Here is a 115,343-nt window from a genome sequence, read left to right on the forward strand (position 1 = left end):
GGGACGGATTCGAACCATCGAAGGCAGTGCCGGCAGATTTACAGTCTGCTCCCTTTGGCCACTCGGGAACCCCTCCAGGGTGTTTTATACTTAAAAGTTAGTTTCCCAACCTAGCTTTCAAGTTGTTCTCACGTTTAAAGGAAAAACATAAGAAAGAATATGGTGGAGGGGGACGGATTCGAACCATCGAAGGCAGTGCCGGCAGATTTACAGTCTGCTCCCTTTGGCCACTCGGGAACCCCTCCAGAGGATTTTTATACTTAGTAAGATGTTTTCCCAACTCATCTCCCAAGTGCGGAGCGAATCATAGCAAACTCGCTCAGGCTGTAAAGCGTTTTTCTTACGTTTTTACGTTGAATGCTGTCTTTTTGGGCAAAGATGGTAGAAAGTCAGCGTTTTGTTTGTCCTTTGAACAGAAGAGAGGCGCGCTTTTTACTTGAATTTACACTACTTGACGTTAAACACCGTATCTACTGATAAACTGTAAGCAGTTTAATGACATAAGTTTATTCGTTTAGAAGTCAATATCATGAGCATGAAAGCCACGTTATCGTTATCTGTTTTAACGCTTTCTATATTACTGAGTTCTCCATCGGTTTGCGCTGCGATGCGAGGAGGCTCAGCGGTTACTGTTGTGACTGAACAAGTAGAAACGCATGAGATCAATCAATCCTTAACTCTTATCGGCAAATTAAAGGCAGCGGAGTCTGTGGTTGTCGCATCGGAAGTCGCTGGCAAAGTGAATCAAATCGCTGTTAAAGCGAATCAAAATGTCCAGCAAGAACAGCTATTAATTAAGTTAGATGACGATAAGGCTCAAGCCGCTTTGATTGAGGCAAAGGCGTATCTAAAAGATGAACAGCGTAAGTTAAAAGAGTTCCAACGTTTGGTTAAGCGGAATGCGATTACTCAAACTGAAATCGATGCACAAAAAGCCAGTGTTGAAATAGCACAAGCGAGGCTTGATGCTGCTCAAGCCAATTTAGCTGACCTCCATATTACTGCCCCATTTTCTGGCACTGTTGGTTTTATCGATTTTAGCCGCGGCAAAATGGTCAGTGCGGGTACTGAACTTTTGACGTTGGATGATCTTTCCGTCATGGAACTGGATTTACAAGTACCGGAGCGCTATTTATCGATGCTTTCTATTGGTATGGAAGTCATCGCTAAAACCAGTGCATGGGGTAGCCAGACCTTTACTGGTCAAGTCACAGGTATTGATACGCGGATCAGTGCCGAAACACTGAATCTTCGCGTGCGTATTGAGTTTGATAACCCAGAAAATCAATTGAAGCCGGGCATGTTGATGAACGCTTCACTAGCATTTCCTGCTATTAAGGCGCCAATCATTCCTGTTCAAGCACTTGAATACTCCGGAACTAAACGTTTTGTATATGTAATTGATGAAAATAACAAAGCTACTCGTCAAGAAGTGTCGCTAGGTGCTCGTGTTGGCAACGAGGTGGTGATCGAATCTGGTGTTGAGATTGGTGACAAGATTGTGGTTCAAGGCATTGTTAACATGCGTGATGGTGTCGAAGTGAAAGAAATTGTCGCGCCACTAAAAGCGAACACCACGGATGTGACACGCAATGACAGTGAATCGGATGAGGAAGAAAACTAATGTTACTGTCCGACGTTTCAGTTAAACGCCCTGTCGCGGCGTTGGTTCTGAGCATGCTGTTGTGTGTGTTTGGCTTTGTGTCATTCACCAAATTAGCCGTTCGTGAAATGCCTGATATAGAAAGCCCAGTCGTTTCTATCAGTACGCGTTATGAGGGTGCATCGGCGACTATTATTGAAAGCCAAATTACCTCCGTTTTGGAAGACCAGCTTTCTGGGATCAGTGGAGTTGATGAAATTAGCTCCACTACTCGTAACAGCATGTCGCGTATCACGATCACGTTTGAGTTAGGTTACGATCTCAACACAGGTGTGAGCGACGTGCGTGATGCAGTGGCTCGTGCTCAGCGCTCGCTACCTGATGAAGCGGATGACCCTATTGTTTATAAGAACAATGGCTCGGGAGAGGCGTCGCTCTACATCAATCTCAGTTCTGCAGAGATGGACCGTACTCAATTAACCGATTATGCCGAACGTGTATTGATGGACCGCTTTAGCCTGATCTCTGGGGTTAGCTCCATTGATCTCTCCGGTGGTTTGTACAAGGTCATGTACGTGAAGCTTAAGCCAGAACTAATGGCTGGACGTTCAGTTACAGCTTCGGACATTACATCAGCTTTGCGAAGTGAGAACCTAGAAAGCCCAGGTGGTGAAGTTCGCAACGACTCAACAGTAATGTCCGTGCGTACGGCTCGTACTTATAACACGCCTGAAGATTTTCAATATCTTGTCATTAAACGCGCAAGCGACAATACACCTATCTATTTAAAAGATGTAGCAGATGTCTTCATTGGTGCAGAAAACGAAAATTCAACCTTCAAAAGTGATGGTGTAGTAAACATCAGTCTTGGTGTGGTATCGCAGTCAGACGCAAACCCGTTAGAGGTTGCTAAGCTGGTTCGTTCTGAAGTCGATAACATCCAGAAGTTCTTACCAGAAGGTACACGCCTTGCGATAGATTACGACGCGACAGTATTTATCGAGCGTTCAATCGAAGAGGTGTACAGCACGCTATTTATCACGGGCGGCTTGGTGATTTTGGTGTTGTACATTTTCATCGGCCAAGCTCGTGCAACCTTAATTCCTGCGGTTACGGTTCCTGTTTCTCTGATTTCTTCGTTCATTGCCGCGTACTACTTTGGGTTTTCTATCAACTTGATCACCTTGATGGCGTTGATATTATCGATTGGTTTGGTGGTGGATGACGCAATTGTGGTTGTAGAGAATATCTTCCACCATATTGAACGCGGTGAATCGCCATTACTCGCCGCATATAAAGGCACAAGAGAGGTTGGTTTTGCTGTTATAGCAACAACATTAGTGCTGGTGATGGTGTTCTTACCGATCTCCTTTATGGATGGCATGGTAGGTCTACTATTTACAGAGTTTTCTGTATTGCTGGCTATGTCGGTCATATTCTCCTCTTTGATTGCCCTGACGCTGACTCCTGTATTAGGTAGTCAGATTTTGAAAGCGAATGTAAAACCAAATCGATTCAATGAAGCGGTTGATCGCTTGTTTAGCAAGCTTGAGAGTGGTTATCGCGCATTATTGAAAGGCGCATTGAAAGTACGTTGGGCTGCTCCGCTGGTGATTCTAGCTTGTTTGGGCGGTAGCTATTTCTTGATGAATCAGGTACCGGCCCAGCTGACCCCACAAGAAGATCGCGGTGTGATATTCGCGTTTGTGCGCGGTGCAGATGCTACGTCATACAATCGTATGTCAGCCAATATGGATATTGTCGAAGACCGATTGATGCCATTACTAGGGCAAGGTTATCTGAAGTCATTCAGTATCCAAACGCCAGCGTTTGGTGGCCAGGCAGGAGACCAGACAGGCTTTGTGATCATGATTCTAGAAGATTGGAACGAACGTGATATCACGGCTCAGCAAGCCCTTAACAAAGTACGGAAAGAATTGGCAGGTATCCCAGATGTTCGAGTGTTCCCATTTATGCCAGGTTTCCAAGGTGGTTCGAGTGAGCCAGTTCAGTTCGTATTAGGCGGCTCTGATTACGATGAGCTCGTTGTTTGGGCTGAAATGCTAAAGAACAAAGCAGAAGAATCACCAATGATGGAAGGAGCAGAGATAGATTACTCGGAAAAAACGCCTGAGTTATTGGTTACAGTTGACCGACAGCGTGCCGCAGAGCTAGGAGTCAGTGTTCAAGACATTTCTGACACCCTAGAAATCATGCTCGGTGGTAAAAGCGAAACGACTTATGTTGAGCGTGGCGAAGAGTACGATGTGTATCTTCGCGGTGATGAAAATAGCTTTAATAATGCTGCAGATTTAAGTCAGATTTATCTGCGCACGAATAGCGGTCAGCTAGTGACGTTAGATGCGGTCACAAAAATTGAAGAAGTGGCGGCCTCTATTCGTCTTTCTCACTACAACAAACAGAAGTCCATCACTATTACTGCCAACCTGTCGGAAGGTTATACATTAGGAGATGCGCTGGATTACCTAGACCAGGAAGCCATCGACAACTTACCGGGTGACATTTCGGTGAGTTATTCGGGGGAGTCGAAAGACTTTAAAGAGAACCAAGCGAGTGTTGCTGTTGTGTTTGCATTGGCACTGCTAGTGGCGTATCTCGTGTTGGCGGCTCAGTTTGAAAGCTTCGTAAACCCATTAGTGGTCATGTTTACGGTGCCGATGGGTGTATTTGGTGGCTTCCTTGGTTTAGTTATTATGGGCCAAGGTATGAACATTTATAGCCAGATCGGCATGATCATGTTGATTGGTATGGTGACGAAAAACGGTATTTTGATCGTAGAATTTGCCAATCAGCTACGTGATCGTGGCGTTGGGTTTGAAAAAGCGATCATTGATGCAGCTGCGCGACGTCTACGTCCAATCTTGATGACTGCGTTTACCACACTTGCTGGCGCAATTCCGTTGATCGTATCGACAGGGGCGGGTTATGAGAGCCGTATTGCCGTGGGTACGGTAATCTTTTTCGGGATGGGGTTTGCGACATTGGTGACCTTGTTTGTTATCCCGGCAATGTACCGATTGATTTCGGCGAAAACACAAGCACCAGGTCATGTAGAAGCAGAGTTAAACAAAGCAATTAGCCATGATACGAAGGGCCGTATAGCGCACCCTTAAATCAAACGTTAAAACATAAAAGCCGAGGTAATAACCTCGGCTTCTCTTTATCGGTTTAAAGTTAGCTCGGAAGCGTTCGATTAGAAGCGTTTCCCTAGGCTGATTTGTACACCTTCGTAGCTGTCGTAAAAATCTTCAAAACCCATATCCGCGACATTATAAATGTACTCTGCGCGTAACCAGATATCTTTGCTCATATCCCAATGGACACCAGCACCGATGTTGAATAGCGCGCCTGAATCATCTGTGACTTTTTGTTCGTTTGGAACATACATTTCAGCTTGAGTGCCAAGCGCAGTTACGCGACCAAACAGTGACAGCGGCGTATCGCCTAAGTTATCACTTGTTACAACAGCAGACATACCTGCTTGGTAATAGTGAAGATCTAAGTCAGTTTTTAGAGCATCGTTCTTAAGTTCATTTTGTGAATAGCGCAGAACCCCTTCAAACGCGAGGTATTGGTTTATATGGTAACCCCAGCCAACTGTGATATGTGGTGTTGACCACTCATTGTCTCTATCCGAGCCGAAATACGGTGTATCAAAACCAACGTTACCAGTACCCAGATAAAAATAAGATTGATGAGCTTGTTCTTGAGCAGCTAAAGTTGGCACGCTAATGGTCAAGGCAGACAATAATAGAATGGCGTTTTTCATAACTAGACGATAACCTTGGTAAAAGACCGTTGTAATGATTTGTTTAAATGTTAATTTAATCAATAGGATGGATGGTAATTATCATATCAGCTTTTATCAAAGGTAGTGATTTTAGAATGGGAATTGTTGCGCTAAAGCATACTTCTTACTCATGACTACCGACTAACTAGATATGGTGACGAAAGCTAGCTAAATAAGAGAGAAGGAAAGGAAAGTGGCTGAATTCAAATACAAAAACTTGACTCAAGAAGAACAAGATAAGTTAGACGCGGCGACATTTCGCCGTTTATTGGCGCATTTAGATGCTAACAAAGACGTACAAAACATCGACCTGATGATCCTTGCGGGCTTCTGTCGCAACTGCTTTAGCAAATGGTATAAATCTGAGGCTGAAAATCTCGGTTTGGATTTAGATATTGATGACGCTCGCGAACGTGTTTACGGCATGACTTACGATGAATGGAAACAAAATCATCAACCAGCGGCAACGCCAGAACAATTGGCTGCGTTTGAAGCGCGCCAGAAAAAGTAAAACCCAGCGATAAAAACAGCCCACATGAAGTTGGGCTGTTTTTTTTTAAAGTCCAGTTTGCACGTTAAGCGTTAGTTGAGCCGCAACAAGCTGGCTCAACGCAACCTTTTGCTTGAATGACTTCGAGTTGAGCTAAGTAAGGTTGAATATCGCCGATGTTCTCTTTTACCCATGTTAAGTCATAATACGTATCTAGGTAACGCTCTCCAGAATCACATAGAAGCGTCACGATAGAACCCTTCTCACCGCGTTGTTTCATCTCACAAGCCAATTGCAGCACACCGTAAAGATTGGTGCCTGTTGATGCGCCGACTTTACGCCCAATCAGCTGAGATACCCAATGGGCGGTTGCCACACTGGCTGCGTCTGGAATTTTGCGCATTTCATCAATGACACCAGCAATAAAACTTGGTTCGACACGTGGTCGCCCGATACCTTCAATTTTGCTGCCAGTATCGCCTTTCAATGAGTGATTTCCTGACTGGAAAGCATCGTAAAACACTGAGTTTTCAGGGTCTACCACGCAAAGCTTAGTGTCGTATTTTTGGTAACGAATAAAACGGCCAATGGTTGCTGATGTGCCGCCTGTTCCAGGACTCATCACTACCCAGCTAGGAATCGGGTGATCTTCTAACTCCATTTGGCTAAAGATAGAGTTCGCGATGTTGTTGTTACCGCGCCAGTCAGTAGCGCGTTCAGCATAAGTAAACTGGTCCATGTAGTGACCATTTAGTTCTTGAGCCAAGCGTCGAGACTCGTCATAAATCTGATCTGATCGTTCAACAAGGTGCGCTTTACCACCGTAAAATTCAATTTGTTCGATCTTTTTACGTGCAGTGGTTTTCGGCATGACGGCAATGAACGGTAAGCCAAGTAAACGCGCAAAATACGCTTCCGAAACGGCAGTGCTGCCTGAGGACGCCTCGATTACAGTGGTTTCAGGACCAATCCATCCATTACAAATAGCATAAAGAAACAATGAGCGCGCCAATCGATGCTTAAGAGAGCCTGTTGGATGCGTGCTCTCATCTTTTAGGTAGATATCGATACCATCAAGAGAAGGCAGTTCAAGTTTAAATAAATGAGTATCAGCAGAACGTTGAAAGTCTGCTTCAATTTTACGCACTGCATTGTTGATCCAGTTGTGGTCAGTACACATGGCGTCTCTCCTTGGAAATCGATAGATAAGCATTAGATGGGAATAATTTACCTATAATACGAGAGAAAAACTTTGCTATAGTTGCCGGTAATGACTATTTTGATAGAAAAGTTTTCTACACTTCGTGGGTTTTATAGGATGAGTTTGGATCGGGTCGATAAACAGCTGCTTGCGTTGTTACAAACCGACAGCACCTTGTCATTAAATGAGTTAGCAGAGCAGGTAAATCTGACAACGACGCCATGTTGGAAGCGTTTGAAAAGGTTGGAAGAAGAGGGCTACATCGAAAAACGCGTGGCGTTGTTAAGTACAGAAAAGCTCGAGCTATCTTTCATTGCATTTGTTCAGTTAAAAACGATTGATCATTCCGAAGGTTGGTATCACCATTTTGTTACAACTGTGAGTGACTTTCCTGAGGTAATGGAGTTTTATCGTATGGCTGGCGAGTATGACTACATGATGAAAGTACTAGTCAAAGATATGAAGTGTTTTGACGAATTCTATAAGCGGTTAGTTAATAGCGTAAAAGGGCTATCTAATGTGACTTCAACATTTGCTATGGAGTCCATTAAATACACAACAGAGTTACCAATCCTAAAATAACTCGCCCTATAAGAATTCTATCTAATGTTAATTCTACCTTTTAGTATTTTAAATGTTAAAAGGTAGTTTGATTATGCTTTTAAAACTATTTCCTACCAGATTTTTATAAATATAAACGATATTTATTCTCTCTTCTATTTTTCATTAACCATTTGTTTTTGCAGTCCATTAATCCTATACATCATAACGAAAGAAAAAATAACGCAATTTTTTCTCTTTCTTTTTCATGTTTTATTTTATTGAATATTAATTTTTACTAAATTAATGGAAGAGTTTGATTTAAACGTTTGCTTTTTGTGTTTTCATGTAATTTGGTCGCTATTTTTGATTATTTGTTTTTAGGATTAATACAGTAGCAATTACTTAAGTAATAAAGTACTCAAAAATGGGGATAGTGATTAATAAAACATCGTATTATTATCGCCCCATCTTGTATGTAACAAAGTATTACTAAAAATGAACAGAAATTACTATTTGCTTTTTCTCGCAGCTTTACTCGCTGGCTGTGGCGGTGGGGGAGACTCTAAGCCGAACAATACGAAGACACCAACTACGATAACAAAGCAGAACCGTCCGCAATTAAAAGTGGAAGACACGGTGTTGAAGTTTGAAGGAGTGGGAACGGTTACTGAAGCAAAACTGAGCAATGTACATGGGTCGGTATCTTACCAAGTCATTGATTCTAATCCGCCAAATGTCGTGAAAATTAATGACTCAGGAATACTACAAATTCTGCGCCCAGGAACGGCGACTATTCTTGCTACAGATAGTAGCTCTGCTTATGAATCTTCTGAAGCAAGATTTTCTGTCACTGTAGAGCGAGGCATCAATACTGAACTTTCAGTGAGTGATCTGAATTTCAATGCGATTGAGTCAGAAGGAAAAGCGTTGATCGTCCGTGGCCAAAAAGGCGAACTGAGTTATGAGGTAGAAAGTGGTCATAACTTGATTCGTGTTGATGAGAACGGTTCGGTATATTCATTAGGTTCAGTTGGTCAGGCATCGGTGCTGATTACTGATTCAGGTAACGACTTTTACTTGCCGAAACAAGTTCGCGCTACGGTTAAACTGCATGCAGTAGCTCCGGGGCAATTACAGTTCGCTTTGCTTGAAGACGAGTATCGAGAAGGGTTGACGTTAGAACCAGTGCGTCTAGATAAAGCTCAAACGCAACGTATTTCTTACAAAATTATAAATAGCGTACCAGACAGCAAGGTGGCCGAGTTGCTAGATCCTGAAACGGGCTTGCTTCTTGTTCATAATGTTGGTCGATTAACGGTTGAAGCGACTGCAACTTACAGCGACGCGTTTCTGGATAAACAGCAAACAGCGCAATTTTTTGTGGATATAAAACAAGGCAAGCGTCAAGAAATCAGCGCAGCGGATATCGTCACAACTTATGAGGAAGGTGGACGAATTTTCCCTAAGGTGACGAACGCCTACGGTGACTATGAGCTGAGAATCATTCGTGGTGAAGACGTTGTCGCTAAAACTGAAAATGGTGAAGCATTACTGATCAAAGGTGTTGGTGCTGCTGAAGTGGAAATTTACGAGCATGACATGCGTAATTATCCTGCAAGCAAAACTCGTTTTGATCTTGAAGTTAATCGCGCGCCTCATCCCGTTATAAAAGACATTGAAATGCCGCTTACCTATCAACCAAATCTTTCAATCCCTCTGACGTTTAAAGGGCAAAAAGGTAACGTAAATCTAGTTAGCAGCTTACCTAATGGCTTACGAATGACTGACGGCAAGTTGGAGGTAGTGACTGCGGGTGAGTACGACCTTAAGTTTGAAGACGATGGTGGGGAGTTCTACCAACCTATTCAATTTAATGTCGTCATCAAAGTTGCAAAGGCTGAAGGCCAACCGATGGCAACGCACGATTATGACGTTGTATACAGCAACAAATACAGTTTTGATCTTCACCGTGATTTTGGTTTGAGTGCTGACGAGCAAATTGAGATTGTAGATAACACCGCACCAGATGTTGTCGGTGGTTTTAGTGAAGGACGTCTCCATGTGTATAAAGCGGGTAAAGCGACGCTAACTGTGCGCAGAAAAGAGAGCGCGAATTATACCGTTGGTCCTGATCAAAAAGTCTACGTGACAATTTTGAGCGCGCCGAGCCGAATTGAAGTTCAATCCGATGTGGAAGAGATTTGGAAGGTTGGCCAAACATTTGTTGCGCCGAAAATCTCTGGTACGGTTGGGGAAGTTACGTACCGATTTGCAGACAACGCAGCAATAGATGTGGTTTCCTTAAACAGCCAAACGGGTGCCATGCAAATTCTTAACGCGGGTAGCACAAAAATTATTGTTTCGGATGCGGGGGACGACAAAGTGGATCCGGGTGAAAGTAGTTTCTCGGTCACGATTAAACAAGGCACAAACCCGGTATCGGTTACTTACCCAACGGTAGAATTCTCCGCTGGTAGTGTTATCTCACCAGTGATGAGTGGTGGGATTGCGAAGGCAAGTTACCGTCTTATTAACCAAAAAGACCCTGTGGTCGAGCTAGTTTCTCCTGATACAGGGCGTTTGAAAATCCTGCATGCAGGCACGTACCAATTAGAGGTTACCCTTACTGGGCGCAACTACAAAGCTAAAACAATCGTCGTAAATGGCACTATTAACAAAGCGAATCACCCTGGTTTAAGTGCTTCTACAATGAAGGTGGAATTTGAACCATTTAAAAAGGTTAAGCTAGACTTTGGTACACCAATAGGAAACCGCAGCTATCAAATATCCAGCTCAACAATTAAAGGAGTCGCTTCATTAGATGTTGATAAGGAAGAGCTGACGTTACTTGATCTCCCGCCAGTAAAAAGACGTTGGATTTCTCTCGACATTTCGGAAGGAGAATCTCGAGATTACAAAGCGTTGGAAAGTAAGAAAGTCCAGCTGTATCTAAGCTTTGCAGATGAAGGTGTTGCGGATCAATATACATTGCTTGAAACTGAACAAACAGTATTGTTTAGCACGCTAAATGCACGTGAGTTTTCTAACTTAGAAGAAAGTGAGTTTGGTTTGATGAACGTTCGTTCAGTGCGTGAGCCAACGGACGAAGAATTGAAATTATACGGCAAAGGTAAGATTGCACTACTTGCATTCAAGCCGGTGGGTAACGATGACCAAACTCTAATAAAAGGAGCGTGGGTACACTTAGCTCGATTTGATGGATGTGCATCAGAGCTGTTCGAAGATGATCTCAAGCCTTTTGAAGCAATTGACTATGATGACCCAGGGTACTGCACCAACGGCAGCACGATTCGTATGACTCGGTTCTTAATAATTGATGACTCGAAGATGGAAAAGGTAGAGTATGAGTTAGTAGCACCTGTGATTACTTACCGTCGTGGGGTTCGTGAATTTTTAGCAACGAATAAAGGTGGATTCTATGCCGACCCAAATGTCATTTACGGGAAAGGCGAATATGGTTACCCGAAATCACTTTACGAATGGTCGGTTATTAACATGAAGTATCAACCAAATTAATCATCGTTTGATACCCATTAAAAAAGGAGTGCGGAACAGCACTCCTTTTTTCGTCTGGCGAACACGAGCTATTTCGTGTAGCGCATCACCCCTTCTTGCACGGCGGTCGCCACTAAGTGACCTTGCTGGTTGTATATTTCGCCACGGACCAACCCACGAGTATTGCTCGCCGTTGGGCTCTCTATCGCATATAGAAGCCATTCATCCATCTTAAACGGACGATGGAACCAGATAGAGTGGTCAATGGTGGCCACTTGAAAGTTAGGCGTCATTAATGAGACTTCATGTGGATGCATTGCTGTCACAAGGAATCCCCAATCGGATGCGTAGGCCAGAAGGTACTGGTGAATTAGCTGATTCTCTGGCATTTCACCATTAGCACGAATCCAAAGGTACTGTTTGGGTTCTGCTTTTTTGGGCTTCAAAGGGTTGATAACCGTAACGGGGCGAGTTTCGATTGGCTTTTCCCCGCAAAATGTTTTGCGTAAGCGTTTGGGTAGAAATTCTGCAATATGGCTTGCGAGCTCACTCTCTGAGGCAAAGTTTTCTGGACCAGGGATATCTGGCATTTCTTTTTGATGATCAAACCCAGGTTGATCGCCATGGTAGGATGCGGTTAGGTAAAAAATAGGGCGTCCATTTTGAATTGCTTTTACGCGTCTAGTGCTAAAGCTACGGCCATCTCTCAGATTTTCTACGTCATAAATAATAGGTTTTTCTGGATCGCCAGGGTACAAAAAATAGCTATGGAAGGAGTGTACCGTGCGTGTTTCTTCAACGGTGTAGCGCGCAGCAGAAAGTGCTTGCCCAATTACTTGACCGCCATAAACTTGAGGCAAACCTAGGTTTTCACTTTGGCCACGAAACAAGCCTTCTTCTAATTTTTCGAGTTGTAGTAGGCTGAGCAATTCTCGTAGTGGTTTACTCATTGTGTCTCCTCACCGTTGTCTTTCATTCCAAGTTACCTCAACAGCCTCACTCTTGTGAAGTGGCATAGTTAAGAACTATTGAGTAACTTAGAAATAGTATTGTTCCAATTATGAAACAAAATCAATTGTTTGATAAATTCTAACTCAGTCAAACTATTGTCAAATAAAATGACAGGAAGCAGACAGTTTTATATTCCACACCTATAATTGCTTCGGTTTAATGCTCTTTTCGAGGAATATATGAAAAAAACACTACTACTTGTTACTTCTCTACTCTTTGGGGCTGCGTTAGTGGGTTGCCAAACTTCTCAAAATACAGAAATGGAATCTACAGAGGCGTCAATGAAGACGATTACAGGTACAGTGGCTTATCGCGAGCGGATTGCCTTGCCACCAAACGCAGTGGTTACTATTGCGTTAGAAGATGTGTCCTTGGCGGATGCGCCAGCAAAAGTGTTGGCGAAACAGACATTCGAAACAGAAGGTAAGCAAGTTCCTCTTTCTTTTGAGTTGAGTTACGACAGCAATGAAATCAAACCAAACCATCGTTACAGCGTTCGTGCTCGCATTGAGGTAGATGGAAAGCTGCGTTTTATCAGCGACACACATAACGGTGTTATTACAGATGAAGCACAAACTCACCAATTAGATATTCGTCTAGTTGGAACACGTTAATACGACGTACTGAGAACAAAAAATGGCAGCTTAAGGCTGCCATTTGTATTTTTTAAGTGAAGTTTTGCCAACTTCCGAGACTTCAATCCCTTCTGCTTCTAATTTCTTTTTTTGTCGCTCTAAGTCTCTGCCTTTTAAAGATATTTTTCCTTGGCTATTTACCACTCTAAACCAGGGGAGTTTGCTGTCTTCTGGTAGGTTACCCAGTGCTTTACCAACATGTCTCGCATAGCCCGGATAACCGGCCATTTTTGCAATTTCCCCATAGGTGGAGACTTTTCCTTTTGGAATTTGGTGAATTACAGCAAAGATTTGCGCTAAAAATTGGTCCATACTCAAAAGTGTCTATTTTGGATTACTAAGGAATGGTAAACCATTGGACTTGTATATTGCTAACGGTTCTTAACCCTTGTGTTGTCAGCGACTCACTTTGAAGAATTACATTTTCTGTTCTTTAGTGTCGTTGGTTGATGAGCCTTAAACAGCATGAAGCAAACGCAAGCTAAGCTTGAATCTAGACCCTCTCAACGACTTTCAATCCCAGTTTTTGCCGTTGAGTTACCAAGTAGGTGGGGAAGCCAGGAGGCGCTATGATTTTATCGACACTTCAATTTTTCGTTACGACCTTACTCGCTGTTGTCTGCGTTCGGGCGATGAGTTTGAGCGAGGGTGACATTCCCGTTCTTGCACTTATGATCCCCGCGCTGTGGGTTCTGCCACAAGGTGGGTTCGCTGGCTTAGTATTGCTGGGCGCGATGATGGCTTTTGGTGCGACACTCTCAATGCAGCCAATTGCTTTGTCGGTTGGTGTTTTGATCCTTTTCCCACTTTTAATGGTGGTGTTTTCTCGTAGAAGCTCTTTAGGCGTGTTGCTCACCGCTGGTCTTATTGTACTTACACTGCAAGTTGGTCTTATGGTCACACAGCAAGGCGGTAAGCTGGATGGGTCTGCTTGGGTTACAGTGGTTCAAACCATTGCGGTTATGGCGATGTGGTGGTCGGCTGCGCATTGGACGCCATCCAATAAACACAGCTGGTGGCCGTTGTTTTTGTTGCTCCCTTTGTGGATTGCAGGCCTACCGTACGCCGTTCTTATGGCGTTAAGTTTGACGGGAATGTTAGCGTCAATGGAAGCACTTGCGAAGCTTCAACATACCATTCGTTGGAGCAAATTATTATGTTGGACATTGCCGACTGTGGGTTTTGCCGCCTTAGTCGTCAGCCCGACCACGGATGTGCCAAACCCTGTTTTCGTGGTTTGGATCTGTTTGTTAGGGACGGCTTGGATGACTGACTATATTTTACGTAGTAGCGATGAACAGGCTGAATTATGAGTTTTTAGTCAGGTAAAAAGTGACATGTGCGGCAGAGTATCGAATTGGTTGTGGAACAAAATGGAGATTAGTATATGTTCTTCATTTCATATTTACTACACTTCCAATAATAATAACCACAATATAAGTGGTTGATTTAAGATAAGTTTGTCATGACAACTTTTGCTCGAACACTGTTGCTTTTTGCATGTTGCCTCTTGAGTTTGAATGTAAAAGCCGAAGCCCCTTTAATTGCTCATTATAAAGTCGCGACTGAAGCGGATGATGTCGTCACTCGTGTTCTTTTCAATGCTGCTTCAAAGGAGTTTGGCTTTACCGTTCAATACGTGAACTACTCCAGCTTTGATGCCATTCTAAATTCAGTAGCGAATGGGGAAGCGGACTTTGCTGCGAATATCACTTACACACAAGAACGTGCTCAACGTTTTAGTTATTCCCGCCCAACAAATATCGAATATACCTACCTCTTTGGTTTAAAAGATTCGACGTTGAGTGACATTTCGCGTGTTGGCGTCCCCAAAGATACAGTTTATGCCCAATTACTTAAACAACACTACCCTGAGCTAGAACAGATCTCTTATCAAGGTCACGAACAAGCAGTAACACTGCTACGTTCAGGTGCTGTGGATGGCGTTGTCGATGCCATTAACCAGCTCAAGCCGATGCTGATGGAGGGGTTTGACGCCAAGATGCTCAATGATCAGATTTCGATAAAGCCCGTATCCATCATCAGTAAAAAAGATCATCATCTTGAAGAGTTGGACACGTTCGCTACGTTTATTCACGGGGAAGCGGTGCAAAAGCAGCTTCGCGAAGAAATTTCCCAGTATCAATTTGAATTAAGGCGAGCAGCGTTGCGTGATTCTATTCGTTTATTACCCCTTGATTTTAATGAACCAATACGGATTAAGCTCGAATCTATCTTTCCATATGTTGTATACAACGCAGATGGTAGTGTCGAAGGGATGACGGCTGATGTAGTCCTGAGAAGCTGTGAGATCTTGGCTTTAAACTGCTTGATCATTAGTGAGCCTGGTGAAAGCTGGGGTTCTATGTACCATGAGTTTATCCAAGGTAATTTCGAAATTTTGGCGCCGTTAACGGTCAGCCGTGAGCGGCGCGCATTTAGCTACTTTCCAAAGCCCCATTACGCGCCAGCATCGGTGATGGTCAAGCGTTTAGGTTACAAACCGAGCACATACTCTCATGTTTCACAGTTGATATCTGAGCGGATTGGCGTAGTTAAGGATGACTTTTTCGATCAAATGATGACGCAACTGTTACCGCTAAAAGAACTCAAACGTTATCGTACCCAACAAGAGCTCATTCAGGGGCTACTAAATGAAGAAGTCGATTACATTCCGATGGATACGGCGATGCTCAATCATTTTTTACGTCTCAGTGAATTGGTTCCGATAGAGCAGGATACCGCTATTGGCGAGTTTTATGAGTCACAACTCTCTGTTGGATTGGTCGCGAATGAAAAAGGAGCCATGCTTGCGCCTTTCTTCAGTCGAGCGATAGCGATGTTAGAAGTTGATAAGATCATTGCTCAGTACGATGTACGCCCAGATTGGCGTACCGCACTTGAATATGAGATTCGATTAGCGACGCAAACACAAGCTGTGTTTATCTTTGTATTATTGTTTGCTATTTGTGTTTCGCTTTATCTTTACCGTCAATCGAACACTGACAACTTAACAGGGTTAAGGAATCGTCGTGCGTTGCAAGTAAAGTATCGAAAAGGAGTAAACAAAGATCTATCCATACTTTACTTAGACATTAATCATTTCAAACGAATCAATGACACTTATGGGCATCGCGCTGGGGACGAAGTTTTACAACTACTGGCACTAAAAATTCATTATGTCTGGTCGGGAAGATGTTATCGAATTGGAGGGGATGAGTTCATATTACTGGGTTATCCTACGCAAGCCGAGTTAACTAGAGCAATGAGAGAGCTCAGTAGAATCGATGTGAAAGGCAAATTATGTAGTGATTTGGAGTCTATAAGTATCTCTATTGGTTTCTCTGCAAAAAGGGAACGGCACATGAGCTTAGAGCAAGCGATGCATTTGGCTGATGAAGACATGTACATGAGTAAGCAGTCCTCACGGCACGACTCCTCTTATCGTGACTGCACGGTTTCATCATAAAGGAATGAATTGATCGAGTTTTGTTCAAACGGTAATGAAATGATGAAATTCAAGGTTTTTGCTCTTGCATTATGAGAGCTGATACTGAATAATCGCCCCATCGATTGAGGCAAGACCTCTCGAAAAGAATTATGGGGCTCTGGTCCTCTCGCAACAATAGCTCGTGAACTCGGTCAGGTCCGGAAGGAAGCAGCCGCAGCGTGTGACTTGTGTGCCGGGATGTGGCTGGGGTCCCACCCTTTGAAAGCCCTGCGTTATCGCAGGGCTTTTTTCGTTTTTGAGCCTTCTTTTATTTTGGCTACGCTTGGTGTTCAACGTCTTCTGATGATCAAGCTTCTTGAGGTTATTTAGGTATGATTTATAATCTCATCCGCTCGATACCGAACTTTCGTGAAGATTGTTTAGGGTACACTCGCCGAATAACCATTTTCACCTGGGATACTTTAATGATTTCAAAAAACCAATTAAAACTGCTTCGTGCTTTAGGTCAAAAGAAACAGCGTAAAGCGCATGGCTTATTCCTAGTTCAGGGTGAAAAGAACGTACTAGAGCTAGCAAGTAGTTCATTGAAGGTGAAGCAGGTTTTTGCAACAGCGGCATTTCTCGAACAAAATGCTGGTACGCTAAATCGTTTTGATTGTGTTGAAGCATCGCTTGATGAATTGACCAAAGCGAGCACGCTTGTGAGCAATAATGCGGCCATTGCTGTGGTTGAAATTCCGAGTGTAAAAGAGCCTCAAGCGAAAGGCTTGATGATTGCGCTAGATGGTGTATCCGACCCTGGTAATCTAGGTACGATTATTCGTGTTGCAGACTGGTATGGCATCAAGCACATTATTGCGAGTACAGATTGTGCTGATCCTTATAATCCTAAAACGATCAGTGCGACCATGGGCAGCTTTGGCCGCGTACAAGTGAGTTTGGTGGATTTGCCAAGTTACTTGGAACACGCCAAATTGCCAGTATATGGCGCGTTTTTGGAAGGAGAGAGCGTTCATAAAACGGATTTCGCTGCTGAAGGTATTTTGTTGATGGGCAGCGAATCTCATGGTGTGCGTGAAGCCGCAGCAAAATTCGTGACAGATAAGATCACGATTCCGGCGTTTGGCGGTGCCGAATCACTGAATGTCGCGATGGCGACTGGCATTATTTTAGACAACATGCGCCGCCAACATAGCTAACGCAACAATTACATAATAACAAAGCCAGTCAATTGACTGGCTTTGTTGTATTTTGCCTAGAAAAATCAGCCTGGCTGAATCTTGCGTTTAACGAAATACAGTGAATGTTGTTCGGTGAGTTAATTTTGTTTTAGTTCAATAGGCTGTGCCTATAAATAAAATTACTCCTTTCCATTTAGTAAAATCAGGAAATTAGGCGACACTTATCTAAAGGCCGCAATAAAATGCCCTTAAGGAGATAAGAATGCATTCATTAAAAGTAAAAGATTACATGACGTTGCAAGCGGTGACTTTCACGAAAGATATGTCACTTTCGGCAGCTTTAAACAAAGTAATGCAAAGTGTCACACTAGGTGGCCCTGTCATTGATGAAAATGAAAAAGTGGTTGGGTTTTTATCGGAGCAAGACTTATTAGATAAGTTGGTGAAAGCAAGTTATCACTGCCAAGATACACATACGGTACAAGAGTGTATGCATGATGATGTCTTATCTGTTTCTCCAGAAATGTCAGTAATTGAACTGGCTGACATGATGAAAGTTGGAAAGCCGAAAATGTATCCAGTGGTGGATGGCAAAGGTAAGTTGGTTGGTGTTATCACAAGAAGAGACGTGCTGCGTGCCATCGGAATGACATTAAATGAGTGTTTTAAGCATCCCGTTTAACCTCTCTGTTTAAATTTTACGGAATATTGCTTTTAAACTGGTTTGGAAAGACGCTTCGGCGTCTTTTTTATTTTCTATCGCCGAACTGTACAAATTTATCTTGACCTTGGAGCTTACTCTAAGGTTTATCCTTAGCAATAGGTAAATCACCGATACCAATAAGGAAAAAATTATGTGTACAAAACATCAAGGTTGCCAATCTAGCAAAATCAAAACTGCGGTGCCGCTTGGTGCAAGCGAGTCATGCTGTGCGCCAGTAAAATCTTCCCTCAATATCTCTCAGGCCAGTGTTGATGTTTCTGAAAGCTCTTGCTGTAGTGGAGGAGGCTGCAGCGTTGACACAGGCGAGGAAGACGATCCCACAAGGGAGAGTAATTCCTCCGTTCGGAACGCTTGGCTTGTGTCAGGTATGGATTGCCCATCTTGTGCGCAAAAGCTTGAGAAAGCCATTACGTCTTTACAAGGCGTCAGCCAAGCCAAGGTTTTGTTTGCAACAGAAAAACTGGTCGTCGATTTTGATGGTCTAGAGCTGATAGCTACGATAGAGCAGACAGCCCAAAAAACGGGTTTCCCGCTCTCTTCACTGGATGCTCCAAAACCAAGCACTACAAAGAAAGGCTGGCTTGGCGTCATAAGAGACAACATCCAAATTCTCTCGATTGCTGGTGCAATGGCTACTGCGGCAGTAATTTCTAAGATCGACCCTCAAATAAGCGCTTGGTTATTCACTTTGACGTGTTTACTTGGTTTATACCCAATCGCGCTCAAAGCATTTAAGTTGGCGCGTAGCGGTACGCCTTTTGCGATTGAAACGTTAATGAGTGTAGCGGCGCTCGGCGCTTTATATTTAGGTGAAACCGCCGAAGCCGCAATGGTGTTATTGCTTTTCCTTATTGGTGAAAAGTTAGAAGCATATGCATCATCTCGCGCGCGAAGCGGTGTCCAGGCGTTAATGGACTTAGTCCCAGAAAATTCAATTTTAATAATTGATGGTGAACGTAAAGAAGTACCAGCTGCTCAGCTTAAACCAGGGGATATCATAGAAGTCGCCCCCGGAGGTCGTTTGCCTGCCGACGGTGTTTTGCAAGATGCGCTTGCGAGTTTTGACGAAAGTGCGTTAACGGGAGAATCTGTTCCCGTTGAACATCAAACCGGTGGCAAAGTGATGGCCGGGGCTGTGGTTGTCGATAAAGTGGTTCGCTTACAGGTGACTTCCCGTCAGGGCGAGAATGCGATAGACCGAATTCTTCATTTGATTGAAGAAGCAGAATCCCGTAAGGCACCATTAGAACGCTTTCTTGATAAATTTAGCCGTTGGTATACGCCGCTAATGATGCTGGTGTCTCTGATGGTTATCGTTACGCCGCCATTACTATTTGCCCAACCGTGGGAAACGTGGATCTATCGAGGACTCGCCCTGCTGTTGATTGCTTGTCCATGTGCATTAGTCATTTCAACGCCTGCGGCGATCACTTCTGGCTTGGCGGCAGCTGCTAAGCGGGGCGCATTGATCAAAGGTGGTGCGGCGCTTGAGTTGCTTGGCAAGGTTGAGTCTGTCGCATTTGATAAAACTGGGACACTGACGCAAGGTAAACCAGAAGTGACTGATGTCTTTGCTTTTGATATGGATGAAGACAAGTTACTTAGCCTAACTGCGTCAATCGAGGTTGGTTCAAGTCATCCTCTAGCGGTTTCTTTAGTTACCAAAGTGCAAGAGCAGGGGCTTACTATTCCTGAAGCGTTGGATAAAACCGCGCAAGTAGGCTCTGGTGTCACTGGTTACGTCGATGGAAAAATGGTCCAAGTGGTCACGCCTTCAAAGGCAGACTTTCCACTTTCTCAGGAAGCCATAGAGCAAGTAGTTACGTTGGAACAACAAGGTAAAACGGTTGTCATTGTTCGTTACGATGACGAGGTCATTGGCGTGATCGCATGGCAAGACACATTGCGCTCAGATGCCCAGCAAGCCATCGCAATGTTGAAGGAACTTGGGGTCACGTCGGTGATGCTAACGGGTGACAACCCGAGAAGTGCAGAAGCAATGGCAAATAGAATAGGCTTGGATTATAAAGCGAGTTTGTTACCTGCAGACAAGGTGCATTACGTCGAGAAGCTATCACAACAACACACCGTTGCGATGGTGGGAGACGGTATCAATGATGCTCCAGCCATGAAAGCTTCGAGTATCGGCATTGCGATGGGAGGCGGTACGGATGTTGCGCTCGAGACTGCTGATGCGGCGTTAACACACAACCGTTTGATTGAGCTACCTGCCATGATAGAACTGTCGCGTGCGACGCTAAGTAACATTCGTCAGAATGTCGCGTTAGCGCTAGGTTTGAAAGGTGTATTCTTAGTGACAAGTTTACTTGGTGTTACTGGGTTGTGGGTTGCTGTATTAGCCGACAGTGGTGCAACAGCACTGGTGACATTGAATGCGTTGAGATTACTTCGTTTTGAGTCCAAGCAGATCAAATAACTGACCTAACCATTGATCCCACTCATTAATAGCCCGAGGCATTCGTGTATCGGGCTTTTTTTAACCGTATTCACCTGATGCGATCAGACGTTTTTCTCGTCCTTGAAATCACGCATTGCTATGCAACAAAATGATCTAATGCCCCTTAAAGTGTGATCAATACCAGTTTTGTTTGAAATTTCATTTTCATTACATTTTGTCATTGTGATTGTGATCACTCTATGTTGGTGAAAGGTTCGCTACAGTGCATCTGTACCCAATAACTGATTAATGAGCTTATTGTTCATAAAATAAGCCACAATAAGGAGCGACTTATGTCTCAAGCTGTATTCCATTTAGGTGTTACTGAAGCTGATCTTAATGGTGCGACTCTAGCGATCATTCCTGGTGACCCAGCGCGTGTTCAAAAAATCGCAGAACAAATGGAAAATCCAGTATTTCTAGCAAGCCATCGTGAATACACGCTATACCGTGCAGAGCTAGACGGTAAACCTGTTGTGGTTTGTTCTACAGGTATTGGTGGTCCTTCTACCTCTATCGCAGTTGAGGAATTGGCACAGCTTGGTGTTCGCACTTTCCTACGTGTTGGTACAACGGGTGCAATTCAACCGCATGTAAACGTGGGTGACATGATCGTAACGACGGGGTCAGTTCGTCTTGACGGTGCGAGCCTACACTTTGCTCCTATGGAATTCCCAGCAGTTGCTGACTTTGAAGTAGCAACCGCAATGAAAGCAGCGGTAGAAGAGTCTGGCGCTACAGTTCACATGGGTGTGACTGCATCAAGCGACACGTTCTACCCTGGTCAAGAACGTTACGATACGTTCTCTGGTCGTGTTGTTAAGCGTTTCCAAGGCTCTATGCAAGAATGGCAAGACATGGGCGTACTTAACTTCGAGATGGAGTCGGCAACACTGCTAACAATGTGTGCGAGCTCTGGTTTAAAAGCGGGTTGTGTGGCTGGTGTTATCATCAACCGTACACAAAAAGAGATTCCAGATCATTCAACTCTGAAAGAAACGGAAGCGCGTTCAATTAAAGTGGTTGTAGAAGCAGCGCGTAAAATGCTTTAAGCCGCTATAGTTGGCATTTAAACAAACAGAAAAAACCAGAGGCTAACCTCTGGTTTTTTTCTACTTATAGAAATGCGTACAGCTAAAATTTAGGTATAAAAAAAGCAGCATTAATGCTGCTTTTTATCGTTGTGAATTTTAGCTTTTCTTAATGGCACTATATCTCGTCTGAACCGCCCGCGTCTTTAAACCAAGCAGTTAAGTGCGTTCTTAAATCTTTAAGCTCATCAGGGCCAATCAGGGCTAGCCCTAAGTCTTCAGCACGAGTAATGTCATTGTGACGAAGAGGACGGAAGCTCACCAACATTGCGCGCGCTTGTAAGCCACCTAATAGATCGCGAAGCGATTCTAACTTATATAAAGTATCGTCGCCGTCATCTCTCATGCCTTTGGTTTTGCATTCGATGATGTGCAGCTTGTTGTTTACAACTGTTGCGACATCTAACTCATTGCGTACTTCACTTTCACCAAGTTTGCGATAAACCTGAACATTTAACGATCGATCTTGGATCGTCGGCATGGTGTCTTGGATTTGCTTCACGGTGCTGTGAACCAAAGTTTCTAACCACTCACCGTTTGAAAAGCGTCGAGCATCTTCATCTGCAAACGTTAAAACGCCATTCTCATAGGTGGCGATTTCTGCTTCTACTAAATCTGAAAGCAACATGTTGAGCTCACGGTAGCCCTGCTGTTTTTCGGAGAGCTCGACATCAAGCTTTTGTTCTTTGCGGCATGTGGTTGCAAGGTAGTTAAGTGTTGCTAGACCTGGCCCAAGCTCAAGCGCATTTGAGGCCCATCGTTCACCAAGTTCATACAATTTTTTATCAAGAAGAGGTGGTAAATCAACGTGGTGAAACTCGCCGCGTGCACCAAAGATAGTGAGGTAATCTGCAATCGTAATGTGATCTTCGACTTGGGTATCTTCTTTGCCATCAGGGTATAACCAACAAAGCTTATCGCTACTAGGCTCAACCACAAAAATTGGCCAGCGATAGGTACGGAAAACTTCGTACACCGACAACAAGCGATGACGAAGACCACAGCTCGCGTTCAATTTTACATCTTCGCCGCGTTCATGGAGATCTTTTGCCAGTTTTTGAATTGCTTGTTTGATCAGAGATGTATTAACAGCGGATGGAATTTCAAAAAATTCAGAAGTAATTTCTCGTTGATCTAAAACGGCACTCAGTCGGTCAAATATATCTAACTGGCTCTTGTCTCCGATGAAGACGATATGTGTGCTTAGCGTACGATTATCTAATAGAGGAGTGACCAATCTCACTGGGTCTTGGTCGATAATACCAACATGAACAGCCATAGATTTTCCTTTTTATGAGGCCGCTCGAAAAGAGTTGTGCAAGGGGATGAGCTGGCCTTATTAATCATATGTAGACATGGCCGACAAAAAACAAGGGCGACTTAACAAAAAGTCGCCCTTATACAGTTGATTGCACTAATTAATGCTCTTAATTATAAAGTATTTATAACTTAAATCGGTGGACCAATTCATTTTGCTGATGAGCCAAGTGGGTCAGTGATTCACTGGTTTGTGCGATACTCGACATGGCTTGGAAACTTTCATCGGCGATGTTGTTAATATCTTCAATGCTGCGAGCAATGTCTGTTGATGTTTCACTTTGCTCTGCTGCTGCTTGTGAAATGTGCGTACTCATTTGGCTGATTTCGATGATTAGCGCCTGGATCTCTTCCATTGAGCTGTTCGCTTTTGATGCTTGCTCAACCGACATCTCCATATCGCTCATACAGCTTTGTATGACTTGGTTCGCCGATTGCGAGCTAGATTGCAGATTACTGATCATGGATTCAATTTCAGTGGTTGATTGAGTCGTTCTTGATGCGAGTACTCGTACTTCATCTGCCACTACCGCGAAGCCGCGACCTTGTTCACCAGCGCGAGCCGCTTCAATTGCCGCGTTCAATGCCAGTAGGTTGGTTTGCTCCGCAATGTTGCGGATCACATCAAGGATAGACCCAATTTGACCACTCATTTTTTGTAGCTCAGAAACTGCGGAGACCGATTCGTTCAAACGTGTTTCTAGTTGATTAATGGTTGAGATATTACTGCTCATAACATTTCTACCTTCTTCAGAGGCAGATTCGACGCGTTGCACCATTTCTAACGAGCCTTGCGCACTTTGCGCGACTTCCTGCACTGAATGAGACATTTCTGTCATCGCGGTAGCGACGTTTGCTGTTTGTTCGCGTTGAGAGCTCAATTTAATTTGTGCTTGCGAAGAGGTGCGTTCGTTGGTTGTCGCGGTTGACGATAGGTTTTCTGACGCTTCGTTGAGTTTCACCAAGATCTCGTGAAGGTTGTCGGCGAGTGAGTTAATGTGTCCACTCACACGGCTGAATTCGTTGTTATAGCGAATATCGATACGCTGTGTCATATCACCTTCAGTCAGGCTTTCTAACACTTTTAGAATACGAGTCAACGGTTCGCGAACGCTTTGTGCGATGTGGTAGCCAATCGCTGTCGCGAGTAAAACGACAATAACGCCAATGATGATGGCTTTCGTTACACCCGCCGAATATATGTCACCTGCGTCTGCCAATGATTCATTGAGCTTATCTGTTGCGGTTGTCGTGAATTGCTCAAGAATCGCCATGGTTGAATCCACTTTATTTGCTAGGTTGACGATATTGTTATACAAAGCGGCGCGAGCATTGAGGTAATTATTATGTTGGTCTAGCACACCGCCACGCATACCAACGTCACGAGTAAATTGCTCTACAGATTCGCCAAAAGCTTTTTCTAGCTCAGGAAGCTGAGTCACCAACCCGCGGAATGCGTAATTCAAGTGCGTTACTGCTTTGCGGTTTTTAGCTACGGCTTGCGTAACAAACTCAGGGTTGGAACTGGCGAGGGCATCAGAGGTAATTACTTCGGCATCTTTTAACTTGATAAAGTAGCTCTTTGCCATGACTTTGACAGAAATGCTGGTTTGATCTGCCACATATTCTTTAAGACCAACCGAAAGTTCGGTATTCAGTTTTTGGAAGCGGCGTGAGGATTTTTGCACTTCTTCTTGAGCCGCAAACATTGCTTCGTAGTTGTCCATGGCCTCTAGAGCTTCTGTAAAATAGCTCTGCTCTAACGTTTTTAACTGTGAAAACGGTTCGGCAAGAGAAGGGTAGATTTGGCTTGCGGTTTTCAGTTGAGCCAATGTGGATTCGAAGCGCTGTTGAGATCTAGCAAATTCCTGACGCATTTCATCCATGCGTTGTTTATTCTCTGTCGTCAGGAAGTCTTTAAATGATTTGTCGGCAGAAAGCAGCTCAACACTGGTTTGATTAGATAACGATACCAACGGTAGGGATGATTTAGAAACCGTGCCAAATTTTCCGTGAATATCACTCATTCCTCCCATCATAATGGCAATTGTGACGGCAAATAGGATGATGATCAGTGCAAAGCCGGCATACATCCTTTTAATAACTGAACCTCGCATAAGTGAGCTTCCTCTCCCAAAAATAGACAAGCTACCCAAGTATTTTTGAATTTACTTGGGTATAAAAATAATAATTGTCTTAAAAAAGTAACAAAATTCATTGGATTGTATTCAGTTTGTGATGCGCATTTTATGACGCACACGACAAAAAAAGCTTCGTTAATTAGCATTTGATTAATAATGTTAAGTGAACACTGTTTTTATTGAGCTCCGCTTTTGGTTGGCGCATACTAATTGGGGTCTAATTACGTTTATAAAATGGAGTCCTCATGGCGGAAGAAACGATCTTTAGTAAAATTATTCGCAAGGAAATCCCTGCCGATATCCTTTATCAAGATGATTTGGTGACTGCGTTTCGCGACATTAACCCTCGCACACCAAGCCATATTCTCATTATTCCGAATAAACTGATCCCAACAACGAATGATGTAGAAGCTGAAGATGAAGCAATGATGGGGCGTTTGTTCACTGTTGCTAGAAAGTTAGCGAAAGAAGAAGGTATTGCTGAAGACGGCTATCGCCTAATCGTTAATTGTAATCCACATGGTGGCCAAGAGGTTTACCATATTCACATGCACCTACTAGGCGGCCGCCCTCTAGGTCCAATGGTATTGAGCTAAGCTTTTAAAAGTGGGTGGCGATTCACCCACTTCTTTTTCCTGTCGAATGACACATTTGTGGAGATAAATGTGAAACTAGGTGTAAAGCTGTTAGGGCTGATGAGCTGGGCTTTAATGGCCTCTGGCTGTGCGAATTTATCTGCGGGCAATCTGTTTAGCCATTACAGCAACCAGAATCAAGAAGTTTATCAAGCCGTTGTTGCAGGGGAATATGCCAAAGCAAAACAACTTCAATCAAGTGAAGTGGGTGGCGAGATACTTGGCAATTTTGAAAAAGGTCGTATCTCTTTTCTTGCTGAAGATTACCCAACAAGTTTAAATGCGCTAGAAAGCAGCGATCGTGCTGTACGTGTTCAACAAGATCGTGCGACGATATCTGTGTCAGACACGGCAACGAGCGTCGGCTCTCTCGCAGTGAACGACAATCTCCAAGACTATCATCCCGCCGATTACGAACTTGGCTTTTTGCACCTGTATCTAGGACTAAATTACTTACAGAAAAACGATTTAGAAGGGGCACTAGTTGAAGTGCGTCGAGCTAATCAAGTTCAGGAAGCAGCAAGAAAGGCGCGTGAAAAAGAGCTAAAAGCAGCAGAGAAAGACCTTAACAAGCAAGGCATGTCTGCCAATTTAGGCAGTGTGTTAGCGAACTACCCTGATGCTGGTAAAAAACTAAGCGCGGTACAAAATGGTTATCTGTTCTATCTTTCTGGCTTGTTATATGAAGCGTCGCGAGACTTAAACAGTGCTTATGTTGATTACCGACGAGCACTCGCTGTAATGCCAGACAACAAGCAAGTTGTGGAAAGCACCTTATACGCTGCTAAGAAGCTGGGCATGCGTGAAGACTTGCGCATGCTAGAGAAGCGGTATGGCAAAGCACCTTCTGGATTAACTCAGTCACAAGGGCGAGTCATCGTTATTGATGAGCAGGGTGTTGTTGAGGCGATGAAAGGGTGGCGTATTGATTTACCGATTTACGACAGTCGCGATAATGGCGCGATTTATTCGTTGGCGCTTCCTTATTATCAGAACCGAGGTGCTCAACGTTTTAGCGATGTTGTTTTAAATGGTCAGGTATTGCCTTCCAGTACGCTGACTGATGTTAATGCGATGGCGCAAAACGATCTTAATGAACGTCTTACTACAATAGTGATCCGTCAAGCTCTTCGTGTTTGGGCAAAAGATCGAATCCGAAAAGAGGCGGCGAAAAAAGGCGATGATGTGGGCAACATACTTTTCAATGTATGGAACACATTGACCGAACAGCCAGATACAAGAAGTTGGCAAACATTGCCAGCGCAAGTGAAAACGGCTTCAAAAATCGTGAAACCGGGAACACAAAGTTTAAACTTGGGTGATCAAACCTATCAGTTTGAAGTGCCTGCACAGCAGACTACATTGGTATGGGTATCTCGTCAGGGAGCACACTCAACCGTGTGGCATAAACAGCTAGGGAGACTGTAATGAAAGCATGGCTTGCTTGTTTAGCAATGGCTATTGGTTTAGTTGGATGCGCCGAAAACACGGCTGGTATTCGAATTGATGGCCAAACGCAAAAAGTATTTTTTAATGATAACGTTTTAGGTAGTCGCTTATTAGTTGACAACATCACCACCACTTACGTTGATGATCGCCCACGAGGAGTCGTGCAGCTGAGTAGCAATTACAAAGGTGATCAGCACATTCTTTACCGATTTTATTGGTATGACAACAATGGTTTAGAAGTGAATACCAAACCTGGTCCGTGGCGAAAAATGATTGTGCGAGGATTTGAGCAAGTCACGTTATCTGAAGTTACTGTGAATCCAAATGGCACAAAATTCCGTGTGCAAATTAGAGAAGCACAAGACGATTAATCTTAACGGCTCTGCCGAAGCTGCCGCGCTAACGATGCGCTGGTATTGAAAAACTAAGGAACTCTCATGAAAAAAAGTATTATTGCTCTTTTAGGTCTTGCCGTCATTTTAGGTGGCTGTTCTAACAAAGTCTCTTACGGCGATGCGCAAGCAACAGAAACCACGACTATCGATTTTGGCTCAACAGATTTACAAAAAATCGCGGCTGAAATGGTGGATAGCATGATGATGTCGGGCTCTGTAGCAGCAATTACTCGTGACCAACGTCCTATCGTTTTTGTTGAGCGAATTAAGAACAAAACCAGTGAACATATTGACACTGAATCCATTACTGACACGATCTCTACTAAGATGTTGAACTCAGGTAAGTTCCGCTTTGTTGATATGGATCGTGTTGAGTCTGTGCGTGAACAACTTAACTTCCAAAACACGGATGAGCTTGTTAACCAAAGCACAGCGATCCAATTTGGTAAAATGGTTGGTGCTCAATACATGCTTTACGGCAACCTATCTAGCATTGTGAAAAATGCAGGTAGCGATAAAGATGTATACTACAAGATGACCATGCGCCTAATGGACCTAGAAACAGGTTTGATTGAGTGGGCGGATGAAACTGAAATTCGTAAAGCGCAATCTAAGAGCCTATTCGGTCTTTAATCGAACAGGGTGGAGAAGTCATCAATGGCATGGTTTTCTTGGCAACAAGCAAAACAGTTAGATCCGAGTCTTAACGCTCTCGATGGCTTCTTTACGGAGCCTCCGGTAAAAGTACAAACTGTTACCGGGGGGCTAACCAACCGCTGTTGGCGGTTGGAATCTTCTCAAGGCCTTGCATACATCTGGCGACCGACCAGTCATGTCTGCAAGGCTTTTTCAATTTCTCGTCACAGTGAATATCAAGTGCTGAATGCAGTCTCTTCATTGGAAATTGGCCCCAAGCCAGTTTTTATTCATGAGCAAGGGTTGCTGGTGGAATGGATAGAAGGAGAGGCACTGACGGAGTTAGGCTTAGTACTAAGCTATTTATTATCCATTGCGGCGAAGATTCATCAATATCCGATAAGCGCAATTCCTTTGGTTCCATTTTCATATATTTCTCGCATCGATCATTATTGGCTTGAGCTTGATGGTCAGTATGTGGGTACGGAGTTTGAGGCTTTGTACATGAAGTGGCGCACGGAACCGAACGTTGCACCTGTTCCGCTTGCCCTATGTCACTTCGATCTGGGGTGTTACAACCTAGTGCGAGGGGAGAGTGGGGTGAAAGTCATTGATTGGGAGTATGCCGGGATTGCTGACCCTAGGCTTGATTTGACCTTAACTATTCAGGTCGCGAATGCGCCTGTGGATGAAGCGGTAAAGCAGTATTGCCAACTTCGAGGTATCGAAGATGTGTCTCTTTGGATGAGAGGTGTACACGCTTGGCAACCAAGAACCTTGGTGATGGCGATGCTCTGGTATCTACTTGCCTATAAATTGTGGGGAACTGAACAATACTTAAACAGTGCGTATGAGTTGAAAGGCTCATTGTGTATGGAAGATCACTGTTTTGAGAACTCGTGATATTTTCCTCTTTAACAGTAAGGAAATAGTGGTAGTTTTAATAAAAGTACCAGATACACACAGGGAGAGGTACAGATGATTATTTACTTACACGGCTTTGACAGTACAAGCCCGGGTAACCACGAAAAAGTTCTTCAACTGCAATTTATCGACGACGACGTTCGTTTTATCAATTACAGCACCCTTCACCCAAAGCACGACATGCAACACTTGTTAAAAGAAGTGTCTAAAGTTATCGATCAATCTGATGACCCAAACCCGTTAATCTGTGGGGTTGGTTTAGGTGGTTACTGGTCTGAGCGAATTGGTTTTCTATGCGGTATCAAGCAAGTGATGTTCAACCCGAACTTGCACCCAGAAAAAACGATGGCTGGTCGAATCGATCGCCCAGAAGAGTACGAAGATATCGCAACAAAATGTGTTGATCAGTTCCGAGCGAAAAATCAAGCTCACTGCTTAGTGATTCTCTCTAAAGATGATGAAGTGCATGACAATTCGAAAACGGCAGCTGAGCTAGAAAAACACTATCAAATCATTTGGGATGAAACTCAGTCTCATAAGTTCAAAAAAATCTCTCATCATTTACAAGCGATAAAGGCATTTAAAAATACTTATTAATGTTGAGTGTAGACAGTAAAGCGGCGTTTTTATCGGCTGCTTTGCTGCGATTCCTTCTCTTGAGTATGCCGAGCCACTGTCTCTTTGAAAGGCACATTTTCTTGGTTTAACGCTTTGAATATTGTGTTCTCCTTACCGTTTTCTTACTTCCCTCCTATGTAGCACGAACACCTTGTTGTAGAGTAGTCGAAAAGTAGTCAATCCGTACTCGTTACACGGATTTTGGTTGCCTTCAAAGTTGGTCTCTATATAATGAACCGGACTAAAATAATTTGATAAATATCAAAAAAAATTGAGAGCGAGTAATAAACTTGCCCAAAAACTTCTGGCGTCGTATGCGTACCAGATAAACATGCCAAACCCTGACAAGTCATTGATAGATAAAGAATCAAAGTGGGTGGTAGTTTTTTAATCCAAGTAATTGAGACACCTCTAAGAACCAAGAATTCATCGGTTGGATGGATGCCACAAATGTTTGTGAGTCATGCATCGAGCTGAACCCCATATATTCATTTTTGTAGAGGAAAATCATTGTGACACGCATTATCGTTGTAGGCGGCGGTGCAGGTGGTCTTGAGTTGGCAACTAAGCTTGGTCGAACTCTAGGTCGCAAAAACCGTGCGCGAATTACGCTAGTCGATCGAAAAGCGAGCCACTTGTGGAAGCCATTATTGCATGAGGTTGCTACAGGTTCTTTGGACGAAGGAGTAGATGCACTGAGCTATCGAGCTCATGCAAAAAACCACAGCTTCGACTTCCAAATGGGTAGTCTTCAAGACATCGACCGTGAACGTAAAGTGATCATCTTAAGTGAGCTTAAAGACGAACACGGTGAACTTCTTATGCCAAGCCGTGAGCTAGAATACGACATTCTAGTGATGGCGATTGGCTCGACATCAAACGACTTCAACACGCCTGGCGTTCGTGAAAACTGTATTTTCCTAGACAGCCCTGAGCAAGCACACCGTTTCCGTACAGAAATGAACAACGAGTTCCTAAAGCTGCACGCCAAAAACGGTAACGGTACGGTCGATATTGCGATTGTTGGTGCTGGTGCAACTGGCGTTGAACTATCAGCTGAGTTACATAATGCTGTTAAAGAGCTGCGCACTTATGGCTTCGGTGATCTTGATTCTAGCAAGTTGAACGTCAATCTGATTGAAGCAGGTGAGCGTATTTTACCAGCGTTACCTCCACGAATCTCTTCTGCTGCTCATCAAGAGTTGGTGAAGTTGGGCGTAAACGTGCGCACCGCCACTATGGTGACTAAAGCTGAAAAAGATGGCCTTACTACAAAAGATGGTGAGAAGATCCCAGCTCAAATCATGGTTTGGGCTGCGGGTATCAAAGCTCCAGACTTTATTAAAGATATCGCTGGCTTAGAAACGAACCGTATCAATCAGCTTGTAGTGAAAAACACACTACAGACAACACGAGATGATGACATCTTTGTTATTGGTGACTTAGCACAATGCACCCAGTCTGACGGTTCGTTCGTGCCGCCACGCGCTCAAGCTGCACACCAAATGGCAAGCCAGGCATTTAGTAACATCGTCGCGAAGATCAACGGGCGCGAGTTGAAAGACTATGTATATAAAGATCACGGTTCATTAGTGTCTCTAAGTCGCTTCTCAACCGTTGGTAGTCTGATGGGGAACCTAACTAAAGGGTCGATGATGGTAGAAGGCCGTATTGCTCGTGTCGTTTACATCTCATTGTATCGCATGCACCTAATGGCGTTGCACGGTGTATTCAAAACCGGTCTGATGATGCTCGTCGGCCGCATTAATCGCGTGCTGCGTCCAAACCTTAAGCTGCACTAAGGTTTTAAATCCACTCTGTGTGGATGTGTTGTATCTTAAAAAATGCAGAAGCCACCGCAAGTCGGTGGCTTTTTGTTTATGTTAGATCTGTCGGTAAAAGTGAGTACACAACGCCATCTTTAGGCTTACCATGAAAAATAAACCGGTTTCTGGCGATGGCTTCTTTTTGTGCACCGACGGACTCAATTAAGGCTTGGCTAGCTTCGTTGTCGGGGTCACAAACAATCTCTAGTCGAGTTAAACTTAGCTTTGCGAAGCAGAATTCTGCTAAGGCTTTAACGGCTTCTTGGGCATAGCCTTGCCGTTGATAGCGGTCGGCAACCCAGTAACCAATACTCGCCATATTAAACGTATGATATAACTCATTAACCGCTGCCATTCCAACCAAAGTGTTACTTTGCCGCTCATAGATACCGAAACCAAAAGCCTCAGTTTTGACCCAGTTAAGACGGGTTGCCAACAGAAAGTCCTGCGCGGTTTTCAATGTGACGTTTTTATCACACCAGTCAAGCCATTGGTGCAGCGAAGGGGATTCTGCAAGTAATCGTTGTAGTGAATGTGCTTCTTCAGAAGGGATGAGCTTGAGCGCTAAGCGGGGCGCAATGATTTCAAAGTCTGGACTCATGAACTAATACGACTTCCATGTTGAGTGTAAGTAAATTGAAAGCTGTCTATTTATACTTGAACGCAGCTATTTTCCTTGCTCTGCGTTGGTTAGGAATAACTGAGGTATAGCAGATAAAAACAAAGCGCAGCTTTGCTGCGCTTTGTCGAACCGCTCGTGCTTATCGAACCCGACGAACTTGAATGATCATACCCATCAACGGGTTATCTAGGTAATGAGTCTCGCTGCTACGCATACGACGTTTTTGATCCATTCGATAACTCTTCAGGAATTTCTCTTCGGTTACTGTCGGCGATATTTCTGCCAAGTTACCTACTTGGACGTTACCATCTACTTCACCTAAGTCATCCGCCAATTGCTCAGTTGAGGTTGGTTCAAAACGCACCTCTCTAACACTTGGTTCGCGCAGATCTAGTGTTGTTTCGGCGAAGAGGTAATGCTGTACGTATATTTGGAATCGACCATCTAGTTCATATAAAGGACCATTGACCGTCTCTTCACTGTAACCGTCGCTGGAAAATGTTTGATTGCCATTGATTGGGCGGCCATCTGCTTGATAAGAATCAGAGAAATCTCGCCCGCCAACGATGCGGAAAATTGGGGCGCTAGATTTACCTCGGTCACCTTGACGCCAGGCTACGTGTTTAAGCACTTTAAAGCCGGCATGATTATTTAGTGCCGCTTCTTGCGCGTTGAGACGGAAAGAAGAACTTGGCAAAAGTGTCACGCCTTTAGAGCGGCGGTAGGATTCACTCTCTAGGCTACCGACATTTTCCATATCGATTTTTGGCAGTTGATTCGGCCAAGATTCTGTTGTGCTTTCAGCGTCGACTGCTCGCTTGAAAATGATCACTTCAATATCAAATTGGCGCTGTGCCCAAGAGGGCATTGAGACACATAGAAGCAATAACGGGATCAGTATTCTCATTCGACTATTAGCTCGTTGGTAATAAATTCTGTTTAAAATCATTCAGTAAGTCTTGAACAAACTGAATGCGTTTACGTCGGTCCACCAATGGTACGCTAAACTTGAACTTAGTTGGACCTTCCATTGCAAATTTTTGCGGCTGTGATTGCAGCAGTTTAACTAAATACGCTGGATTTATGTCAGCATCAGGGTAAAACTCGATAAATCCACCTTTATCATGGGCTTCTATCTTTTTCGCTTTTAAACTACCAGCCGAAATTTTCAATTCTGAGACGGCAAGTAAGTTCTTTGTTGCGTCTGGAAGCAAACCAAAGCGATCAATCAGTTCCACTTTTAGCTCTGATAGTTCATCACTGCTTGTGACACTCGCAATGCGTTTGTACATCGACAGTCGTGTGTTTACATCCGGAATGTAATCATCTGGTAAGAGCGCTGGGATTCGCATTTCCACTTCAGTTTGCTCACGAAGCAGCTCATCCAAAGATGGCTCCTTGCCTTCTTTTAATGCTTGCACTGCTTGTTCCAGCATTTCCATATAAAGTGTAAAACCAACGGATTGAATTTGCCCACTTTGCTCATCACCAAGCAGCTCACCAGCACCACGGATTTCTAAATCGTGGGTTGCTAACGTAAAGCCAGCACCTAAGTCTTCCAGTGAAGCAATCGCATCAAGACGCTTGATGGCATCTTTGGTCATGGCTTTTGGATGTGGCGTTAATAAGTAAGCATAGGCCTGATGGTGCGAACGTCCAACACGGCCACGCAATTGATGCAACTGCGCCAAGCCAAGATTGTCCGCACGATCCATGATTATGGTATTTGCCGTTGGTACGTCGATACCGGTTTCGATGATGGTTGTACACACCAACACATTAAAGCGCTGATGGTAGAAGTCATTCATGATTCGCTCAAGTTCGCGCTCGCGCATTTGACCATGAGCCACGGTAATGCGTGCCTCTGGGATGAGTTTCTGTAAGTCTTCTGCCGTTTTTTCAATGGTTTCAACCTGATTGTGCAGGAAGTAAACCTGACCACCACGCATAATTTCACGCAGTACCGCTTCACGGACCACTGGCTCTTCTTTTTGTCGAACAAAGGTTTTAATGGCTAAACGGCGTGCAGGAGGTGTCGCGATGATCGACAGGTCTCGCATGCCACTCATTGCCATATTCAGTGTGCGTGGAATTGGTGTTGCGGTGAGGGTAAGAATGTCCACATCTGCACGCATTGCTTTGACCTTTTCTTTTTGACGAACCCCGAAGCGGTGTTCCTCATCAACGATCAACAAACCTAAATCTTTGAATTTAATGTCGCTCGAAAGCAGCTTATGCGTACCAACGACAATGTCTACTTTACCATCGGCAACGTCTTGCAGAATGACTTTTTGTTCTTTGGCAGATTTAAAACGAGACAGTACTTCAACTCGGATTGGTAAGTTGGCAAAACGGTCACGGAAGTTTTCGAAATGCTGCTGAGCAAGCAAGGTTGTTGGTACGAGTACAGCGACCTGTTTACTGTTATCCGTTGCGACAAATGCTGCGCGCATAGCGACTTCCGTTTTACCAAAGCCCACGTCACCACATACTAAGCGATCCATTGCTTTTGCCTGGCACATGTCTGACAATACGGCATTGATGGCCATCGCTTGGTCATCTGTTTCTTCAAACGGGAATGTTGCTTTAAATGTTGCGTATTGCCCACGATCTAGCTCAAATTTGAAGCCCGGTTTTAATTCTCGTTTTGCATATACATCCAGCAATTCTGCCGCGACGTCACGCACTTTTTCTGCCGCTTTACGACGTGCTTTTGCCCACGCTTCACCACCTAATTTATGCAGTGGCGCACTCTCTTCAGCGCCGCCAGAATAACGGCTGATAAGATTCAGTGATGAAACTGGCACGTAGAGCTTGGCATCGTTTTGATACTCAAGGGTGACGTATTCCGTTTTCATACCACCGGCTTCAAGTGTTTGTAAACCGATGTAGCGGCCAATACCGTGATCAATATGAACCACAGGTTGGCCGGGTTTTAGTTCGGCAAGGTGGCGAATAACGGTGTCACTGTTGACGGCTTTTTTATCTTTGCGGCGTCGCTGGATAACACGGTCACCGAGTAGATCACTTTCACAGATCAGAGCGAAGTTCAGCTCTTCGTGAATGAAACCATGCTCTGCTGCGCCTAAGACCAAGCTGAATCGATCACCCGAGTCTAGAGCTTGGTAAAGTGAGCCATGTACGACTGGCCGAACTTTGATGCCTTGCAACAGCTCCGTTAGTGCTTCACGACGACCTTCTGACTCTACCGAGAAAACGATTTTGCCGCTGAATTGCTCACTAAACTGACGAAGGCGCGAGAGCGGCTCTTTATTTTGTTGCTGAACGCCAAGCTCGGCTAACGATTGTACTGGTAGGTTTTGACGACCGGCACGCTTAACCACTTTATCTAGGCTCAATTGAGCGATAGGGAGCTGTTTTAGTTGACTGAAAAGTTCGTCTTTTTTCAACCAAAGCTGTTCAGGAGTCAAAAGAGGACGCAGCGGATCAACTTTTTTCTGGTCGTATCGATATTCGACATCGGTTAAGAAAGTATCGACCGCAGATTCGATATCACCATATGTGATGACTTGAGAGTCTTCTGGCAAATATTCAAATAAAGTCTCGGTATGGTCAAAAAACAGCGGCTGCCAATACTCAATACCAGCGGGCCACGTGCCTTTGGTCACTTGCATGTAGATTGATTCAGGCTCGCGGCGTGCGTCGAACTGGGTGCGCCAACGTGTACGGAAATCTTCAATCGCTTCTTTAGTGGTTGGGAACTCATGTGCAGGCAGCAATTGGATTTGCTGAATATCGTCGATAGAGCGTTGGTTCTCTGGATCAAACGTGCGAATGGTATCTATTTCATCATCAAAGAAGTCGATGCGGTACGGGTCATTGCTGCCCATAGGAAAGAGATCCAGAATAGAGCCACGACTTGCATATTCACCTGGTCCAAATACTTGATCTACATGGCGGTAGCCAGAATTTTCAAGTTGTACACGTAACTTCTCTAGCGAGAGCCGATCACCAGTTTTCACCATTAAAGTGTGTTGCAACAGAAAATCACGTGGCGATTGGCGTTGCAATACTGTACTGACCGGGACGATGGTTATGCCATCACGTTGACTTGGCAGTTGGTATAGGCGAGCGATACGTTCAGAGATGATTTCTTGATGCGGAGAAAAGTTATCGTAAGGCAGCGTTTCCCAGTCGGGGAACAGGCTTACCGTTTGGTCGGTGAATTGCTCAATCTCTGCCTGAAGCTTTAAAGCGATTTGCGGGTCAGGCACAACGAGTAGCGAGTGACTCGAATGCTGCTTGGCTAGCTCTGCAATGGCTAGAGGTAGAGCTGCGCCCGGCAAATTACCTAGCTGTTTTTTGTCGCCACGCTCTGAAGGGTTGGTGACGGAAAGAATCGTTGCTTTTGTCATAGGAATTATTTTTTATCTCGCTCCATCGAGCGCTGACGTAAAAGTTTTTGTTGTTGATACAGTGCCGCCTTTATCAGTAAATCTTGATCAGATTCTCGGAGCATCTTGTATCTAAGCGTGATAATGAAATCTTGCTCTGAAGCATCACATTCTTCTACTTGAGCGTAACAGTAAATCGCCGCAGCAGGGTGATCGAGGAACAGTTTAACACGAACGAGTTGTTGAGTAGTTAACGCTGTATCTGAGCGGAAACTGAGTTGACTAGCACCAAACTGCGTCGTTTGATATCGAATGTCGGCGTCATCTTGTTGTGAAAGCATAAAGCTCAACAAGAGGTTAAGTTTCGCGTTTTGCGTATCAAGCAAGTTGATCACATGCTTTAACTCTTTGTTTTTCAGCTCTAGACGCGCGTTGTCTGCCAACATATCTAAGTGACTAAATTCACTGGCGACAATAAATGGTGCTGGAATTTCGGAGGCAAATGTTTCTTCATCTGGCAAAGCAAAGTCCGCACTCAACGTTTCGACGTTGATGGTGAGGTTATGATGGACGGTAAAGTATTCTTGCTCTGTCATATAGTCGATCCTTTTGCCAGTGAGCGCTCCCTGTTCACTCAACAAACAAAGAGAAATAGGGCACTGATTATCGCTAACTGAATGAAGTTATCAAGTTTAGCTGATTTGTCCTTGAACTTTTTGCCCTAAATACAGACTTATTGCATGTCGTTGACAAATTTAGCGATTCTCTTGTCTTCTTAATGAGAAGAGTAAGGTAAGATAATCCGCTAAAGCTTTATATCAAAACAACCAGTTGGTTTGTCTTATATGTATCATCCTATCTCATTGTTTATTGGCTTAAGGTATCTTCGGGGACGCTCTGGAGATAGGTTCAGCCGATTTGTTTCTTATATGTCGACGGCGGGTATTACGATCGGTGTAATGGCGTTGGTGACGGTTCTTTCTGTGATGAACGGGTTTGAATCGCAGTTAAAAGAACGCATTTTAGGTGTGCTACCTCATGCCGTTGTTTCGCAACACGATGGAAAAACGCCTATGACCGAGTCTGCTCCTCCATTTGTTCAAGCGATGTCGAGTGAATCTCAGCCGGAGCCTATCGTTAGAGGAGAGGCTGTTATTCAGAGTTCTGCACAGCTGACGGCTGGTTACCTCATCGGTATTGAATCTAAGAAAGGCGATCCGATTAGCAACCATTTGATTGCCGGACGATTATCGTCACTTCAAGCAGGTGACTACAATGTATTTTTGGGTCACAGTTTGGCGCGTTCACTAAAGGTCTCAATCGGGGATAAAGTGCGCTTGATGGTGACCAACGCAACGCAGTTTACCCCACTTGGTCGTATTCCTAGCCAGCGAAACTTTACTGTCTCAGGCATTTTCAATACGGGATCGGACGTTGATGGTCAATTAATGATTGTGAACATGACGGATGCATCTAAGCTGATGCGTTTCCCTAAAGACACGGTTTCTGGTTGGCGTGTCTTTTTCTCTGACCCATTTATGGTGACGGATTTTGCTGACCAACCCATGCCTGATGGATGGGAATGGAGTGATTGGCGCGAACAGCGTGGTGAGCTTTTCCAAGCGGTGAAAATGGAAAAGAACATGATGGGACTTATGCTAGGTCTAATTGTGGGTGTCGCTGCATTCAATATTATCTCCGCTTTAATCATGGTGGTAATGGAGAAGCAATCAGAAGTCGCAATATTGAAAACTCAAGGCATGACTCAATCTCAAGTGATGACCATTTTCATGGTGCAAGGTGCAAGCAGTGGTGTAATTGGCGCGATTGTTGGTGGCGCTGCGGGCGTGATCTTGTCACTTAATCTAAATGCGATTCTTGAATCTGCTGGTGTGGCGCTATTCAGCTTTGGTGGTCATCTACCCATCTTGATTGATTCACTGCAAATTCTTTTAGTGGTGGTGTTGGCGATTGCTCTTAGCCTTGCTGCTACGCTTTATCCTTCTTATCGAGCATCTTCTGTTAAACCTGCTGAGGCACTTCGCTATGAATAAGCTATTAGAATGTCGTGATATTCGTAAAGTCTACCGAGAGGGTTCGTTAGATACGGAAGTGTTGAAAGGCGTAAGTTTCGATATCGACAAAGGGGAGTTGGTTTCTATTGTTGGCTCTTCTGGTTCGGGAAAAAGTACCTTATTGCATATTTTAGGTGCGTTAGATGACGCAACTCATGGTGAAGTTGATTTTCTAGGGCAAAACCTATCAGCTTTGAGCTCGAACAAACAGGCGGCATTACGCAACAAGCACCTTGGTTTTGTATACCAGTTTCATCACTTGTTGGCTGACTTTACTGCGCTTGAAAATGTGGCGATGCCACTGATGATTGGCGGTGCTAAAGTAGCGGATGCAAAACAGGCGGCTAAAGCGCTGTTAGATAAAGTTGGTTTGAGTCATCGGATGCAACATAGACCCTCCGAGTTATCGGGCGGTGAGCGTCAGCGTGTTGCGATTGCGCGTGCATTGGTGAATAAACCTGATCTGGTCTTGGCTGATGAACCTACGGGGAACTTAGATCACAATACGGCACTGTCTATCTATGATTTGATGCGCGAGCTCAATAAAGAGTCAAACATTGCATTTTTGGTTGTCACGCATGACAAAGAGCTGGCAGCAAAAATGGATCGTCAAATGCACATGCAAGATGGTTTGCTCGTAGATCGTTTTGTGACTGATACAGCATCTGCGGAGGGCTAGTTTTGTTTACCTCTTTAGCTTTGATGATTGGTGGTCGCTTCAGTCGAGCGAAAAAGCGCAACAAGATGGTGTCTTTCATATCGCTTTCTTCGACTATTGGTATTGCGGTTGGCGTTGCTGTGATCATTATCGGTTTGTCTGCAATGAATGGCTTTGAGCGCGAGCTGCAATCGCGTGTGTTGTCTGTGATCCCACACGGCGAGTTAGAAGGTGTTAATGGACCACTTCATGACTACACCAAAACGATGAATCAAGCTCTAAAACATGAACATGTTGTTGCGGCAGCACCGTACGTTCGTTTTACGGGCTTGGCAGAAAAAGGCAGTAAGCTAAAAGCGATAGAAGTTCGTGGTGTAGAGCCTACTTTCGAGCAAGCGGTGTCGAGCTTATCGAATTTTATTGACCAAGAAGCTTGGCAAAACTTTTATGCCGGTCAGCAGCAAGTGATCTTAGGACGAGGTGTAGCAAACGAGCTAAATGTCGCCGTGGGGGATTACGTTACGTTGATGATTCCGCAAACAGGCGGCGCAAATAAAGTGCAGGCTCCTAAGCGAGTGCGCGTGAAGGTGTCAGGGTTCTTAACATTGAATGGCCAAATCGACCACTCTCTAGCGTTAGTACCATTAGCGGATGCTCAGCAATACGCGAGATTAGGGGAAGGGGTCACTGGCATTTCACTAAAAACTGACGATGTTCTCAATGCGCCTTCTATTGTTCGCGAGGTTGGTAGCATGATTGATGTTTATGTGTATTTGAAAAGCTGGCAGCAAAAGTTTGGTTTTTTGTATCGCGATATTCAGCTCGTGCGCACCATTATGTACTTGGTGATGGTACTGGTGATTGGCGTGGCATGTTTTAATATTGTGTCTACGTTGATGATGGCAGTGAAAGACCGAGCGGCGGAAATCGCAATTTTGCGAACAATGGGAGCAAAAGATAGCCTAATCAAACGGATCTTTGTTTGGCAAGGTGTATTCTCTGGTGTATTTGGCAGTCTCGTCGGCAGTGTTATCGGTGTCTTAGTGGCGTTAAACCTGACTCCGTTAATTAAAGGGTTAGAGAGCTTAATTGGTCATCAGTTTTTATCGGGCGATATTTACTTCGTCGACTTCTTACCATCACAACTACACTGGCCAGATGTGGCATTGGTGTCAGTGACGGCGATAGTGCTTAGTTTACTTGCGACGTGGTATCCTGCTTCTCGTGCCGCAAGGTTGAATCCGGCGGCTGTACTGAGTTCTAAATAGCTGATTGTTTTACAATATGCGAAAAACAAAAAAAGGACCGAATTCGGTCCTTTTTTGTATTTATCCGACTTGAGTAACATCGCGTTTCATTCTAACTGTTAGATGCCCCTCAACTGATAGCTCAAATGCTGATTTTTACGCAGTAAGGTCTTATCTTATTTTGCGTTTTTGCCAGCTCCGTACCACTGAGTAGCGCCAAAGCCCTCGAATTCCGAAGTAGCCAATAATCGCGGATACAACCCCACAAATTGCGCAGCCCAATAGAAATGGAGGTCCAATGGTACTCATTTGCTGCATGATGAATTCCCACGATAGTTCAAAGTGAAAAGGTTGCGGGGGAAGACGCATCACTAGAGCACCTAGCTTGTACGCAAAGTAAAATAGCACAGGCATAGTGATAGGGTTGCTGATCCATACCAAAGCGACGGAGAGGGGCAGATTGACACCCAACATAATGGCCAAGCCAGCGGCCATGATCATTTGGCTCGGCAGCGGAACAAAAGCCATAAATAACCCGACAGCAAAAGCCCCTGATGCCGAGCGGCGGTTTAAGCACCACAAGTTCGGGTTGTACAACACATTGCCGAAGACCTTCAATGCTTTTTGGCGTTTGATCAATTCATGATCTGGCATGAAGCGTTTTATCAGCTTTCTAGGCATAGGACAGCATGACTCTCTCAGAAAAAAGTTGGACCTTGGCGTTATTTGTAGCGAGCGTAATCTCGTCAGCTTGGTGGCCGACAATACCAGATTGGCGTTGGTTGCTGCTGGGAATAATAACCACTGGCTCAATAATCAAATTACGTCGTGGCTTAATTAGCATAGGCGCAATTGCGGGCTTTATGGTTGTCATCGTCCACGGCAATGTATTGGAGTCTCAGAGACAAGCCCTTTTTCAAGCAGGGGAGAATATTACCATAATTGGTAAAGTTGACAGCCCTTTTACGCAAATAAGTCACGGTTATGAAGGTATTGTCGCTATAGAAGCGGTAAATTCTCAAACTCTGTTACCTTTTCTTAAACCTAAAATCCGTCTTATTACGCCTTTTCCACTCGATGTTAACAGTGAGTTTACGACATCCATCTCGTTAAAGCCGATTACAGGTCTACGCAACGAAGCTGGCTTTGATGCTGAAAAGCACGCGATGGGTAAAAATATTATCGCCCGAGCGGTTGTCAACAAAGACGCTAAGTGGATTGTTCGTTCTAATGTATCTCTGCGTCAATCCATTATTGCCGATGTCGCTGATGATGTGTCTTCCCTTCATCATTTCTCGTTAATAAGTGCGTTAGTTTTTGCTGACCGTTCTTGGTTGTCTAAGGAAGATTGGCAAGCGCTCAGGGACAGTGGTTTACTGCATTTGGTCTCCATTTCTGGTTTACATATTGGTATGGCGTTTACTTTTGGGCTAGTCGTGGGCGGTACCGTTCGTTATCTATTACCCCAATACCAGTTGTTACCTAGCTTATATGGGCTGATCTTCGCTGTTGCCTACGCTTGGTTAGCGGATTTCTCTCTGCCTACTACGCGAGCAGTGTCGGTATGCGTTGTTTACGTTCTCCTGAAGTATACTCTGGTGCACTGGACTTCTTGGCGAGTTCTTTTGCTTGCAGTATCTCTACAACTGCTTGTCCAACCTTTTGCATCCTACAGTATGAGCTTTTGGTTATCGTACCTCTCCGTTTGTGCGGTATTGTTCGCAATTAATTTGATTCGACATCAAAGGGGAGGTTGGAAAGAGCGATTAAAAGCGTTATTGCTTACTCAATTGATGTTGAGCGCTTTAATCGTACCTGTTAGTGGCCATTTCTTCTCCGGTTTTAGTTTGTCCTCAATAGCCTACAACTTGGTATTTATTCCTTGGTTCGGATTTATCGTTGTACCTTTGATGTTTCTAGCCCTGTTCTCATCTTTGTTTCTTGAAGTGATAGCGAAGCCTCTGTGGCATTCGGTGGACTGGTCATTACAGCCATTGAGCACGTCAATACAGTACGCAATAGGTTCTTGGCAACCTATTAGCATGGAAATGACAATGCTGGTTATGGCGATAGTGGTTTGCTTAATATTTCAACGGTTCATGTCTCAGTACGCGTGGTATTTGTTACTCGGCATCGTTATTAGTATCAAGCTTGCATCGGAGTATGAACCGCATTGGCGTATCGATGTATTAGATGTAGGTCATGGCCTTGCAGTGGTTGTAGAAAAAGACGACAAGGTGTTGCTGTATGACACTGGTAAAGCATGGCAAAGCGGCAGTATCGCAGAGCAGGTCGTCACTCCGGTTTTGCATCAACGAGGTTATGAAAGCATAGATACACTGATTCTAAGCCATTTCGATAATGATCACGCAGGCGGCCGCTTTTTCATTGAAGATGCCTTTTCTCCACAGCGTAAACTTAGTAGTCAATTCTTTATCGGATATGAGCCTTGCACTAGAGGTGACCAATGGAAATGGCAAGGATTAAACATGGAAGTGCTCTGGCCTCCTGCACTTGTTCAACGTGCGTATAATCCGCACTCCTGTGTATTACGACTTACTGACCCTATTTCTAACTTTAGTATGCTTTTTACTGGTGATATTGAGGCCATTAGCGAGTGGATTTTGCTTAGAGAACCCGGAAAGTTACAAAGCGATGTGGTGCTAGTCCCTCACCACGGGAGTAAAAGTTCATCGAATCCTCGATTTATCGAGGCGGTGAGCCCGAGTGTGGCGGTTGCTTCTTTAGCAAAAAACAATCGATGGGGAATGCCAGCGGGAAGTGTCGTTGCTTCATACCGAAAGCTTGGCATTACTTGGCTTGATACTGGTGAGGGTGGTCAGGTAAGCTTCTTTATTCACCGTGATAATTGGCGCTCAGAAACCAAACGTAGCGATACATTTGAGCCTTGGTATAGGCAGATGCTGCGTAAGGGAGTAGAATGAGAGTCTTAATGTAAGAAAATAAAGCACTTCTATGTCGATAAATACTGATGAAACGACTTGGCAGACGTTTAAGCGTCTATGGCAATTTATTCGCCTTTATAAGTCAGGTCTTGTCGTTGCAGTCATTGCATTAGTTATTAATGCCATATCAGATACCTATATGATTTCCCTACTAAAACCACTACTCGATGAAGGTTTTGGGAACGCTGAATCTGATTTTTTACGCACGCTTCCATTGATTATTTTTGCCATGATGTTCATCCGTGGCATAAGTGGATTTGTCTCCACCTACTGTTTGAGCTGGGTATCTGGCAACGTAGTTATGCAAGTCCGTCGCATGGTGTTCAATCACTTTATGCACATGCCAGTGTCATACTTTGATAAGGAAAAGACGGGCAACTTATTGTCGCGTATAACCTACGACTCAGAGCAAGTATCAGCGGCAACTAGCCAAGCGTTGGTGAGCATTGTGCGTGAAGGCGCAAGTATCATTGGTCTGTTAGTCTTGATGTTTTACAACAGCTGGCAATTGTCGCTAGTGCTGTTTGCTGTTGCTCCCGTTGTGGCATGGGGTATTGGTGTTGTTTCTAAACGTTTTAGAAAAATATCCAAAAATATGCAGACCATGATGGGTAACGTAACTGCATCAGCAGAGCAGATGCTGAAAGGCCATAAAGTTGTGTTGAGCTATGGCGGCCAAGACATCGAACGTCAACGATTTGAAAAAGTCAGCAACCAAATGCGTCAACAAAGCATGAAGTTGGTGACGGCTCAAGCGGCGGCTAACCCTATCATCCAAATGATTGCATCACTTGCAATTGTTGCCGTTCTTTATTTAGCAAGTATTGATTCGATTAAAGAGCAACTGACTCCAGGTACATTTACTGTTGTCTTCTCTGCAATGTTTGGTCTGATGCGCCCACTTAAAGCGCTGACTAACGTTACTTCTCAGTTCCAACGTGGTATGGCCGCGAGCCAAACGCTCTTCGCGTTAATTGACCTCGAGCCTGAGAAAAACGAAGGTAAGTTGACAGTTGAACGCGCAAATGGCGATGTTTCAGTTAAAAATGTAAGCTTTACTTACACTGGTGCAGAAAAACCAGCATTGGAAAATGTCAGCTTCGATATTCCAAGAGGAAAAACGGTGGCGCTAGTTGGCCGTTCTGGCTCAGGTAAAAGTACCATCGCGAACTTGTTCAACCGCTTCTATGATGTTGACAGTGGATCTATCACATTAGATGGGCATGATATTCGTGATTACGAGCTAAAGAATTTACGTCAGCAATTTGCACTAGTATCGCAAAATGTTCATTTGTTTAATGACACGATAGCAAACAATATTGCGTACGCAACGGATGGCCAATACGAGCGCAGTGATATCGAGAAAGCGGCAACACTCGCGCATGCGATGGAGTTCATCGGCAAAATGGATGATGGACTTGATACCATGATTGGTGAAAATGGTGCTAGCTTGTCTGGTGGTCAACGCCAACGTGTTGCGATTGCGCGAGCTCTATTGCGTGATGCTCCAGTGCTGATTCTTGATGAGGCAACTTCGGCTTTGGATACCGAATCCGAGCGAGCTATTCAAGCTGCACTTGATGAGCTGCAAAAAGATAAAACGGTACTTGTAATAGCGCACCGCTTATCCACAATCGAGAAAGCCGATGAAATTCTTGTGGTTGATGATGGTGCCATCATTGAACGTGGCAACCACGCTGAGCTTATTAAGAAAAATGGTGCGTATGCACAATTGCACCGTATTCAGTTTGGTGAATAAGCGCGGTGATTGAAAAAATCTGGTTTGAAAACCATCCAATAAAATACCTCTTGTGGCCGCTTTTGTGGCCACTGAGTTTATTATTTGGAACGATAAGCAAGTCAAAGCGAAAGCAATACCAAACTGGCCGCAAGCAAGCTTATAATGCGCCAATACCTGTTGTTGTGGTTGGCAATATCACTGCTGGTGGCAATGGTAAAACACCAGTTGTTGTGTGGCTTGTTGAGCAACTACAGCAAATGGGCTTTAAGCCGGGGGTTGTTTCTCGTGGTTATGGGGCAAAGGCTCCTGCCTATCCGTTAGTGCTAAAAGAAGATACGCCAGCGAAGCATTGTGGCGATGAACCTAAGTTGATTCATCGCCGTACAGGAGCACCTGTTGCGGTAGATCCTGTGCGTTCAAATGCAGTGAAAGCACTGCTAGATTTGGATGTGGATATCATAATTACGGATGATGGATTACAACATTATGCGCTAGGCCGTGATATTGAGTTAGTGATTGTGGATGGTAATCGCCGGTTTGGGAATGAAAGCCTGATTCCATTAGGTCCTTTACGTGAAGGTATTGAGCGACTTAAAGAAGTCGACTTTATCATCACCAATGGCGGTCAAGCGCATACGGGCGAAATCGCAATGGCTTTAGCACCCTCTAAAGCTATTAATCTTAAGACTAAGCAACATGTGGATGTCTCGGAGTTGAAAGACCTCGTCGCATTTGCGGGCATTGGTCATCCTCCGCGTTTTTTTCATACACTAAACTCGATGAACGCAGATGTTAAAGTCACAAAAGGTTTTGCTGACCATCAAGACTTTGATCAACAAGAATTAGAAGCATTGGCTCAACAAGGGACCAATGTGATTATGACCGAGAAAGATGCCGTCAAGTGCAGCCATTATGCGCAAGATAATTGGTGGTATCTGCCTGTATCTGCCCAGTTTGAATCAAACGATGCAGAGCAAATTTTAAATAGAATAAAAGAGGTTAAAGCGGCTTATGGATCACCGTCTACTTGAGATTGTAGCTTGCCCTGTTTGCAAAGGTAAGCTGACGTACGATAAAGATAATCAAGAGTTGATCTGCAAATTGGATCGCCTTGCTTACCCGATCAAAGAGGGTATTCCAGTTCTGCTAGAGCCTGAAGCTCGCACTATGAGCATGGATGAGGGACGCTAATGTCTTTTACGGTTGTCATCCCTTCGCGCTACGCATCGAGCCGTTTGCCTGGTAAACCGCTAGCGGATATTGGTGGTAAGCCTATGGTTCAGTGGGTTTATGAACAAGCGCTACAAGCGGGTGCGGAAGATGTCATCGTTGCAACTGATGACGAGCGTGTTGCGAAAGCGGTTTCGTCATTTGGTGGTAAAGTTTGTATGACCTCTCCCCAGCACGAATCAGGTACGGAGCGTCTTGCAGAAGTTGTTGAAAAGATGGCTATTCCGTCAGACCACATTATTGTTAATGTGCAAGGGGATGAGCCTTTGATTCCGCCGTCCATCATTCGTCAGGTTGCTGATAACTTATCAGGGTGTGAAGCCCCGATGGCGACGTTAGCTGTAGAAATAGACTCGGAAGAGGAAGTGTTCAACCCGAATGCTGTTAAAGTTGTCGCCGATGAGCAAGGCTATGCGTTGTACTTTAGTCGAGCAACCATCCCTTGGGATCGCGATAACTTTGCTAAACAAGACAAAACCATTGCCAACCCATTAATGCGTCATATTGGTATTTATGCTTATCGAGCTGGTTTCATTTATACGTATGTCAACTGGGCACCAAGTGCATTAGAGCAGATTGAGTGTCTTGAGCAACTGCGAGTGCTTTGGTACGGTGAAAAAATTCATGTGGCGGTAGCGAAAGAAGCACCAGCGGCAGGGGTTGATACGCCCGAAGATCTAGAAGCCGTGCGCGCGATTGTTGCAAAGCAAGCGTAACAAATGCTCATATAGATTTAAGAATAAACAAGGCTCCTGAATTAGGAGCCTTTTTGTTTTACTTGTATCGAGGTATTAGTTAAATGTTAGTGTCGTATTGGTTCCGTTTAGGGCAGGTCGCTAAGACCTCTCGGTGACCGGTGTCTTTCACTTCTTGGAGAATGACATCAAAGCCCCATAATCGATACACGTGCTTTAGAACTTCTTCGTAACTATCATCAAGTGGGATGCGGTTGTGAGGAACGTACTGCAACGTAAGCGAGCGATCACCACGGACATCGACATTAAACACCTGAATGTTTGGCTCAAGATTAGATAAGTTATACTGAGCAGCTAAGGTTTCTCTAATGCGTTTATAACCCATCTCATCGTGTATCGCAGCGACTTCAATAAAGTTCTTATGATCATCATCGTTTATCGCAAACAGCTTGAAATCACGCATTAATTTCGGAGAAAGGTATTGGCTAATAAAGCTTTCATCTTTGAAATTATGCATCGCGAAATGCACTGCATCTAACCAGTCGGTTCCTGCCAAGTCTGGAAACCACTCTTTGTCCTCATCAGTTGGTTCTTCACAGATACGCTTAATATCTCGGAACATGGCAAAGCCTAACGCGTAGGGGTTAATGCCATTAAAGTAAGGACTGTTATAAGGCGGCTGAGCCACGACACTGGTGTGGCTATGTAAGAACTCTAGAATGAACTTTTCAGACACCAAGCCCTCATCATAAAGATGGTTGAGTATGGTGTAGTGCCAGAACGTTGCCCAGCCTTCATTCATGACTTGCGTTTGTTTTTGCGGATAAAAATACTGACTGATCTTACGGACGATCCGAACAACTTCACGCTGCCACGGCTCTAGCAACGGAGCATGTTTTTCGAAGAAGTAGAGCAAATTTTCCTGAGGCTCGCTTGGGAATCGCTCTTTAATGTCTTCCTCTTTCGTCTTGGCTGTTGGTACCGTGCGCCAAAGCTCATTAACTTGAGATTGTAGGTATGCTTCGCGTTCTTCTTGTCTTGCTTTTTCCTCTGTAATTGAGATTTTCTCTGGACGCTTGTAGCGGTCTACACCAAAGTTCATTAACGCGTGACAAGAGTCGAGCAGTTTTTCCACTTCTTTTACGCCATATCGTTCTTCACACTCGGCTAAATACTTTTTGGCGAACAGCAGATAGTCGATAATAGAGCTGGCGTCAGTCCACGTTTGGAATAGGTAATTACCTTTGAAAAAAGAATTATGGCCGTAACACGCGTGCGCTATAACGAGTGCTTGCATTGTTACCGTATTTTCTTCCATCAAATAAGCAATACAAGGGTCGGAGTTAATCACAATCTCGTAGGCTAACCCCATTTGACCATGTTTATAGTTCTGCTCTGTTTGAATGAATTTTTTACCAAATGACCAGTGGTTGTAATTGATTGGCATGCCGATACTTGAGTAGGCATCCATCATCTGTTCTGAAGTAATCACTTCTATTTGGTTAGGGTAAGTGTCTAGGCGATAATGCTCCGCGACACGCTTAATTTCTTTGTGGTATCGCTCTAACAGCTCAAATGTCCAATCTGGTCCATCTGGCAACACTTTACTGTTACGCTTCTTAGGCGCCTCTCCTGAGAGGTTTCTCGTTGCGGTATTCATCGCTAGCCTCCTTACGCCGTTTCTTTTTGGAATAGTTCACGAAAGACTGGGAAAATATCCTCCACAGAGCGAATGTTTTTCATTGCGAAATTAGGAAATTCTTCAGTGAGTTTTTCGTACTCATGCCATAGAGTTTGGTGCGAGCGCCGCGTGATCTCTATGTAAGAGTAATACTGACAGTTTGGAAGTAATTTGTTCACTAACAGATCCCGGCATCTTGGCGAATCATCTGCCCAGTTGTCACCGTCGGATGCTTGAGCTGCATATATGTTCCACTGACCAATCGGGTATCGCTCTTTTACTATTTCATCCATTAACTTGAGCGCGCTAGATACAATGGTACCCCCGGTTTCTTGTGAGTAGAAAAATTCGTGCTCGTCCACTTCCTTCGCTTGGGTATGGTGGCGGATAAAGACGACTTCGACATTCTCGTAGGTACGAGTTAAGAACAAGTACAAAAGAACATAGAAGCGTTTTGCGATGTCTTTCGTTGCCTGATCCATAGAACCGGATACGTCCATTAGACAGAACATGACCGCTTGGCTCGATGGTACAGGGCGTTTCTCATAGTTCTTGAAGCGTAAGTCGAAGGTATCGATGAACGGCACGCTTTCGATTTTCTTGCGCAGTTCTTCAATTTCAGCCTTCAAGCGGTTCTCTTCAAACTGCTGAGCAGGCTCAATATTTTTGATGCGAGCAAGTTCGTCTTCTAGCTCTTTGAGAAGTCGTTTCTTACCAGCAGTCATTGCAGTACGGCGCGCAAGAGATTGTTGCAGAGAGCGTACTACGGCGATATTGGAAGGGATACCGGCAGTTTGAAAGCCTGCACGGTGCGTTTTCCATTCTGTGATTTTGGCAATTTGGTTTTTTTCTAGATTAGGCAGCTCGAGATCTTCGAACAAAATATCGAGGTACTCATCTTTTGATATTTGGAATACAAATTCGTCTTGGCCTTCTCCATCTGGACTGGCGTTCCCTTCTCCAGAGCCGCTACCTTGACCGCCACCTTTGGGACGCTCAATTTTATCACCAGTAATGAATTGATCGTTACCGGGATGAACTCGTTCGCGAACACCACCTTTGCCTTGATGAAATATAGGCTCATTGATGTCTTTGTGAGGGATAGAGACGTCTTCGCCCGTTTCCGTATTCGTAATCGAGCGTCGATTCACTGCGTCTGCTACCGACTCTTTTATTTGCTCTTTGTGGCGCTTCAAGAAGCGCTGTCGATTAACAGCGCTCTTGTTCTTGCCATTGAGCCTTCGGTCTATAAATTGCGCCATGAAATAGCCCTCTTCATGTTTCACAAGCGACCTAACTCAATACTGGGTTAGGATGACTTACGTACTCGTAGGTACCACTCAGAAAGTAGGCGAACCTGTTTCTCGGTATAGCCTTTTTCCATCATGCGAGCGACAAAGTCGTCGTGCTTCTTCTGATCTTCAGAAGAGGTTTTCGCATTAAATGAGATAACCGGAAGTAGCTCTTCGGTATTGGAGAACATTTTCTTCTCGATTACTGTGCGCAGTTTTTCGTAGCTGGTCCAAACCGGGTTTTGACCATTGTTATTCGCTTTCGCACGAAGCACAAAGTTAACGATTTCGTTTCGGAAATCTTTCGGGTTAGAAATACCAGCTGTTTTTTCGATCTTTTCTAGCTCTGCATTCAGTGAAGAGCGATCAAATAGCTGACCGGTTTCTGGATCTCGGTACTCTTGGTCTTGAATCCAGAAGTCTGCATAGGTGACATATCGGTCGAAGATGTTTTGGCCGTATTCAGAGTAAGACTCAAGATAAGCAGTCTGAATCTCTTTACCGATAAACTCAACGTATCGAGGTACTAGGTAGCCTTTCAAGAACTCGAGATACTTCTCTGCTGTTTCAGCAGGGAACTGTTCGCGCTCGACCTGTTGTTCAATCACATAGAATAGATGTACAGGGTTGGCTGCCACTTCGGTTTGGTCGAAGTTAAATACGCGTGACAAAATCTTAAAGGCAAAACGTGTTGAGAGACCGTTCATGCCTTCATCGACACCAGCATAATCACGATACTCTTGATAGCTTTTTGCCTTTGGATCCGTATCTTTCAGCGTTTCACCATCGTATACGCGCATCTTAGAGAAGATGGACGAGTTTTCAGGCTCTTTAAGTCGAGAAAGAATACTGAATTGTGCCAGAGTCTCGAGCGTGCTTGGTGAACAAGGGGCTTGAGACAACTCACTGTTTTCAAGAAGTTTTTGGTAGATTTTGACTTCTTCTGAAACACGTAGACAGTAAGGTACTTTCACAATATAAACACGGTCCAAGAACGCTTCATTGTTCTTGTTGTTACGGAAGGTCTGCCACTCAGATTCGTTTGAGTGAGCCAGAATCATACCGTCGAATGGAATCGCAGAAAGGCCTTCTGTACCGTTGAAGTTGCCTTCTTGCGTTGCTGTTAACAGCGGGTGAAGCACTTTGATTGGTGCTTTGAACATCTCAACGAATTCCATTAAACCTTGGTTTGCTTTACACAGCGCACCGGAGTAGCTGTAAGCGTCTGGATCGTCTTGCGAATAGTGTTCAAGCTTACGAATATCGACTTTACCAACCAATGATGAGATATCTTGGTTGTTTTCATCGCCTGGTTCAGTTTTGGCAATACCGATTTGGTCAAGGATAGAAGGGCGTACTTTCACTACTTTAAATTTGGTGATATCACCACCAAACTCGTGAAGACGTTTAGCGGCCCAAGGAGACATGATCGAGCGAAGATAACGGTGCTCGATGCCATACTCTTTTTTCAAAATATCGCCATCTTCTGTGGCTTTGAATAGGCAGAATGGATGGTCATTCACTGGGCTGCGTTCGCCGTTAGCAGTAAGAACATAAATAGGCATCTGTTCCATCAGAGCCTTAAGCTTTTCTGCAAGCGAAGACTTACCGCCACCTACAGGGCCGAGTAAGTAAAGAATCTGCTTACGCTCTTCTAGGCCTTGCGCCGCATGTTTTAGGTAAGACACAATTTGTTCTATGGCATCTTCCATGCCATAAAAGTCTTTAAAGGTTTCATAACGAGAGATAACACGATTCGAGAAGATTCGGCTTAGTCTCGGATCCTTTGCCGTATCGATTATCTCTGGTTCACCAATCGCCATCAGTAGGCGTTCTGCTGCATTAGCATAAGCGCTTTTGTCATCTTTACACAGGGCTAAAAACTCCTGTAACGACATCTCTTCATCTTTTGCAGCTTCATATCTTGATTGATAGTGGTCGAAAATACTCATGTCGCTTTCCCCTTTAATAGTCAGTCTACCGACGAACGTTGATTCAGGCTTTCCACCAACAGTTATGCTCGTTGTTGTTTGAATATACGTCCTGTTATCACATTTGGTTCGTACAGAATGTAAGATTGGCGACACCAAAGACTTTGCTTTATGGACGGTTTTTTCGTTACAACGGTGAGCGGTGGATATGAATTTTTCAATCACAGCCTTTCTCTACTTAAGCCTAGTCGGGGATTTGCAATTTTGCTTAACAATTATGAATTTATTGTAAAAGTGACATTTGAATCACTCTTTTATTAAGGACGAATTTATGTCGTGAATAGGTGCAATAGAAATCAAATATTTGGCAAAGACAGAAGAGTCTCAGTGATTCGTTGTTCTACATTGAACAAGGTAAGTGAAAGAGGTAGGAAGAGAGCAAAGTCTTAGATAAGTTTGTGACAGGGTAAATAACAAGGAGAGCGGGCGCTCTCCTCATTCTTAGACGACCATTTTATGCGCTGAAGATTTGCGCTAGTTCGTTTTCACATAAATGATACTGACGAGGGCAGTTACGCCAAGTTTGCAGCATACGGCGGTATTTATCTAGCATCGGCATTTGGCTGTTAAAGTGATGATCTGCCTTGTCAAACTGAGGGTACAAACCTTCAGAATCGATGAGAAAACGTACGTAATGTACTTGTTGCGCTTCTGAAGCGATATCAAATCCCAAGAACTTCAAGCGGCGCTGATCTACGTTGCTGCGGTCTTCATCGTCTAGCATGTTGTAAGATTCTTGCATCGCATGATACATCTCCATAACGTCGATGATCTCACGACATTCTGCTTCTGAGAGGCAGCCGAAATCTTTGTTCAACTCTCGCATTTGTAGTTCATAACCACGTTCAACGATCGTTTGTAAGCGTTTGTATTTGGCCGCATTACTTGGATCAAGTTGAGACATAAGGTTGTATTGGTTTGATAGAATCAAACGTTGAGCGTTTGACATTTCCATGGTGACCTCACTAGATATCTAATACATTTTTAATGTGCTTAGGTTAACGCTTAAGACATGAGTGAAACATGATCTCAACACATATTTAATACTAAAAAATGGCAAGAACTGTCACTTTTGACCAGTTTGAAAACACTTATTTATGGTAATGATTGTATATGTAGTCTCGGTCTGAAAATACTCTCAGCCACTCTGGCTTGAATACGGTTAAAACCGCCAGTGCCATACCATTTAATAGACCTTCTGGAAAGGCGAGCAACGGCACAAAAACAAAGTAGTTATGTTGAATGGTTTCCCAATCGTAGTGACCAACTGATAGGTGATAAAAAGAGTTAATGATGAGGTGCAGACTTCCTGTTATCGCGCCATTGAAAAATCCAGCAACGAAGATGAAAACAAAAATGTTTCGTGGCAAGTAGTGGTAACTCAGAAGAAACACTAAGTAACTAATGAAAATCGGAATTAGGGCAGATAGAACTAACGACGTGGGTAAGAGTAGCAAGGACACATCATGTAGTAGGTGGTTGACCAGCATTGCAGGGATACTGAGTAGAAATGCCATACGCCAACCATACATCATCGTCAGCGTTGTTAGTGCAAGAAAATGAATCTGTAATCCTTCTTTTACACCTGCTTGAGCTGTCCATAAAATACTGAAAAAGAAGAGCGTTGCAAAAACGAGGTGCTGAAATCCTTTCTCTTTTTCCAGTTTGGGCCAAACGACTTTTTTCCAATCTGGTAGGCAGTAGACTACTACTATCCAAATTGAGACAACAAGAGAGCCTAAGTTAAACAAATCCATGTTACTTCCTTCCTATGCGAACATGACGCAATCATTTCTATCGTTCTTTTTCTACCTAAATGACCGCAGAGAAACTCACTGATAAGGCTTAGATATAATCAAAAAAATACCAGCAATAAGCTGGTATTTTAAAGAGGTTAGTCTTGCGGTTCACTTAGTATTTTACGTTATCGTTGTATTGAGCAAGAATGGATTGAATTTCATCCATGGTTTCTTTCGGTGGCGGGTTTACGCCTTCGAGTGGGTATTCTAAGCCTAACGCTTCCCACTTATGAGCCCCTAATTTGTGGTAAGGAAGTAACTCGACCTTTTCGATGTTATCCATGTCTTTAATAAATTCACCAAGCATGTGTGCTGCTTCTGGGTCATCTGTGTAACCAGGCACGACGACATAGCGAATCCATGTTTTCTTTCCGATTTTTTGTAAGTAACGAGCAAAGTCCAATGTGCGTCGGTTGGATACACCGATGAGATCTTGGTGCACTTCGTCTTTCATGTGTTTGATGTCAAGCATGACTAAGTCTGTTGCATCCAGTACTTCATCGATAACATCAGTGTGCTTACGAACATAACCGTTAGTATCTAGACATGTATGAATGCCTTCGGCTTTAGCAGCGCGGAAAAAATCACGTACGAATTCCGGTTGAAGCATCGCTTCGCCGCCAGAACAAGTAACGCCACCACCTGATGCATTCATGAAGTGGCGGTAACTTTTCGCTTCGGAAATGATTTCTTCAACCGTGACTTCTTTGCCATCATGCGTGTCCCAAGTATCGCGGTTATGGCAATACTTACAGCGCATTAAACAACCTTGCAAGAAGACGATAAATCGAATACCAGGTCCGTCTACGGTACCACATGACTCAAATGAGTGAATACGACCAGCTGTTGACATCTTTTGCTCTCATTACTAGTAAATTCTAGCTGTTATTTTATTACAAAAAGCAGGGTTAAAACAGCTTTGTCGGTACTAAAGGCAAGGTTATTTGAAGAAAGAAAATAGATGGAGCCAATCTGCATAAACGCTTGAACACGAGGTGGTTAATACCTACCCCGAGAACTTGCCGTGTATCTAGATTGACTTCGATGCTGGGATAATCCAGTTTTTAGAAAAAGGCGAACACGGAGAACGAGCCTGTCCCATAAACATCGGTTTGGGCTTCTTCATAATCCGGTGTTTTAATTGTAAAGGTGATGCTTGCACCGTAATTTTGGTTGTACCAAGATACTCCCGCGACGGCACTTGCTTGCCAATTTTGCAGTGTGACGTCGTATGGCGCTGACGGTTCAGGAATGCCAGGACGATCTCCTTCGATAGTCATGTCATTAAAGCGGTAACGACCTTCAAACCCGGTGAACAAGAACCAACTCGACGTGTTCTGAGCGATCATACTTGCTGAGAAAGGGCTTTCGACACTGATATTGGCGGCTCCGATGCTATTCGCTAGGTTTGTACCCCAACGAAACATGACGCCTTGAGAGACATCACTACGGAAGTTACCCGCATTGATGTCGTTAATGTTGGTGATCTCCCATTGTGTTTTTTGTTCTTCGCTGCGCATCAATTTGTTAAATACGCGGTAACCAAGGCTGAACGCCACTTTATCTTCAATCTGGTAATCCCAACCTTGAGGGTCCGTCGATCCTGTTATGCCGTGAACGATTTCTTGCGCCTTTTCTGATAGCGAACTTTCACCCGTAGTTCCTATGGTGAAATTGTACCGTACAGCTTTGTCACTCGTTAGGGAAAGGTAGTTGATTTCGGTGTGTAGGTAACCGGCATATGGGCGATCATTGATTAGTGGATAATCGGCTTCAATGTCGCTTGGAGTCCACATCTTGTGGCCAAGAACCAACTCTATTTTATCGATATTGGCGTGCTCTGAGTTAGCTAGACTCAGCCATTTCCATTGGCTTTCTTGTGTCAGTTGGTCTGTCGCGTAAGAAAGGAAAACACCATTCGTATAGTCTTGATCGACGCCAAAAATACCATCGTTGTCGATGGTAAAAGAAACCGTAGACTTAGTGGATGCTATTGCAACTGGAGAAAGAAGGGTAAGAATAATTAATTTACTAAATCTCATAGACTTTATTTGCTAACTTTTTTCGCATCATACGTAAGAATGCGGGCAAAAGTCTTTCGCGATATCACAACTTTCATTCAAGAAATAAAAAAGGCTGATGCTACTTAGCATCAGCCTTTGTTGTATTACTAGAACGTTATTTCGCTATAGTCTTATAGAGACTCAGTGAATGTACGCGCGATTACGTCAGCTTGTTGCTCTGCAGTTAGAGAGTTGAAGCGAACAGCGTAACCAGATACACGGATTGTTAGCTGAGGGTATTTCTCTGGGTGCTTAACTGCGTCTTCTAGAGTTTCACGGTTAAGAACGTTCACGTTTAGGTGTTGACCACCTTCGATACCCGCTTCGTGGTGGAAGTAACCATCCATCAGACCAGCAAGGTTAGCGCGTTGTGAGCCCTCATCTTTACCTAGTGCGTTAGGTACGATAGAGAATGTGTAAGAGATACCATCTTGTGCGTCAGCAAACGGCAGTTTAGCAACTGAAGTTAGTGATGCTACAGCACCTTTCTCGTCACGACCGTGCATTGGGTTTGCACCTGGAGCAAATGGAGCACCAGCACGACGACCATCAGGCGTGTTACCAGTTTTCTTACCGTAAACCACGTTTGAAGTGATAGTAAGAATTGACTGAGTAGGGATTGCATCACGGTAAGTCTTAAGCTTACGGATTTTGCCCATAAATACAGAAACAAGTTCACATGCAATGTCATCAACGCGTGGGTCGTTGTTACCGAATTTAGGGTAATCGCCTTCGATTTCGAAGTCGATTGCTAGACCGTCTTCGTCACGAATTGGCTTAACTTTTGCGTATTTAATTGCAGATAGTGAGTCAGCTGCAACAGATAGACCAGCAATACCACAAGCCATAGTACGTTTAACGTCACGGTCGTGTAGAGCCATTAGTGCCGCTTCGTAGCTGTACTTATCGTGCATGAAGTGGATAGCGTTTAGTGCAGTCACATATTGTTTCGCTAGCCAATCCATGAAGTGGTCCATTTTCTCCCACAGTTCATCGTAGTTAAGAACATCGCCTTCGATCTTAGGCATTTGCGGGCCAACTTGGATTTTTAGCTTCTCATCCACACCACCGTTGATGGTGTAAAGCATTGTTTTCGCAAGGTTCGCACGAGCACCGAAGAACTGCATTTGCTTACCAACAACCATTGGAGATACACAACATGCGATCGCGTAGTCGTCAGAGTTCATGTCTGGACGCATTAGGTCGTCATTTTCGTACTGAATAGAAGAAGTATCGATAGATACTTTCGCACAGAACTTCTTGAAGCCTTCAGGTAGTTGCTCAGACCAAAGAACAGTGATGTTTGGCTCTGGAGAAGGACCCATAGTGTATAGTGAGTTTAGGAAACGGAAGTTTGTACGAGTAACTAGCGTACGACCGTCAAGACCCATACCACCCATAGACTCAGTTGCCCAGATAGGGTCGCCAGAGAATAGATCATCGTACTCAGGAGTACGTAGGAAACGAACCATACGTAGTTTCATTACGAAGTGGTCGATCATTTCCTGAGCTTGTTCTTCAGTTAGCTTACCAGCCGCGATATCACGTTCGATGAAGATGTCTAGGAACGTAGAAGTACGACCTAGAGACATAGCCGCACCGTTTTGAGATTTAACAGCAGCTAGGTAACCGAAGTAAGTCCACTGAATAGCTTCTTGCGCAGTTTCAGCAGGACGAGAAATATCACAACCGTATTTTGCAGCCATTTCTTTGATTTGACCTAGAGCACGGTGTTGCTCTGCGATCTCTTCACGAAGCTGCATTGTCATTTGTAGGTCTTCGCCGTTCTCAAAACGCTCTTGTAGAGAAGAGAACTGCGCGAATTTATCCTTCATTAGGAAGTCAATACCGTATAGAGCAACACGACGGTAGTCACCGATGATACGACCACGACCGTATGCATCTGGAAGACCAGTCAGTACGCCAGATTTACGACACGCCATGATTTGAGGAGTGTAGATATCGAAAACGCCTTGGTTGTGAGTTTTACGGTATTCTGTGTAGATTTTTTTAACTTGTGGGTCTAGCTCGCGGTCGTAGGCTTTGCATGAACCTTCAACCATGCGGATACCACCGTTAGGGATGATCGCACGTTTTAGAGGAGCGTCAGTTTGAAGACCTACGATAGTTTCTAGGTCTTTTTCGATGTAGCCTGCATCGTGAGCAGTGATGGTAGAGATAACTGAAGTATCAAAATCAACAGGAGCGTGAGTCGCGTTCTCTTGTTTGATGCCTTCCATTACCTTAGCCCAAAGCTTGTTAGTCGCTTCAGTACCTTCAGAAACTAGGAAAGATTCGTCGCCTTCGTACGGAGTGTAGTTCTTCTGAATGAAATCACGAACGTTTACTTCGTTTTGCCAGTCGCCTGCAGCAAAACCTTCCCAAGCTTTAGCAAATTGCTCTGCCATGACATACCTACCTTTTTAGTAGAAAAAAATACGTACTGCTTCGCCGTTGAGCCAGCTATCCCCAGATAAAAGAGGGGAACAGTACACTCTTATGAATAACAATATTTATAGTCTTAAATTTACGTATTCGATTTACAAAACTATAAATATTGTCACTAGTTTTAACGTTTCTCTTTTTAAGCAACAGTTAGAGGTTAAACTAAAATTTTTTTGCAAACCTTAAACTAAATCAATAAATCCTCAAAAATCTCGATAAAAATGGGGTAGCGACGAGCGCTACCCACAAATTTCTGGACTGCTAGCTTATAGCCAAGCTTGGATGCCATACTGGCCTTCAAGCATACCAACTGCAAGCATAGCAACTAAACAGATAACAAGTACGCTTACTGGGATCACAATCTTGTCTACAAATGATAGGCGAGACGCGCGCTCTTTATCTCCAATTAAACCGTTGTTATCTAAAAGCATAGTTAGTGCCCAAGCTAGAACTGGGTTAACAACGGCAGAACCAAAGATACAGATACCTGCTGCTTGTGAGTCTTTCGAGTCCTTCACCATCTGCATGCCAGCTTCAAGCAGTGGTAGAGATACACCAACGAGAAGAGCAACGCGCATAACTGGAGGCCATACTGCAACGTCCATAGGAAAACCAAGGATTGCAACAATAATACATAGAGAGCCTAGTAAGATGGCGCCAGCAGGAATAGGGCGTTTCGCGATTGCAGCAGGGATCATGTAAGTCCCCCAAGATGATGTGATGTTACCACCACCCACTGCAGTACCGACCATTTGGCGAACGGAACACATTGTCATTGTGTCATCAACGTCCATCAGCACTTTCTCACTCTTACGTGGGTAGTTCATCTCTTGGAAGATACGGTGACCCAAGAAGTCAGGTGACCACATTGCTACCGCAAGAATGGCGAATGGTAGTGAAGCGATGAAGTGTTCCATATTAGGAAGACCAAGCATCCAACCTTCTTCTGTTGAACCCCACCAGTAGATTGGATTTAGGTTTGGAAGGCCTGTCTCGGTTACGAATTTAATATCGAAGCCTGCGCCAAGAGCAAGTGCGATTGCAAGCCCAGTGAAGGCACAAACAGGGATCGCTAGCCAGCGTTTGTTCACTTTAGCAAGGAACGCGTATAAGCCAATGGTAACCGCAAGAACAATTAGACCGATGTAACCCATGCTACCAGCGGCAACCGTATCGGATTGCAAACCAACAGCCCAAGCTTGAATAGAGTTAATTTGGCTCATGGTTCCGGTTAAACCTAGGAAAATAAGAAGGCCACCAGCCGTACCTTCAGAGGTGAGGTTAACCAGTTTTGACCCACCTTTTAAGAGGCTCAAAATCAAACCAAACACACCAATGAGAATTGCTAATGCAAGAGGATGAGCACCAGCAAGAGCGATGGTACCAATAAGAGGGATCATTGGGCCGTGGTTGCCTGCTAGGTTGGCTTTAGGGTTAATAAAACCAGAGGCAAGTACACAGAAAAGAAGTGCAGGGATGAGCATTTCTACACGCGCAACTTCGATAGCAAAGTCCTTGCCTAAGTTTACGTGGTCCCATGCTGCAGTAAGACCTTCAGCCCAAGACATCATTACCGCAGAGTACATTGCGATAATACCGATAGTACCAGCAAGCGCTGGAACAAGGTCTTCAAGCTCAAAGCGGAAGTCACGACCTGGCAAGTTCAAGCCAAAACGACGTGGCTTCATAATTTGTAGTTCGTGGTCTAGGTAGTCTGAACGGCTTGCGAACTCAGATGCTGGACGATGAAGCTCACGGTAGCTCTTGGTCTCGATATCTGAATCAGAGTGCGTTTTGTTAACTGCGTCTGACATAGATTCCTCATATATTTAAAAGTTATGAATTCTTCATTCAATTGTGTTAATCCGCATCCTGCGGCACGCTTATGCTAGCTATTGTTAGATTTGTTACACGTCGACACTGTGCCTAAGCATAGCTAATAACTTATTGTGTTGAGGCACAAAAAAAGCCTCATCTTTTGGCAGGAGTCTAGCAAGATAGCCATTTAGGGTGATTGATTTAGATCACTTTAAGAATGGTTGTGAAATAAAACTACAGAAAGTTTCTGGCATGCGAATGAGATGCGGAGATCTTGTGTAATTTCATTACACAAGTTGCATAAAATTAGAACTTTTTGTCCTTTTGCACGAGATGCAGATTAAATGTCAATATTCACGATGATTATATAAAGCTGGCTTTATTCTTGCTTTGGACAGAGCAAAGACAATTTTTTGGCTAATCATTGCCGCTCAGTTTAGGAAAAAGACATGAAACAGCTTAAAGTACTGCCACTAGTGGCAATCATCTCAGGGTTAATGGTCGGTTGCGGCGGCGGTGGCGGCGGTGGCGGTGGTGCAGCGCCGAAAACTGCGTTTACTTTTGATTTTGCTATACCAGCAACAATGACTGAAAGTGAAGCAACTACGAAAGGTTGTACTGTATATGACCACAAAACTGAACTGAACGGCGATAAAACGGTTTTAACCTATAGTGCAGCGTCAAAAGAGCAAGTGACCAACTATGTTATCGGTTACTACTCTGATGCCGATGGCAAAAGATCCGGAGACATTATCAAACCTACCACTGATAACTTTAAGTTTTATCTTGAAGATATCCCTGACGGCGGCTTTGTGACGTTTCAAGCAATAGAATTTAACGGCAAAGAAGCTCGCGTAAACACGTTTTCAAAAGAGTTCTTGCAAGATAAGAAACTACGTAATGCTACTTTTGCACTAAACCGAGACTCTTTGAACAAATGCTTTACTGGCGGTAACTTAGCAAGCAATAAGTTTACTAACTTAGATTACCGAAACGCTGAATCAGGTGGCGGAGATTACAACTTTGTCTCGCAAACCGATATTTTCACGTCTCCGAACCCTGATATGTTGCCTACTGATGAACTGATGGGGCTTAAAGGTGAACCAACGGCATTGTTTCAGTATGAATCAGGTTCAAGCGACAAAGCGCTTTACCAGTATGGTATTGGTTCGTGGGGAACTGGTGAGATAGCCTTAGTTAGAGCGGATAATACGTCAAACATTTATTCGTCTTCTGACTATACTTACGACTCGCTCAACATTGGCTTTGTTACTAACGGCTTTGCATATGACGCGTTGAAGCTGGATATAACGGCCGTTGAATATAATCGCCCTAGTGCAACGAATAAAGAAACTTGGGTATACATGGCGTTCTCAGAGAATCAAGTTAATGGTTGGGAGTCTCTACTTAACGAAACGATCTCTGACGGATGGGATATTGACGTTGATCCGAGTGCTTACTTAAATATTGATAACCTGCCGAACACAAAACCAAGTGTATCAGCGCAAGGAAGTGCAGAGTCCGTGATTGATCTGGACATGGGCTTAACATCGTCTACTGAAGGCTTTACTCGTGTCGCTTACTTTGCAACTTCAGGCGACTACAGAGTCACACATCGCATTTTCACAACAAGTGATAGTGATTCTGTTGTTGTTCCAGAATTGCATTACTACAACTTCCCAACATCGGCCGTTAACGGTTTGAAAGTTTCAGCTTCGGACGATTTTAATCGCACTGCTTTGGTAGTGAATGAAGATAGTAATATTGATTCTAAAGTTTTCATGAGCTTCTTCTCCAATGGTGAAGCGTCAGAGCCTGAACTAGATGAAGACCTAGATGGCATCATTACTTCTGAAAAAGAAGGCTTAGAAAATGAAGTGACATTACGTACTTCAAACTCGTTGGTAGTCAGTCGTTTTAATTAATTCATTGCGACCTCGAATAGGTTTCAATTAACACTTTTGTAAATTTATTAAGCCCCTTTGAAAGGGGCTTTTTTATATTTAATATTCAACTTTTGAAGAATATGTTGCTATATATTGCATATTAATTTGTCTATCGTATCTTTCTATTCGAATTATTTAGGTTAATAATTTGTTGCAAGTTTCAAAGGGCGGTGCTAATTTGTTCCGAATTAGAGAGGGCGGAGTCCCTTAATTGCAGTGACAAAAACACAGGGAGTAGGGCGCATGAATGATGTACCAGCGCTAGATATAAAAGACCTGCACAAAACATTTGGACAAAATGAAGTTTTAAAAGGCATTTCACTTGCCGCGCACAAAGGAGATGTTATCTCCATTATTGGCTCTTCCGGCTCAGGTAAGAGTACCTTTCTCAGATGTATCAACTTGCTAGAAACGCCTACCGCGGGCGAAATTTGGGTAAATGGTGAATTAATCCAAATGAAGAACAGCAGAGCAGGTGAATCTGTTCCTGCTAATGAAAAGCAAGTCCAACGTATTCGCTCACGCCTGGCAATGGTTTTCCAAGGTTTCAACCTCTGGTCTCACCTAACCGTACTAGAAAACGTGATTGAGGCGCCTGTTCATGTCTTAGGCGTTCCAAAAGCTCAAGCGATTGAAAACGCAGAAGTCTTGCTTAAGAAGGTAGGCTTGTATGAGCGTAAAGATTATTACCCTGGGCACTTATCTGGCGGCCAGCAGCAACGTGCAGCTATTGCCCGTGCGCTAGCAGTTGACCCAGAGGTGATGTTGTTTGACGAGCCAACTTCTGCGCTTGACCCAGAACTTGTAGGAGAAGTTCTGGGGGTAATGAGAGATTTGGCAGATGAAGGGCGAACTATGCTGGTGGTCACGCACGAAATGGCGTTTGCGCGTGACGTATCAAACCATGTGATGTTTTTACATCAAGGCTTAGTGGAAGAACAGGGAAATCCAGCTAAGCTATTTACAAACCCGGATTCAGAACGATTACAGCAGTTTATCTCATCCATTTACTAATATTTGTTAGGCGGCAGACTATTGCCTCCTAAGCCAACACAACAAACAAAACGAAATAAAATAGCAATCACAGGAGTATGGAAATGAAAAAGTGGTTATTAGCAGCAACGATTGCTGCAACGGCAGTATCAGGTGTTGCCCAAGCGAAAGAATGGAAAACAGTTCGCTTTGGTATCGAAGGCGCTTACCCTCCGTTTAGCTGGACAGAAACTGATGGCTCAATAAAAGGCTTTGACGTAGACATGGCAAATGCACTCTGTGAAGAGATGCAAGTGAAGTGCAAAATCGTCGCTCAAGATTGGGATGGTATTATTCCTTCTCTGCTTGCACGTAAGTACGATGCCATCATCGCAGCAATGTCTATCACTGAAGAGCGCAAGAAAAAAGTCGATTTCACTGGCAAGTACGCACAAATCCCAAATAAATTTATCGCTAAGAAAGGTGCGGGTCTAGATTTTGATAATCTTAAAGATGTCAAAATTGGCGTGCAACGTGCGACGACACATGACAAGTACTTAACTGACAACTACGGCGATGATGTTGAAATTGTGCGTTATGGCTCTTTTGATGAAGCGTATCTTGATCTAGAAAATGGTCGAATTGCTGCCGTTTTAGGTGATGCGTCTGCTCTAGAAGAGGGTGTGATCAACAAAGCAGGTGGCGAAGCTTATGAGTTTGTTGGGCCATCGTTAACCGATCCAAAATGGTTTGGCGAAGGTATGGGTATCGCTGTTCGTAAACAAGACAAAGATCTGACGAAGAAACTCGACGCAGCAATTATTTCACTACGTGAGAAAGGTGTTTACCAAGAAATTGCTGGTAAATACTTTAACTACGATGTGTACGGTGAATAAACCGTAATTAAGCGACCGTTGGCTTGTTCCTAGAAGTAGTCAACGGTCGATTTTTTGAGTTTAGGGATTAGGAACTCACCTATGCTAGATTTACAAGGATACGAAGCTTCGATTTTGAAAGGAGCTTTAGTAACAATAGAAGTTGCAGTGCTTTCACTCATTCTCGCCATGGTCTTAGGAATGCTTGGCGCATTAGCTAAGTTAGCACCTTACAAATGGGCAAGGGCGATTGCCACTCTTTACACTACCGTCATTCGCGGCATTCCAGATTTGGTTCTGATGATGCTAATTTTCTTTGGTGGACAAATACTTTTAAATAACAGCCTTTACTCCATCAACGAAACGCTCAACGAGTGGTTTGCCTCGAGTGATCCAAACCATGAATGGACGTCTTACTTACCTGATTATATTGATGTCAGCCCATTTATTGCTGGTGTACTCACGATTGGTTTTATCTTTGGTGCCTACATGGCGGAGACTTTTCGTGGAGCGATCATGGCGGTGGACAAAGGTGAGCTAGAAGCGGCGAAAGCTTATGGGATGAGTTCTGCTTTATCGTTTAGAAGAATCTTACTGCCTCAGATGATTCGTCATGCATTACCTGGATTTGGTAATAACTGGTTAGTGTTACTTAAGACCACAGCGTTAGTTTCCATTATTGGTCTGGATGACATGGTGAGAATGAGCTCATTGGCAGCAGGTACGACCAAAATGCCGTTCACCTTTTACATGGCTGTCGCGCTCATCTTTCTATTTTTTACCAGCGTTTCGACCGGGCTACTCAAGCTTGTTGAGCGTAAGTTCAGTATTCATGCGAGGTAAGTTATGGACTTTTCTTTGATTATTGAAAGCTTTCCAACTTATCTTCAGGGACTTTGGACAACAGTTTGGTTAGTGGGATTAGCGTTAGTTATTGGCTTGTGTGTCTCTATCCCATTAGCCGTGGCACGCAATAGTACCAATTACGCTCTAAGCTTACCTTCTTGGGGATTCATTTACTTTTTCCGTGGAACGCCGCTATTGGTTCAGCTGTATTTGATTTACTACGGCATGGATCAGTTTTTCCCTGTGAAAGATACCTTGTGGGAGAACGCTTGGTTCTGTGCTTTGGTCGCTTTTATTCTTAATACATCGGCTTACACCGCAGAAATTATTCGTGGTGCGATTAATGGTTTGCCGAAAGGTGAGGTGGAAGCTGCGAAAGCCTATGGCATGAGTAAGTTTATGACATACAGACGTATTATCTTGCCGAGTGCATTGCGTCGAGCATTACCAGCTTATTCAAACGAGGTCATATTTATGCTGCACGGAAGTGCAGTCGCGGGCATCGTTACCATCATGGATTTAACTGGTGCTGCGCGTCTAGTTAACTCGCGCTACTATGCACCATTTGAGTCTTTCCTGACGGCGGGGCTGTTCTACATGGCACTGACGTTTATGATCTTGTGGTGTTTCAAAGTGGCAGAGAAGCGTTTCTTAGCTTATCTGCGTCCTTTAAGCTAATTATCAATAGAGGCAATAGCACCGGAATGGGTGCTATTGCTTTTGATAATTTTGTTATCTTCATTCCTATTTTTCCAGCCGATGTAAAAGACTCTTTCTTATTATTCATTAACTTACATTAACATTCGGTAAACTCATTGTTTAGTAAGTAAAAATGAAAAAAACAATTCTATCGTTGGGCATTGCCGCCTTAGCCACAGGATGTGGTGGGGGAGAGGGAGAATCACAACCTAATGCTCAAGTAAAACCAACGCCAGCTCCAGTTCAACAAGCTCTTGAAACTGGTAATGCACTGCTCGTTTCTGACCCGAGCGATTTCATTCGTGAAAGTCGTCAGGTTGTGGAAGCTCACAAGATGCAGTCGAATACGATCAAATCTGCAATTGCGAAAAACCTTTCAGGTCTTTATTGGGATCCAACCCATGATGCCGCGATCTTGGCACCTAAGTATGGCTTCAACGACACCATCTTGATGACCAATAAGGCCATGGTAAGCGGTTACAAAGATCAAGCTATGTCAATTGGCGTTGCCGGGGAAAAGTCTAATGGTCAACGTTACGCACTATTAGGGAGTAACCCATTTAGAACGGCACAACGTTTTCCCGACTCTTCCAACGCAGCGATGACGAAATGGTTAAGTAATCTGGTCACTTGGTTGTCGGGCGGAGTTACTTCAAACGTCGTCATCGCGCAAATGGACCAGTCTTATTACTTTCCGGATGAGCAAGCGACTCGGAATTGGCTGAAAGACAATGTTTCACAAGAGTTGGCGTTTAACGAGGCCAACCTATGCGATGGTTCGAAGCTACTTAGCTGCTTGCAAACCAATACTCCAAACTTATTGATCTTGTCACAGCATCTGCAATCTGGCGACACCAACCAACAAGTACTCGATGCTCTGGCATACGCTGAGCAAGCCCAAATTCCTGTTCTATACCTGCATTGGGATGGAGGACTAACTGAACTTGGCCGAGACATTTTGGAAAAATTCCATGTTGATTATGTGGGAGATAACTATTGGCGTAAGTTAGGCTTGGTTGATTGGGCGCCTTCATCACTCATGAACTTCGTGCCAGACTCTGTTGCTACGCAACAAGCGCTGTTGTCTCGTTTTGAATCTCAAAACTTCAATGTTGACTTGTCACAGTGTGAGGACAAATCTTGTCCTGACACTGCGAATATGGAAAGTCAATTTTATGCAGGGGCAAACAGTATTCGCCATCGGTTGAAAAAGCTTGATGAACAAAAAGTAGATTTGTTTAATCAAGACGGCTACCAATACGAAAAACTCATGGTATTGCTGGCTGATCATTATCGTCAAACGGTTGTCTTCCCAATGGACAAACAGTCAACCCAAACGACCGAATTCTTAAAGTCGTACTTTGCCGATTACGTGCAATACAACAGCCGAAGCGTAAACCCAAAACAACCAAATATGGGGAACTTCAGCCGTAGTGAGTTTAGCCCTGAAGTAAAGAGAATCAGCGCAACTATTAATATGGAATCAAAGCGTAATTTCCGCTCTGCTGGTGTGTATGCGCTTCCTGGGGAGACCTTTACGGTCACGCGCAATGACAGTAATGAAGTGACGACTAAAATTGTCATCAACAGTTTAAGAAGTGGCGCAACTCATGAGTTCAGCAAAGATGGATACACGCGACCAAAAATGCTGACTTCTTTCGCCTATGAGGTGAAGCCGGGTGAAACCATCACGCTGACTTCACCTTATGGCGGGCCTATCCAGGTTCACTTTAACAATAATGATGTGCCAGTAGCTCTAACATTTAGCCATGTAGCGCAACACCCTGTATGGAGAAGTGAAAAGGATAACGATGCGTTTATTCAGGAGCTTGAAGCGAATTTGTTCGATTGGGCTGAACTGATCACGCCTGGATTTGAGGTACACTCTAAACGTGACAAAATGCTTGAATCTGTCAACGATGAGATGTGGTCGACACCAGCTGAAATGGCGCTAGCGACAGAAGAGTATGTTCATAACTACCCACATGTCTTGGCTGGTTTCCAAGGGCCGGGGATCGATGAGGTTCCGGAAATTATCCAGTATGCCAAAAATCAAGGTTGGGAAATCGCCAATATTGATATGGTGAAGCACATGAACGCTGACCAAGCGACGTGTGGTTATGGTTGTTCGGGTAACCCTTACGATGCTTACTGGTCATTCAGCCCACTCGGTCACGGTGATTTACATGAGCTTGGTCATGGTTTAGAAAAAGGTCGATTCCGATTTTCAGGCTGGGAAGGGCATTCAACGACCAATTACTACTCGTATTACAGCAAGTCTCGTTTCTTCCAGAATACGGGGAAAGTTTCAACTTGCCAAAGCTTGGATTTCAAAGGCTAGTTTGAATTATTGCAAGTTAGCCGAACTAAAGCGGATCCAAACGCATACATGGCTGCGCAAAATCAAACCAGTTGGAGTTGGGGCGCTCGTGTTTACATTCAAATGATGATGGCGGCGCAGCATGAAGGTGTGCTTAAAAATGGTTGGCATTTATTGGCGCGCTTGCACCTGATTGAACGTGAGTTTAACCGCTTAAAATCGGACGATGCGCTTTGGGATGAGAGACGATTGAGCATTGGTTTCGCCAACTACTCTCGGGAAGAAGCAAATAGCATCTCGAACAACGACTGGTTGCTTATTGCTCTGAGCTACATCTCTCAGCGAGATATGACTAGCTATCTCGATATGTGGGGGTTCTCGTTCACAGAAAAAGCGAAACAGCAGGTTGTGGCGCTGAATCTACCGCCGATGCCGCTCACTTACTTTGCAAGTAGTAATACAGGCTACTGTCTGAACGAATTTGCTCAAACACCGATAACTATTGATGGTCAAACGGTTTGGCCGCTGAATCAGTGATTAACTGGTAATTTGTATGAAAAGGGAGACTGAGTCTCCCTTTTTATTGGACTAAGCTTAGCGTTGAGTCTCGCTTATAGCTTTGCAATATATTACTTAAATGTTGACCAGATTGGTGCGTGATCTGAAGGCTTCTCGATACCACGAAGCTCATAGTCGATACCAGATTCAATACACTTTTCCGCTAGAGAAGGGGTTGCCAAAATGACATCAATTCGTAGGCCACGGTTATCATCAAAACCGCGAGAACGGTAGTCAAACCACGAAAATTGATCGTTCACCTCTGGGGATAGCTTACGGAAGGTGTCCACAAAGCCCCAGTCTAGTAAGGTTTTCAACCATTCGCGCTCTTCAGGTTGGAATGAACATTTACCTGTTTTTAGCCAACGTTTACGGTTTGGTTCGCCGATACCGATATCTGCATCAATAGGGCTGATGTTGATGTCACCCATAACAATCAATTGCTCGTCGTTATTGTGATGATCGTTTAGGTAGGTCATCAGATCTTTATAGAATTGGCGCTTGTATGGGAATTTGGTTTCGTGGCTGATGTTATCCCCTTGAGGGAAATAGCCGTTTAGCACAGTGACCTTTTCGCCGTTTTCATTTAAAAACGTTGCCATGATCATGCGCTTTTGATGTTCCTCGTTATCCGTCGGGAACCCTTTTTGTACGTGTAGAGGCTCTTGCTTACAAAGCATTGCTACGCCGTAATGTGCTTTTTGACCATGAAAATACACTTTGTAGCCCATGGCTTCGACAGCTTCAATCGGGAATGCTTCATCGTGAACTTTAATTTCCTGAAGACCAATCACATCAGGTTGGTGTTTGTCGATTAGCGCTTGGAGTTGGTGCAGTCGCGCACGTAGTCCATTGATGTTAAAGCTGATTACTTTCATTATTTATCCTTTTGGGGGCGTACTTTTTTATGAATAGTATCATTGTGTAAGAGCACTGAAAATGAGTCTCGGTGAAAGGATTGAAACGCTCTGAGCTACTTTGCTTTTAATTTGTTTTCTAAGTCGTTTTGCACGATCTTTAAAGCGTTAAGCGCAACTTCTGGATCTATCTCATTGCTCTCAAGCAAATAGATTAAATCGACAGCCAGTTTGATCTCTTCAGGTGCGTCATCTAAAGGCGAGGTTGGTTGATCAGCCATTATTGATGTTTTTCCCTATGTGTAATTTGGTTCTCTAGCTTAAGAAGTGCTGCTTCACAACGCGCTAAACGTTGCTCGGTTGCTAGTAATACTTTTTGAGCGTCGGCACGCATAAAACTCGGAGCGCTTTCGACAGCACGTTCTTTTTCTAACACCATCTCGCGCAAGCGTCTTGCCCACTCTTGGTGTTGAGCGAGTTCCTGATAAAGCACGTTGATAGGCTTGCGGAAATAGCTGCTATGTTTGATTTCATTCTTACGAATTTTAGTGGTAGAAATCTCGCGTTGAATTGCACCGATTTGCGCCACTAACCGTTCAGTGAGGTACTCAGCACGCAAAGCGGTGAGCTTACCTTCATTTTGCTCACGCACAATCGCATCCAGCGTGGCTTTTGCTTCTTTTACGCAAGGAGTAAGTAAGCGAGAGCGGCAACCAAATAAACGCTCATCAAAAAGCGGAACATGATGTTCGCCTCTTTGACGGTCAAGAACAGCGGCTTGCTTCGCCATTTGTTCTAGATTTTCCTGGAGTTGAGAAATGTTCATGACAAACCTACAAACCATGCGTCATAAGCCAATTTAATGGCTAGTATGCTGACGACAGTAACAAATACAGGACGAATGAATTTAGAACCAAATCTAATAGCGGAGTGCGCGCCAACAAAAGCACCAGCCATTAAACATACTCCCATTGTTAAGCCTAGCACCCAGTTGATGTGTCCGAGGAATGCAAAAGTGATCAAAGAGGTAAAGTTACTGGTAAAGTTCATTGCTTTTGCTAAGCCAGAGGCGAGCAAGATATTCAGTCGGTACAGCGCCATTGAACTTACTGTCCAAAAAGCCCCAGTTCCAGGCCCTGCGAGTCCGTCGTAGAATCCTATGGATAAGCCTTGCATGTACTGTTTTTTATGAAGTTTTGGGCAAGGCTCGGGTATTGGACTTTGATGAGCAGAGTGGGGCGTTTTATGAAAAACGGTATACAACGCTGCCGCCAAAATAACAAGCGGCAATCCTTTTTCCAGCCAATCCGTACTAATCGCATCTACAAATAGCGTACCTAATGTCGCTCCGAAGAGTGTCGCCACGAATGCACGCCGCCAGCATTGAGGCTTGAATAGACGTTTTTTGTAGTACGTAAATGCCGCAGTAGAAGAAGCAAAGGTAGCGGCAAGTTTATTGGTGCCTAGTGCAATATGAGGCGGCAAGCCCAGCGACAGTAGAGCAGGTACGGTAAGCATGCCACCACCACCGGCAACTGCATCAATAAATCCAGCGACAAAAGCGACAAGCGCCAACACCAACAGCATGGTTGGCTCAATCATTTCCATAAATGGTGATTCTTCTAATATTCTATTTTACGTTTAAATGGAGGTAGTGAGTCGATTAAGGCTTGTCCGTATCGCTTAGTGACTAGGCGTCGATCAAGAATCGTTACTCTACCAGAATCTCTCTCTTTACGCAGTAAGCGACCTACGCTCTGGATCAGCTTTTTGCTTGCGTCTGGTACAGTTATTTGCATAAACGGGTTTCCTCCTTTTTTCTCAATGTATTCGGAATGAGCCTGCTCAACAGGGGAGGTTGGAACGCCAAATGGAATTTTTGTAATCACCAAGTTTTCAAGTAATTCGCCAGGTAAGTCTAGCCCCTCAGAGAAACTGCCAGTACCAAATAAGACGCTGGTTTTATTTGATGCTATTAACTTTTTATGTTTTTTTAGAATTTCTTGACGTGAGCTTTCACCTTGAACTTGCAACGCCCAGCCTTTTTTTATGAACTCCGAAGAGAGTGCCTTCGCGACTTGGTTCATCTGCCAATAGGATGAGAATAATACTAAGTTGGCTTTCTTGTCTTCCAAGTACTTAGGCAATATCTCGATAAGATATTCAGTAAATTGAGGCGCTGGTGGTTCATATTTCATCGCAGGGATGAGCAATTCTGCCTGGTTTTGGTAATCGAATGGTGACGCAAGCGCTAAAAACTGAGTGCCTGATTCTGGTTTTCCATCAATACCAACCTGATGGCAAAAGTAATGGAAAGAGTTTAATGCACGCATCGTTGCGGAAACCAAAATGGCGCCAATACATCTGCTCCAAATCTGTTGGTCGAGTTGCCATCCAATTTCAAGTGGCGAAACACTCACAATGAAATCACCCTCGCGATCGGGGTGGGTTTCTAACCAGCGAGCTAAAGGCGCACCTTTTTCACGAGTTGGTTCAGCCATTAAATGCCATACTTGCGCTAGGTTTTCTAACCTTTGAATGTAGAAACCGAGCTCTGCAAGCGCTGGTTCAGCCAACCTTGTCGCAAGCTCCCCGTCTTTTACTCTTTCCGCAATAAGGTCGGCAATTTTTGCCACGCTCTGATTTGCTTTTTTACTGAACTGTTTTAGTTCTTTGGATTGGTTCTCTAGCCACTCAGGTAGTTCACCGTGTTCGAAGCGGTAGATACCCTCTTCAAATTGAGCTGGGTCGAACTGTTTGGGCAATTGAGTCAGTGCCGGTATCAAGTTCTGAACCGCGTCTTGAAGGTCGTTGCGAAATCGAGCTACGCGTTTCTCGTCTGCGAGTGATGAAAACTTACTAATCGACTGATTTAACTTCTCAAGCCATGCTGCCGCACCTTTTAAACTCGCAGATGCTGAAGCATGGTCACGAGCGACGTGAGGTAAGTGATGTGCCTCGTCGAAGACGTATATCGTATTTTCTGGCTCAGGTAAAATCACGCCGCCACCTAAATCTGCGTCTGCCATGACGAGAGAGTGGTTAGCAATGATGACATCGTTTTTATCCAACTCTGAGCGCGCTTTTTGGAATGGGCAGCCGCGGTGGCCTGGTAAACTGTTATTGCAACTGTGTTTATCACTGACAATCAGTTGCCAAAGCTTATCGTCGATGGGTTTAGGCCAAGAATCACGGTCACCGTCCCATTTACCTTGCGCAAGAGAGCGATGCATTGTTTCTAACAGCTCTATATCTTTTTGCTTAGGTTTGGTTTCAAACATGGCTAACTGGCCACCATCAGCACCGCTAGCAGTCGCGAGCTTTTCTGCACAACAATAGCGTTGACGGCCTTTTGCCAAAATAAAAGAAAACTCTCGGTCGGTAATCCGACGAAAAAGAGGGAGGTCTTTGTTTATGAGCTGCTCTTGCAGAGCGACGGTCGCCGTTGAGATAACCACTTTTCTATTGTTATGTACAGCCACGGGAATGGTCGCCATTAGATAGGAGAGCGATTTACCAATTCCAGTCCCTGCTTCTGCAACGAGTATTCGGTTAGATTTGTGATACTGACCGCACAGCGTTTTTGCAATCTCTGCAACAAGGTAGTTTTGTGCTCTTCTAGGCACAAAGTTATCAAGTTGATCTTGAAGGTTTTGATAGCTATTACGAATCGATTTTTGAATGTTACTGGTCAGCATACGGGCCTCAAATGCGTTGGAGGCGAATAGTAGCACACATCACTAGTTGTACAGTAGTTCACAAAACGGAATGCTTTTATAAGGAATGTAGATCTCCTTCACAAAAAAATATTGAACCTTATCTTAATGAAATTAATTTCATTATATGAAAAATATAAAACTCCAACTTTGTCTGATTTGTAGGTTTTTATTCTTTTTTTGTTTTTTTTAAATTTACTTATTGGATTAAAAAACCATTTGTTAATAATTTTGTAAATTACAAATAATAATGGGGATTGGTTAGATGTTCGTCGAATAAATAAAGGTAAACCTATTAACTTGTTGTTTTGTAATGGTATTTTGTTTTTTTTACATTGGTATTTAGAAAATTTGACAGCCAGAATAATCTTTTGCACTCTTAGCTCCAGATTTTGAGGAGGTGCTGTATAACGTTTTGTTAACGCTCTACCTCAAACATATAAAAAAAGGGAACCGGACAAGGATATCCCGAACTAAGAAAAGGCAGTGGATTAATTATGAAAAAAACTCTATTAGCACTAGCTGTAGTTGCGTCTGCAACTTCAGTGAACGCAGCTGAAGTATTCAAATCTGAAGAAGGTTCTGTAGATTTCTACGGTCAGCTACGTCCAACTCTTCTATTCACAGAAAAAACTGATCACACAGCAGAGCTAAACACTAGCTCTTCTCGTACTGGTGTGAACGCGGTTTACGTTGTTGACGAAAGCCTAAAAGTTCTGGGTGAAGTTGAAATCGGTGTTGCTCTAGGTGACAACTACGACGCAGGTGCTGATTCAAGCGAGCGTACAGATGACTCTGTATACGTACGTCGCCACATCATCGGCTTTGATATGGGTGATATGGGTACTCTTCGCTTCGGTAAAGAAGGTACTTGGGCTGATGACGTATACTTCGCAGATTACTCTTACTTCTTCGGTGGTAACGCAGCGGAAACTGCATACGGTCACGCTTGGAACAACGATTCTCAAATCAAATACGCTTACGAAAATGACGCATTCTGGCTAAAAGCTGGTTACGCGCTAGGCGAAAAAGATTCTAACGAAGAAGTACTAGAAGTATTCGTTGGTAAATCTTTCAATGACCTATCTCTACACGCTGGTGTACTTACTGCGAACAACGACATCAACGTAACTAAAGAGAAAAAACTAGTTCTTAACGGTGTAGAGCAAACAGTTTCTCACACAGAGCGTACTGATAACGAAAACCTATCTTTTGAAGTAACTGCTGAGTACGCACTAAACGAGCACACTCTAGGTGCTACGTACTACTACAACGAAAACGAAGATAAGCTAGGTAAATCAACAGTTGATTCACACTACATCGTTGTAGCTGGTATGTTCGCTGTTGCTCCTAAAACAACTCTATACTCTGGTTACGAGTACCTAGCTCAGTCTACTGACGAAGCAGGTAAAGTAGACGCAGACTCTTCTTGGTTCTACGCTGGTGTTGAATACAAGTTCTCTAAATGGGCACGTGTATTCGCGGAAGCGGGTTACACTTTCGAAGGTACTGACTTCGACAACAAAGACACAGACGACGCAACTAACTTCGGTGTTGGTGCTCGTTTCTACTGGTAATCAATACCCAGTTTGATATTGTAAGACCCAGCTATATGCTGGGTCTTTTACTATGAAGATAAGGATGAAAAACTCTATGCAGTTATCATTAAAAGTGGCAATGGCACTGTCTATTTTTGCCAGTACAAACCTCTACGCTGCAACGACTTTAGTGGTTCCAGAAGACGTGAAGTTATTGGCCGTCAACATGGAGAAGCCAGATCTAGAAGGTGGTCTTTTTTCTAGTGAGAAGACAATCGAACTACCTGACGGAACGAATCAAATTGTCTTCAAATATCAACCTACATTCGAAATTAACGAAAACCTTAAGACGGTTTACAGTGATGTAATCGTTGCTAAATTTGATGCTGAAAACGAAAAGCTAACGTTTGAACTGCCAGAGTTTAAAACTCTTCGTCAAGCGCAAAACAACATCTCGCCTCTAGATTGGCAATTACTGGATACCAAAGGCCAACCTATTGCTTTGGTCGAAGATGTATTAGAGTCAGATGGTGTTCAAATTGGTCGTAATTACCCTCAAGAATCTCGCAACTACAATATTGCTGGCGGTATCGCGAGTGTTGCCGTTAGTTATGTAACTGTGAATCAGCATCAACAATCAGTAAGTGATATCGAGCCTCGAGTTGAGACTAGTGATACCCGTTCAACAGCCGCATCGAACGACAGCCCAATGGTTGATGTATTAAAGACGATGTACCAGAAAGCGTCTCCGGCGGAAAAAGAGGCATTTAAAAACTGGCTTGCTGAGCAGTAATCCCTTAGTTCATTAGATAGGGCTTAACTGAAAAAGTACGAATCTAAAAAGCAGGCTTTAAGCCTGCTTTTATCTTTTCTGCTTATTAGAGAGAGATTTCTCTCCATTCACCAGGCATTAGGTCGTTAAGGACGATATCACCCATCGAATGACGAATGAGGCGCAAGGTAGGGAAGCCAATGTGCGCAGTCATGCGACGCACCTGACGATTTCTTCCTTCAATAATGGTAATGGCTAACCAAGTGGTAGGGATATTTGCGCGAAAACGAACCGGAGGCGTTCTGTCCCAGACTTGTGGTTTTGGAATAACTTCAACTTCGGCTGGTAGAGTCATACCATCTTTTAGCTCTACTCCCTTTCTCAATTTTTCAAGATCTTGCTCCTGAGGAGCGCCATCAACTTGAACCCAATAAGTCTTCGGCGATTTTGACTTTGGCTGCGTTAGCTTCGCCTGCAAGATGCCATCGTTAGTGAGTACCATCAAACCTTCGCTGTCTCGGTCCAATCGGCCAGCCGCATAGACATTTTTGATCGGGATATAGTCCGCTAACGTTTTGCGACCATCGCCATCGGTAAATTGACTGAGCGTATCGTAAGGCTTATTGAAAATAATGACTTTACGATCTTTAGGGGGCACTTTTGGCTTTTGGCTCTTTGTTGGGCGATTAGGGCGGCGGTCTTGCTGAGTACGAGTCTTCGAGCCATTGCGAGCTCCTGAGTGTTTAAAATGGCCCGTTTTAGACTGGTTACGACTGCGACCTTTTTCCTGACCTGTACGAGATGACATGTTAACTACCCTGCAAAAATGTAAATGAACTGTGTTTGAAAGTTTTAAGTTTTCTCATGATCGGATATGATTTGCGCGCCTAAAACTAACAAACGCGCACAGAATGATAGACTAATTCGTGTTATTTGTTTAATTATATCAGTGCACTCATGGATTCAGAGCTTAGAGCTTCAAACTACAACAAAGAGTGCGAACCGCATGTGGCGTTAGTGAGGAGACATGTACTGCTAACGCGCAGCAATGCGTCAATTAAACCAACTCAGACGCTGAGTTGATCAGCCAACAAGTTGATTAAAAAATAGGGAAATTTCATGCCTACAGAAAAACCTACAATTATCTACACCATCACTGATGAAGCGCCGGCGCTAGCAACTTATTCATTACTACCAATCATTCAATCATTCACAGCATCGTCTGGCATCAATGTAGATACTCGTGATATTTCACTAGCAGGTCGAATTATCGCTAACTTCCCAGAGCATCTAAAAGAAGAACAGCGCATTGGCGATGCGTTGACTGAGCTTGGTGAACTAGCTCAAACTCCAGAAGCAAATATCATCAAGCTACCTAACATTTCAGCTTCAGTTCCTCAGCTTAAAGCGGCGATTAAAGAGCTTCAGGCGAAAGGTTACGATTTACCAAACTACCCAGAAGAGCCGAGCACGTACGAAGAGAAAGCGATTAAAGCGGCTTACGACAAAATCAAAGGTAGTGCGGTTAACCCAGTACTTCGTGAAGGTAACTCAGACCGTCGTGCTCCGACTTCGGTTAAGAACTACGCGAAGAAAAACCCACACTCAATGGGTGCATGGTCAGCAGAATCTAAGTCCCATGTTGCGAGCATGTCAGACAATGACTTCTTTGGTAGCGAAAAGTCTACAACTATCTCTGGTGCAACAGAGGTCAAAATCGAGTTTGTCGGTAATGATGGTACAGTTAAAGAGCTTAAGTCTGCGTTCCCATTACTAGATAAAGAAGTCATTGATACTTCAGTAATGAAGAAGAAGGCGTTGGTTGAATTTTTCGAGAAAGAGATTGCTGAAGCGAAAGCACAAGACGTGCTGCTGTCTCTTCATATGAAAGCGACGATGATGAAAGTTTCTGACCCTGTCATTTTCGGCCATGCCGTAAAAGTTTACTACAAAGACGTTTTCGATAAGTACGGTAAGCTGTTTGAAGAGCTAGGTGTTGATGTAAACAATGGCATCGGTGATGTTTACTCAAAAATTGAGTCTCTACCTGAAGCGCAAAAAGCAGAAATTGAAGCGGCCATTCAAGCGGTTTACCAAACTCAACCAGAACTTGCGATGGTTGACTCTGATCGTGGTATCACAAACTTACATGTACCAAGTGACATTATTGTAGATGCTTCTATGCCAGCAATGCTTCGCTCTTCGGGTCAAATGTGGGGACCAGATGGTAAACAAAAAGACACCAAAGCGATGATTCCAGATCGTAGCTACGCAGGTATTTACCAAGCGGTTATTGATTTCTGTAAAGAGCACGGCGCATTTGACCCGACCACTATGGGTAGCGTGCCTAACGTTGGTCTAATGGCTCAGAAAGCTGAAGAATATGGTTCTCACGACAAGACATTCATTCTAGACGCTGCGGGTACTGTTCGCGTTGTTGATGCTTCAGGTAACGTACTGTTAGAGCAAGCGGTTGAAGAAGGTGATATCTTCCGTATGTGTCAGGTTAAAGACGCACCAATCCAAGATTGGGTTAAACTAGCAGTGACTCGCGCACGTGCAACAGGTGTTCCAGCTGTATTCTGGCTAGACGAAAACCGTGCGCACGATGCTGAGCTCATCAAGAAAGTAAACGCCTACCTACCAGATCACGATACTGACGGTCTAGAGATTAAGATCCTATCTCCTGTTGAAGCTTGTAAGTACTCACTAGAGCGTATGAAAGCGGGCCTAGATACTATCTCTGTTACAGGTAATGTTCTTCGTGACTACCTAACAGACTTGTTCCCAATTCTAGAGTTAGGTACGTCTGCTAAGATGCTATCTATTGTTCCATTGATGAATGGTGGTGGTCTATTTGAAACAGGCGCTGGTGGTTCTGCTCCTAAGCACGTTCAACAAGTAGAAAAAGAGAATCACCTTCGTTGGGATTCTTTGGGCGAGTTCCTAGCGCTTGCAGCTTCGTTAGAGCATTTAAGTGTAGCGACAAACAATCCTAAGGCTCAGGTTCTCGCAGATACACTAGATAAAGCGACCGGTGAGTTTTTAGACACCAACAAATCTCCGTCACGTAAAGTGGGTGAGCTAGATAACCGTGGAAGCCACTTCTATCTTGCACTTTACTGGGCGAAAGCGCTTTCAGAGCAAACGGATGATGCGGATCTTGCTGCTGAATTTGCACCAATTGCAAAAGCGCTGTCAGAGCAGGAAGAAACGATCGTTGCTGAGCTAAATAATGCGCAAGGCGTGAAAGGTGAGCTAGGAGGTTACTACTTACTAGACGATGCATTGGTTTCTAAATTGATGCGTCCAAGCGAAACCTTTAACGCAATCATTAACAAGTAAGTTAGTGTAAAAACACGTCGTTTTCGGCGTGTTTCCTATCCTGTAAGTGCGTTGTAAGTGTTCCTTTTGTAACACGTGCTCTAAATAGTAAGAAACCCGCTATCTTGGCGGGTTTATTTTTCTCTTCAAAACATCAACGTGGCGTTTCGAGAGCAATATTTTTATATTTCGACAGCGCTCTAATTATTTGGCTTGGCCTTCAAGAGGCACGACGCTACTCGCGTGACAGCCTTTGGGACCTTTTTCAATCTCGTAAGAGACTTGTTGGCCTGCTTTCAGTGTACGATAACCGTCCATCTGGATAGTTGAGTAGTGGGCAAAGATATCTCCCTCTTCTTCATCTGAACAAATAAACCCAAATCCTTTGGCATTGTTAAACCACTTTACTGTACCTGTAGCCATGCTTTACATCCCTCATGCATTTTTTACTGATGTTGTTACTGCAACCAAGTTATACCTTTAACTTGGTACTACCATTGTCAGCGAATGCCAACAAACGTCAAATCAATGATAAGTCACATTCATCAAACCACTTAAAGAAGAGAAGTTTCAAAATGATGATTTATGCATCGACACTTTCCACTGTAGTCAATGAATTTCGACAGTCAATAGCAGTGAGCAACAAACAGAAACATAATTGAAAACAAATCACTTTTGAGATTAACAAATTTGCAAACAGTTTTTCGTATATACGCAGAAGTTTAGTCAATTTGCCTATGAAGTGGCTCATACTGAAAAAGCCATACTGTCCGTGTTGCTTATGGGAGAAGAATCCTCTGACTGAATAAAAAATGAAGTTTTCGTGATAATTACCGTATTCTCAATGAGGAAGTGTGATCCAGATAGAAGATGATGGGGTGGTTTGCAATAGTCCGAAAGCAATAAATAGAAAGTTCTTTTATAAGAAAAAATGTGTAACTTATCGACAAGCATCTTTTATTTGCGCCGTATCAAGACGTGCATTAGTCTCTATATTAGGTAGCAACTTTTATCGATCAAAGATCGAATTCGGTGCCATAACTCACTACACCGCGCTGCACGCTTGTGGTAGATTGTTTTTATAGGTCGAAAACATCAACCCTTTGATACGATATCTTTAGATTGCCATGAGTAAAAATTTTGAATGGGTCACTCCGGACTCTGATCTTCTGGAGCGAGAAAGTACGAAAGTCCAGCCACCTAAGCTGTACAATGTCGTACTCAATAATGATGACTATACACCTATGGATTTCGTCATAGAGGTGCTTGAGCGATTTTTCTCACATGATATTGATAAAGCAACTCAAATCATGCTTCAGGTCCACTATGAAGGAAAGGCAATTTGCGGCACATACAGCGCAGAAATTGCCGAAACAAAAGTAGCGCAAGTTACGATGTACGCAAGGGAAAATGAACATCCGCTACTTTGCACTATGGAGCAAGCGTAAACAAAGAAGACTTGCTCGAACAACCCCAGTTGTTTTTTCGGGAGGTACTTATGCTAAATAAAGAACTAGAGTCAAGCCTTAACGGTGCATTTGCTCGGGCGCGAGATAAACGCCACGAGTTTATGACTGTCGAACACCTCCTACTTGCATTGTTGGAAAATGATGCAGCTAAGGAAGCCCTTCTAGCTTGTAAGGCGGATCTTGACGCTTTACGCAACGAACTCGATATTTTCATCGATCAAACTACGCCTCTTATCCCAGATAGTGATGAGACGCGTGAAACGCAGCCGACTTTGAGTTTTCAACGTGTACTACAACGCGCCGTCTTTCATGTACAGTCGTCTGGTCGTAATGAAGTAACAGGCGCCAACGTGCTTGTTGCTATCTTCAGTGAGCAAGAGTCGCATGCCGCTTACCTTCTGAAGAAAAATGACATCTCCCGATTAGATATTGTTAACTTCATCTCCCACGGTATTACTAAAGCATCAGGTGCAGGTGAGGATTCATCATCAGACTCGTTTAGCTCAGAAAGTGTTGAAGAGCCTAATTCTGAAGAACGCCTAGAAAGCTTTGCGACGAATCTTAATCAAGTCGCTAAAGATGGAAACATCGACCCACTCATTGGACGTGATAAAGAGTTAGAGCGCACTATTCAGGTACTTTGTCGACGCCGCAAGAATAATCCACTACTAGTGGGTGAGGCAGGGGTTGGTAAAACAGCTATTGCGGAAGGTCTTGCATGGAGAATTGTCGAAGGGCAGGTCCCTGAGGTCATTCAAAACAGCGTGATTTATTCACTAGATATTGGCTCTTTGCTCGCTGGTACCAAATACCGCGGTGATTTTGAAAAGCGCTTCAAGGCGATTTTGAAACAACTTGAAAAAGAAGAAGATGCCATTTTGTTCATCGATGAAATACATACCATCATCGGTGCAGGCGCGGCATCTGGTGGTCAAGTCGATGCAGCAAATCTTATTAAGCCTCTTTTAAGTAGCGGTAAGTTGCGTTGTATTGGTTCGACGACATACCAAGAATACAGCAACATTTTCGAGAAAGAGCGTGCGTTGTCTCGCCGTTTCCAAAAGATAGACGTTGTAGAACCTTCATTAGATGACACAACTAAAATCTTGATGGGCTTGAAGCCGAAGTACGAAGCTCACCATGAAGTACGTTATACCAATAAAGCACTGCGTGCCGCGGTAGAACTGTCGGCTAAATACATTAATGAACGCCATCTACCAGATAAGGCCATTGATGTCATTGATGAAGCTGGTGCTCGTAGTCGTCTTGCTCCTGCAAGCCGTCGTAAAAAAACGGTCGGAGTGGCTGATATCGAATCAATGGTTGCCAAAATGGCGCGAATTCCAGAGAAGTCGGTTTCTTCTTCAGATAAAGACATTTTGAAAAACTTAGATAGCAAAATGAAGATGTTGGTATTCGGTCAAGATAATGCGATTGATGCATTATCCGAGGCGATCAAGCTGACACGTGCAGGTTTAGGTGTAGACAACAAACCTGTTGGTTCATTCTTGTTTGCAGGCCCAACAGGGGTTGGTAAAACAGAGGTGACGGTGCAGTTATCTAAGCTTCTAGGTATCGAGCTACTTCGTTTTGATATGTCTGAGTATGGTGAGCGTCACTCCGTAAGTCGCTTAATTGGTGCGCCTCCTGGTTATGTCGGTTATGACCAAGGTGGTTTGCTAACTGATGCTGTTATTAAGCACCCACATTCAGTCGTATTACTTGATGAGATTGAAAAAGCGCACCCTGATATCTTTAACCTGTTGTTGCAAGTCATGGATAACGGTACGCTAACGGACAACAATGGTCGCAAAGCAGACTTCCGTAATGTCATTCTTGTTATGACAACTAACGCAGGTGTGGCGGAAACCGAGAAGAAATCAATTGGTTTGATTCAACAAGACAACAGTCACGATGCAATGGCGGAAATTAAGAAGGTGTTTACTCCTGAGTTCCGTAACCGTCTTGATAACATCATCTGGTTTAACAGCCTTGATGAAAGCGTTATCCATCAAGTGGTTGATAAGTTCATTGTCGAACTGCAAGTGCAACTTGATGCGAGAGGCGTTTCAATGGAAGTATCGCAAGACGCTCGCCATTGGTTAGCACATAAAGGTTATGACAAAGCTATGGGGGCTCGCCCAATGGGGCGTGTTATCCAAGAACAGCTTAAGAAGCCTTTGGCTAACGAACTGTTGTTTGGATCTTTAGTTGACGGCGGTACAGTGAAGGTAACACTGGTCAACGATACGCTTGAGTTTGAATACTTAAGTGAGAAAGAGACAGCGATGCATTAATCGTTAGTCGGTAACAAACGCAAAAGCGCACGAGAAGATCGTGCGCTTTTTTATCTGAACTAAATCGGAAAAAATTATGCAATAAAAAACGGAGCAGCTTGCTCCGTTTTTTATTGCATCCGAAAATCAGAGATTAACGAGCGCGGAAGACGATGCGGCCTTTTGACAGGTCGTATGGAGTCATCTCTACAGTTACTTTGTCACCCGTTAGGATACGGATGTAGTTCTTACGCATCTTGCCAGAGATGTGAGCAGTCACAACGTGACCGTTTTCAAGTTCAACACGGAACATAGTGTTTGGTAGAGTGTCAAGGACTGTGCCTTGCATCTCGATTACGTCTTCTTTAGCCATTTAATCCTCTTTAGAAATTAGGCAATATTAGCGGGCTATATTCTGCCGCTAAATAGTAATTATGTAAAGTTGAGGCGTATTCTACCCTCGCCAACGCTGATTTACTAGCCTTTGGTGGCGTTGAAAGCGTGTTTTGTAGCTCATTGCTGGGCACTCATCAATCTGATATCCCAAATATAGCCACTGTTGTTTGTTTTCTTGGCAGTATTTAATTTGATAAAGCACCGCTAATGTCCCAAGAGATAACTCGTAGTCAGGGTCAAAGAAAGTATAAAAAGCACTCGAGCATTGTGGCATCAAATCTGTCACCGCAATGGCGAGCAATTGATCTGATTCATCGTAAATGTGTAAAAACGACGTTGTCAGCCAGCTAGTTTGAGCAAATCGAGCAAACTCATCACGCTTTGGTGGGTACATAGTGCCGTTTTTATGCCGTTTGCAGATGTACCGACTGTAAAGCTCAAACCATTCCTCATCCATTTCAGGTTTCATTTCCCAGCGTAAAGACTGTGCTTTATTAAGCAGCCTCTTCTGACTTTTTGATAGTCTAACGTCTGGAATCGAGACCCGAATTGGCTGGCAAGCGGTGCAATGCTCGCAATGCGGTTTATATATGGTATCTCCGCTACGACGAAAACCGTTAGCCATGAGCAACTGGTAATTTTCTTCAGTATGCAGCCTTTCATCAAGCGCCACCGCAACCCGCTCTTGCCGTTCAGGCAAATAACTACAAGGGTGATTATTCGTCAACCCTATTCGAATATGTTGTATATCCGTACTCATACTGAATCCTGCAAAACTTGGGGCTGATAGGCATCAAATAGTGTTTGCTTTTCTCTTAAAGATAGTAGTTTTTGCATAAATTCGTCACGCTCAAGTTCAAATGCGCCAAGTGATGCCAAGTGAGAATTCATAACTTGGCAATCGATTAATTGACCTTGCTTTGACGCCAAATGGTTGCATAAGTACCACAATGCAATTTTGGATGCGTTATCTTTTAGGCTAAACATCGACTCCCCGCAAAAAAGTTGGCCCACGCAGATGCCATATAGTCCGCCAATCAGGTTGTTGTCATGCCATACTTCTACAGAGTGACAGTGACCAAGTTTGGCTAACTCAATGTAGGAAGTTTGCATTTCCTCGTTGAGCCATGTTTCCTCTGCAGGGCGTGTTGAAGAACATAGTCTAATCACTTCTTCTGTCGCGAAATTGAGTGTTACTTTATAGTTATGTTTACGCTGAAATTTTTTGAGACTTTTAGATGGCTTAAACTGCAATGGGTCAAACACAGCGCGCGGAGAAGGGCTCCACCATAAAATAGGTTCACCAGGACCATACCAAGGGAAAATGCCTTGATAGTAACCATTGAGGATTCTCATGGGGTTTAAGTCACCACCAAAAGCCAGCAAACCATTGGGGTCGCTGAGTGCTTTATAGGGTGAGGGAAAGTTGAACGTTTCATCGAGTTCAGTTAAATAAATAGCCATAAGAAGTCGTTACCAACATTGGAGTCAGAGGAGTTTATGATGACCTGGTTAAGAAATATCGTAAAAGTATGGCTTGGGATCATACTGTTTTTACCACTTGTCGCCAACGCAGCCTATGAAAGAAATGTTGCCAAGCCAGTTAATGAAGTAGTTTACGGGAAGATTGACTCTGTCCGTTATATTACTCAACAAGAGGTTGTTCAATCGAAAAGTAACGGTTGGAAGACACTACTTGGTGCCACTATCGGTGGTTTAGTCGGTAATCAATTTGGTGGCGGTACGGGAAGAGAAGTCGCGACGGCAGTGGGTGCGCTTGCAGGTGCCGCAGTTGCTCAAAACCAAAGTAATTACCAATACACGGTTGAATATAAGTTAGTTGAGCTACTCATCAAAGTGAAGGGTGATAAGCTAATTAATGTCATCCAAGATGTTGATAAAAATATGTTATTTAGTCGAGGGGATGAAGTTCGTATTTTATATTTTGATGATGGAGTCAGGGTTGATATCACTTATTAACCCTAGGTTGTTTTAGTCTAACGAAGCCTAATCAGGCATGTACAGTCGGGCTGGCTTATCGTCAAATAAAGTCGAAATAGTTTGCTGTTTCGCCGTGCTTCTTTCGCTCTGATTTACATCGCTGGCAATGCCTTTAATTCTGTATCTTTAGGCTGCTTGAGGATATTCATAAATTAGCGCCGATTTACTCTGGTTTTGTCGTGTTTTTTTGGGTAGTCTGAATTCACGAAGAATTGTTTAGCCCTCATAAAAAATCGTATGTTGAGGGCACAAAGGATTATCAACTTTTAATGGAAAGCCTAACGTTACAACCTATCAATAAAATTCAAGGGGAAGTGAACCTTCCTGGCTCTAAAAGTGTTTCTAATCGAGCTCTTTTACTTGCTGCTCTTGCTAAAGGCAGAACTCGCCTTACTAATCTCCTCGACAGTGATGATACTCGTCATATGCTGAATGCGCTGACTAAACTAGGCGTTCAATACCAACTTTCCGAAGATAAAACAGAATGTCTCGTTGACGGCCTTGGGCGTCCGTTTTCTGTCTCAGAGCCGGTAGAGTTATTTCTCGGCAATGCTGGCACTGCGATGCGACCATTAGCTGCGGCTCTTTGTCTTGGAGAAGGGGAGTATGTACTGACGGGCGAACCTCGTATGAAAGAGCGTCCAATTGGTCACCTTGTCACGGCACTGAAAGATGCTGGTGCGAACGTTGAGTACATGGAAAACGAGAACTTTCCGCCTCTCAAAATAATTGGTACTGGCCTAAAAGCAGGTACAGTTTCTATCGATGGGTCCATTTCAAGTCAGTTCTTGACCGCTTTCTTAATGTCTGCGCCATTGGCTGAAGGTGAAATTCGCATCAACATCGAAGGCGATTTGGTTTCTAAGCCTTATATCGATATCACCCTGCATATCATGAAGCAGTTTGGAGTCGATGTGATCAACAACGACTATCAAGAGTTTGTGATCCCAGCCGGTCAGCAATACATTGCTCCAGGTGATTTCTTGGTTGAAGGTGACGCGTCTTCTGCTTCTTACTTCTTGGCGGCGGCAGCCATCAAAGGTGGAGAAGTTAAAGTCACGGGTATCGGTAAAAACAGCATTCAAGGTGATATTCAATTTGCTGATGCGCTTGAAAAAATGGGTGCAGAAATTGAATGGGGTGATGACTACGTAATTTCACGTGTTGGTCAATTGAAAGGCATCGATATGGATTACAACCATATCCCTGATGCTGCCATGACCATCGCGACAACAGCGCTATTTGCCGAAGGCACTACCGCTATTCGTAACGTTTATAACTGGCGTGTAAAAGAAACAGACCGTTTGTCAGCTATGGCGACTGAGTTACGTAAAGTTGGTGCGGAAGTGGAAGAAGGGGAAGACTACATCATCGTCAAACCTGTCTCTCAGTTAAAGCATGCTGCGATTGATACTTACGATGATCATCGAATGGCGATGTGTTTTTCGCTGGTGGCACTTAGTGATACGCCTGTGACGATTAACGATCCAAAGTGTACGTCGAAAACGTTCCCTGACTACTTCGACAAACTTAAGGCTTTAAGCTGCTAAATATTCTGACCTAAAACAGGAAAGCCAGAGTGAATAACACTCTGGCTTTTTTGTTTCCCAATACTATTTAACCAGCGTAAATTCCTTAGAAATGTGATGCGCTAAGTATTTGAACATATTGAATACTGCAGTCGTATTTGAAGTTGGTAAACCTTTGTCATCAAGGAAGTATTCACCTTTAAAAACTAAAACACCTTCTTTTTCTTCTACACTTGTTGCTCGCATTCCCTCGATGTAATCATCGTGCTCTTGGATGATTTGGTTAGCGATCAAAAGAAGGTCGAACTCTTCGATAAACGTTCTATCAGACATATTCTTTCTACCATTCTATTTAGTTAAGAATGCTGAGTATACCTACAACTAAAATGGGTTTGCATGATTAATTCAGTCAATCGTTCAGTAAGACTAAACAGATCAATTTTTAGAGTATAAGCATGATGCGGAGGAAGATGGCAGAGCATTGAACCAAACTATTTTGTGATGGGTAACAAAATTTATTGCATTGGATTAGCGGATGCTAAGTTTGCCTGTTTAGATATGCCGCTCAATACCTTTCAGAACCCTGTCTCTTTGAAGTATAAAGACGATGAATTGTCAACCAATCGGATCTGAATTTCAAAAAAGCAGTTGATCTTCTTTTCATCTCGCACAATAGTAAAAAAAGAAGCAATGAAATAGAACATTATGCGGGTGGCCTTTAAACAAGGTTTCTACCCGCATTATTATGAAGGACGTTAGAGTCAGTTATGGGTAAATCACTCGTTATAGTGGAGTCACCAGCCAAGGCAAAGACGATAAATAAGTACCTTGGTAAAGACTTTATTGTTAAGTCTAGTGTTGGTCATGTGCGTGATCTGCCTACGGCCGGTCAAAGCACTGGTGAGAAAAAAGCCGCCGCCATCTCAACTAAAGGGATGAGTCCGGAAGAGAAAGCGCGCGTTAAAAAAGAGAAAGACCGCAAAGCGTTGATCAAAAAAATGGGGATTAACCCATATCATGACTGGGAAGCGAATTACCAAATCCTTCCAGGCAAAGAAAAAGTTGTCAACGAACTACAAAAACTCGCCAAAGACGCAGATTGCGTTTATCTCGCAACCGATTTGGACCGCGAAGGGGAAGCAATCGCATGGCACCTTCGTGAGATCATCGGTGGCGATGAAGAGCGATACAAACGTGTAGTTTTTAACGAAATTACGAAAAACGCGATCCAACAAGCTTTCCAGACACCTGGCGAGCTGAACATGGATGGTGTAAATGCCCAACAAGCACGTCGCTTCATGGACCGTGTCGTTGGTTTTATGGTTTCACCTCTACTTTGGAAAAAAGTGGCTCGTGGCTTATCTGCTGGTCGAGTGCAGTCTGTTGCGGTGAAATTGTTAGTTGAGCGTGAGCGTGAGATTAACGCGTTTGTACCAGAAGAATTCTGGGACATTCATGCGAATACGAAAACGAAAGACAAAGCGGACTTTAAACTGCTTGTTGCTCAGAAAGACGGTTCTGCGTTTAAGCCAGTTAATGAGGCAGAAACCAAAGCAGCGATGTCTGTACTTGAGAATGCAAGTTACGAAGTATGTAAGCGTGAAGACCGCCCTACAAAGAGCAAGCCTTCAGCACCTTACATCACCTCTACGCTTCAACAGGCAGCGAGTACACGTCTGGGCTACGGCGTGAAAAAGACCATGATGCTAGCTCAGCGCCTCTATGAGGCCGGTTACATCACTTATATGCGTACTGACTCGACTAACCTAAGTGCCGAGGCTGTGGACGCTGTACGTGACTTTATTGGTTCTGAGTTTGGTGATAAGTACCTGCCAGCGAAACCATTGACGTACGGTAGCAAAGAAGGGGCACAGGAAGCGCACGAAGCGATCCGTCCTTCAAATGTGGGTGTTAAGGCGGAAGACCTGCAAGGTGTCGATGCTGATGCGCACAAACTTTACGCTTTGATTTGGAATCAGTTTGTAGCGTGTCAAATGACGCCAGCAGAATACGATTCAACAACCATCAGCGTAAAAGCGGCAGAATACACGCTTAAAGCGAAAGGCCGTATCCTTAAATTTGACGGCTGGACTCGTGTACAGCGTCCAATGGGCAAAAACGAGGATACAATCCTTCCAGCGGTACAACTTGGCGATAAGCTAAGCTTAGAGTCACTTGACCCTAAACAGCACTTTACAAAGCCACCTGCGCGCTACACTGAAGCAGCACTGGTTAAAGAGCTTGAGAAACGAGGCATTGGTCGTCCGTCGACTTACGCATCGATCATTTCTACGATTCAAGATCGTGGCTACGTGAAAGTTGATCAGCGCCGTTTCTACGCTGAAAAAATGGGTGAAATTGTTACTGACCGCCTTGATGACAGCTTTAACGATTTGATGAACTACGACTTTACTGCGCGTATGGAACAGAAATTGGACCAAATCGCTGAAGGTGAAGTGAACTGGAAAGCTGTGTTAGACAACTTCTTTGCTGATTTTACTGGCGATCTTGAAAAAGCGGAGCTAGATGAGTCAGAAGGCGGTATGAAGTTAAATCACATCGTCATGACGGATATCGAGTGTCCGACGTGTAGCCGTCCAATGGGCATCCGTACTGCTTCGACAGGTGTGTTCTTAGGCTGTTCAGGTTACGCGTTACCACCAAAAGAGCGGTGTAAGACAACCATCAACTTGGGCGACGAAGAAGGTATTATTAACGTTCTAGAAGAAGACGTTGAAACCGCAGCTCTTCGTGCTAAAAAGCGTTGTCCGATCTGTGAAACAGCGATGGACGCATACCTGATTGATGACAAGCGTAAGATGCATGTTTGTGGCAATAACCCGAACTGTGAAGGCTACCTTGTTGAATACGGCGAGTTCAAAGTAAAAGGCTACGATGGTCCAGTTGTTGAGTGTGACAAATGTGGCTCTGATATGGTGCTTAAGAACGGTCGCTTTGGTAAATACATGGATTGTACGAGCGAAACGTGTAAGAACACTCGTAAGATTCTTAAGAATGGCGAAGTCGCGCCACCGAAAGAAGATCCTGTTCATTTTCCTGAGTTACCTTGTGAAAACTCAGATGCGTATTTTGTGCTTCGTGATGGTGCTTCGGGGCTATTTATGGCGGCAAGCAACTTCCCTAAATCGCGCGAGACACGTGCTCCTTTGGTTGCTGAACTGGCGCGTTTTGAAGAGCGTTTACCTGAGAAGTTCAAATACCTAGCAACTGCGCCGCAAGAAGATCCTGATGGTCGTCCTGCTGTTGTACGCTTTAGCCGTAAAACAAAAGAGAACTACGTTCGTTCGGAAGAGAACGGCAAACCATCTGGTTGGACAGCGCTCTTTGTTGACGGCAAGTGGGAAGTCACTGATAAGCGTAAAAAAGCGAAAGCATAAAAACGTACGAACTAAGTAATGTAAAAAGGCAGCGATATCGCTGCCTTTTTTGCGTAAAGGCCACTGTTTTGTTCGTATAGATCTTTGCTGCTTTGACTGAGTTTTGCTGACGCGAGAAGATCCTAGCATCAATATTTCTTGGTCGCTGACGTATTTTTTATGTAAAAAATATTCGTTGTAACTTTCATTTTGCATTCACATATTTGTTATACATTGGGCTAAAAAATCGGCGGTGTAGTGAATCCGTTCGTAAATTGTTTTCATAATGTAATCGTTTGCTTTTCCATGTGTGATCTAGATATCGTCTTGAGTACGCAAGAGCTGTATGGTACACAGAATGGCGTATTAAAAATTGTAATTTAGAACCCGCTTAGATAATTTATTACAAAAATTAGTGCAACTGTGTGCATTGTTTGCGTCAAAAAATAAGGAAAGAGTGGACGTTGCATACTGGAAGTGCCGTAGCTTTTTTATCCGTGTTGTAAGAGTTCACAGAAACTCAGAGACGGTTGCTAAATGTATTCGCTTGACTCCCCGAGTATGACTCATTCAAGCGAGTACCAAATCCAAGCTATAACGATATGGAGAACAACAAATGGCTGGTGTTTTGGGAATGATTCTTGCTGGCGGTGAAGGCTCTCGTTTGAGACCTTTAACGGAATCTCGCAGTAAACCTTCGGTACCGTTTGGTGGTAGTTATCGATTGATCGATTTTGCTCTAAACAATTTTGTTAATGCGGATCTGATGCGCATTTACGTCCTAACCCAATTTAAATCTCAATCTTTATTCCATCACTTAAAAAAGGGGTGGAACATCAACGGCATTACAGACCGCTTTATCGATCCTATTCCCGCTCAAATGCGTACTGGTAAACGTTGGTACGAAGGGACGGCGGACGCGATCTATCAAAACCTGCGTTTTATGGAATTAGAGGAACCAGAGCAAGTTTGTATTTTTGGCTCTGACCATATCTATAAGATGGATATCAAACAAATGCTGAACTTCCACTCAGAAAAGAAGGCTTCTCTGACGGTATCTGCATTGCGCATGCCACTAAAAGAGGCGTCGCAATTCGGGGTTATCGAAGTCGATAGTGAAGGTCGTATGATTGGCTTTGAAGAAAAACCAGCAAATCCGAAGTCGATTCCTGGTGATCCTGATTACGCTTTAGTTTCAATGGGTAACTATGTTTTTGAAGCTCAGGTACTGTTCTCAGAGTTGGTCGAAGATGCGGATAATGAAGCTTCATCACATGATTTTGGAAAGGACATCATTCCAAAGATGTTCCCTAGAGGTGATGTGTTCGTGTATGACTTCAGTACCAACAAAATCAGTGGCGAAAAAGAAGAGGTGTACTGGCGTGATGTCGGAACTATTGATGCGTACTGGCAAGCGCATATGGATCTGCTAGAAAAAGATGCTCCATTTTCGCTGTACAACCGTAAATGGCCATTGCACACCTACTACCCACCATTACCACCTGCGACATTTACCGACTCTGATAATGGTCGTGTGCAGATAATCGATAGTTTAGTGTGTAATGGCAGCTATGTTAGAGGCTCAAGAATCGAAAAGTCGGTGCTTGGTTTTCGCAGTAATATTGCTTCTGCTTGCGATATCAGCGAATGTATACTTCTTGGTGACGTAAAAATTGGCGAAGGATGTGTTTTACGTCGTGTGATTGTCGACAAGGATGCCGATATTGCTCCTGGTACTCAGATTGGTGTGAATCTTCAAGAAGATAAAAAACACTTCCACGTGTCTGAGGAGGGCATTGTTGTTATTCCGAAAGGAGCTCGAGTTGGCTACTAACAACTTATCTATTCTGTTTGTAGCTTCTGAGGTTGAAGGCCTCATTAAAAGTGGTGGCTTGGCAGATGTTGCCAAGGCACTACCGGAAGCCCTTCAAAACCTACAGCAAGACGTAAGAATTACCATCCCTGCGTACAGCAGTATTGATAAACTCGCAGACGCAGAAGTTGTATTAGAAACAGAATTAACATCATGGCCGCATACGGAGTATCGAGTTTTGCGGCTCATGTTAGGTCAAAATCCTATTTACCTGATTGATTGTCCGCCGTATTTCAATCGACCATCAATGTATGCGGAGAACAACCAAGCGTATACTGATAACGGCGAGCGCTTTGCGTTTTTTAGTGCAGCATGTCTCGATATGTTACCCAAGCTCGCCTTTCAACCTAATATCATACACGCGAACGATTGGCACACAGGTCTTGTTCCATTTTTGCTCAAGCACAGGTATGGCAATGATCCGTTTTTTGCTCATACTAAAAGCGTCATTTCAATTCACAATGCGGTCTTTAAAGGCGTATTTAGTTATGAAGATGTGCAGTGTTTGCCAGAGTTTCATTGTAGAAACGTTCCCGATGCTGCGGTGAGTGCAACGCATATTACGATGCTTAAAGCTGGTGTAATGAATGCAGATAAGATAAACGCGGTTAGCCCTACGTACGCAGAGGAACTAAAAACAGAGCTTGGCAGTCACGGCATGGCTTGGGAGTTTCAGCAACGTGCGCAGGACTTAGTCGGCATCTTGAATGGTTGTGATTACAGCGCTTGGAATCCGGAAACTGATACCTACTTGCCGGTTAATTACTGCGCCGACCAGCAAAGTATGTCGCAAGGGAAGAAAGCTTGTAAAAAAGCATTACAACAACGACTAAATTTGCCCGAAAAAAATGTAGCTATGTTCGGTATGGTTTGTCGGTTGACCCAGCAGAAAGGCGTTCATTACTTGTTGCCTGCTTTGGCCGACTTTTTGAAGCACGATGTTCAGCTAGTTGTCGTTGGGACCGGAGACCCTGTTCTTGCCGCTCAGTTACGAGAGGTTGCCGCGCAGTTTTCTAGCAAATTTGCCTTTGTAGAAGCGTATGACAATGAACTTGCGCATATCGTTGAAGCTGGTTCTGATTTCTTCTTGATGCCTTCTGAGTTTGAACCATGTGGCTTAAACCAAATCTATAGTATGGCTTATGGGACATTACCGATAGTACGCGGTGTTGGTGGCTTAAAGGACAGCGTTAGCGATTATGATGTAAACCCATCTGAAGCAACGGGGTTTGTTTTTTTCGAACCGACACCGCAGGCATTGTTGTTAACGATGCTAAGGGCACTGTTGCTCTACGCTCAAAACGAGCCTGAAGTGAATAAAGTACAGTTGCACGCGATGCAACAAGACTTTTGTTGGCAAAAGGCCGCAGAATCTTATTTGCAGCTTTACCACTCAGCGTTAGTTTGACTTAAAATTGTAACGAAAGGCACCGAATGAGGTGCCTTTATTATCTTGAGTAAGGGGAGTGTGGTAGGATGGCTTTTTACTCAATAGCACGATCTTTTTGATACTCAATATGACCCAGCCGCTACTTTTTCATAAAACCTATTTGCACCCTACTAGTAATGAGTGGGTTGTATTTGTGCACGGTGCTGGTGGTAGCTCTTCTATCTGGTTCAAGCAAATTAAAGCTTACAAGCAACACTTTAACTTATTGCTGATCGATTTAAGAGGTCATGGAAAGTCAAATCAGTTACTTAAAGAGCTCATTGCTAACCGTTATACCTTTACGGAAGTTACCCAAGATATTTTGAAAGTATTGGACCATTTAAAGATCCAATCCGCTCATTTTGTCGGTATGTCGCTTGGTACTATTATTGTTCGAAACCTTGCTGAATTGTCATCAGAGCGCGTACGTTCGATGGTGCTCGGCGGTGCTGTCACAAGGCTTAACACTCGTTCTCAGATATTGGTGAAATTAGGTAATTTTTGTAAGCATATCCTACCGTACATGTGGCTCTACAAACTGTTCGCTTATATTGTTATGCCTCAAAGAAGCCAACGAGAATCTCGCCACCTTTTTATTCGCGAAGCCAAGAAGCTTTGCCAAAAAGAATTTAAACGTTGGTTTATTCTTGCTGCTGATGTAAATCCGTTAATGAAATATTTTAAAGATCGAGAGTTACCCATTCCGACTCTCTACTTAATGGGCGACAGGGATTACATGTTTATTAAACCTGTCAAAGAAATGGTTGCAGCACATAAGCTCAGCATTCTACGAGAAATCCCGAATTGTGGTCATGTATGCAATGTAGAGCGTCCAGAAGACTTCAATCAACATTCCATCGAGTTTATTAAACAGCAAGCAGCATGTGCTTAAAACTGAGTGCATCCACTGAATAGGAGAGCCGCTATAGCTCTCCTAATTGATATCCACATTGCCAACATGCACCAAATTGCCCTTCGTTTATTTCATGACATTTTGGGCATTGCCAATCTTGATACTCATGCCTATCGGATTGTTTTCGATATGCTTTTACTATTTCTTCAGCTTTCATCTTTTGTGCAGTTTCAAAAAGCCACACATAAGGATCGGTATCATCACCAAACGGCAGTTCTCCTTTTAAGCCGAAAATACCTTCTCCACGAACTTCACAGTAAATTTGTTCCACTTTAAGCAGCTCACATACAATGTGTGCTTCTGCTGGGTTTTTAGCGATAAATATTTTCATCAAAATACCCACTTCACCAATTACGAGTTTTGCTGACTTGGTGTCGGCCTTACTTTATTCATAACCCATTTAGTGATGATTGGAAATAGTCCCAATAGCGCAAAAGACGCTAATACTGCGGGTGAAACAATGCCCGATAGGCTTTCAATTGTTGCTAATTGAGTACCTGCATTCAGATATACGGCTGTGCCTGGCAGCATACCTATTTGGCTAGTGAGATAAAATCTACCTACAGACATCGGCGTTAAGCCCATCAGTAAGTTGATTAGAAAGAAAGGGAATACAGGGATTAGACGCAAGGAAAATAGATAAAAAGCTCCGTCTTTTTCGACACCTTGATTAATTGCGTTGAGTTTATTTCCGAATTTGTTTTGTACCCAGTCACGCAATAAGTATCGGCTGCTCAAGAAGGCCAGTGTTGCCCCCATAGTGCTAGCGAAAGAAACCAGTAGCAAGCTTGTCCAAAAACCAAATAAGGCTGCACCAAGTAAGGTGACTACTGCCGCTCCTGGGATAGAAAAAGCGGTAATTGCAATGTAGGTAAAAAAGTAAATCGCAGCCGAGAATACAAAATTCTGATCGATGTATGTAGTTAGTGCTTCTTGTTGGGCTTTTGCATTCTCTAAGGTTAAATACTGGCCAAAGTTAATACCTAAAAAGACGATAGCCGCTAGTAGGATGAGACCTAATATCAGTTTCTTATTCATAATTTTGATTCCAATTTGGGATATATGTAATAAGACAGTAGGAAAACCGAAAAAATTTCACAAAAAAACCGCAGATTAGACTGCGGTTTTACAAGATAGTTTTTAGGCCGACTTTTATTGGAGGCCGTTCATCAACTCATCTCGGCGAGCTTGAGGTACCACACTCCAATGAGTGCCGTTGATAGCACCTTCTAGTGCCCATAGCAACTCAATGTTGACGGTTGCAGAGTGCGTATCTCTTATCGCTTTATAGGCGTTAAGCGCACCTTCCTCTTCAAGCTTCTCTACGGATTCGATGCCGGCTTTTTTTAGCATGCGCTCGGTAGCCAGTCGTAAGTTAGGCAAATCTTTCAAACGGTTAGGCTTTGTACTTGCTTGCTGTTCTTTCTCAAGCTTTGCCTTTTTCAATGATTGATTCGCTACTTCGATTAAGCGTTCGCTTGATTCCCATAAATCGCTGGAAATAGCGTAGTACTTTGTAACGACTGGAAAGCCACGTTTTTTATAAACGTAAGGCTTTAGCCCTTGTTTCTCGAAGTCAGATGAAGTTTTTTGGTCTGCTCTGATATGAAGCTGATTGTTTACCACTAGTGCAAACATTGTTTCATCAGCGAATAGTCCGAAGCCACCAAACATTGAGCGCGACTTGATATTACCAAGTGCCTCAAATAGCTTCATAGAGTCTTTGAGTATCGGTTTATCCATGTTTTGTTATCTCGGTGTAATTAATATTACGCCACCAAAAGTCAGGTCCGAGAGAGTAGCAAACATGCGTAAAAACAATGTCATTACAGAGTAAAGTCATTGCTTACACACTTGCCATCGGTAACCCCGCTACCTTCCATATCGTAATATGGTTCAGGCCGGAGGCTTTGCGTCCCACTCTTTCGAATGGTTTGCCCTGTGCGTGACACAATGAGCATACTTCTTATATTGAATTAACATCACGGTTTAGCGTTAAAAGTGTGATTTCGGTTCAATAAAAATGATAGATTGAATGCTCTATTTTGCATATGGAAAGGTGCAAATTGGCCTTTGAAAAGGAGTTCTTAATATATATTACATTTATATAAAACAGGGAGTTAACGTTAGTCAATTGTTATTAGAGTGGTGTGAAGTATTAGAGAATGCTTAATTTTTCCAAAAAAATAAGCGCCCCTGTAGAGCGCTTATTTAACCGTGTTAAATACAGTGAAATTTAGTTCATTTTTTTCACAGTATTTCGAATTACAAGCTCAGGTTGCATTTCGAAAATTCGTTTTTCGTGTTCTTTATCTTTGATACGCTCAAGTAGAATTTCGAATGCATTTTTACCAACACGACGTTTAGGTTGGTGGATAGTCGTTAGCGGTGGAGAGAAGTATTCCGCAAGCTCGATGTTGTCGTAGCCGATCACTGAAATATCTTCAGGAATTTTGATCCCGTTTTGTTGCAAGCGGCTCATTAGGCCTAGAGCCATTGTGTCGTTAAAACAGAATACCGCCGTCGGGCGCTTGTCCATTGCGGTAATTTTATCTGCAACTAATACGGCCGTATCACATTCAAAGTTACCTTCAAGGATCCAGTCTTCATTTACAGCTAGGTTCGCTTCGCTCATTGCGCGACGGAAACCTGCAATGCGCTCTTGGCAAGCAAGCTTTTCAAAATGACCGCTTAGACAAGCGATATCCGTATGACCATTGTCAATCAGATGTTTGGTTGCAATGTAGCCACCTTCTTCTGAGTTATCCATGATCTTGTCTGCTTGTGAGCTCTCTGGGCCCCAATCCATGACCACTTTAGGAATGTCCGCATGACGGTCAAGCATCTCTTTTAGTTCTTCGGTTAAGTCAGAACACATCACTAGGATGCCATCAACGCGCTTTTCAGCCAGCATACGAATGTAATCGCGTTGTTTTTCGTAAATCCCGCCTGTGTTACATAAAATCAGAGTATAGCCTTGGCGGTAACAGTAGCTCTCAACGCCATCAATCACTTCTGAGAAAAATAGGTTAGTTGATTGAGTTACTAACATGCCAATCGTACGAGTTGAGTTGCATTTTAGGCTGCGTGCAACGGCACTTGGCGCGTAATTCAGCTCGTCAACGGCTTTCATTACTTTTTCTTGCGTTGCTTCTGCAACGAAACGCGTTTTATTGATAACGTGCGAAACTGTCGTAGTGGAAACGCCGGCTAAGCGAGCAACGTCTTTTATCGTGGCCATAAATGGTGTCCTGTATCGAGCTACTGAAATATGTCGTATTGGATGTACCTGATGCTCTAATGGTTTCACACCTAGCAATATAAAATTGGCGCTAAGTGTCTCGGCAGCGGTTGATCCAAGTGCGACAAAAGGGTACGTAGCAGCATCGGTCGATGAATTTTATCTTTTTTCTATCTGATGAGAAATTGCCATCAACCTGTTAAGAAAACACAAAAACCGCTATATTTCAGCGGTTTACATATAAATCATATTTAATCGTTTGCGCTCACATTTTAGCCCTATGTGGACTGACTAGCAATGTTTTCAGCAAGAGATTTGTGTATTTGAAGTCACATTTTGACTGCTAAATAACCAAGCGTCTTTGCGCTAAGTTAAGGCAAACGAATATTATACCCAAGTTACTTACAATTGGTCACTTTCAGGCATACAGGAAGCCCGATAGGCAGGCTCCCTAAAAATAGGCGGCAATTATTCACCAAGAAGGTAGGCGCTGTCTAGTTTACAAAATGCAACTAATAGTTTCGCGACACTCGAGTAAAATCCAAATTCGTCGAATTTTTTACATTTGTCTGAAAACTGAGGTAACCAAGACATCAATTGTTGCTGGATAAAGTCGTTTTGTTTAACGAAGGCTTCTTCCATGTGTTTTTCTTGTTCAAGCTCGTTTGAGCGGATAATCATGTTCCCGAGAAAGTCGAGCTCAACGGCTAAGTGATCCGCAGGTTCCTTTAGGTTTTCGTCTACTTGAACGCCAAATTCAGCCATCAACTTTTCCATTTCCTCAGCTGGCTTGTCATTCAGTAAACCTGATTCACCAATGTACATGGATGCGTAAGGAAGAGCGCCGTATTTTTCTGTCTTCAAAAACAGTTCACAAAAGTCAGCTGCAAGCTCTAGTTGTGCATCTTCACGATCTTGTAACCGATTCAATGCATCAACTAGGCTATCAACGGCTGGTTTTAGCGACTCATTTTCACCTAAACCTGCGAGAAAACTGCGAATTTCAACACTGTGATAGGCTTCCAATTCTTTCTCTGTTAGTTCTTTTGCGAACAAGCTCGAAAACCACCAGTAAATTTCAGCGCGTTTTTCATTAAAAGCTTTCACTTCTTGCATTTTGGGCTCCTGAATGATGCTTCAAGTCATGCATCACAAAGTCAATTAGGGATATCCCCTAAGTGTAATCAATTAAAATGAATAGCAGTAACTATAATTGTTATGTTTTATGGTCAAAAATGACCGTTTATTAATAGCAATGGGCAAGCTTGTTTTGAATCAATAAAAACGCTAAATCTTGCGTTTTAATGTATCTATGACTAGAAATGTTACTAGTTATGAATAGAATACGTCTTGGATAATAAGAAGACAGAAAAGTGGTGTAAATGAGCTATCACGTATTAGTCGTAGAAGATGATGTTGTAACTCGTAGTAAGCTTGCGGGATATTTCCAAAATGAGGGCTACCAAGTCAGCGAAGCAGAGAGTGGCGCAGAAATGCGTGAAGTTTTGCAAGCGGGCGATGTAGACCTGATCATGCTGGATATTAACCTGCCTGGTGAAGACGGCCTGATGCTTACTCGTGAGTTACGTAGCCAATCGGATATTGGTATCATATTAGTAACAGGACGCACGGATAGCATTGATAAAATCGTAGGCCTAGAAATGGGTGCTGACGATTATGTGACAAAACCTTTTGAACTGAGAGAGCTGTTAGTTCGCGTTAAAAACTTGCTGTGGCGTATTTCAGCAGCGCGTAGTGGCAGCTCGAAAGCGAATGAAACCAGTGAAGAGCACATTGTGCGCTTTGGGGAGTGGACATTCGACATTCAACGTCGCGCACTTAGCCGCAACGGTGAGCCAGTAAAACTAACTAAAGCAGAGTATGAACTTTTGGTGGCATTATCGTCTTACCCTAACCAGGTGTTAAGTCGTGAGCGTATTTTGAACATGATTAGCCATCGAGTGGATGCGCCGAATGACCGCACCATTGATGTTCTTATTCGACGTATGCGCGCAAAAATGGAGTTCGATCCTAAGAACCCACAGATTTTTGTAACGGTGCACGGCGAAGGCTATATGTTTGCTGGTGACTAGTTTGAACATAACTCAGTAGTAAAAAGAAAAGGAGAGCTTCGGCTCTCCTTTTTTGTGGCTTCAAGATAATACTAGTTTGCTTCAACCATTGGTGTTTGGCCGACAGTATCACGCAACCTTTGCCAAATACTGCCCAAGTACTCATGCCAATAAAGCTCTGTTTGTTCTAAGTAACGCGCTTTAGGTGAGTATTTATCCCAAGGTTGACTTATCTCTCTAATAGCTAAGAAGTTGGTCGGGGCTGGGATTGGTTTAATGCCTGCTGCGTTGAACTCATACAATGCACGGCTCATGTGGCTCGCAGAAGTGACTAACACAATCTCCTTTTGTTGAACGAATGCAGCCGCTTGACGCGCCTCTTCCCACGTATCTTTCGCATCTTCTAATAAAATGATATCGGACTTCGCGACTCCCAACGCAAGGGCAACGTTCGCCATCATTCTCGCGTGGCTAATTTCAGATCCGCCAGCATAGCCGGATAAGATTAATTTCGCGCCTGGATACATTCTTAAAATACGAATGCCCTCAGTTAAGCGCATTAATGCTGCACGGCTTAACTGCGAGGTGGGTGGAATTTCGTCATCGATAACATGACCATTCCCTAAAACCATCACGTAGTCGATGGTGCCAGAAACTGGCAAAAAGGCTTTATGCTCTCGCTCTAACGGCATAAGAAGCTTGGTTGAAACAGGTTGGAAGGCAACAAGAAAAATGCCAACAAAAGAGAATAGAACAACGAAGCAGCCAGTTTTACGTTTTGTAGTAAAACTAATGAGAGCAAGACCCAACAAGCCTATCAGCAGCAATGCCGGAAGGGGCATAAGCATGGCTGACACTACTTTTTTCAGCTCAAACATACATAAATAGTCCGAAAAAACATCAATTGATAATAAAAATGAGGGTATCCCTCTTTATTCCTGCTTTCCTTGTGCCAGAATAGCGGCACAATCCGTTATGATAACTCAGCAGAAGTGACAGAAGACCGCAATTTCGACGATATCGCCCACAAATTTGCAAAAAATATTTACGGCTCCGATAAAGGGGAGATCCGCCAAATCATTGTGTGGGAAGATTTTCTAAAGATTCTAAGTGAATTAGATGCTGACCAGCAACCCCTAGAAGTGTTAGACGCTGGTGGTGGTTTGGCACAAATGTCGCAAAAGCTTGCTAAGCTCGGACATCGAATCGCTTTATGTGATCTATCTTCGGAAATGCTGCAGTTGGCTAAGCAGGATATTGAAAAAAACGGTTTGCTTGAGCAGTATCGCCTGATTCATTCGCCTGTCCAATCCATCGGTGAACATATGGATGTACAGGTCGATCTGGTTATGTTCCACGCTGTGATGGAGTGGCTGGTTGATCCTAAGGCCGCACTTGAAACAGTTCTAGAGCAAGTAAAACCGGGAGGCATCGCATCAGTCATGTTCTACAACCACCACGGTTTAGTCTATAAAAATGTGGTTTGTGGCAACATTCCTCATATTTTAGACGGCATGCCTCACCGGAAAAGATTTAAACTACAGCCACAGAAAGGCCTAAAACCCGAAGAGGTCTATCAATGGATAGAAGATTCTGGTTTTAGTATTTGTGGCAAATCTGGTATTCGTTCCTTCAGTGATTACATAGGCAATATGCAATACATGGGCGATTACGAGTTTGAAGATGTGTTGGCGCTAGAAAAACAACTTTGTCGACAAGAGCCATACCTCTCATTAGGCCGCTACATACACGTGTGGGCTAAGAAGAACGATAAACAGGAATAACGATGAGTGAGATGACTCTCAATGCTGCAGAGCAACCAATCGATGAGTTGGTTGGCTGGGTTAAGCAGCACGATTTCTCGTTGAACCTGACCACTGAGCGATTGGCATTTTTGATTGCTATCGCTGTACTAAGTAATGAAAGGTTCGATGAAGAATTGGGTGAAGGTGAATTGCACGACGCATTTGCCATCGTCACTCGACTTTTTGATGAGACCGGCGAAGCTTCGGCTTTCCGTGCGAACAATGCCATCAACGAGATGGTTAAGCAGCGTCTTATGAGCCGTTTTGTCAGTGAGATTACTGACGGAGCGAGCATTTACCGCTTGTCGCCATTAGCGATAGGAATTACCGACTACTACGTGCGTCATCGCGAGTTCTCGAAACTGCGTCTTTCTATCCAGCTATCGATGGTAGCGGATGAAATGGCAAAAGCGATTGAAGCTGCACAAAAGGGTGGCACTCCGGGCCACTGGAAGAAAAACGTTTACGGAATTTTGAAATATTCTGTAGGCGAGATCTTCGATCAAATCGACCTTAACCAACGTGTGATGGATGAGCAGCAACAGTCTGTTAAACAACAGATTGCTGATCTGCTTAACAAAGACTGGCGTGAAGCGATCAACAACTGTGAAGCGCTACTGTCAGAAACATCAAGCACGTTGCGTGAACTTCAAGATACGCTGCAAGCCGCCAGTGATGAACTGCAAACTCAGATCCTCGATATTCAAGAAATTGTTTACGGTGACCCTGAGCTGGAGTTTATCGAAGAAGCCTTGTTTGGTCTGCAAATGAAGCTGGACCGAATCACAAGCTGGGGCCAGCAAGCTATCGACCTTTGGATTGGTTACGACCGACACGTGCACAAGTTTATCCGTACTGCAATCGATATGGATAAGAATCGTGCGTTTAGCTCGCGTCTGCGTCAATCTGTCAAAGATTACTTCGATGCGCCTTGGTATCTGACTTATGCAGATGCGGAGAGGCTTTCCGACCTTCGTGATGAGGCCCTAGTACTGCGTGATGACGAGGTCACGGGTCAAGTTCCGATGGAAGTAGAATACGAAGAGTTTCAACAAGTCAATGATGAGTTGGCAGAGCGAATTGGTGACATGCTGAAAGCGCATAAAGATCAAGGCACACCAATCGATTTGAGTGTGGTACTGCGAGATTACCTTGCACAGCACCCTTACACTCATCATTTTGATTTAGCTCGCATTATCGTCGATCAAGCTGTACGTCTAGGGTATTCAGAATCGGATTACCAAGCGATTCAACCAGACTGGAAAGCAATCAACGAATTTGGGGCAAAGGTACAAGCGAATGTCATCGACCGATACTAATGAATACATGTCAGAGAATCTGGCAAAAGCAATTTCTAACCCTCTGTTCCCAGCGCTAGACAGCATGCTTCGAGCAGGGCGTCATATCTCAAGTGAAGATCTAGACAATCACGCGTTGTTGTCGGATTTCGAACTTGAGCTTTCTTCTTTCTACCAACGCTACAACACCGAATTGGTGAAAGCGCCAGAAGGTTTCTTCTACCTTCGTCCTCGTTCAACGTCTCTGATTGGCCGTAGTGTTCTTTCTGAACTGGATATGCTGGTGGGTAAGGTACTGTGTTTCCTTTATCTAAGCCCAGAGCGTCTTGCGCACGAAGGCATCTTCACTAACCAAGAGCTGTACGACGAACTGCTTGCTCTAGCAGATGAAAATAAGCTGATGAAGCTAGTGACGAACCGTGCTACCGGTTCTGACCTTGATAAAGAAAAGCTGTTTGAAAAAGTACGTACGTCACTTCGTCGTCTGCGTCGCCTAGGCATGATCATCAACATCGGTGAAACCGGTAAGTTCAGCATCAGTGAAGCGGTATTCCGCTTTGGTGCCGATGTACGTATTGGCGATGACATGCGTGAAGCGCAACTGCGTCTGATCCGTGATGGTGAAGCAGTAGTGCACACCAAAGAGCCAAGCCAAGGCAGCCTATTGTCTGAAGAAGATCAAGACGACCAAGCCCAAGAAGAAACGACAGAAGAGGGTGAAGCATGAGCATGATTGAACGCGGTAAATACCAATCGCTGACCATGGTCAACTGGAACGGCTTCTTTGCCCGTACGTTTGACATCGATGGTCTGGTCACCACGCTATCAGGTGGTAACGGTGCAGGTAAATCAACCACAATGGCGGCGTTCATCACCGCATTGATTCCTGACCAAACGCTACTGCACTTCCGTAACACCACAGAAGCAGGCAGCAGCCAATCGTCTCGCGACAAAGGTTTGTACGGTAAGCTACAGCCGGGCGCATGTTATGCGGCGCTAGATGTGGTGAACTCACGTAACCAACGCCTATTGTTCGCAGTAAAACTGCAGCAAGTTGCGGGTCGTGATAAGAAAGTAGACATCAAACCGTTTGTTATCCAAGGTCTTCCAAGCCATGTGAAACCAACAGATATCTTGGTTGAAAGCGTATCTGCGACTCAAGCTCGTGTACGTCAAATCAATGAAGTAAAAGAATCAATCGCAGAATTTGAAGGCGTTCAATTTAAAGCCTTCTCTTCTATCGTGGATTACCACGCACAAATGTTTGAATTCGGTGTGATTCCGAAGAAACTGCGTAACTCTGGTGACCGTTCTAAATTCTACCGCCTGATCGAAGCATCGCTTTACGGTGGTATCTCAAGTGCGATTACCCGTTCGCTACGTGACTACCTTCTGCCACAAAACGGCGGCGTGAAGAAAGCGTTCCAAGATATGGAATCGGCGCTGCGTGAAAACCGCATGACGCTAGAAGCGATCAAAACTACGCAAGCAGACCGTGACTTGTTCAAACACTTGATCACAGAGTCGACTAACTACGTGGCAGCGGACTATATGCGCCATGCTAACGAGCGTCGTAAAAAACTAGAACAGACATTGTCTTTGCGTTCAGAGTTATTTGGTTCTCGCGAGACCTTGATTGAGCAAAACAATCTGCTTAATCGCGTTCAAGAAGAGCTGGAACTGCTGATCGAATCAGAATCTTCTTTAGAGCAAGACTACCAAGCGGCTTCTGATCACTTGCAACTGGTGCAAAACGCGCTGCGTCAGCAAGAGAAGATCGAACGCTACCAAGAAGATCTTGAAGAGCTGAGCGAGCGTCTTGAAGAACAAATGATGGTAGTCGAAGAAGCGCAAGAACGCGTGATGATGGCTGAAGAGCAAGCTACCGTTGCAGAAGAAGAGGTGGATAGCCTTAAGACGCAACTTGCTGATTACCAGCAAGCTCTTGACGTTCAGCAAACTCGCGCCCTTCAATATCAACAAGCAGTTCAAGCGCTGGAGAAAGCGAAGCAACTACTTGGCGATGACAGCCTAACGGCGGAATCGGCTCAAGCGCTTGTCTCTGAGCTTAAGAACAAAGAGTCAGAAAGCACCAATGCGTTGCTATCGGTTAAGCACAAACTGGACATGTCTTCTGCAGCGGCAGAGCAGTTTGAAACCGCGCTTAAACTAGTACAAAGCATCGTTGGTCAAGTTGAGCGCAAAGACGCGTCTGAACATGCGAAAACCGCAATTGCGAAAGCGCGTGAGTCACAACAAATCGCGCAAAACGAACAGCAATGGCGAGCACAACACCGTGATCTCGAACGCAGCCTTAACCAGCAGCGTCAAGCACGTGAACTGGTTGCTGAATACAAAAAGCAATATCACGTTGAACTAACCGATGAGGTTACGTTTGAACAAGAACGTGAACGTCATGCGACGCTAATCGAATCACTAGAGATAGCTCAAGAAGAAGTTCGTGATCAGCGTGGTGAACAGCGCCGTCTAGAGCAAAACGCGGTGGCAGAAATCAGTAAGCTTGAAGCAATAGCACCAGCTTGGATTGCGGCGAACGATGCGCTAGAGAAACTGAGAGAGCAGAGCGGTGAAGAGCTTGAGGATCGCCATGCGGTAATGAACCACATGCAAGTTGTCCTTGAACAAGAAAGGGAGTTGTCTTTAGCTAAAGATAAGCTTGCTGAGCGCCGTAGCCAGCTAGACTCTGAGATTGAGCGTCTTGCTTCTCCTGGTGGTTCAAATGACCCTCGCCTGAAAGGTTTGGCAGATACGCTGGGCGGTGTATTGCTGTCTGAGATCTACGATGACATCACGATTGATGACGCGCCTTACTTCAGTGCGATGTACGGTCCGGCTCGTCACGCTATCGTTGTTTCTGACTTGTCAGGCATCGAAGAGAAACTGGTAGAGCTAGACGACTGTCCAGAAGACTTGTACATCATTGAAGGTGACATCGATGCCTTTGATGACAGCTCGTTCGATGCAGAAGAGTTAGAGGGCGCGGTTTGCGTTCGTATGAACGATCGCCAAATGCGTTACTCTCGCTTGCCTGAGATCCCATTGTTTGGCCGTGCGGCACGTGAGCAGCGTCTAGAGTTGCTGCGTAACGAACGAGAAGAAGTGGTAGAGAAACACGCAAAAGCGGCGTTTGATTCTCAGAAAATGCAGCGCTTGTACCAAGCGTTTAACTTATTTGTGTCTAACCACATTCAGGTTGCTTTTGACGCCGATCCAGAACAAGCACTGGCAACTATTCGTGATAAGCGTAACCAAATTGCTCGTGTGCTGGCGGATCTGGATGCGAAAGAGCAACAACAACGTTCTCAGCTTCAAACCAGCAAGCAAGCCTTGTCTTCTCTGGACAAGCTAGCGTCACACATGGTGCTTGTTGAAGATGAGTCATTGCAAGCGCGTTTTGATGAGCTAGAAGAGAAAATCGCTCAGCTTGCAGAGGCAAAAAACTTCTTAAACAACCATGCAAAAGCCGTCACGCAATTAGAGAATATTGCGTCTGCGCTTGATGCTGACCCAGAGCAGTTCGATGCACTAGAAGCAGAATACAAAGCGGCAGACGAGCGGCTACAAGATCTTAAGAAGCAAATCTTTGCACTCTCGGATCTCGTTGAACGTCGTCACTACTTCGCTTACTCTGATTCAGTAGACCTACTGAACAAGAGTAGCGAACTGAGTGAGCAGCTAAAAGCTAAACTGGTTCAAGCTGAACAAATGCGTACTCGCTCTCGTGAAGAGTTGAAGCAATCGCAAGGTCAAATGAACCAATACAACCAAGTATTGGCATCATTGAAGAGTTCACACCAAGCGAAACTGGAAACGGTTCAAGAGTTCAAACAAGAACTTCAAGAGTTTGGCGTGAACGCTGACGAAGGTGCGGAAGAGCGCGCAATGCGTCGTCGTGACGAACTGCACGAGCGTCTACACACGTCTCGTAGCCGTAAGAGCGAATACGAGCGCACAATCACCTCTACTGAACTAGAGATGAAAGGCTTGGCGAAACGTCTGAAGAAAGTTCAGAAAGAATACGTTGAGCTACGTACCTTTGTGGTTGCAGCGAAAGCTGGCTGGTGCTCTGTACTTCGTCTGGCGCGCGAGAACGATGTTGAACGTCGTCTACACAAGCGTGAACTGGCTTACATGTCAGCGGATGAACTGCGTTCGATGTCGGATAAATCACTGGGTGCGCTGCGTCTAGCGGTTGCGAACAATGACGACCTGCGTGATGCGCTGCGTCTATCAGAAGACAACGCTCGCCCAGAGCGTAAAGTTCTGTTCTATATTGCTGTATACCAACACCTTCGTGAGCGTATTCGTCAGGATATCATCCGTACTGATGACCCAGTTGAAGCAATCGAAGAGATGGAAGTCGAGCTGGCGCGTCTAACGGAAGAGCTAACGCAACGTGAAAACCGTCTAGCGATCAGCTCTGAGTCGGTAGCGAGCATCATCAAGAAGACGATTCAGCGTGAGCAAAACCGTATTCGTATGCTGAATCAAGGCTTGTCGAACATTTCGTTTGGTCAGGTGAAGGGCGTACGTCTAAACGTGAAGATCCGCGAAAGTCACGAAGTGTTACTGAACGGTCTAGCGACACAGCAAGAGCAGCACAAAGACCTGTTTGAATCGACTCGCTTTACTTTCTCCGAAGCAATGGCGAAGCTGTTCCAACGTGTGAACCCACATATCGATATGGGTCAACGTTCTCCTCAGGTTCTGGGTGAAGAGCTACTGGATTACCGTAACTACCTAGAGCTAAGTGTAGAAGTGAACCGTGGTACAGATGGTTGGCTACAGGCTGAGTCTGGCGCGCTATCAACAGGTGAGGCGATCGGTACTGGTCAGTCAATCCTACTGATGGTTGTTCAAAGCTGGGAAGAAGAATCACGCCGCCTGCGCAGTAAAGACATTGTGCCTTGTCGTCTGCTGTTCTTAGATGAAGCAGCGCGTCTGGATGCGAAATCGATCGCGACATTGTTCGAATTGTGTGACCGTCTGGATATGCAGCTTCTTATCGCGGCACCAGAAAACATCAGCCCAGAGAAAGGTACGACCTACAAACTGGTGCGTAAGGTGTTTAAAGACCACGAACACGTACACGTAGTGGGTCTGCGCGGTTTTGGTCAAACGGATAAGCCTAAGACCGAAGCACAAGAGATGATTGAAGAGTTTGAATCGTAAACTTCGAATCTAACAAAACGCCCGCAATGAACGCGGGCGTTTTTGTATCTGTTTACGAGGCAGGCTTCGAAATACATAAGATAAGCCGAGACTGTAGGATGGCAGTCTCGGCTTATTAACGGAACTTAATGAGGAAGCGACGTTTATTCCTCTGGAATATCGTCCCTGACTTCGATCATTTCAGCAAGCTCTTCAAGTGCTTGGACAGAAAGCTCAGACAAGCGTTGTAGGTGTTGGTCTAAGCTCTCTTGTTCTTCAAGCTCTGGTTCATCATTATTTGTTTCTTTTATTAGCATTTCCCAACCTCTCAAGTTGAGTAAGGGGAGCTCTCATCATACTCAAAAGGCAAAGTAGAAAAGAAACGATCTATGTTGATTTTGTTAGCTCGATCATTGATTCAACTTATATATGAGAAGGGTGTGTTTAATAAGGAGAGCAAGTGCAAGGTTTTTGGATGCGGGAACAAAAACGCCAGTAATCATGACAATTACTGGCGAGTAATAACGAACATTAGGTCGGAGGGTTAGAACAACGGCTTCACACCGAACTGCTCTGCTGCGTAAGCGACGCGTTCAATCGGTTTTGGATACTCAGCAGGTGTGCCAAGGCTCTCTATGTGTTTCAAACGAGGAAGTAAGCCTGCACCATTAGCTATTTGGATTGCCAGACCAGGGCGAGCGTTAAGCTCTAAAACCATAGGTCCTTCATCTTTATCCAGCACCATATCCGTACCCATGTATCCCAAACCTGTCATTTCCCAGGCACTTGACGCAAGCTCCAGCAAGCGCTCCCAATGCGGTACTTGAAGGGTCGAAAGGTCTTTACCTGTATCAGGGTGATGAGTAACTGGATGATCGAACTGCACCGCTCTGACGGCTTTACCTGTCGCGATGTCAATGCCTACTCCTACGGCACCTTGGTGAAGGTTTGCTTTGCCGTCGGAAGCCGCTGTAGAACAGCGCATCATCGCCATAACTGGATAACCTTTAAATACGATGATCCGAACATCTGGTACGCCTTCATAACTGAAGCCATCAAAACAGTCATCAAACTTGATTAAGTTTTCAACCACAGCAACGTCATTTTTACCACCAAGAGAGAAAAGGCCAGCAAGCGCATTACTAATGTGACGCTCGACCTCATCCCTACCAATTGTAGAGCCGGAGGGTTTGGTATATACCCCGTTTTTGTGAGACGTAACAACCAGAATGCCTTTACCGCCACTACCTTGTGCAGGTTTGATCACAAAACCAGGCCAGTTCTCAACCATTTTGTGGATAGTCTTAACTTCAGCTTGGTTATGAATGACACCGATCAGGGCAGGAACTGTTGCTCCTGCTGCCTGTGCAATAATTTTGGTCTTTAGCTTGTCATCGACAAGTGGGTATTTAGAACGATCATTGTAACGGCCAATATAGCTGTGGTTACGCTTGTTCATCCCCATAATGCCTTTATGGCGAAGCTTAGACGGCGAAGTAAAACTTTCGAACATCGTTTAGTCCTCCGCTAGTGGTTTGAAGCGTCGTAGCTCAGTGAGGCGGTAACCTGTGTAAGTACCTAGTAATAGAATACCGGCCAGAACAATCAACTGTAGACCAATGAAGTTAAAGGTTAAGTGTTGAATGTATGAGTTCGTCATTGCAAGGTAAACTAATACCGCTGTCAGCAATGAACCACCACCTTGCAGAGCAACTTCCTTCGCACCTTCTTCTTCCCATAGGATTGACATACGTTCAATCGTCCAAGACAAGATGATCATAGGGAAGAAGGTAATTGTTAGGCCTTCTGTTAAGCCCATTTTAAACGCAACAACGGTGAACACCGAGATGATCATAATAACGGTAATAATGACCGCAGATATCCTTGCTACCAGCAATAAGTTCAACCTAGACAAATAGCTTCGAATAATCAGGCCTGTACCTACAATTAGCAAGAAACCGACAATACCCGTTAATAGTTGAGTTTGAACAAAAGCAACGGCAATCAACACAGGCATGAAGGTACCGGATGTTTTCAGGCCGATAATCACACGCAAGAACACAACGATCAGAGCACCAATAGGGATGAGCATGATGGTTTTGAACATCGCTTGCTCTTCCAAAGGTAAGCTATGAATTGAAATATTCAGTAATCCATCTGCTTCTATTTTGTTGTTTGTAGCTTGTTGTGGTGTCATTTCTTGCTTAATCATCGAGAAATGCACTTGGCTATTTTTACCACCAACAAGGTCAAGTAAGGATACGTTTGATTCATCCCACACTAACAAGTTGGGTTTCACTGCTTTTTGTTCGGATTTTGGTGAAAACAGTACCCAATCTTTACCTGACCAAACCTGAACCATTGGTTGAATTGTTTGGCGTCGACGACCATCTTCTAGTTCGATAACACCGACGGTTTTGCTCTGTATACCTGCGGTAAGCAAAATATTATGCAGTGCATCAGTACGGCTGAAATCGTTCAGTAGTAGCGACGAGTTTTGGCTATCTGGGTCATTAAGCGCTTTGATAAGCTCACGAGTAAACGTCACATTATCGGCTGAGCGACTCATCGCACGTTCGATAAGGGCATTTGCCGCTGCTGCTTGTGGTGCTGATAGCGTTGGTGGCGTAATGTCTTCCGTTGGCGGTAAAGGAGTGACTTTAGCCTGAGGGTCTACTAAGAACTGGGCTTTGTAGTATATGGTTTGTGGCCCTTGAGCTTGGCGAATTGACCATTCTGCACGACGGCCTGAATCGTCATTGATGTAGGAAACGCCATAACCTGATGAGGAAGCAGATTCACCGATAAGTGTGTAACCACTTTGTGTATGAGGCGCTGCAAGTGACGCTTTTACTTCGTTGCCGTTAGCATTGAACTCAATACGAGCTTCTACATCCCATACCTGGCGAGTTTCGCCTGGCGTCCAAGGCACGCCGTAGTTTTCATGTCTGAAAACGCTCAGAGCAATGCCCGCAATCACCAATAAGATGATAGAAAGGTAAAACGGTATTTTTGACGTCATAATCTACCTTATTATTTTTTATCTTCGTCCGTTTGGATATAGGTACGACTTACATCGACAAGTGCTATGTCGCGCATAAATTCTCTACCCAGTAAAATAGGATGGTTCATATGTGAGCGATCTGCCAACGTAAATTGCGCTTTTTCATGAATTTTTCCAACGCGCACCCAAAGTTCTACCACAGCGCGGCGTTCTAACTCTTCACTGGTAACCTGGCGGATTTTGACGTAGCGAATGACAGGAGCTTCGATCCAAGTACTTTTCTCTTCTTCGGATTTACTGGTGTCTGCTAAGTGGAATCGGACCCATTTTTTGCCATTTCTTTCGAACTCTTCAATATCAACGGCATTTAAAGACGACGTCGCGGCACCAGTGTCGATACGTGCATCAAAAGTTTGCTTAATCGACTCTACAGTGACCTTTTCGATAGAGCCAAGGACAATATCGTGAGTTGGGGTTGGTTCCACAGGAGCGGGAGATTGGACAATAATCGGTTCTTTCGGTTTTTTTACTTCTGCCATTGCTTCATCGCGAAATGTAAGAAGTTCAACCTGTAGTTTATCGACTTGTTCTTCAAGGCTGTCGATATAGTCCGATTGGTTGCTGAGCTGTAGCTCTAGGTTGGTAATGCGATTATTGACATTCGCTTCTGAATTTTGAATCGCCGCTAACGTTTCTTGGTGGTACTGTTCGCCTTTGGTTAGTGAGCATCCAGATAGTAAGGCGATGGCAACAATCGGGGTCAATCGTAATAACATTGAAAACCTTGGGATTGGATTAAGTTGTTTATTTTTTAGGAGTTTAGCTTATATCGATAAAGCCTCACAAGTAAGAATGTTTCTCTATTACTTATTGTTTGAGGAATAGTGATGAAAAGCCAAAAATCAAGGATACAAAAGCGCATCCTTATTTAGAGCGTGCTTATATTTTGACGTGAAAAATGGATTCAAAAAACAAACTCGCTCATTACGAGGAAAGAGGGTAATGTCTTAACTCGTAAAATGAGTTAAGACAATGTCAGGAATCTCAGCGAATTATGATTTGCGAGCGACAAGAACCGCGCGGCGAGGGGCAGGGTAGCCTTCTACAGTTTTGCTTGGGTCGTTCGGATCTAAGTAGTCAGGTAGAGAGTTATGCGTCATCCAATCTGTGGTACGTTGTTCATCTACGGATGTGATGTTTTCATCAACGATACGAACATCTTCAAAACCGACCAATTCTAGCCACACTTTTAGGGCTTTTGCTGAAGGGAAGAAATAGACATTACGCATTTGCGCGTAACGAGAAGTCGGGACCAGTACTGCATTCTCATCACCTTCAATCACGAGTGTTTCCAATACGAGTTCACCTCCAGATACCAATTGATCTTTTAGTTGCACTAAATGATCGAGAGGCGAGCGGCGATGGTAAAGCACGCCCATGCTGAATACCGTATCGAACGCTTCTAACTTAGGTAGCTGTTCAATGCCCAATGGCAATAGGTGCGCACGTTGGTCATCGCCCATTAGTTTACGAATTGCTTCGAACTGAATCAGGAACAGGTGAGATGGATCGATACCGACAGTTAAGCGTGCACCTTCGCCTAGCATGCGCCACATGTGGTAGCCGTTACCACAACCTACATCGAGTACGCTGCGATTCTTTAATGGTGAAATATGCGGAAGCACGCGGTCCCATTTCCAATCACTGCGCCACTCAGTATCAATATGGATGCCGTGTACGTGGTATGGGCCTTTCCGCCAAGGATGGAATGTACGAAGTAAGCTTTCTAGCTTTTTAAGTTCCCCTTGAGGCATCGGCTCATTGTTTGAAATCGTGACAGAATCAACAATGTCGATGTTGTCCGGTCTACCCGCTGGGATTTTGTTCAGGGCTTTCAACCAGCGACCAAAGTCACCGTGCTCTGCATTTTGCCAATCCGTTAGCTGTTGCGGAAGCACATTAAGCCAAGGTTGAAGACGAGTGTCTTGGGCAATCAATTGGTAGAAATTTGCAAAGTTAAACATAGTTAGTCAATCGCTGAGTTGATGGGTATAAATTATTAACGAAAGCCGAAATCGGTATGGTTCAGGCTTGGTATGCATGGTCTATTTAATCGCGAACATGGAGCCGAAGTTAAAGCATTGGAACCAAACGTCGTAGCTAGAAAAGCCAATTTTAGCGAAACGCTCTTTATGTTCTTTCTTTGAATCTGGGCGCATTACGTTTTCTATCGCGCTACGCTTTTGGCTGATTTCTAGTTCGCTATAACCATTCGCACGTTTAAAGTCGTGGTGAAGGTCAATTAACAGTTCGTTCGAAACTTCATCTTCGAAGACGAACTTCTCCGATAGAATCAAAATGCCGCCTGGACGCAGGCCTGCGTAAATTTTCTCGAGCAAGGAGTAACGATCTTCTGGAGAGAGGAATTGCAAAGTGAAGTTCAACACCACCACTGACGCGTTTTCAATTTCGATATTGCGAATGTCTGCTTCTACTACATCCACAGGAGTGTCACTGCGGTAAGCGTTGACGTGAAGTTTACAACGCTCAACCATCGCAGGAGAGTTGTCCACTGCGATGATTTGGCAACCTTCTTGTTTGATATGGCGACGCATAGACAATGTTGCAGCACCCAAAGAACAGCCAAGGTCATAGATGTTTGAGTGAGGTTTTACAAAACGCTCTGCCAGCATACCGATTGCAGAAATGATATTGCTGTAACCCGGTACCGATCGTTGAATCATGTCAGGAAATACTTCCGCTACGCGTTCATCGAACGTGAAATCCCCAATTTTATCGATTGGAGCCGAAAAAATAGTATCTGGATTGCTCTTAGGGTTCATAACTAAGTCTCTGCATACAAGCCGCCTGAAAATGTCAGGCACCAAAAAAGGCGCGTATTTTATGGGAATTTCGCGCCTCTGTCATGTGTTGCGTTAGAACATCTGTAACTGCGAGTTGCCATCGTCAGCTGGGAAAGGCGCTAACTCAGGGAGCGTGATACGTTTTTGTATGTCTTTATATAGGTTTGCGGCCAACTCTGGCGCAATTATATTGTCTGCGGTATGGATCATGACATATGGCTGTTTACCTTCGGCAATCCATTGTGGCAACTTGTTGAGCCATGGTTTAAAAAACTCGTAATTTTGTTGTTCTTCTGGATGACCAATAAAGCGAATCAAAGGATGTGAAGCGGTAGCAATGGCGTGAACAGGGACTCGTGGTTTTTTCATTTGTGCATCAATAATCGCCTCATTGTCGGGCTTAGCGGCAAAGACTGGGCGGCTATCCATAATAATGCGGTCAATATTATTCTCTACTAACCATTGGTTAAGTGCTCGCTCTTCTTCGCCTTTGGAGAAAAATGCCATATGGCGAACCTCAACACCGAGAGGGAAGTTAGGTGGAAAGCTCGCACAGAACTTTTTCAGTCGATAAAGGTGCTCAGGACCAAATGCGGCTGGTAATTGAATTGTCCATTGGCCTACACGGTCATGCAAAGGCTCCATGACTTTCATGAAGTCTCTCAGTTGTTCGCTGCAACCTCTTAGCATTTGCTCATGAGTAATGGCTTTAGGAAGTTTGAAAGTAAAGCGAAAATCATCGTGGGTTGCGGCTCTCCAGTTTTGCACTGTATTGAGCGTCGGTGTGGCATAAAATGTCGTGTTGCCTTCCACGGTATGAAACACTTGCGCATACCTTTCTAAACGTTCAGCGGGCTTTGTCCCGCTGCCGTAAAAACTTTGTTGCCATTGATTGTGCGACCACATCGTCAATCCAAGTCGAAGAGGTAAGTTATCCATTATTCTTTACTGCTTGCTACTCGTGTGAATACTTTACGAGAGTTTTGCTGAAATAGGTAATTTCACGCTATAATCCTCCCCAATTTTTTCGCTTTGGTGCGCTTTTGAACATTTGTTGTACTAAAAAGCACCAGTGAATGATAAAACACACGTAATTGTATGTTGAGTAGTCGATTTTCGTGGACATTCAGCGTATAACTGAATCTTTACTCTGCTTAGCAATGAGGCTGACAGAGCGTAGTTAACAACATTTGAGAGATTGGGAATTTCATTATGCGTACCCATTACTGTGGTCACCTGAACAAGTCCCTTGCAGGACAAACTGTAGAACTTTGCGGCTGGGTTAACCGTCGTCGTGATTTAGGCGGTCTTATTTTTATTGATATGCGAGATCGCGAAGGTATCGTTCAGGTAGTTGTTGATCCAGATATGGCGGATGCGTATGAAGTGGCGAACACACTTCGTAATGAATTCTGTATCAAACTAACGGGTGAAGTGCGCGTTCGCCCAGAGAGCCAAGCAAACAAAGACATGGCAACAGGTGAAGTTGAGATCCTTGCGAAAGGTCTTGAAATCATCAACCGTTCTGATGTTCTGCCTCTAGACTTCAACCAAAAGAACTCTGAAGAGCAGCGCCTGAAGTACCGTTACCTAGATCTACGTCGTCCAGAAATGAGCGACCGCATCAAGCTACGAGCTAAAGCGTCTAGCTTTGTTCGTCGTTTCCTAGATGACAACGGTTTCCTAGACATCGAAACACCAGTCCTAACAAAAGCGACTCCAGAAGGCGCTCGTGACTACCTAGTACCTAGCCGTGTTCACAAAGGCAGCTTCTACGCGCTTCCTCAGTCTCCACAGCTATTCAAACAACTTCTAATGATGTCTGGTTTTGACCGTTACTACCAAATCGTTAAGTGTTTCCGTGATG

The 115,343-nt window shown here is 44.0% G+C and carries 93 protein-coding genes, 1 tRNA gene, 1 other RNA gene, 1 pseudogene and 1 riboswitch (1 of these 97 running past the window's edge); of the genes and pseudogenes, 51 read left to right on the forward strand and 45 right to left on the reverse strand.

Annotation, left to right across the window (positions count from 1 at the left end; translation table 11 throughout):
- Window positions 1-160: 160 nt before the first annotated feature.
- Window positions 161-245: transfer RNA gene (locus R7F07_RS08435), tRNA-Tyr, on the reverse strand.
- Window positions 246-529: 284 nt separating this feature from the next.
- On the opposite strand from R7F07_RS08435, the gene R7F07_RS08440 reads away from it, so the two are divergent.
- Window positions 530-1,624, forward strand: a complete 1,095-nt coding sequence (locus R7F07_RS08440) for an efflux RND transporter periplasmic adaptor subunit (protein ID WP_171342759.1) — start codon at window positions 530-532, stop codon at window positions 1,622-1,624.
- Window positions 1,624-4,737, forward strand: coding sequence for a multidrug efflux RND transporter permease subunit VmeF (gene vmeF, locus R7F07_RS08445; RefSeq protein ID WP_054576347.1), 3,114 nt, complete (start codon window positions 1,624-1,626; stop codon window positions 4,735-4,737). The genes R7F07_RS08440 and vmeF overlap by 1 nt, the downstream gene beginning before the upstream one ends.
- Before the next feature lie 80 nt (window positions 4,738-4,817).
- Here the strand turns inward: vmeF and R7F07_RS08450 are convergent, their stop codons facing one another.
- Window positions 4,818-5,393, reverse strand: a complete 576-nt coding sequence (locus R7F07_RS08450) for a porin family protein (protein ID WP_053307492.1) — start codon at window positions 5,391-5,393, stop codon at window positions 4,818-4,820.
- Between the two features lie 214 nt (window positions 5,394-5,607).
- Here R7F07_RS08450 and R7F07_RS08455 point away from each other — a divergent pair, with 214 nt between their 5' ends.
- The gene (locus tag R7F07_RS08455; RefSeq protein ID WP_005378586.1) at window positions 5,608-5,925 is read left to right on the forward strand and encodes a DUF1244 domain-containing protein; all 318 of its coding nucleotides are present in this window, start codon (window positions 5,608-5,610) and stop codon (window positions 5,923-5,925) included.
- 64 nt (window positions 5,926-5,989) lie between these two features.
- Here the strand turns inward: R7F07_RS08455 and R7F07_RS08460 are convergent, their stop codons facing one another.
- Window positions 5,990-7,084, reverse strand: a complete 1,095-nt coding sequence (locus R7F07_RS08460; protein WP_005389952.1) for a PLP-dependent cysteine synthase family protein — start codon at window positions 7,082-7,084, stop codon at window positions 5,990-5,992.
- Between the two features lie 138 nt (window positions 7,085-7,222).
- Between R7F07_RS08460 and R7F07_RS08465 the strand changes: the two genes are divergently transcribed.
- The gene (locus R7F07_RS08465; RefSeq protein ID WP_017820003.1) at window positions 7,223-7,687 is read left to right on the forward strand and encodes an Lrp/AsnC family transcriptional regulator; all 465 of its coding nucleotides are present in this window, start codon (window positions 7,223-7,225) and stop codon (window positions 7,685-7,687) included.
- A 456-nt stretch (window positions 7,688-8,143) separates the two neighbouring features.
- Window positions 8,144-11,185: a cadherin repeat domain-containing protein gene (locus tag R7F07_RS08470; RefSeq protein WP_318110479.1), complete on the forward strand. Its 3,042-nt coding sequence runs from the start codon at window positions 8,144-8,146 to the stop codon at window positions 11,183-11,185.
- A gap of 68 nt (window positions 11,186-11,253) precedes the next feature.
- Here the strand turns inward: R7F07_RS08470 and tesB are convergent, their stop codons facing one another.
- The gene (gene tesB / locus R7F07_RS08475) at window positions 11,254-12,114 is read right to left on the reverse strand and encodes an acyl-CoA thioesterase II (RefSeq protein ID WP_005378575.1); all 861 of its coding nucleotides are present in this window, start codon (window positions 12,112-12,114) and stop codon (window positions 11,254-11,256) included.
- Window positions 12,115-12,354: 240 nt separating this feature from the next.
- Between tesB and R7F07_RS08480 the strand changes: the two genes are divergently transcribed.
- Complete coding sequence (locus R7F07_RS08480; RefSeq protein ID WP_005378572.1) at window positions 12,355-12,789, forward strand: YbaY family lipoprotein; 435 nt, start codon at window positions 12,355-12,357, stop codon at window positions 12,787-12,789.
- A gap of 30 nt (window positions 12,790-12,819) precedes the next feature.
- Here the strand turns inward: R7F07_RS08480 and R7F07_RS08485 are convergent, their stop codons facing one another.
- The gene (locus tag R7F07_RS08485) at window positions 12,820-13,122 is read right to left on the reverse strand and encodes a DNA base-flipping protein (RefSeq protein ID WP_033905036.1); all 303 of its coding nucleotides are present in this window, start codon (window positions 13,120-13,122) and stop codon (window positions 12,820-12,822) included.
- A 257-nt stretch (window positions 13,123-13,379) separates the two neighbouring features.
- Between R7F07_RS08485 and R7F07_RS08490 the strand changes: the two genes are divergently transcribed.
- The 7 genes from R7F07_RS08490 to udp all read left to right on the forward strand — a co-directional run bounded on the left by R7F07_RS08490 (window position 13,380) and on the right by udp (window position 21,676).
- Window positions 13,380-14,123: a hypothetical protein gene (locus tag R7F07_RS08490; protein WP_005389942.1), complete on the forward strand. Its 744-nt coding sequence runs from the start codon at window positions 13,380-13,382 to the stop codon at window positions 14,121-14,123.
- A gap of 152 nt (window positions 14,124-14,275) precedes the next feature.
- Entirely contained in the window at window positions 14,276-16,279 is a 2,004-nt protein-coding gene (locus R7F07_RS08495) for a GGDEF domain-containing protein (RefSeq protein WP_017634751.1), read from the forward strand.
- Between the two features lie 137 nt (window positions 16,280-16,416).
- Window positions 16,417-16,513: signal recognition particle sRNA small type (gene ffs, locus R7F07_RS08500), an RNA gene on the forward strand.
- 212 nt (window positions 16,514-16,725) lie between these two features.
- Entirely contained in the window at window positions 16,726-17,460 is a 735-nt protein-coding gene (locus R7F07_RS08505) for an RNA methyltransferase (RefSeq protein ID WP_005378485.1), read from the forward strand.
- 244 nt (window positions 17,461-17,704) lie between these two features.
- On the forward strand, window positions 17,705-18,124 hold the full coding sequence (locus tag R7F07_RS08510; RefSeq protein ID WP_005378483.1) for a CBS domain-containing protein: 420 nt from the start codon (window positions 17,705-17,707) through the stop codon (window positions 18,122-18,124).
- A 172-nt stretch (window positions 18,125-18,296) separates the two neighbouring features.
- Window positions 18,297-20,603, forward strand: coding sequence for a zinc/cadmium/mercury/lead-transporting ATPase (locus R7F07_RS08515; protein WP_053307489.1), 2,307 nt, complete (start codon window positions 18,297-18,299; stop codon window positions 20,601-20,603).
- A gap of 314 nt (window positions 20,604-20,917) precedes the next feature.
- A complete protein-coding gene (gene udp, locus R7F07_RS08520) occupies window positions 20,918-21,676 on the forward strand; it encodes a uridine phosphorylase (RefSeq protein ID WP_005378479.1) in 759 nt (252 codons plus the stop codon).
- 157 nt (window positions 21,677-21,833) lie between these two features.
- Here the strand turns inward: udp and R7F07_RS08525 are convergent, their stop codons facing one another.
- Both R7F07_RS08525 and R7F07_RS08530 read right to left on the reverse strand, forming a co-directional pair.
- Window positions 21,834-22,994 (reverse strand): DUF1887 family protein, encoded by a 1,161-nt coding sequence (locus R7F07_RS08525; RefSeq protein WP_005378476.1) that lies wholly within the window; start codon window positions 22,992-22,994, stop codon window positions 21,834-21,836.
- 163 nt (window positions 22,995-23,157) lie between these two features.
- A complete protein-coding gene (locus R7F07_RS08530) occupies window positions 23,158-25,149 on the reverse strand; it encodes a methyl-accepting chemotaxis protein (RefSeq protein ID WP_318110480.1) in 1,992 nt (663 codons plus the stop codon).
- A gap of 269 nt (window positions 25,150-25,418) precedes the next feature.
- Between R7F07_RS08530 and hinT the strand changes: the two genes are divergently transcribed.
- The 7 genes from hinT to R7F07_RS08565 all read left to right on the forward strand — a co-directional run bounded on the left by hinT (window position 25,419) and on the right by R7F07_RS08565 (window position 31,632).
- Entirely contained in the window at window positions 25,419-25,769 is a 351-nt protein-coding gene (gene hinT / locus R7F07_RS08535; protein WP_005378473.1) for a purine nucleoside phosphoramidase, read from the forward strand.
- Between the two features lie 69 nt (window positions 25,770-25,838).
- Entirely contained in the window at window positions 25,839-27,236 is a 1,398-nt protein-coding gene (locus tag R7F07_RS08540; protein WP_025766940.1) for a COG3014 family protein, read from the forward strand.
- On the forward strand, window positions 27,236-27,628 hold the full coding sequence (locus R7F07_RS08545; protein ID WP_025766939.1) for a YcfL family protein: 393 nt from the start codon (window positions 27,236-27,238) through the stop codon (window positions 27,626-27,628). The genes R7F07_RS08540 and R7F07_RS08545 overlap by 1 nt, the downstream gene beginning before the upstream one ends.
- Before the next feature lie 66 nt (window positions 27,629-27,694).
- Window positions 27,695-28,285, forward strand: coding sequence for a penicillin-binding protein activator LpoB (lpoB, locus tag R7F07_RS08550; protein WP_005378467.1), 591 nt, complete (start codon window positions 27,695-27,697; stop codon window positions 28,283-28,285).
- A 24-nt stretch (window positions 28,286-28,309) separates the two neighbouring features.
- Window positions 28,310-29,191, forward strand: a complete 882-nt coding sequence (thiK, locus tag R7F07_RS08555) for a thiamine kinase (protein WP_171342757.1) — start codon at window positions 28,310-28,312, stop codon at window positions 29,189-29,191.
- A gap of 75 nt (window positions 29,192-29,266) precedes the next feature.
- Entirely contained in the window at window positions 29,267-29,809 is a 543-nt protein-coding gene (ycfP, locus tag R7F07_RS08560) for an alpha/beta hydrolase YcfP (protein WP_005378464.1), read from the forward strand.
- Window positions 29,810-30,342: 533 nt separating this feature from the next.
- A complete protein-coding gene (locus tag R7F07_RS08565; protein WP_025766937.1) occupies window positions 30,343-31,632 on the forward strand; it encodes an NAD(P)/FAD-dependent oxidoreductase in 1,290 nt (429 codons plus the stop codon).
- Between the two features lie 76 nt (window positions 31,633-31,708).
- Here R7F07_RS08565 and R7F07_RS08570 read toward each other — a convergent pair whose 3' ends face one another.
- From R7F07_RS08570 to R7F07_RS08585, 4 genes are all read right to left on the reverse strand, one after another.
- The gene (locus R7F07_RS08570; RefSeq protein WP_170890542.1) at window positions 31,709-32,257 is read right to left on the reverse strand and encodes a GNAT family N-acetyltransferase; all 549 of its coding nucleotides are present in this window, start codon (window positions 32,255-32,257) and stop codon (window positions 31,709-31,711) included.
- Window positions 32,258-32,417: 160 nt separating this feature from the next.
- A complete protein-coding gene (locus R7F07_RS08575) occupies window positions 32,418-33,185 on the reverse strand; it encodes a peptidoglycan binding protein CsiV (RefSeq protein ID WP_021707672.1) in 768 nt (255 codons plus the stop codon).
- 7 nt (window positions 33,186-33,192) lie between these two features.
- Complete coding sequence (gene mfd / locus R7F07_RS08580) at window positions 33,193-36,654, reverse strand: transcription-repair coupling factor (protein WP_054576370.1); 3,462 nt, start codon at window positions 36,652-36,654, stop codon at window positions 33,193-33,195.
- Between the two features lie 5 nt (window positions 36,655-36,659).
- Window positions 36,660-37,229, reverse strand: a complete 570-nt coding sequence (locus R7F07_RS08585) for a PilZ domain-containing protein (RefSeq protein ID WP_158173752.1) — start codon at window positions 37,227-37,229, stop codon at window positions 36,660-36,662.
- A gap of 249 nt (window positions 37,230-37,478) precedes the next feature.
- Here R7F07_RS08585 and lolC point away from each other — a divergent pair, with 249 nt between their 5' ends.
- From lolC to lolE, 3 genes are read left to right on the forward strand one after another with little or no spacing between them, the layout of a single operon-like run.
- Complete coding sequence (gene lolC / locus R7F07_RS08590; RefSeq protein ID WP_171342756.1) at window positions 37,479-38,687, forward strand: lipoprotein-releasing ABC transporter permease subunit LolC; 1,209 nt, start codon at window positions 37,479-37,481, stop codon at window positions 38,685-38,687.
- Window positions 38,680-39,387 (forward strand): lipoprotein-releasing ABC transporter ATP-binding protein LolD, encoded by a 708-nt coding sequence (gene lolD, locus R7F07_RS08595; protein ID WP_005378457.1) that lies wholly within the window; start codon window positions 38,680-38,682, stop codon window positions 39,385-39,387. Before lolC ends, lolD begins: the two co-directional genes overlap by 8 nt.
- Before the next feature lie 2 nt (window positions 39,388-39,389).
- Entirely contained in the window at window positions 39,390-40,634 is a 1,245-nt protein-coding gene (lolE, locus tag R7F07_RS08600) for a lipoprotein-releasing ABC transporter permease subunit LolE (RefSeq protein WP_017820016.1), read from the forward strand.
- Window positions 40,635-40,784: 150 nt separating this feature from the next.
- Here lolE and R7F07_RS08605 read toward each other — a convergent pair whose 3' ends face one another.
- On the reverse strand, window positions 40,785-41,294 hold the full coding sequence (locus tag R7F07_RS08605) for a DUF2062 domain-containing protein (protein WP_005387834.1): 510 nt from the start codon (window positions 41,292-41,294) through the stop codon (window positions 40,785-40,787).
- A gap of 8 nt (window positions 41,295-41,302) precedes the next feature.
- Here R7F07_RS08605 and R7F07_RS08610 point away from each other — a divergent pair, with 8 nt between their 5' ends.
- From R7F07_RS08610 to kdsB, 5 genes are read left to right on the forward strand one after another with little or no spacing between them, the layout of a single operon-like run.
- On the forward strand, window positions 41,303-43,558 hold the full coding sequence (locus R7F07_RS08610; protein WP_171342755.1) for a DNA internalization-related competence protein ComEC/Rec2: 2,256 nt from the start codon (window positions 41,303-41,305) through the stop codon (window positions 43,556-43,558).
- Window positions 43,559-43,589: 31 nt separating this feature from the next.
- Entirely contained in the window at window positions 43,590-45,338 is a 1,749-nt protein-coding gene (gene msbA / locus R7F07_RS08615; protein ID WP_017820018.1) for a lipid A ABC transporter ATP-binding protein/permease MsbA, read from the forward strand.
- A 5-nt stretch (window positions 45,339-45,343) separates the two neighbouring features.
- On the forward strand, window positions 45,344-46,351 hold the full coding sequence (gene lpxK / locus R7F07_RS08620; RefSeq protein WP_158173755.1) for a tetraacyldisaccharide 4'-kinase: 1,008 nt from the start codon (window positions 45,344-45,346) through the stop codon (window positions 46,349-46,351).
- On the forward strand, window positions 46,332-46,511 hold the full coding sequence (locus tag R7F07_RS08625; protein WP_005378451.1) for a Trm112 family protein: 180 nt from the start codon (window positions 46,332-46,334) through the stop codon (window positions 46,509-46,511). Before lpxK ends, R7F07_RS08625 begins: the two co-directional genes overlap by 20 nt.
- On the forward strand, window positions 46,511-47,266 hold the full coding sequence (kdsB, locus tag R7F07_RS08630; protein ID WP_053303248.1) for a 3-deoxy-manno-octulosonate cytidylyltransferase: 756 nt from the start codon (window positions 46,511-46,513) through the stop codon (window positions 47,264-47,266). The genes R7F07_RS08625 and kdsB overlap by 1 nt, the downstream gene beginning before the upstream one ends.
- Before the next feature lie 79 nt (window positions 47,267-47,345).
- On the opposite strand, the gene R7F07_RS08635 is transcribed toward kdsB, so the two are convergent.
- The 9 genes from R7F07_RS08635 to R7F07_RS08675 all read right to left on the reverse strand — a co-directional run bounded on the left by R7F07_RS08635 (window position 47,346) and on the right by R7F07_RS08675 (window position 60,330).
- Window positions 47,346-48,905 (reverse strand): SpoVR family protein, encoded by a 1,560-nt coding sequence (locus R7F07_RS08635; protein ID WP_005378449.1) that lies wholly within the window; start codon window positions 48,903-48,905, stop codon window positions 47,346-47,348.
- A gap of 11 nt (window positions 48,906-48,916) precedes the next feature.
- Window positions 48,917-50,188, reverse strand: coding sequence for a YeaH/YhbH family protein (locus R7F07_RS08640; RefSeq protein ID WP_005378448.1), 1,272 nt, complete (start codon window positions 50,186-50,188; stop codon window positions 48,917-48,919).
- A gap of 47 nt (window positions 50,189-50,235) precedes the next feature.
- Entirely contained in the window at window positions 50,236-52,170 is a 1,935-nt protein-coding gene (locus R7F07_RS08645) for a PrkA family serine protein kinase (RefSeq protein WP_005378447.1), read from the reverse strand.
- Between the two features lie 493 nt (window positions 52,171-52,663).
- The gene (locus tag R7F07_RS08650; RefSeq protein ID WP_005378446.1) at window positions 52,664-53,164 is read right to left on the reverse strand and encodes a YfbU family protein; all 501 of its coding nucleotides are present in this window, start codon (window positions 53,162-53,164) and stop codon (window positions 52,664-52,666) included.
- 136 nt (window positions 53,165-53,300) lie between these two features.
- Window positions 53,301-53,966 carry an energy-coupling factor ABC transporter permease gene (locus R7F07_RS08655; protein ID WP_005378445.1) on the reverse strand — a complete coding sequence of 222 codons (666 nt, stop codon included), beginning with the start codon at window positions 53,964-53,966 and terminating at the stop codon, window positions 53,301-53,303.
- A gap of 154 nt (window positions 53,967-54,120) precedes the next feature.
- The gene (gene pflA, locus R7F07_RS08660; RefSeq protein ID WP_005378444.1) at window positions 54,121-54,861 is read right to left on the reverse strand and encodes a pyruvate formate lyase 1-activating protein; all 741 of its coding nucleotides are present in this window, start codon (window positions 54,859-54,861) and stop codon (window positions 54,121-54,123) included.
- A gap of 211 nt (window positions 54,862-55,072) precedes the next feature.
- On the reverse strand, window positions 55,073-56,050 hold the full coding sequence (locus R7F07_RS08665) for a lipid A deacylase LpxR family protein (RefSeq protein WP_005378443.1): 978 nt from the start codon (window positions 56,048-56,050) through the stop codon (window positions 55,073-55,075).
- A gap of 152 nt (window positions 56,051-56,202) precedes the next feature.
- On the reverse strand, window positions 56,203-58,479 hold the full coding sequence (gene pflB, locus R7F07_RS08670) for a formate C-acetyltransferase (RefSeq protein WP_005378442.1): 2,277 nt from the start codon (window positions 58,477-58,479) through the stop codon (window positions 56,203-56,205).
- 303 nt (window positions 58,480-58,782) lie between these two features.
- Window positions 58,783-60,330, reverse strand: coding sequence for a DUF3360 family protein (locus tag R7F07_RS08675; protein WP_005378441.1), 1,548 nt, complete (start codon window positions 60,328-60,330; stop codon window positions 58,783-58,785).
- A gap of 453 nt (window positions 60,331-60,783) precedes the next feature.
- Between R7F07_RS08675 and R7F07_RS08680 the strand changes: the two genes are divergently transcribed.
- The 6 genes and pseudogenes from R7F07_RS08680 (at window position 60,784) to R7F07_RS08705 (ending at window position 68,529) form a co-directional block, all read left to right on the forward strand.
- On the forward strand, window positions 60,784-62,259 hold the full coding sequence (locus R7F07_RS08680; protein ID WP_047100853.1) for a hypothetical protein: 1,476 nt from the start codon (window positions 60,784-60,786) through the stop codon (window positions 62,257-62,259).
- Between the two features lie 264 nt (window positions 62,260-62,523).
- Complete coding sequence (locus tag R7F07_RS08685) at window positions 62,524-63,294, forward strand: ABC transporter ATP-binding protein (RefSeq protein WP_054729268.1); 771 nt, start codon at window positions 62,524-62,526, stop codon at window positions 63,292-63,294.
- An 83-nt stretch (window positions 63,295-63,377) separates the two neighbouring features.
- Entirely contained in the window at window positions 63,378-64,148 is a 771-nt protein-coding gene (locus tag R7F07_RS08690) for an ABC transporter substrate-binding protein (RefSeq protein WP_005378437.1), read from the forward strand.
- 81 nt (window positions 64,149-64,229) lie between these two features.
- Window positions 64,230-64,970, forward strand: a complete 741-nt coding sequence (locus R7F07_RS08695; protein WP_005378436.1) for an ABC transporter permease — start codon at window positions 64,230-64,232, stop codon at window positions 64,968-64,970.
- Window positions 64,971-64,973: 3 nt separating this feature from the next.
- Complete coding sequence (locus R7F07_RS08700; protein ID WP_005378435.1) at window positions 64,974-65,651, forward strand: ABC transporter permease; 678 nt, start codon at window positions 64,974-64,976, stop codon at window positions 65,649-65,651.
- 154 nt (window positions 65,652-65,805) lie between these two features.
- A pseudogene (locus R7F07_RS08705) lies at window positions 65,806-68,529 on the forward strand (ImpA family metalloprotease).
- 92 nt (window positions 68,530-68,621) lie between these two features.
- On the opposite strand, the gene xthA reads toward R7F07_RS08705, so the two are convergent.
- The 5 genes from xthA to dinG all read right to left on the reverse strand — a co-directional run bounded on the left by xthA (window position 68,622) and on the right by dinG (window position 73,105).
- On the reverse strand, window positions 68,622-69,428 hold the full coding sequence (xthA, locus tag R7F07_RS08710; RefSeq protein WP_171342754.1) for an exodeoxyribonuclease III: 807 nt from the start codon (window positions 69,426-69,428) through the stop codon (window positions 68,622-68,624).
- A 95-nt stretch (window positions 69,429-69,523) separates the two neighbouring features.
- Complete coding sequence (gene rsmS, locus R7F07_RS08715) at window positions 69,524-69,688, reverse strand: pleiotropic regulatory protein RsmS (protein ID WP_005378432.1); 165 nt, start codon at window positions 69,686-69,688, stop codon at window positions 69,524-69,526.
- Window positions 69,688-70,233 (reverse strand): primosomal replication protein, encoded by a 546-nt coding sequence (locus R7F07_RS08720; protein ID WP_033905048.1) that lies wholly within the window; start codon window positions 70,231-70,233, stop codon window positions 69,688-69,690. Before R7F07_RS08720 ends, rsmS begins: the two co-directional genes overlap by 1 nt.
- The gene (locus tag R7F07_RS08725; protein WP_005378430.1) at window positions 70,230-71,015 is read right to left on the reverse strand and encodes a sulfite exporter TauE/SafE family protein; all 786 of its coding nucleotides are present in this window, start codon (window positions 71,013-71,015) and stop codon (window positions 70,230-70,232) included. The genes R7F07_RS08720 and R7F07_RS08725 overlap by 4 nt, the downstream gene beginning before the upstream one ends.
- Before the next feature lie 14 nt (window positions 71,016-71,029).
- A complete protein-coding gene (dinG, locus tag R7F07_RS08730; protein ID WP_169628367.1) occupies window positions 71,030-73,105 on the reverse strand; it encodes an ATP-dependent DNA helicase DinG in 2,076 nt (691 codons plus the stop codon).
- A gap of 515 nt (window positions 73,106-73,620) precedes the next feature.
- On the opposite strand from dinG, the gene R7F07_RS08735 reads away from it, so the two are divergent.
- Together R7F07_RS08735 and R7F07_RS08740 are read left to right on the forward strand one after the other, a co-directional pair.
- A complete protein-coding gene (locus tag R7F07_RS08735) occupies window positions 73,621-74,700 on the forward strand; it encodes a porin (RefSeq protein ID WP_005378424.1) in 1,080 nt (359 codons plus the stop codon).
- A 76-nt stretch (window positions 74,701-74,776) separates the two neighbouring features.
- Window positions 74,777-75,454, forward strand: a complete 678-nt coding sequence (locus R7F07_RS08740) for a DUF2057 family protein (protein ID WP_017634732.1) — start codon at window positions 74,777-74,779, stop codon at window positions 75,452-75,454.
- Between the two features lie 85 nt (window positions 75,455-75,539).
- Here the strand turns inward: R7F07_RS08740 and R7F07_RS08745 are convergent, their stop codons facing one another.
- Window positions 75,540-76,241 (reverse strand): pseudouridine synthase, encoded by a 702-nt coding sequence (locus R7F07_RS08745; protein WP_213907072.1) that lies wholly within the window; start codon window positions 76,239-76,241, stop codon window positions 75,540-75,542.
- A 311-nt stretch (window positions 76,242-76,552) separates the two neighbouring features.
- On the opposite strand from R7F07_RS08745, the gene R7F07_RS08750 reads away from it, so the two are divergent.
- Window positions 76,553-78,778 carry an NADP-dependent isocitrate dehydrogenase gene (locus R7F07_RS08750; RefSeq protein WP_005378404.1) on the forward strand — a complete coding sequence of 742 codons (2,226 nt, stop codon included), beginning with the start codon at window positions 76,553-76,555 and terminating at the stop codon, window positions 78,776-78,778.
- Between the two features lie 183 nt (window positions 78,779-78,961).
- Here the strand turns inward: R7F07_RS08750 and cspD are convergent, their stop codons facing one another.
- Window positions 78,962-79,180 carry a cold shock domain-containing protein CspD gene (gene cspD, locus R7F07_RS08755; RefSeq protein WP_005378407.1) on the reverse strand — a complete coding sequence of 73 codons (219 nt, stop codon included), beginning with the start codon at window positions 79,178-79,180 and terminating at the stop codon, window positions 78,962-78,964.
- A gap of 704 nt (window positions 79,181-79,884) precedes the next feature.
- Between cspD and clpS the strand changes: the two genes are divergently transcribed.
- Together clpS and clpA are read left to right on the forward strand one after the other, a co-directional pair.
- On the forward strand, window positions 79,885-80,205 hold the full coding sequence (gene clpS / locus R7F07_RS08760) for an ATP-dependent Clp protease adapter ClpS (RefSeq protein WP_005378419.1): 321 nt from the start codon (window positions 79,885-79,887) through the stop codon (window positions 80,203-80,205).
- Between the two features lie 50 nt (window positions 80,206-80,255).
- Window positions 80,256-82,523: an ATP-dependent Clp protease ATP-binding subunit ClpA gene (gene clpA, locus R7F07_RS08765; protein WP_005387879.1), complete on the forward strand. Its 2,268-nt coding sequence runs from the start codon at window positions 80,256-80,258 to the stop codon at window positions 82,521-82,523.
- A 133-nt stretch (window positions 82,524-82,656) separates the two neighbouring features.
- Here clpA and infA read toward each other — a convergent pair whose 3' ends face one another.
- From infA to aat, 3 genes are all read right to left on the reverse strand, one after another.
- Window positions 82,657-82,875: a translation initiation factor IF-1 gene (gene infA / locus R7F07_RS08770; protein ID WP_001040192.1), complete on the reverse strand. Its 219-nt coding sequence runs from the start codon at window positions 82,873-82,875 to the stop codon at window positions 82,657-82,659.
- Between the two features lie 81 nt (window positions 82,876-82,956).
- A complete protein-coding gene (locus tag R7F07_RS08775) occupies window positions 82,957-83,658 on the reverse strand; it encodes an arginyltransferase (RefSeq protein WP_005378346.1) in 702 nt (233 codons plus the stop codon).
- A complete protein-coding gene (aat, locus tag R7F07_RS08780) occupies window positions 83,655-84,362 on the reverse strand; it encodes a leucyl/phenylalanyl-tRNA--protein transferase (RefSeq protein WP_005378347.1) in 708 nt (235 codons plus the stop codon). The genes R7F07_RS08775 and aat overlap by 4 nt, the downstream gene beginning before the upstream one ends.
- Window positions 84,363-84,401: 39 nt before the next feature.
- Here aat and R7F07_RS08785 point away from each other — a divergent pair, with 39 nt between their 5' ends.
- Entirely contained in the window at window positions 84,402-84,878 is a 477-nt protein-coding gene (locus R7F07_RS08785; protein ID WP_005378348.1) for a glycine zipper 2TM domain-containing protein, read from the forward strand.
- 290 nt (window positions 84,879-85,168) lie between these two features.
- On the forward strand, window positions 85,169-86,449 hold the full coding sequence (aroA, locus tag R7F07_RS08790; protein ID WP_005378349.1) for a 3-phosphoshikimate 1-carboxyvinyltransferase: 1,281 nt from the start codon (window positions 85,169-85,171) through the stop codon (window positions 86,447-86,449).
- 63 nt (window positions 86,450-86,512) lie between these two features.
- Here the strand turns inward: aroA and R7F07_RS08795 are convergent, their stop codons facing one another.
- Window positions 86,513-86,761: a YciN family protein gene (locus tag R7F07_RS08795; RefSeq protein WP_005378350.1), complete on the reverse strand. Its 249-nt coding sequence runs from the start codon at window positions 86,759-86,761 to the stop codon at window positions 86,513-86,515.
- 434 nt (window positions 86,762-87,195) lie between these two features.
- Between R7F07_RS08795 and topA the strand changes: the two genes are divergently transcribed.
- The 4 genes from topA (at window position 87,196) to R7F07_RS08815 (ending at window position 93,999) form a co-directional block, all read left to right on the forward strand.
- Window positions 87,196-89,826 carry a type I DNA topoisomerase gene (topA, locus tag R7F07_RS08800; protein ID WP_005378351.1) on the forward strand — a complete coding sequence of 877 codons (2,631 nt, stop codon included), beginning with the start codon at window positions 87,196-87,198 and terminating at the stop codon, window positions 89,824-89,826.
- 595 nt (window positions 89,827-90,421) lie between these two features.
- Window positions 90,422-91,639, forward strand: a complete 1,218-nt coding sequence (glgC, locus tag R7F07_RS08805; protein WP_005378352.1) for a glucose-1-phosphate adenylyltransferase — start codon at window positions 90,422-90,424, stop codon at window positions 91,637-91,639.
- Complete coding sequence (gene glgA, locus R7F07_RS08810) at window positions 91,629-93,086, forward strand: glycogen synthase GlgA (protein ID WP_005378353.1); 1,458 nt, start codon at window positions 91,629-91,631, stop codon at window positions 93,084-93,086. Before glgC ends, glgA begins: the two co-directional genes overlap by 11 nt.
- A gap of 109 nt (window positions 93,087-93,195) precedes the next feature.
- Window positions 93,196-93,999 (forward strand): alpha/beta fold hydrolase, encoded by an 804-nt coding sequence (locus R7F07_RS08815; RefSeq protein ID WP_005378354.1) that lies wholly within the window; start codon window positions 93,196-93,198, stop codon window positions 93,997-93,999.
- A gap of 31 nt (window positions 94,000-94,030) precedes the next feature.
- On the opposite strand, the gene R7F07_RS08820 is transcribed toward R7F07_RS08815, so the two are convergent.
- The 5 genes from R7F07_RS08820 to torD all read right to left on the reverse strand — a co-directional run bounded on the left by R7F07_RS08820 (window position 94,031) and on the right by torD (window position 98,377).
- Window positions 94,031-94,351: a DUF2007 domain-containing protein gene (locus R7F07_RS08820; RefSeq protein WP_005378365.1), complete on the reverse strand. Its 321-nt coding sequence runs from the start codon at window positions 94,349-94,351 to the stop codon at window positions 94,031-94,033.
- A 20-nt stretch (window positions 94,352-94,371) separates the two neighbouring features.
- The gene (locus R7F07_RS08825) at window positions 94,372-95,058 is read right to left on the reverse strand and encodes a TVP38/TMEM64 family protein (protein ID WP_005378366.1); all 687 of its coding nucleotides are present in this window, start codon (window positions 95,056-95,058) and stop codon (window positions 94,372-94,374) included.
- Window positions 95,059-95,172: 114 nt separating this feature from the next.
- Window positions 95,173-95,763, reverse strand: coding sequence for a TfoX/Sxy family DNA transformation protein (locus R7F07_RS08830; RefSeq protein ID WP_005378367.1), 591 nt, complete (start codon window positions 95,761-95,763; stop codon window positions 95,173-95,175).
- Window positions 95,764-95,879: 116 nt separating this feature from the next.
- Window positions 95,880-95,969: riboswitch (cyclic di-GMP riboswitch) on the reverse strand.
- A 287-nt stretch (window positions 95,970-96,256) separates the two neighbouring features.
- Window positions 96,257-97,261, reverse strand: coding sequence for an HTH-type transcriptional repressor PurR (gene purR / locus R7F07_RS08835; protein ID WP_005378368.1), 1,005 nt, complete (start codon window positions 97,259-97,261; stop codon window positions 96,257-96,259).
- 468 nt (window positions 97,262-97,729) lie between these two features.
- The gene (gene torD, locus R7F07_RS08840) at window positions 97,730-98,377 is read right to left on the reverse strand and encodes a molecular chaperone TorD (RefSeq protein ID WP_005378369.1); all 648 of its coding nucleotides are present in this window, start codon (window positions 98,375-98,377) and stop codon (window positions 97,730-97,732) included.
- 266 nt (window positions 98,378-98,643) lie between these two features.
- Between torD and torR the strand changes: the two genes are divergently transcribed.
- The gene (gene torR, locus R7F07_RS08845) at window positions 98,644-99,354 is read left to right on the forward strand and encodes a two-component system response regulator TorR (RefSeq protein ID WP_005378370.1); all 711 of its coding nucleotides are present in this window, start codon (window positions 98,644-98,646) and stop codon (window positions 99,352-99,354) included.
- 71 nt (window positions 99,355-99,425) lie between these two features.
- Here torR and elyC read toward each other — a convergent pair whose 3' ends face one another.
- A complete protein-coding gene (elyC, locus tag R7F07_RS08850) occupies window positions 99,426-100,211 on the reverse strand; it encodes an envelope biogenesis factor ElyC (RefSeq protein ID WP_005378371.1) in 786 nt (261 codons plus the stop codon).
- Window positions 100,212-100,325: 114 nt separating this feature from the next.
- Between elyC and cmoM the strand changes: the two genes are divergently transcribed.
- Genes cmoM through mukB form a run of 4 tightly spaced genes read left to right on the forward strand, consistent with a single transcriptional unit; the run spans window position 100,326 to window position 107,629 of the window.
- Window positions 100,326-101,117: a tRNA uridine 5-oxyacetic acid(34) methyltransferase CmoM gene (gene cmoM / locus R7F07_RS08855; RefSeq protein ID WP_031778994.1), complete on the forward strand. Its 792-nt coding sequence runs from the start codon at window positions 100,326-100,328 to the stop codon at window positions 101,115-101,117.
- A 2-nt stretch (window positions 101,118-101,119) separates the two neighbouring features.
- Window positions 101,120-102,457: a chromosome partition protein MukF gene (mukF, locus tag R7F07_RS08860; protein ID WP_005378378.1), complete on the forward strand. Its 1,338-nt coding sequence runs from the start codon at window positions 101,120-101,122 to the stop codon at window positions 102,455-102,457.
- Window positions 102,438-103,163 carry a chromosome partition protein MukE gene (mukE, locus tag R7F07_RS08865; protein ID WP_005378379.1) on the forward strand — a complete coding sequence of 242 codons (726 nt, stop codon included), beginning with the start codon at window positions 102,438-102,440 and terminating at the stop codon, window positions 103,161-103,163. The genes mukF and mukE overlap by 20 nt, the downstream gene beginning before the upstream one ends.
- Before the next feature lie 2 nt (window positions 103,164-103,165).
- On the forward strand, window positions 103,166-107,629 hold the full coding sequence (gene mukB, locus R7F07_RS08870) for a chromosome partition protein MukB (RefSeq protein ID WP_171342763.1): 4,464 nt from the start codon (window positions 103,166-103,168) through the stop codon (window positions 107,627-107,629).
- A gap of 143 nt (window positions 107,630-107,772) precedes the next feature.
- Here mukB and R7F07_RS08875 read toward each other — a convergent pair whose 3' ends face one another.
- From R7F07_RS08875 to R7F07_RS08905, 7 genes are all read right to left on the reverse strand, one after another.
- Complete coding sequence (locus R7F07_RS08875) at window positions 107,773-107,925, reverse strand: hypothetical protein (RefSeq protein WP_005378381.1); 153 nt, start codon at window positions 107,923-107,925, stop codon at window positions 107,773-107,775.
- A gap of 227 nt (window positions 107,926-108,152) precedes the next feature.
- Complete coding sequence (locus tag R7F07_RS08880) at window positions 108,153-109,121, reverse strand: alpha-L-glutamate ligase-like protein (RefSeq protein WP_005378387.1); 969 nt, start codon at window positions 109,119-109,121, stop codon at window positions 108,153-108,155.
- Window positions 109,122-109,124: 3 nt separating this feature from the next.
- Entirely contained in the window at window positions 109,125-110,630 is a 1,506-nt protein-coding gene (locus tag R7F07_RS08885) for an inactive transglutaminase family protein (RefSeq protein WP_005378389.1), read from the reverse strand.
- Between the two features lie 11 nt (window positions 110,631-110,641).
- Window positions 110,642-111,388, reverse strand: coding sequence for an ATP-dependent zinc protease (locus R7F07_RS08890; protein WP_005378391.1), 747 nt, complete (start codon window positions 111,386-111,388; stop codon window positions 110,642-110,644).
- 276 nt (window positions 111,389-111,664) lie between these two features.
- Entirely contained in the window at window positions 111,665-112,636 is a 972-nt protein-coding gene (cmoB, locus tag R7F07_RS08895) for a tRNA 5-methoxyuridine(34)/uridine 5-oxyacetic acid(34) synthase CmoB (RefSeq protein WP_005387902.1), read from the reverse strand.
- 81 nt (window positions 112,637-112,717) lie between these two features.
- Window positions 112,718-113,455, reverse strand: coding sequence for a carboxy-S-adenosyl-L-methionine synthase CmoA (cmoA, locus tag R7F07_RS08900; protein WP_017635063.1), 738 nt, complete (start codon window positions 113,453-113,455; stop codon window positions 112,718-112,720).
- 93 nt (window positions 113,456-113,548) lie between these two features.
- Complete coding sequence (locus tag R7F07_RS08905; RefSeq protein ID WP_318110482.1) at window positions 113,549-114,415, reverse strand: DUF72 domain-containing protein; 867 nt, start codon at window positions 114,413-114,415, stop codon at window positions 113,549-113,551.
- Window positions 114,416-114,688: 273 nt separating this feature from the next.
- Here R7F07_RS08905 and aspS point away from each other — a divergent pair, with 273 nt between their 5' ends.
- Window positions 114,689-115,343 carry the beginning of an aspartate--tRNA ligase gene (aspS, locus tag R7F07_RS08910; protein ID WP_005378401.1) on the forward strand. The gene runs 1,124 nt beyond the window's last position, so the window shows 655 of its 1,779 coding nt (coding positions 1-655); it begins with the start codon at window positions 114,689-114,691; its stop codon lies off the right edge, out of view.

The sequence above is a fragment of the Vibrio sp. YT-16 genome (assembly GCF_033337405.1).
Classification (GTDB): domain Bacteria; phylum Pseudomonadota; class Gammaproteobacteria; order Enterobacterales; family Vibrionaceae; genus Vibrio; species Vibrio alginolyticus.

Bases quoted from the DNA above. Each gene is read 5' to 3' on its own strand.
- R7F07_RS08440 (WP_171342759.1), top strand. From the start codon at position 530: ATGAGCATGAAAGCCACGTTATCGTTATCTGTTTTAACGCTTTCTATA.
- vmeF (WP_054576347.1), top strand. From the start codon at position 1,624: ATGTTACTGTCCGACGTTTCAGTTAAACGCCCTGTCGCGGCGTTGGTT.
- R7F07_RS08450 (WP_053307492.1), bottom strand. From the start codon at position 5,393: ATGAAAAACGCCATTCTATTATTGTCTGCCTTGACCATTAGCGTGCCA.
- R7F07_RS08460 (WP_005389952.1), bottom strand. From the start codon at position 7,084: ATGTGTACTGACCACAACTGGATCAACAATGCAGTGCGTAAAATTGAA.
- R7F07_RS08465 (WP_017820003.1), top strand. From the start codon at position 7,223: ATGAGTTTGGATCGGGTCGATAAACAGCTGCTTGCGTTGTTACAAACC.
- R7F07_RS08470 (WP_318110479.1), top strand. From the start codon at position 8,144: ATGAACAGAAATTACTATTTGCTTTTTCTCGCAGCTTTACTCGCTGGC.
- tesB (WP_005378575.1), bottom strand. From the start codon at position 12,114: ATGAGTAAACCACTACGAGAATTGCTCAGCCTACTACAACTCGAAAAA.
- R7F07_RS08480 (WP_005378572.1), top strand. From the start codon at position 12,355: ATGAAAAAAACACTACTACTTGTTACTTCTCTACTCTTTGGGGCTGCG.
- R7F07_RS08485 (WP_033905036.1), bottom strand. From the start codon at position 13,122: ATGGACCAATTTTTAGCGCAAATCTTTGCTGTAATTCACCAAATTCCA.
- R7F07_RS08490 (WP_005389942.1), top strand. From the start codon at position 13,380: ATGATTTTATCGACACTTCAATTTTTCGTTACGACCTTACTCGCTGTT.
- R7F07_RS08495 (WP_017634751.1), top strand. From the start codon at position 14,276: ATGACAACTTTTGCTCGAACACTGTTGCTTTTTGCATGTTGCCTCTTG.
- R7F07_RS08505 (WP_005378485.1), top strand. From the start codon at position 16,726: ATGATTTCAAAAAACCAATTAAAACTGCTTCGTGCTTTAGGTCAAAAG.
- R7F07_RS08510 (WP_005378483.1), top strand. From the start codon at position 17,705: ATGCATTCATTAAAAGTAAAAGATTACATGACGTTGCAAGCGGTGACT.
- R7F07_RS08515 (WP_053307489.1), top strand. From the start codon at position 18,297: ATGTGTACAAAACATCAAGGTTGCCAATCTAGCAAAATCAAAACTGCG.
- udp (WP_005378479.1), top strand. From the start codon at position 20,918: ATGTCTCAAGCTGTATTCCATTTAGGTGTTACTGAAGCTGATCTTAAT.
- R7F07_RS08525 (WP_005378476.1), bottom strand. From the start codon at position 22,994: ATGGCTGTTCATGTTGGTATTATCGACCAAGACCCAGTGAGATTGGTC.
- R7F07_RS08530 (WP_318110480.1), bottom strand. From the start codon at position 25,149: ATGCGAGGTTCAGTTATTAAAAGGATGTATGCCGGCTTTGCACTGATC.
- hinT (WP_005378473.1), top strand. From the start codon at position 25,419: ATGGCGGAAGAAACGATCTTTAGTAAAATTATTCGCAAGGAAATCCCT.
- R7F07_RS08545 (WP_025766939.1), top strand. From the start codon at position 27,236: ATGAAAGCATGGCTTGCTTGTTTAGCAATGGCTATTGGTTTAGTTGGA.
- lpoB (WP_005378467.1), top strand. From the start codon at position 27,695: ATGAAAAAAAGTATTATTGCTCTTTTAGGTCTTGCCGTCATTTTAGGT.
- thiK (WP_171342757.1), top strand. From the start codon at position 28,310: ATGGCATGGTTTTCTTGGCAACAAGCAAAACAGTTAGATCCGAGTCTT.
- ycfP (WP_005378464.1), top strand. From the start codon at position 29,267: ATGATTATTTACTTACACGGCTTTGACAGTACAAGCCCGGGTAACCAC.
- R7F07_RS08570 (WP_170890542.1), bottom strand. From the start codon at position 32,257: ATGAGTCCAGACTTTGAAATCATTGCGCCCCGCTTAGCGCTCAAGCTC.
- R7F07_RS08575 (WP_021707672.1), bottom strand. From the start codon at position 33,185: ATGAGAATACTGATCCCGTTATTGCTTCTATGTGTCTCAATGCCCTCT.
- mfd (WP_054576370.1), bottom strand. From the start codon at position 36,654: ATGACAAAAGCAACGATTCTTTCCGTCACCAACCCTTCAGAGCGTGGC.
- R7F07_RS08585 (WP_158173752.1), bottom strand. From the start codon at position 37,229: ATGACAGAGCAAGAATACTTTACCGTCCATCATAACCTCACCATCAAC.
- lolC (WP_171342756.1), top strand. From the start codon at position 37,479: ATGTATCATCCTATCTCATTGTTTATTGGCTTAAGGTATCTTCGGGGA.
- lolD (WP_005378457.1), top strand. From the start codon at position 38,680: ATGAATAAGCTATTAGAATGTCGTGATATTCGTAAAGTCTACCGAGAG.
- R7F07_RS08605 (WP_005387834.1), bottom strand. From the start codon at position 41,294: ATGCCTAGAAAGCTGATAAAACGCTTCATGCCAGATCATGAATTGATC.
- R7F07_RS08610 (WP_171342755.1), top strand. From the start codon at position 41,303: ATGACTCTCTCAGAAAAAAGTTGGACCTTGGCGTTATTTGTAGCGAGC.
- msbA (WP_017820018.1), top strand. From the start codon at position 43,590: ATGTCGATAAATACTGATGAAACGACTTGGCAGACGTTTAAGCGTCTA.
- R7F07_RS08625 (WP_005378451.1), top strand. From the start codon at position 46,332: ATGGATCACCGTCTACTTGAGATTGTAGCTTGCCCTGTTTGCAAAGGT.
- kdsB (WP_053303248.1), top strand. From the start codon at position 46,511: ATGTCTTTTACGGTTGTCATCCCTTCGCGCTACGCATCGAGCCGTTTG.
- R7F07_RS08635 (WP_005378449.1), bottom strand. From the start codon at position 48,905: ATGAATACCGCAACGAGAAACCTCTCAGGAGAGGCGCCTAAGAAGCGT.
- R7F07_RS08640 (WP_005378448.1), bottom strand. From the start codon at position 50,188: ATGGCGCAATTTATAGACCGAAGGCTCAATGGCAAGAACAAGAGCGCT.
- R7F07_RS08645 (WP_005378447.1), bottom strand. From the start codon at position 52,170: ATGAGTATTTTCGACCACTATCAATCAAGATATGAAGCTGCAAAAGAT.
- R7F07_RS08650 (WP_005378446.1), bottom strand. From the start codon at position 53,164: ATGGAAATGTCAAACGCTCAACGTTTGATTCTATCAAACCAATACAAC.
- R7F07_RS08655 (WP_005378445.1), bottom strand. From the start codon at position 53,966: ATGGATTTGTTTAACTTAGGCTCTCTTGTTGTCTCAATTTGGATAGTA.
- pflA (WP_005378444.1), bottom strand. From the start codon at position 54,861: ATGTCAACAGCTGGTCGTATTCACTCATTTGAGTCATGTGGTACCGTA.
- R7F07_RS08665 (WP_005378443.1), bottom strand. From the start codon at position 56,050: ATGAGATTTAGTAAATTAATTATTCTTACCCTTCTTTCTCCAGTTGCA.
- pflB (WP_005378442.1), bottom strand. From the start codon at position 58,479: ATGGCAGAGCAATTTGCTAAAGCTTGGGAAGGTTTTGCTGCAGGCGAC.
- R7F07_RS08675 (WP_005378441.1), bottom strand. From the start codon at position 60,330: ATGTCAGACGCAGTTAACAAAACGCACTCTGATTCAGATATCGAGACC.
- R7F07_RS08680 (WP_047100853.1), top strand. From the start codon at position 60,784: ATGAAACAGCTTAAAGTACTGCCACTAGTGGCAATCATCTCAGGGTTA.
- R7F07_RS08685 (WP_054729268.1), top strand. From the start codon at position 62,524: ATGAATGATGTACCAGCGCTAGATATAAAAGACCTGCACAAAACATTT.
- R7F07_RS08690 (WP_005378437.1), top strand. From the start codon at position 63,378: ATGAAAAAGTGGTTATTAGCAGCAACGATTGCTGCAACGGCAGTATCA.
- R7F07_RS08695 (WP_005378436.1), top strand. From the start codon at position 64,230: ATGCTAGATTTACAAGGATACGAAGCTTCGATTTTGAAAGGAGCTTTA.
- R7F07_RS08700 (WP_005378435.1), top strand. From the start codon at position 64,974: ATGGACTTTTCTTTGATTATTGAAAGCTTTCCAACTTATCTTCAGGGA.
- xthA (WP_171342754.1), bottom strand. From the start codon at position 69,428: ATGAAAGTAATCAGCTTTAACATCAATGGACTACGTGCGCGACTGCAC.
- rsmS (WP_005378432.1), bottom strand. From the start codon at position 69,688: ATGGCTGATCAACCAACCTCGCCTTTAGATGACGCACCTGAAGAGATC.
- R7F07_RS08720 (WP_033905048.1), bottom strand. From the start codon at position 70,233: ATGAACATTTCTCAACTCCAGGAAAATCTAGAACAAATGGCGAAGCAA.
- R7F07_RS08725 (WP_005378430.1), bottom strand. From the start codon at position 71,015: ATGGAAATGATTGAGCCAACCATGCTGTTGGTGTTGGCGCTTGTCGCT.
- dinG (WP_169628367.1), bottom strand. From the start codon at position 73,105: ATGCTGACCAGTAACATTCAAAAATCGATTCGTAATAGCTATCAAAAC.
- R7F07_RS08735 (WP_005378424.1), top strand. From the start codon at position 73,621: ATGAAAAAAACTCTATTAGCACTAGCTGTAGTTGCGTCTGCAACTTCA.
- R7F07_RS08740 (WP_017634732.1), top strand. From the start codon at position 74,777: ATGCAGTTATCATTAAAAGTGGCAATGGCACTGTCTATTTTTGCCAGT.
- R7F07_RS08745 (WP_213907072.1), bottom strand. From the start codon at position 76,241: ATGTCATCTCGTACAGGTCAGGAAAAAGGTCGCAGTCGTAACCAGTCT.
- R7F07_RS08750 (WP_005378404.1), top strand. From the start codon at position 76,553: ATGCCTACAGAAAAACCTACAATTATCTACACCATCACTGATGAAGCG.
- cspD (WP_005378407.1), bottom strand. From the start codon at position 79,180: ATGGCTACAGGTACAGTAAAGTGGTTTAACAATGCCAAAGGATTTGGG.
- clpS (WP_005378419.1), top strand. From the start codon at position 79,885: ATGAGTAAAAATTTTGAATGGGTCACTCCGGACTCTGATCTTCTGGAG.
- clpA (WP_005387879.1), top strand. From the start codon at position 80,256: ATGCTAAATAAAGAACTAGAGTCAAGCCTTAACGGTGCATTTGCTCGG.
- infA (WP_001040192.1), bottom strand. From the start codon at position 82,875: ATGGCTAAAGAAGACGTAATCGAGATGCAAGGCACAGTCCTTGACACT.
- R7F07_RS08775 (WP_005378346.1), bottom strand. From the start codon at position 83,658: ATGAGTACGGATATACAACATATTCGAATAGGGTTGACGAATAATCAC.
- aat (WP_005378347.1), bottom strand. From the start codon at position 84,362: ATGGCTATTTATTTAACTGAACTCGATGAAACGTTCAACTTTCCCTCA.
- R7F07_RS08785 (WP_005378348.1), top strand. From the start codon at position 84,402: ATGACCTGGTTAAGAAATATCGTAAAAGTATGGCTTGGGATCATACTG.
- aroA (WP_005378349.1), top strand. From the start codon at position 85,169: ATGGAAAGCCTAACGTTACAACCTATCAATAAAATTCAAGGGGAAGTG.
- R7F07_RS08795 (WP_005378350.1), bottom strand. From the start codon at position 86,761: ATGTCTGATAGAACGTTTATCGAAGAGTTCGACCTTCTTTTGATCGCT.
- topA (WP_005378351.1), top strand. From the start codon at position 87,196: ATGGGTAAATCACTCGTTATAGTGGAGTCACCAGCCAAGGCAAAGACG.
- glgC (WP_005378352.1), top strand. From the start codon at position 90,422: ATGGCTGGTGTTTTGGGAATGATTCTTGCTGGCGGTGAAGGCTCTCGT.
- R7F07_RS08815 (WP_005378354.1), top strand. From the start codon at position 93,196: ATGACCCAGCCGCTACTTTTTCATAAAACCTATTTGCACCCTACTAGT.
- R7F07_RS08820 (WP_005378365.1), bottom strand. From the start codon at position 94,351: ATGAAAATATTTATCGCTAAAAACCCAGCAGAAGCACACATTGTATGT.
- R7F07_RS08825 (WP_005378366.1), bottom strand. From the start codon at position 95,058: ATGAATAAGAAACTGATATTAGGTCTCATCCTACTAGCGGCTATCGTC.
- R7F07_RS08830 (WP_005378367.1), bottom strand. From the start codon at position 95,763: ATGGATAAACCGATACTCAAAGACTCTATGAAGCTATTTGAGGCACTT.
- purR (WP_005378368.1), bottom strand. From the start codon at position 97,261: ATGGCCACGATAAAAGACGTTGCTCGCTTAGCCGGCGTTTCCACTACG.
- torD (WP_005378369.1), bottom strand. From the start codon at position 98,377: ATGCAAGAAGTGAAAGCTTTTAATGAAAAACGCGCTGAAATTTACTGG.
- torR (WP_005378370.1), top strand. From the start codon at position 98,644: ATGAGCTATCACGTATTAGTCGTAGAAGATGATGTTGTAACTCGTAGT.
- elyC (WP_005378371.1), bottom strand. From the start codon at position 100,211: ATGTTTGAGCTGAAAAAAGTAGTGTCAGCCATGCTTATGCCCCTTCCG.
- mukF (WP_005378378.1), top strand. From the start codon at position 101,120: ATGAGTGAGATGACTCTCAATGCTGCAGAGCAACCAATCGATGAGTTG.
- mukE (WP_005378379.1), top strand. From the start codon at position 102,438: ATGTCATCGACCGATACTAATGAATACATGTCAGAGAATCTGGCAAAA.
- mukB (WP_171342763.1), top strand. From the start codon at position 103,166: ATGATTGAACGCGGTAAATACCAATCGCTGACCATGGTCAACTGGAAC.
- R7F07_RS08875 (WP_005378381.1), bottom strand. From the start codon at position 107,925: ATGCTAATAAAAGAAACAAATAATGATGAACCAGAGCTTGAAGAACAA.
- R7F07_RS08880 (WP_005378387.1), bottom strand. From the start codon at position 109,121: ATGTTCGAAAGTTTTACTTCGCCGTCTAAGCTTCGCCATAAAGGCATT.
- R7F07_RS08885 (WP_005378389.1), bottom strand. From the start codon at position 110,630: ATGACGTCAAAAATACCGTTTTACCTTTCTATCATCTTATTGGTGATT.
- R7F07_RS08890 (WP_005378391.1), bottom strand. From the start codon at position 111,388: ATGTTATTACGATTGACCCCGATTGTTGCCATCGCCTTACTATCTGGA.
- cmoB (WP_005387902.1), bottom strand. From the start codon at position 112,636: ATGTTTAACTTTGCAAATTTCTACCAATTGATTGCCCAAGACACTCGT.
- cmoA (WP_017635063.1), bottom strand. From the start codon at position 113,455: ATGAACCCTAAGAGCAATCCAGATACTATTTTTTCGGCTCCAATCGAT.
- R7F07_RS08905 (WP_318110482.1), bottom strand. From the start codon at position 114,415: ATGGATAACTTACCTCTTCGACTTGGATTGACGATGTGGTCGCACAAT.